This window comes from Desulfoluna spongiiphila (genome assembly GCF_900101345.1).
GTDB classification, from domain to species: Bacteria; Desulfobacterota; Desulfobacteria; order Desulfobacterales; family Desulfolunaceae; genus Desulfoluna; species Desulfoluna spongiiphila.
The window spans coordinates 172,204-287,546 of the sequence record NZ_FMUX01000002.1; the positions used below are offsets into that span (position 1 = coordinate 172,204).

Annotated in this window: 92 protein-coding genes and 1 pseudogene (2 of these 93 only partly in view); 41 read left to right on the forward strand and 52 right to left on the reverse strand. The window is 59.2% G+C overall.

Annotated features, from left to right (window positions below):
• The 3 genes from BLQ12_RS03875 to BLQ12_RS03885 all read right to left on the reverse strand — a co-directional run.
• Positions 1-1,120: the 5' portion of a Na+/H+ antiporter NhaC family protein gene (locus BLQ12_RS03875; RefSeq protein WP_092208461.1), read on the reverse strand. 440 nt of this gene lie to the left of the window's left edge; 1,120 of the gene's 1,560 nt are visible here — the first part of the coding sequence; the start codon lies at positions 1,118-1,120; its stop codon lies off the left edge, out of view.
• Between the two features lie 178 nt (positions 1,121-1,298).
• Complete coding sequence (locus BLQ12_RS03880; RefSeq protein ID WP_092208463.1) at positions 1,299-2,261, reverse strand: tetratricopeptide repeat protein; 963 nt, start codon at positions 2,259-2,261, stop codon at positions 1,299-1,301.
• A gap of 189 nt (positions 2,262-2,450) precedes the next feature.
• On the reverse strand, positions 2,451-3,194 hold the full coding sequence (locus BLQ12_RS03885; RefSeq protein WP_092208465.1) for a TIGR04283 family arsenosugar biosynthesis glycosyltransferase: 744 nt from the start codon (positions 3,192-3,194) through the stop codon (positions 2,451-2,453).
• A gap of 195 nt (positions 3,195-3,389) precedes the next feature.
• On the opposite strand from BLQ12_RS03885, the gene BLQ12_RS03890 reads away from it, so the two are divergent.
• Positions 3,390-3,872, forward strand: coding sequence for a MauE/DoxX family redox-associated membrane protein (locus BLQ12_RS03890; protein ID WP_175469480.1), 483 nt, complete (start codon positions 3,390-3,392; stop codon positions 3,870-3,872).
• Positions 3,873-3,970: 98 nt separating this feature from the next.
• Complete coding sequence (locus BLQ12_RS03895; protein WP_092208469.1) at positions 3,971-4,495, forward strand: rhodanese-like domain-containing protein; 525 nt, start codon at positions 3,971-3,973, stop codon at positions 4,493-4,495.
• A 430-nt stretch (positions 4,496-4,925) separates the two neighbouring features.
• Here the strand turns inward: BLQ12_RS03895 and BLQ12_RS03900 are convergent, their stop codons facing one another.
• From BLQ12_RS03900 to BLQ12_RS03915, 3 genes are all read right to left on the reverse strand, one after another.
• Positions 4,926-5,765, reverse strand: coding sequence for a M55 family metallopeptidase (locus BLQ12_RS03900; protein WP_092208471.1), 840 nt, complete (start codon positions 5,763-5,765; stop codon positions 4,926-4,928).
• Between the two features lie 240 nt (positions 5,766-6,005).
• The gene (locus BLQ12_RS03905) at positions 6,006-6,593 is read right to left on the reverse strand and encodes a cytochrome b/b6 domain-containing protein (protein ID WP_092208473.1); all 588 of its coding nucleotides are present in this window, start codon (positions 6,591-6,593) and stop codon (positions 6,006-6,008) included.
• Positions 6,594-6,822: 229 nt separating this feature from the next.
• Positions 6,823-8,409, reverse strand: coding sequence for a tetrathionate reductase family octaheme c-type cytochrome (locus tag BLQ12_RS03915; protein ID WP_319016600.1), 1,587 nt, complete (start codon positions 8,407-8,409; stop codon positions 6,823-6,825).
• Positions 8,410-8,657: 248 nt separating this feature from the next.
• Between BLQ12_RS03915 and BLQ12_RS03920 the strand changes: the two genes are divergently transcribed.
• Complete coding sequence (locus tag BLQ12_RS03920; RefSeq protein ID WP_092208477.1) at positions 8,658-9,989, forward strand: sigma-54 interaction domain-containing protein; 1,332 nt, start codon at positions 8,658-8,660, stop codon at positions 9,987-9,989.
• Positions 9,990-10,299: 310 nt separating this feature from the next.
• Here the strand turns inward: BLQ12_RS03920 and BLQ12_RS03925 are convergent, their stop codons facing one another.
• Positions 10,300-10,842 carry a hypothetical protein gene (locus BLQ12_RS03925; RefSeq protein WP_092208479.1) on the reverse strand — a complete coding sequence of 181 codons (543 nt, stop codon included), beginning with the start codon at positions 10,840-10,842 and terminating at the stop codon, positions 10,300-10,302.
• Between the two features lie 644 nt (positions 10,843-11,486).
• Between BLQ12_RS03925 and BLQ12_RS03930 the strand changes: the two genes are divergently transcribed.
• The 5 genes from BLQ12_RS03930 (at position 11,487) to BLQ12_RS03950 (ending at position 19,855) form a co-directional block, all read left to right on the forward strand.
• On the forward strand, positions 11,487-14,555 hold the full coding sequence (locus BLQ12_RS03930) for an AfsR/SARP family transcriptional regulator (protein WP_092208481.1): 3,069 nt from the start codon (positions 11,487-11,489) through the stop codon (positions 14,553-14,555).
• Between the two features lie 359 nt (positions 14,556-14,914).
• On the forward strand, positions 14,915-15,433 hold the full coding sequence (locus BLQ12_RS03935; protein WP_092208483.1) for a hypothetical protein: 519 nt from the start codon (positions 14,915-14,917) through the stop codon (positions 15,431-15,433).
• A gap of 114 nt (positions 15,434-15,547) precedes the next feature.
• Complete coding sequence (locus BLQ12_RS03940; protein ID WP_217640235.1) at positions 15,548-16,654, forward strand: dimethylarginine dimethylaminohydrolase family protein; 1,107 nt, start codon at positions 15,548-15,550, stop codon at positions 16,652-16,654.
• 19 nt (positions 16,655-16,673) lie between these two features.
• Positions 16,674-18,110, forward strand: coding sequence for an apolipoprotein N-acyltransferase (gene lnt, locus BLQ12_RS03945; protein ID WP_092208485.1), 1,437 nt, complete (start codon positions 16,674-16,676; stop codon positions 18,108-18,110).
• Complete coding sequence (locus BLQ12_RS03950) at positions 18,107-19,855, forward strand: Ig-like domain-containing domain (protein WP_092208487.1); 1,749 nt, start codon at positions 18,107-18,109, stop codon at positions 19,853-19,855. The genes lnt and BLQ12_RS03950 overlap by 4 nt, the downstream gene beginning before the upstream one ends.
• Before the next feature lie 391 nt (positions 19,856-20,246).
• Here BLQ12_RS03950 and BLQ12_RS03955 read toward each other — a convergent pair whose 3' ends face one another.
• Both BLQ12_RS03955 and BLQ12_RS03960 read right to left on the reverse strand, forming a co-directional pair.
• A complete protein-coding gene (locus BLQ12_RS03955; RefSeq protein WP_092208489.1) occupies positions 20,247-21,896 on the reverse strand; it encodes an AMP-binding protein in 1,650 nt (549 codons plus the stop codon).
• Positions 21,897-22,046: 150 nt separating this feature from the next.
• Positions 22,047-22,619, reverse strand: coding sequence for a helix-turn-helix domain-containing protein (locus tag BLQ12_RS03960; RefSeq protein WP_092208491.1), 573 nt, complete (start codon positions 22,617-22,619; stop codon positions 22,047-22,049).
• A gap of 511 nt (positions 22,620-23,130) precedes the next feature.
• Between BLQ12_RS03960 and BLQ12_RS26845 the strand changes: the two genes are divergently transcribed.
• The gene (locus tag BLQ12_RS26845) at positions 23,131-23,337 is read left to right on the forward strand and encodes a hypothetical protein (RefSeq protein WP_139163822.1); all 207 of its coding nucleotides are present in this window, start codon (positions 23,131-23,133) and stop codon (positions 23,335-23,337) included.
• 20 nt (positions 23,338-23,357) lie between these two features.
• Here BLQ12_RS26845 and BLQ12_RS03965 read toward each other — a convergent pair whose 3' ends face one another.
• The 6 genes from BLQ12_RS03965 to BLQ12_RS03990 all read right to left on the reverse strand — a co-directional run bounded on the left by BLQ12_RS03965 (position 23,358) and on the right by BLQ12_RS03990 (position 29,267).
• Positions 23,358-24,026, reverse strand: coding sequence for a retropepsin-like aspartic protease (locus tag BLQ12_RS03965; protein WP_092208493.1), 669 nt, complete (start codon positions 24,024-24,026; stop codon positions 23,358-23,360).
• 148 nt (positions 24,027-24,174) lie between these two features.
• Complete coding sequence (locus BLQ12_RS03970; protein ID WP_217640243.1) at positions 24,175-25,476, reverse strand: TRAP transporter large permease; 1,302 nt, start codon at positions 25,474-25,476, stop codon at positions 24,175-24,177.
• Positions 25,477-25,935: 459 nt separating this feature from the next.
• Complete coding sequence (locus BLQ12_RS03975) at positions 25,936-26,403, reverse strand: TRAP transporter small permease (protein WP_092208495.1); 468 nt, start codon at positions 26,401-26,403, stop codon at positions 25,936-25,938.
• Positions 26,400-27,434: a TRAP transporter substrate-binding protein gene (locus tag BLQ12_RS03980; RefSeq protein WP_092208497.1), complete on the reverse strand. Its 1,035-nt coding sequence runs from the start codon at positions 27,432-27,434 to the stop codon at positions 26,400-26,402. Before BLQ12_RS03980 ends, BLQ12_RS03975 begins: the two co-directional genes overlap by 4 nt.
• A 437-nt stretch (positions 27,435-27,871) precedes the next feature.
• Positions 27,872-28,309, reverse strand: coding sequence for a hypothetical protein (locus BLQ12_RS03985; RefSeq protein WP_092208499.1), 438 nt, complete (start codon positions 28,307-28,309; stop codon positions 27,872-27,874).
• A complete protein-coding gene (locus BLQ12_RS03990) occupies positions 28,233-29,267 on the reverse strand; it encodes an NAD(P)H-dependent oxidoreductase (RefSeq protein ID WP_092208501.1) in 1,035 nt (344 codons plus the stop codon). The genes BLQ12_RS03985 and BLQ12_RS03990 overlap by 77 nt, the downstream gene beginning before the upstream one ends.
• Positions 29,268-29,751: 484 nt before the next feature.
• Here BLQ12_RS03990 and BLQ12_RS03995 point away from each other — a divergent pair, with 484 nt between their 5' ends.
• Positions 29,752-30,480: a MerR family transcriptional regulator gene (locus BLQ12_RS03995; protein WP_175469482.1), complete on the forward strand. Its 729-nt coding sequence runs from the start codon at positions 29,752-29,754 to the stop codon at positions 30,478-30,480.
• Between the two features lie 103 nt (positions 30,481-30,583).
• Here BLQ12_RS03995 and map read toward each other — a convergent pair whose 3' ends face one another.
• The 3 genes from map to BLQ12_RS04010 all read right to left on the reverse strand — a co-directional run bounded on the left by map (position 30,584) and on the right by BLQ12_RS04010 (position 33,386).
• Positions 30,584-31,477, reverse strand: a complete 894-nt coding sequence (gene map / locus BLQ12_RS04000; protein ID WP_092208505.1) for a type I methionyl aminopeptidase — start codon at positions 31,475-31,477, stop codon at positions 30,584-30,586.
• A 215-nt stretch (positions 31,478-31,692) separates the two neighbouring features.
• On the reverse strand, positions 31,693-32,850 hold the full coding sequence (locus BLQ12_RS04005) for an MJ1255/VC2487 family glycosyltransferase (RefSeq protein ID WP_092208507.1): 1,158 nt from the start codon (positions 32,848-32,850) through the stop codon (positions 31,693-31,695).
• A complete protein-coding gene (locus BLQ12_RS04010; RefSeq protein ID WP_217640236.1) occupies positions 32,847-33,386 on the reverse strand; it encodes a phosphatase PAP2 family protein in 540 nt (179 codons plus the stop codon). Before BLQ12_RS04010 ends, BLQ12_RS04005 begins: the two co-directional genes overlap by 4 nt.
• A 430-nt stretch (positions 33,387-33,816) precedes the next feature.
• Here BLQ12_RS04010 and BLQ12_RS04015 point away from each other — a divergent pair, with 430 nt between their 5' ends.
• Complete coding sequence (locus BLQ12_RS04015) at positions 33,817-34,308, forward strand: GNAT family N-acetyltransferase (protein WP_175469483.1); 492 nt, start codon at positions 33,817-33,819, stop codon at positions 34,306-34,308.
• 92 nt (positions 34,309-34,400) lie between these two features.
• Here the strand turns inward: BLQ12_RS04015 and BLQ12_RS04020 are convergent, their stop codons facing one another.
• The 4 genes from BLQ12_RS04020 to cysC form a co-directional block, all read right to left on the reverse strand.
• The gene (locus BLQ12_RS04020) at positions 34,401-34,970 is read right to left on the reverse strand and encodes a phosphoribosyltransferase (RefSeq protein WP_092208511.1); all 570 of its coding nucleotides are present in this window, start codon (positions 34,968-34,970) and stop codon (positions 34,401-34,403) included.
• Between the two features lie 304 nt (positions 34,971-35,274).
• Positions 35,275-36,534 carry a hypothetical protein gene (locus BLQ12_RS04030; protein WP_092208515.1) on the reverse strand — a complete coding sequence of 420 codons (1,260 nt, stop codon included), beginning with the start codon at positions 36,532-36,534 and terminating at the stop codon, positions 35,275-35,277.
• Positions 36,535-36,683: 149 nt separating this feature from the next.
• Entirely contained in the window at positions 36,684-37,592 is a 909-nt protein-coding gene (locus BLQ12_RS04035; protein ID WP_092208517.1) for an EamA family transporter, read from the reverse strand.
• Position 37,593: 1 nt separating this feature from the next.
• Entirely contained in the window at positions 37,594-38,190 is a 597-nt protein-coding gene (gene cysC, locus BLQ12_RS04040; RefSeq protein ID WP_092208519.1) for an adenylyl-sulfate kinase, read from the reverse strand.
• Between the two features lie 419 nt (positions 38,191-38,609).
• Here cysC and BLQ12_RS04045 point away from each other — a divergent pair, with 419 nt between their 5' ends.
• The gene (locus BLQ12_RS04045; protein ID WP_139163823.1) at positions 38,610-39,260 is read left to right on the forward strand and encodes a sulfotransferase family protein; all 651 of its coding nucleotides are present in this window, start codon (positions 38,610-38,612) and stop codon (positions 39,258-39,260) included.
• 340 nt (positions 39,261-39,600) lie between these two features.
• Here BLQ12_RS04045 and BLQ12_RS04050 read toward each other — a convergent pair whose 3' ends face one another.
• The 5 genes from BLQ12_RS04050 to BLQ12_RS04070 all read right to left on the reverse strand — a co-directional run bounded on the left by BLQ12_RS04050 (position 39,601) and on the right by BLQ12_RS04070 (position 45,780).
• Entirely contained in the window at positions 39,601-41,238 is a 1,638-nt protein-coding gene (locus BLQ12_RS04050) for a glutamate synthase-related protein (RefSeq protein ID WP_092208523.1), read from the reverse strand.
• Between the two features lie 892 nt (positions 41,239-42,130).
• Positions 42,131-43,033, reverse strand: coding sequence for a 1,4-dihydroxy-2-naphthoate polyprenyltransferase (locus BLQ12_RS04055; protein WP_254781968.1), 903 nt, complete (start codon positions 43,031-43,033; stop codon positions 42,131-42,133).
• Between the two features lie 212 nt (positions 43,034-43,245).
• The gene (locus tag BLQ12_RS04060) at positions 43,246-43,995 is read right to left on the reverse strand and encodes an ABC transporter permease (RefSeq protein WP_217640237.1); all 750 of its coding nucleotides are present in this window, start codon (positions 43,993-43,995) and stop codon (positions 43,246-43,248) included.
• Positions 43,992-44,798, reverse strand: coding sequence for an ABC transporter ATP-binding protein (locus tag BLQ12_RS04065; protein ID WP_092208525.1), 807 nt, complete (start codon positions 44,796-44,798; stop codon positions 43,992-43,994). The genes BLQ12_RS04060 and BLQ12_RS04065 overlap by 4 nt, the downstream gene beginning before the upstream one ends.
• A 10-nt stretch (positions 44,799-44,808) precedes the next feature.
• Positions 44,809-45,780: an ABC transporter substrate-binding protein gene (locus tag BLQ12_RS04070; protein WP_175469484.1), complete on the reverse strand. Its 972-nt coding sequence runs from the start codon at positions 45,778-45,780 to the stop codon at positions 44,809-44,811.
• 673 nt (positions 45,781-46,453) lie between these two features.
• Here BLQ12_RS04070 and BLQ12_RS04075 point away from each other — a divergent pair.
• Positions 46,454-47,230, forward strand: coding sequence for a DUF4198 domain-containing protein (locus BLQ12_RS04075; RefSeq protein WP_092208529.1), 777 nt, complete (start codon positions 46,454-46,456; stop codon positions 47,228-47,230).
• A 100-nt stretch (positions 47,231-47,330) separates the two neighbouring features.
• Here BLQ12_RS04075 and BLQ12_RS04080 read toward each other — a convergent pair whose 3' ends face one another.
• The 4 genes from BLQ12_RS04080 to BLQ12_RS04095 form a co-directional block, all read right to left on the reverse strand.
• A complete protein-coding gene (locus BLQ12_RS04080) occupies positions 47,331-47,651 on the reverse strand; it encodes a YggL 50S ribosome-binding family protein (protein WP_092208531.1) in 321 nt (106 codons plus the stop codon).
• A gap of 311 nt (positions 47,652-47,962) precedes the next feature.
• Entirely contained in the window at positions 47,963-49,951 is a 1,989-nt protein-coding gene (locus tag BLQ12_RS04085) for a transglutaminase TgpA family protein (RefSeq protein WP_139163824.1), read from the reverse strand.
• 288 nt (positions 49,952-50,239) lie between these two features.
• Positions 50,240-51,190 carry a DUF58 domain-containing protein gene (locus tag BLQ12_RS04090; protein WP_092208535.1) on the reverse strand — a complete coding sequence of 317 codons (951 nt, stop codon included), beginning with the start codon at positions 51,188-51,190 and terminating at the stop codon, positions 50,240-50,242.
• Positions 51,187-52,101 carry an AAA family ATPase gene (locus BLQ12_RS04095; RefSeq protein ID WP_092208537.1) on the reverse strand — a complete coding sequence of 305 codons (915 nt, stop codon included), beginning with the start codon at positions 52,099-52,101 and terminating at the stop codon, positions 51,187-51,189. Before BLQ12_RS04095 ends, BLQ12_RS04090 begins: the two co-directional genes overlap by 4 nt.
• A gap of 689 nt (positions 52,102-52,790) precedes the next feature.
• On the opposite strand from BLQ12_RS04095, the gene BLQ12_RS04100 reads away from it, so the two are divergent.
• From BLQ12_RS04100 to BLQ12_RS04120, 5 genes are all read left to right on the forward strand, one after another.
• Complete coding sequence (locus BLQ12_RS04100; RefSeq protein WP_092208539.1) at positions 52,791-53,621, forward strand: HAD family hydrolase; 831 nt, start codon at positions 52,791-52,793, stop codon at positions 53,619-53,621.
• Positions 53,622-54,054: 433 nt separating this feature from the next.
• Complete coding sequence (locus BLQ12_RS04105; protein ID WP_092208541.1) at positions 54,055-54,690, forward strand: TetR/AcrR family transcriptional regulator; 636 nt, start codon at positions 54,055-54,057, stop codon at positions 54,688-54,690.
• Positions 54,687-56,099 (forward strand): efflux transporter outer membrane subunit, encoded by a 1,413-nt coding sequence (locus BLQ12_RS04110; RefSeq protein WP_092208543.1) that lies wholly within the window; start codon positions 54,687-54,689, stop codon positions 56,097-56,099. Before BLQ12_RS04105 ends, BLQ12_RS04110 begins: the two co-directional genes overlap by 4 nt.
• Positions 56,100-56,117: 18 nt before the next feature.
• Positions 56,118-57,293, forward strand: a complete 1,176-nt coding sequence (locus BLQ12_RS04115) for an efflux RND transporter periplasmic adaptor subunit (RefSeq protein ID WP_092208545.1) — start codon at positions 56,118-56,120, stop codon at positions 57,291-57,293.
• A 250-nt stretch (positions 57,294-57,543) separates the two neighbouring features.
• The gene (locus BLQ12_RS04120) at positions 57,544-60,714 is read left to right on the forward strand and encodes an efflux RND transporter permease subunit (protein WP_092208547.1); all 3,171 of its coding nucleotides are present in this window, start codon (positions 57,544-57,546) and stop codon (positions 60,712-60,714) included.
• A 268-nt stretch (positions 60,715-60,982) separates the two neighbouring features.
• Here the strand turns inward: BLQ12_RS04120 and BLQ12_RS04125 are convergent, their stop codons facing one another.
• Positions 60,983-62,701 (reverse strand): amidohydrolase, encoded by a 1,719-nt coding sequence (locus BLQ12_RS04125; RefSeq protein WP_092208549.1) that lies wholly within the window; start codon positions 62,699-62,701, stop codon positions 60,983-60,985.
• A gap of 546 nt (positions 62,702-63,247) precedes the next feature.
• On the opposite strand from BLQ12_RS04125, the gene BLQ12_RS04130 reads away from it, so the two are divergent.
• Positions 63,248-64,144 carry a LuxR C-terminal-related transcriptional regulator gene (locus BLQ12_RS04130; RefSeq protein ID WP_092208551.1) on the forward strand — a complete coding sequence of 299 codons (897 nt, stop codon included), beginning with the start codon at positions 63,248-63,250 and terminating at the stop codon, positions 64,142-64,144.
• Positions 64,145-64,373: 229 nt separating this feature from the next.
• Here BLQ12_RS04130 and BLQ12_RS04135 read toward each other — a convergent pair whose 3' ends face one another.
• Positions 64,374-64,829 (reverse strand): YaiI/YqxD family protein, encoded by a 456-nt coding sequence (locus BLQ12_RS04135; RefSeq protein WP_092208553.1) that lies wholly within the window; start codon positions 64,827-64,829, stop codon positions 64,374-64,376.
• A 125-nt stretch (positions 64,830-64,954) separates the two neighbouring features.
• A complete protein-coding gene (locus BLQ12_RS04140; RefSeq protein WP_092208555.1) occupies positions 64,955-66,277 on the reverse strand; it encodes a DEAD/DEAH box helicase in 1,323 nt (440 codons plus the stop codon).
• 578 nt (positions 66,278-66,855) lie between these two features.
• On the opposite strand from BLQ12_RS04140, the gene BLQ12_RS04145 reads away from it, so the two are divergent.
• The gene (locus BLQ12_RS04145) at positions 66,856-67,689 is read left to right on the forward strand and encodes a hypothetical protein (RefSeq protein ID WP_092208557.1); all 834 of its coding nucleotides are present in this window, start codon (positions 66,856-66,858) and stop codon (positions 67,687-67,689) included.
• A 474-nt stretch (positions 67,690-68,163) separates the two neighbouring features.
• Here the strand turns inward: BLQ12_RS04145 and rbr are convergent, their stop codons facing one another.
• From rbr to BLQ12_RS04160, 3 genes are all read right to left on the reverse strand, one after another.
• Positions 68,164-68,739: a rubrerythrin gene (rbr, locus tag BLQ12_RS04150; RefSeq protein ID WP_092208559.1), complete on the reverse strand. Its 576-nt coding sequence runs from the start codon at positions 68,737-68,739 to the stop codon at positions 68,164-68,166.
• Positions 68,740-69,162: 423 nt separating this feature from the next.
• On the reverse strand, positions 69,163-70,101 hold the full coding sequence (locus BLQ12_RS04155) for an alpha/beta fold hydrolase (protein ID WP_092208561.1): 939 nt from the start codon (positions 70,099-70,101) through the stop codon (positions 69,163-69,165).
• 378 nt (positions 70,102-70,479) lie between these two features.
• Positions 70,480-71,316: a DMT family transporter gene (locus BLQ12_RS04160; RefSeq protein WP_175469485.1), complete on the reverse strand. Its 837-nt coding sequence runs from the start codon at positions 71,314-71,316 to the stop codon at positions 70,480-70,482.
• A 283-nt stretch (positions 71,317-71,599) separates the two neighbouring features.
• Here BLQ12_RS04160 and BLQ12_RS04165 point away from each other — a divergent pair, with 283 nt between their 5' ends.
• A complete protein-coding gene (locus BLQ12_RS04165) occupies positions 71,600-72,556 on the forward strand; it encodes a LysR family transcriptional regulator (protein ID WP_092208565.1) in 957 nt (318 codons plus the stop codon).
• A 256-nt stretch (positions 72,557-72,812) separates the two neighbouring features.
• Here BLQ12_RS04165 and BLQ12_RS04170 read toward each other — a convergent pair whose 3' ends face one another.
• The 4 genes from BLQ12_RS04170 to BLQ12_RS04185 all read right to left on the reverse strand — a co-directional run bounded on the left by BLQ12_RS04170 (position 72,813) and on the right by BLQ12_RS04185 (position 80,666).
• Positions 72,813-73,271, reverse strand: a complete 459-nt coding sequence (locus tag BLQ12_RS04170) for an NUDIX domain-containing protein (protein ID WP_092208567.1) — start codon at positions 73,269-73,271, stop codon at positions 72,813-72,815.
• Between the two features lie 52 nt (positions 73,272-73,323).
• On the reverse strand, positions 73,324-75,312 hold the full coding sequence (locus BLQ12_RS04175) for an ABC transporter ATP-binding protein (protein WP_175469486.1): 1,989 nt from the start codon (positions 75,310-75,312) through the stop codon (positions 73,324-73,326).
• Positions 75,305-77,053, reverse strand: coding sequence for an ABC transporter ATP-binding protein (locus BLQ12_RS04180; RefSeq protein ID WP_092208571.1), 1,749 nt, complete (start codon positions 77,051-77,053; stop codon positions 75,305-75,307). The genes BLQ12_RS04175 and BLQ12_RS04180 overlap by 8 nt, the downstream gene beginning before the upstream one ends.
• A gap of 622 nt (positions 77,054-77,675) precedes the next feature.
• Entirely contained in the window at positions 77,676-80,666 is a 2,991-nt protein-coding gene (locus BLQ12_RS04185) for a pyruvate formate lyase family protein (protein ID WP_092208573.1), read from the reverse strand.
• A 718-nt stretch (positions 80,667-81,384) separates the two neighbouring features.
• Between BLQ12_RS04185 and BLQ12_RS04190 the strand changes: the two genes are divergently transcribed.
• The 3 genes from BLQ12_RS04190 to BLQ12_RS04200 all read left to right on the forward strand — a co-directional run bounded on the left by BLQ12_RS04190 (position 81,385) and on the right by BLQ12_RS04200 (position 83,782).
• A complete protein-coding gene (locus BLQ12_RS04190) occupies positions 81,385-81,762 on the forward strand; it encodes a RidA family protein (protein WP_092208575.1) in 378 nt (125 codons plus the stop codon).
• Positions 81,763-81,868: 106 nt separating this feature from the next.
• Positions 81,869-82,867: a D-cysteate sulfo-lyase gene (gene cuyA / locus BLQ12_RS04195; protein ID WP_092208577.1), complete on the forward strand. Its 999-nt coding sequence runs from the start codon at positions 81,869-81,871 to the stop codon at positions 82,865-82,867.
• A 234-nt stretch (positions 82,868-83,101) separates the two neighbouring features.
• Positions 83,102-83,782: a GntR family transcriptional regulator gene (locus tag BLQ12_RS04200; RefSeq protein ID WP_092208579.1), complete on the forward strand. Its 681-nt coding sequence runs from the start codon at positions 83,102-83,104 to the stop codon at positions 83,780-83,782.
• A 512-nt stretch (positions 83,783-84,294) separates the two neighbouring features.
• On the opposite strand, the gene BLQ12_RS04210 is transcribed toward BLQ12_RS04200, so the two are convergent.
• From BLQ12_RS04210 to BLQ12_RS04235, 6 genes are all read right to left on the reverse strand, one after another.
• Positions 84,295-86,226, reverse strand: coding sequence for a penicillin-binding protein 1A (locus BLQ12_RS04210; protein ID WP_092208583.1), 1,932 nt, complete (start codon positions 86,224-86,226; stop codon positions 84,295-84,297).
• 24 nt (positions 86,227-86,250) lie between these two features.
• Entirely contained in the window at positions 86,251-87,780 is a 1,530-nt protein-coding gene (locus BLQ12_RS04215; RefSeq protein ID WP_092208585.1) for a response regulator, read from the reverse strand.
• The gene (locus tag BLQ12_RS04220; protein WP_092208587.1) at positions 87,773-88,663 is read right to left on the reverse strand and encodes a CheR family methyltransferase; all 891 of its coding nucleotides are present in this window, start codon (positions 88,661-88,663) and stop codon (positions 87,773-87,775) included. Before BLQ12_RS04220 ends, BLQ12_RS04215 begins: the two co-directional genes overlap by 8 nt.
• A 126-nt stretch (positions 88,664-88,789) precedes the next feature.
• On the reverse strand, positions 88,790-89,908 hold the full coding sequence (locus BLQ12_RS04225; protein WP_092208589.1) for a protein-glutamate methylesterase/protein-glutamine glutaminase: 1,119 nt from the start codon (positions 89,906-89,908) through the stop codon (positions 88,790-88,792).
• A 338-nt stretch (positions 89,909-90,246) separates the two neighbouring features.
• Positions 90,247-90,702 carry a chemotaxis protein CheW gene (locus tag BLQ12_RS04230; RefSeq protein ID WP_092208591.1) on the reverse strand — a complete coding sequence of 152 codons (456 nt, stop codon included), beginning with the start codon at positions 90,700-90,702 and terminating at the stop codon, positions 90,247-90,249.
• Positions 90,703-90,731: 29 nt separating this feature from the next.
• On the reverse strand, positions 90,732-93,866 hold the full coding sequence (locus BLQ12_RS04235) for a hybrid sensor histidine kinase/response regulator (protein WP_139163825.1): 3,135 nt from the start codon (positions 93,864-93,866) through the stop codon (positions 90,732-90,734).
• 363 nt (positions 93,867-94,229) lie between these two features.
• On the opposite strand from BLQ12_RS04235, the gene BLQ12_RS04245 reads away from it, so the two are divergent.
• From BLQ12_RS04245 to BLQ12_RS04255, 3 genes are all read left to right on the forward strand, one after another.
• Positions 94,230-94,931, forward strand: coding sequence for a cytochrome c biogenesis CcdA family protein (locus BLQ12_RS04245; protein ID WP_092208595.1), 702 nt, complete (start codon positions 94,230-94,232; stop codon positions 94,929-94,931).
• Between the two features lie 186 nt (positions 94,932-95,117).
• The gene (locus BLQ12_RS04250) at positions 95,118-95,555 is read left to right on the forward strand and encodes a thioredoxin family protein (RefSeq protein ID WP_175469487.1); all 438 of its coding nucleotides are present in this window, start codon (positions 95,118-95,120) and stop codon (positions 95,553-95,555) included.
• A gap of 9 nt (positions 95,556-95,564) precedes the next feature.
• Complete coding sequence (locus BLQ12_RS04255; protein ID WP_175469488.1) at positions 95,565-96,131, forward strand: NUDIX hydrolase; 567 nt, start codon at positions 95,565-95,567, stop codon at positions 96,129-96,131.
• A gap of 121 nt (positions 96,132-96,252) precedes the next feature.
• Here the strand turns inward: BLQ12_RS04255 and BLQ12_RS04260 are convergent, their stop codons facing one another.
• Positions 96,253-96,534 carry a hypothetical protein gene (locus BLQ12_RS04260; RefSeq protein ID WP_092208601.1) on the reverse strand — a complete coding sequence of 94 codons (282 nt, stop codon included), beginning with the start codon at positions 96,532-96,534 and terminating at the stop codon, positions 96,253-96,255.
• Between the two features lie 1,077 nt (positions 96,535-97,611).
• On the opposite strand from BLQ12_RS04260, the gene BLQ12_RS04265 reads away from it, so the two are divergent.
• The 8 genes and pseudogenes from BLQ12_RS04265 (at position 97,612) to BLQ12_RS28465 (ending at position 104,939) form a co-directional block, all read left to right on the forward strand.
• Positions 97,612-99,702, forward strand: coding sequence for a ribonucleoside triphosphate reductase (locus BLQ12_RS04265; protein ID WP_092208603.1), 2,091 nt, complete (start codon positions 97,612-97,614; stop codon positions 99,700-99,702).
• A 300-nt stretch (positions 99,703-100,002) separates the two neighbouring features.
• Complete coding sequence (locus tag BLQ12_RS04270; protein WP_092208605.1) at positions 100,003-100,704, forward strand: anaerobic ribonucleoside-triphosphate reductase activating protein; 702 nt, start codon at positions 100,003-100,005, stop codon at positions 100,702-100,704.
• Between the two features lie 66 nt (positions 100,705-100,770).
• Positions 100,771-101,931 carry an alanine racemase gene (gene alr, locus BLQ12_RS04275; protein WP_092208607.1) on the forward strand — a complete coding sequence of 387 codons (1,161 nt, stop codon included), beginning with the start codon at positions 100,771-100,773 and terminating at the stop codon, positions 101,929-101,931.
• Positions 101,932-102,277: 346 nt separating this feature from the next.
• Entirely contained in the window at positions 102,278-102,955 is a 678-nt protein-coding gene (locus tag BLQ12_RS04280; protein ID WP_175469489.1) for a septum site-determining protein MinC, read from the forward strand.
• Positions 102,956-103,085: 130 nt separating this feature from the next.
• On the forward strand, positions 103,086-103,886 hold the full coding sequence (gene minD, locus BLQ12_RS04285) for a septum site-determining protein MinD (RefSeq protein WP_092208611.1): 801 nt from the start codon (positions 103,086-103,088) through the stop codon (positions 103,884-103,886).
• A gap of 7 nt (positions 103,887-103,893) precedes the next feature.
• Entirely contained in the window at positions 103,894-104,166 is a 273-nt protein-coding gene (gene minE, locus BLQ12_RS04290; protein WP_226860132.1) for a cell division topological specificity factor MinE, read from the forward strand.
• 77 nt (positions 104,167-104,243) lie between these two features.
• Positions 104,244-104,588, forward strand: a pseudogene (locus tag BLQ12_RS28460) (cyclic nucleotide-binding domain-containing protein); the annotation flags it as partial.
• A gap of 132 nt (positions 104,589-104,720) precedes the next feature.
• A complete protein-coding gene (locus BLQ12_RS28465) occupies positions 104,721-104,939 on the forward strand; it encodes a Crp/Fnr family transcriptional regulator (RefSeq protein WP_404826003.1) in 219 nt (72 codons plus the stop codon).
• A gap of 315 nt (positions 104,940-105,254) precedes the next feature.
• Here the strand turns inward: BLQ12_RS28465 and BLQ12_RS04300 are convergent, their stop codons facing one another.
• Positions 105,255-106,181 (reverse strand): transposase, encoded by a 927-nt coding sequence (locus BLQ12_RS04300; RefSeq protein WP_139163826.1) that lies wholly within the window; start codon positions 106,179-106,181, stop codon positions 105,255-105,257.
• A 467-nt stretch (positions 106,182-106,648) separates the two neighbouring features.
• Between BLQ12_RS04300 and BLQ12_RS04305 the strand changes: the two genes are divergently transcribed.
• Positions 106,649-108,874: an NADP-dependent isocitrate dehydrogenase gene (locus BLQ12_RS04305; RefSeq protein WP_092208619.1), complete on the forward strand. Its 2,226-nt coding sequence runs from the start codon at positions 106,649-106,651 to the stop codon at positions 108,872-108,874.
• 702 nt (positions 108,875-109,576) lie between these two features.
• On the opposite strand, the gene BLQ12_RS04310 is transcribed toward BLQ12_RS04305, so the two are convergent.
• On the reverse strand, positions 109,577-110,386 hold the full coding sequence (locus BLQ12_RS04310) for an HD domain-containing protein (RefSeq protein WP_139163827.1): 810 nt from the start codon (positions 110,384-110,386) through the stop codon (positions 109,577-109,579).
• Positions 110,387-110,640: 254 nt separating this feature from the next.
• Between BLQ12_RS04310 and BLQ12_RS04315 the strand changes: the two genes are divergently transcribed.
• From BLQ12_RS04315 to BLQ12_RS04335, 5 genes are all read left to right on the forward strand, one after another.
• A complete protein-coding gene (locus tag BLQ12_RS04315) occupies positions 110,641-111,081 on the forward strand; it encodes a DUF134 domain-containing protein (RefSeq protein ID WP_092208623.1) in 441 nt (146 codons plus the stop codon).
• A 146-nt stretch (positions 111,082-111,227) separates the two neighbouring features.
• Positions 111,228-112,076 (forward strand): ATP-binding protein, encoded by an 849-nt coding sequence (locus BLQ12_RS04320; protein ID WP_092208625.1) that lies wholly within the window; start codon positions 111,228-111,230, stop codon positions 112,074-112,076.
• Positions 112,073-112,963 carry an ATP-binding protein gene (locus BLQ12_RS04325; RefSeq protein WP_092208627.1) on the forward strand — a complete coding sequence of 297 codons (891 nt, stop codon included), beginning with the start codon at positions 112,073-112,075 and terminating at the stop codon, positions 112,961-112,963. The genes BLQ12_RS04320 and BLQ12_RS04325 overlap by 4 nt, the downstream gene beginning before the upstream one ends.
• Positions 112,964-112,979: 16 nt before the next feature.
• Complete coding sequence (locus BLQ12_RS04330) at positions 112,980-113,342, forward strand: NifB/NifX family molybdenum-iron cluster-binding protein (RefSeq protein ID WP_092208629.1); 363 nt, start codon at positions 112,980-112,982, stop codon at positions 113,340-113,342.
• Between the two features lie 71 nt (positions 113,343-113,413).
• On the forward strand, positions 113,414-113,770 hold the full coding sequence (locus tag BLQ12_RS04335) for a NifB/NifX family molybdenum-iron cluster-binding protein (RefSeq protein WP_092209003.1): 357 nt from the start codon (positions 113,414-113,416) through the stop codon (positions 113,768-113,770).
• Positions 113,771-113,949: 179 nt separating this feature from the next.
• On the opposite strand, the gene BLQ12_RS04340 is transcribed toward BLQ12_RS04335, so the two are convergent.
• Together BLQ12_RS04340 and BLQ12_RS04345 are read right to left on the reverse strand one after the other, a co-directional pair.
• Positions 113,950-114,558 carry an HAD family hydrolase gene (locus tag BLQ12_RS04340; RefSeq protein ID WP_092208631.1) on the reverse strand — a complete coding sequence of 203 codons (609 nt, stop codon included), beginning with the start codon at positions 114,556-114,558 and terminating at the stop codon, positions 113,950-113,952.
• A gap of 3 nt (positions 114,559-114,561) precedes the next feature.
• Positions 114,562-115,343, reverse strand: the 3' portion of a protein-coding gene (locus BLQ12_RS04345; protein ID WP_092208633.1) for a dihydrodipicolinate reductase C-terminal domain-containing protein. 43 nt of this gene lie beyond the right edge of the window; the window shows 782 of its 825 coding nt (coding positions 44-825); its start codon lies off the right edge, out of view; its stop codon occupies positions 114,562-114,564.

Below are 115,343 nucleotides of genomic sequence, written 5' to 3' on the forward strand. Positions count from 1 at the left end.
AAAAGACCACGGCGGGCACGCCCCAGGCGGGCAGGGTACCGTGGGTCACCTCAATGATGTAGTTGGCTGTTCCCATGTGTTTGCCCACGGCGCCCAGGGACCAGGCCAGCACGAGAATCACCGCCACGTTCATCATTTTATTCATCCCGGAAAAATAGATATCGAAGCTTTCACCGAGGGTTTTCACCTTGTGGAAGACCATCAGCGAGATGATGGTGACGGCGGCAAAGAGGTACCCGGTGCTCAGGGCGGTGCGAAACGTGCTTCCCGGGACTTTTTTCAAGGGAAATCCCAAGGGCCCTAAGATACCGAAGAGGGTGACGAACAGGACGATGAGGGGAAGCCAGATGAGAATGGCCTTGCTGTTGGCGTTTCGTTCATCGTTGGCGTGTCTCAGGGGCTTGGAGTGGGGCCAGTATCGCTCGCCGGTGTCGATGGTGCGCTTTTCGGCCCGGGCCATGGCGCTGAACTCATAGCCTGTGAACGCCACCACCGGCACCATGATGACCGCAAGGATCGGATAGAACTGGAATGGAATGGCCTTGATAAAGGCGGCCCAGTCTGTTTCGGCGATGCCCAGGGCTGAAAACTCCTTCTGGATGAGCCCCATGACGTAGACCCCCCAGCCGATGAACGGGACGAGCACGGCAATGGGGGAGGCTGTGGAGTCGATGATCCAGGCCAGTTTTTCCCGGGAGACTCTCAGCTTGTCGAAGAGGGGCTCGGAGATGGGGCCCACGATGAGGGGCGTGCCGAGATCCGAGAAAAAGACGATGATTCCCCCCAGCCATGCGGAGAGCTGCACCTTGAACCGGTTGTTGACGATCTCGGTCATCTTCAGGGCAAAGGCGGCGGCCCCGCCCGATTTTTCCATGAGCCCCACAAATCCCCCGATAAAAACAAGGAGAATCAGGACCCCCGCGTTGTAGCTGTCGGCGACCTGGGCAAAGAGATAGGATTTGATCATGGTGGTGACAGCCGTGACGGGATGGCCCCCTGAGAGGATGAGAACCCCTGAGAGGACCCCTGCAAAGAGTGCCGGAATGACGTTTTTCAGCTTGATTGCGATGATGATTGCCAGCACAACCGGCAGGATCGAGACGATACCCATGTGTTCCATAGAAAAATCCTTAAAAGACTGTCAGTGAATAATTTTAACTTATTTTCAGTGTGCAGATAGGAGGAATTCTATGGGTTGTCAAGTGCCAAGGCCATGAAAGACGGAGCTGTAGGTACCCAGCGGTAACCTGCTTTCAAGGTTGCACACCTTGCCGCCGGAGGCTTTTTATCATGAAATTTTACTCCCCTAACGTGTTGATGGCTCTTTTTGCCTCTGCTTCCATGGCAGGAAGATCCTCTTCAGGCAGTTTTTGAGTGATTTTCGCAAGCAGCTCCGGTGCGGAGGGATAGCCATTCATGGTGGCTGCCATGGCCCAGAGATAGGCATTTTGGTAATCCCCGATGCCCTTGGCATGCTGATACAGGATCCCCGCGTATTTCATCTGGGCCTCGGGATGATTTTTTTCTGCTGCGTACTCATAGGCTTTTTTGGCCATGGAGATGCTTGCCTCGGCAGAGTCCGGGGCGGCCCATCGGTCCCCCAGGCCCACCAGGGCTTGGAGTGAACCGCTTTTTCGGGTGCTGTATAACAGGCTGTCCATGGCGGACTGCTTCTCTTGAGCTTCGGGGTCCATGGCTTTGAGGCGAGCGATCTCTGTTTCAATTTCCTGTCTGGTGATTTTTCGGGGGCTGATCTCAAAGGCGCGGAATACCGTTGCCTGCCCCGGGGGCAGGTCTTTCAGGAGGCCTCCATACAAACCGATGGCGCGGTTGAGGCACTGCCGGAAACGGGTGTCGCAGTTGTGTGGGAAGCTGTAGTACCTCGCCAGGTCGTATTGTGCTTTTCGGTCCCCTTTATCCACCAGTTTTTTTGCAAGGGGAAGCCATTTTGTCGACCATTCCGGGGGAGCGTCGTCGAGGGGGAAAAGATAGATGCTTGCCAGGGCCTTTTGTGACGGGGTGTGCCCTTTTTCAGCGGCCTTTTCGTACCAGTGAACCGCTTTTTTCAGGAGTTCGATATCCTGATCGAAAAGATCGTGGATGCCTGCCTCTTCGGCATAGGTTTCCGCCAACGTGTACTGGGCCGTTGTGTCTCCTTCAACGGCGGCTTCCAGCAGGGCGAGTTTGTCTTCCGAGCCCGTTGCCCATGTCGCCCCTGCCCATAAAAACAACACCGAAAAACCAGCTATGAACCGTTTCATGCAGACTCCTGTTTTTTTGAGATCATGATGTGCGGGTGACCCTCGCAAAAAATGCGTGCAGCAATGGGCCGTCTGACTGTCTCAGCGGTCTTGCTGCTATGGGAAGTCATAAATGATTCGCAGGGGATAAGATAGAAAAAATGCCGTTGTGAGGGAACAAAGGCGAGCCGTACATTGCTAACACAGGGGTCACTCCGTGGTTTCCGGAGACATTCGCTTGTAATATTTTTTGTGATACCAGCTCCCGTCACCGGGGGAGCAGCCGAGTTTTCTCCTGACGAGATAGACGAAAAAGAGGAAGAGGACCCGGGCGACCCCCTGGGAGAAGGGCGTGGATTCCCATCGTCTGGGGGAGACGGTGACCCGTTGGGGAAGAATTACCGGTTTTGCTGTGCGTTTCATGATGAGGGAGAGCTCCACATCCTCCATGAGCTTCATGGGGGGAAATCCCCCTGAGGAATCGAGGACGGAGCGCCTCACGAACTGGCACTGGTCGCCGAAGCTGATGCCGGTTATGTGGCAGCGCAGGTGGTTTAACCCTGTGATGAGGCGGGTTCGGGCCGTGGCGGGGGAGAACCCCATGGAAAAGGCACCGCCGGGAACGGTGCTGTGGGCAAGGGCTCCTTGGATGGCCGCTGCCCCGTGGGCCGGAAAGCGGGCGTCGGCATGGAGCACCACCAGGACATCCCCCCGGCAGGTGGCCCACGCTTCGGCGATCTGTAACCCCCGCCCCTTGCGTGTGCACTGCACCACCCGGGCCCCGGCGGCCTCTGCAAGGGAGCAGGTGGCGTCCGTGGATCCTGCGTCGGCCACCACGATCTCAAGGAAGGGGGCGCCCATGGCAAGGCTTCCCACGGCTTCGGCGATTCCTGCCTCTTCGTTCAATGTGGGGATGACAGCGCTCAGGGTCGGAAAGGGCGGGTGAGTGTTCATGGGCAAAGTGTGCCATAGATGGCCGGTGAGTGCCAGCTTGGGTTTTGCTCTGGTGCCGCGGCAGGGACCTATTGATATGGTAAATGGCTTGTTCGTACTGCATCAATACAAACGATTGGTTTTTTTACTTGCTCCCCGATATATGCATCACCAATGAAATCGGTGGCGAAAGCGCGGGGGATGGCGGAGGTAACCATGACATTTTTCTTAAAAAACAGATGGGTCTACAGGGGGCTTCGGCTTTTTGTGGCCGGTATTTTTCTCTGGTCGGGTGTGGGTAAGCTCATGGATCCGGCTGCTTTTGCCGTGGTGATCGACGCCTTCGGCATCCTGCCCGAGGGTTTTTCCGGCCTGGTGGCCGTGGTGCTGCCCGTGGTGGAAGTGGCGGCGGGCCTGGCCCTGGTCTTTGACCTGCGGGGGGCCTTGGGGACCCTTTTTGTGCTCATGCTGTGTTTCATGGCGATCCTCGGGTATGGCATTTACCTTGGCCTGGATATCGACTGCGGCTGTTTCGGACCGGAAGATCCGGAGTCGCGGGCCTTTGGCGGGCTTCGTACGGCTTTGTACCGGGATGTTGTTTTTTGCGGGTTCATGGGCCTTGTGGCCCTGAGCCGTCGCTTGAGGCGCGGGGCGGAACAAAGCGTCGATGTGCAGAGGCTTGACCCCCGAATGGTATGACAGGAAATCCCGTCGGTTGACTTGCGGGTTGAATAGCCCTTTTTGTGTGTTTGGTTTTATGCGGTTTTTTGAAACGGATTTATTTAAGGAGAACAACGATGAAACGATTTTCTGCGGTGATTGCGGTGGGCCTGACCCTTCTTCTGGCCGGCAATGTGTTCGCGTTTGGCAAGAGCAAGTTTGAAAAAGAGGTGGAGAAAGAGACCGGCGCGGTCAAGCTCGTGCGTGAGATTCAGCGCGGCGGCTACGACCTGGTGACCACCGCCGAATTGAAGAAGATGATCGATGAGAACAAGGAGATGATCATCGTCGACACCATGCCCTATGACGCCAGCTACAAAAAGGCCCACGTCCCCGGTGCTGTGCAGTTTCTTTTTCCCATTCCCGACATGACGGCCTGGAACGACGCCGAGACCGCCGGAAAAACCCAGGCCGAGTACGAGGCCCTCCTCGGCGCGGACAAAGAGAAACTCATCATTGTCTACTGCGGCTTCGTGAAGTGCACGAGAAGCCACAACGGCGCGGTGTGGGCCAAAAAACTGGGCTACAAGAACGTCTATCGCTACAGCGGTGGCATCTACGCCTGGAAAGGCGCAGGCCATAAGGCCGAGAAAGTCGATTAAACTCGCCTGACCCCCTTTCTTCCATATCCTCCATCTGAAACACCCCTGAACCGCTCCAGCCGGTCCAGGGGTGTTTTGGTTTGGCATGGGCCGAACCCAAAAAAGCAAAGCTTCCGACGGGCAGGTGGGGGCCCCTGCAAACCCTCTGGCGAATGCATGAAGTCTGTCGTGACGTCTTGCTCTGTCAGGGTATTCGCGTGATGGGTGACCCAAGGCGCCCCATTTCGAGAAGAGACCTGTATTACTGCTTCTATACGTGGGCCGACCGAATCATACGCTCGATTCCAGGCTTTGCCTCCATGTGTGATGTTGCCAGAACCTGTGTCGTGTGCCACCCAAGGTCCGGTTGAGTCACGGGCGAAGCCCGTCAGCGAATGTGAGGGGGCGAGGTACGAGCCCCGGAGCATTCGCGAACCTGGGGTCAAGGGGCTTAGCCCCTTGCCGCCGGAGGCTGTCGTTTTCTTGTCCACTCCTCCATGCGGCAGCGGGTGCGGAGGATAAAGAGAAGGAGGGGGATACCTGCGTCCGGGGCGAAGCCCAGGGCCGTGTCGGCCAGGAGGCGGCGGAAGGTCGTGGTTGCCGACGGGGAGGTCCAGGTTCGGGTTTCGTCGGGAAAGGTGGCGGTGACCTCGTGGGGGCCCCACACCAGTGGCGTCGTGTTGCTGCCGGAGGCGACCTGCCGCACCTCGTCCGTGAGGCGGGCGCGGAGGGTGTTGATCTCGGTTTGGCTGATGGGGCGCTTGGGGACGTCGAATCGATGAATCCATGGCATGTTGCCCTGGATGCGGTCACAGGCCACGGCCTCGGCGCTGACAAAGGAGACGGGGATGCCGTGCTCGCCCAGCACGGCGGAGAAGAGCTCCACCTCGGTGACGGGGCTGCCGTTGATGCAGAGCTTGCGCAAGGTTTTCTGAAAAATGTGGGGGCTGAAGCCTTCCTGGTCCGGTGCGGCGTGCCAGCCGACCATCACGGCGCAGTCTGCTTCGGGCATGGTGCCGATAAGGGGCACGGGATGCCAGCGGTGGCCCTGGACGCAGCGGACCTCGGCCATGAGTTTCTCAGGGAGGATGTTAAAGCCCGTGCCGTGCATATCCCCGACGGTGATGGCATGGTAACCGGCATCAAGAAGGCCCCGGGCCGCGGCGTTGACATCGTCGGTGAGAAGGTGTCTGGCCTGGCGCCATGCATCTGCACCGGGCGTGCACTGGGCCTTGTCGTAAACGCCGATGATGCCTTCGATGTCGGCCAGGATGAGGGCGTGTCTGGTCATGGGGATGTCCGAAAGTGCCTATTTATATGATGAGAGCCATTGTGGGAGCTTTGGTGATTAAGTATTTATGATGAACGTGAAAATTGCAAGTAAACCCTGCGAGATGAAGTCGGCCAAGTGTCAGCGGTGTTGATTTGCTGACCTTATTCAGGTGACACCGGGGCAGGGAAAAGGCCCTGAGATAGCTCTCAGGGCCTTTTTTATTGTATCATCCATGGGCCCATGGCCTGTCACCCGCTCTTATTTCTCCCACCCCGTGATCATCGTCTTCAAGTGAGAAAACACCGTCGGCCCGGTCGTGACCATGTAAACGTGCATGATGACAAAGGCAAGGACCAGCAGGGCACCGACGGTGTGAAAAACAGCGATGGCTTTCAGACTCACGTCCGCCATGACGTCGGTGCGGGTGTTGACGGTGTAGTAGAGAAATCCGGTGATCATCTGGCTCGGGAGGAGAAGGGCCGAGAAGAGGAGGTAGACGATCCGCTGCAGGGGGTTGTGTTTGGCCCGTTCCGTGGCAGGGACGGGGTGGGGCTCGCCTTTGAAGATGCCCACGGCGTAGTGACGGATCACCAGGGCCATTTTTCGGGTGGTGGGGATGTAGTGTTTCCATTCACCGGTGGTGGCGATCCAGAATGCAAAGAAGGCGAAAGCAACGGCCCAGGCGATGCCGGATATGTTGTGGACTCGGGCGGCGGTTTCAAATCCCATGAGGGAAAAGGAGCCGTGAACTTCCAGGCCCGTGACGATGAGAAGGGTGATGATCACCACCTGGAACCAGTGCCAGAGGCGCTCGTAGCGGGTGAAAAGGTAGAGTGGTTGGTTCATGGGATATCCTTATAAAAAAAGCGGGCGAAGGGCCAATGGCTAAAAGCGAAAGGCCGTGGAGTCGCTTCGCCCCGGTCATTTAAGTGAATAGCGGTGGTGCCGCTTTGCCTTGCCTTATTGATAAAACCGCCTGCATCCCTACTCCCTTGCGACACTTGTGATGGCAATCTGCTTTCGAGACGGCTCACCTCGTCGCCGGAGGCGGGCTTCTTTCGTAGAGGGCTGGTTTTCATCGTTTTTGCCTTGCCAGTATGCGAATCGTCCCGTGAATAACGACACCGAAAAAACTTGCCAGGACCAGGGCCCAGCCCGAGGCTTCCAGGGGGCCTCCGGTGTCGCGGCCCGGCATGTAGAAACCTCCCAGGTTGGCGGCGCTCATGCGGCCGCCTTCCCGGGTGTGGCATTCGGCACAGGCCACGGTGTCCTCTTTGGGGGCCACCATGTGGGTGATGGGGAAGACGTAGCTGGTCTCGGCAAAGGCCAGGTCACCGCTGAAAGGAAGGCCGGCGTGCTCCATGCCGCTGGCCACGGCACGGTTCCAGTCGTAGGTTTTCCAGTAGGCGTCGCTTCCCTTTTTCCCGAAGAGGTGGGGGATGACGAGGTTTTTCGCCTGGGCATCCATGGGCTGCCTGGCCCGGTGGACTTTGAAGGGGAAGATGCGGGCATTGGGGTCGTCTCGTTCACCAAGGGGCCTGTTCACGGCGATTTCTGCCGACGGGTCCACCGTGTCCCGGGCCGTGAGGGTCTCGATGCTGCCGTTGAACCAGAAGTACTCGGGTGTTACGTTTTTCTCCCAGCGCATGTCCCCCTTCTTGGTCATGTAGACAGGCTTGCCGTAGGGACCGTTTTCCACGTATGGCTTTCCCTCTTTTTTGACGCCGGCCTTTGACCAGTCCCACCACATCTTGGTGGGCTTTTCCCGTGCAAAGGTGGGGATGTGGCAGGTCTGGCAAGCCACCGTGTCGGTGTGGTCGTTGGGCTTGGAACCCTTCTGGTGGGGGGTTGCCGTGTGGCAGGACTCACAGGATATTTTATGGGCCAGGTCGTCTTCCACGAGGCTTGTGCGGGTCTCAAAGGCCGGGGTGCGGTAGGAGCGGCCTGCAATGTCATGGGCCACCGTGGTGTGGCAGCGCACGCAGTCGAAGTTTTTCCCCCTGGCATCCATGTGCACATCCAGGGCGTTGTCGGGCATGAAGAGGGAGGAGTCGAGGTCGCCGTGTTTAACCCCATCGCCACCGCCACCGAAGAAGTGGCAGGTCCCGCAGTTTTTTCGCGTGGGGCGTGCCACGCTCTGGGCCACGGTGTTCCACTCCGGCGGGGTGAAGGTCTTTTTCCCGAATTTTTTTGGCTTGTCCACGGGCAGTCCGGCCATGGTGGGGAACTTTTTGTAGGTGCCTGTCTGCTCATGGCAGACGAGGCAATCGATCTTCGTCTCGTCGGTGAAATCAAAGCTTTTATCTTTCCAGCCGTATCCCGCGTGGCAGGAGGTGCATCGGGGCTCGTTGCCGTGGATGCTGATGCAGAAGTTGTTCAAGGTGAGGCCTGCCTTGCCGATTTTCTCCTCCTCCGGGCTGTCGGGGTCCCGCCAGGTCCAGTGGATGGTCTGCATCACCTGGCTGCCTGCCTCGTTGTGGCAGGTGAGGCAGGCTTTGGTTACCTCGCTTCCCGAGGTGAAATTCTGCTTTAAGATGTCATGGTCGGCATGGTTCGTGGTGATCCAGGGTGTGGTGTCAGCCGTGGCCTGTCTTGCCATGGCGCGTCCCGGTGCTTCTTCCGCCCGTGCACTTTCAAGTCCGAAGCAGGCCAGGCACGCCATGACCAGGCCCAGTGTTCGCATCCTTTTTCCTCCCATAACGTCTCCCTTCGATGTGTAAAAAAACAGCTTTCGTCCCTTGTGCTCATCATCCTTAACGGTTAAGAGCAAAGGGCGTGCCAGAGATCGATATTGATAAGGCTCTGAAATGGTGAAACAATATTGCGGTGGCGTTTATGGTGTGTTAATAAGTTAACGTGTTGTGCTTAACGAATGTTAACTCCCATTAGCATCATCCGACGAGGTGACCCATGGAACAACTGATTTCTTATATTTTTGACACCCTTGCCGACGGTGTTCTCGTGGTGAACAGCAAAGGGCGGATCCTTGATGCCAACCGGGCCGCCGAGGAGCTGACGGGTTTTTCCCGCCAGGAGTTGAAAGGGGGGCCGTGTCACATATTAAACTGTTCGGGCTGCAAGCGGTTCGAAGAGGGAGGGGACCAGCCCCACTGCAGCCTCTTTGCCTCAGGGGGGGAGAAGGTGGTGCGCTGCACCATCAAATGCCGGAGCGGTGAGACCATTCCGGTGTTGAAGCGGGCCCGGGTGATGAACGACGAGGCCGGTGAAACCATGGGGGCCGTTGAGATCCTGACGGACATGCGAAAACTTGTGGCCCTGGAGAACCGGGTGGACGACTTGGCACGGGAGGTCGCAGGAAGCCGGGAGCATCATGGCATCGAAGGAGAATCGGCGGCGATCCGCCGGCTTCTGGCCTTTATCGACAGCGTGGTCACCTCCACGGCCCCGGTGCTGATCCAAGGGGAGAGCGGCACGGGCAAGGAGCTGGTTGCCCAGGCCATTCATGGGGGCAGCATGGGGGCAGGGGCGCCCTTTATCAAGGTGAACTGTGCAGCCTTAAACGAAAACCTTTTGGAGAGCGAGCTCTTCGGGCATGTGAAGGGTGCGTTTACAGGGGCCTCCCGGGATCGGGTGGGACGCTTTGAGGCGGCCCACGGCGGAACCCTTTTTTTAGATGAGATTGGGGATATGCCGGCTTCTATCCAGGTGAAGCTGCTGCGGGTTCTTGAGGAAAAGGTGATCGAAAAGGTGGGGGACCACACCCCGGTGCCGGTGGACGTCCGGATTATTACCGCCACCCACAGGGACCTGGCCACCCTTGTTGAAAGGGGTGATTTTCGCGAGGATCTCTATTTCCGCATCAACGTCATTCCGGTGATCTGCCCGCCGCTGCGTGAGCGTGACGGTGACGTGCTGATTCTGGCCAACCGGTTTCTTACGCGGTTTGCCCTGCGGGATGGAAAGCCCATGACCGGGATTTCTCCTGGGGCCGCAGCCGTGCTTGCGGTCTATCCCTGGCCGGGAAATATCCGGGAGCTGCGAAACGCCATGGAGTACGCCATGGTCCTCAGCCGTAACGGACGGGTGGAGGTGGAGCACCTGCCCGCCCATGTGGGGGCTGCACAGGAAGCCGTTTCTTTTCAGGGGGGGCGGCCAGGGGTGACGAGGGCCGATGTGGAGGCCGCCCTTTGCCGGGCAGGGGGCGTGAAAACCGAAGCCGCCAGGTTGCTGGGGGTGAGCAGGGTTACCTTGTGGAAATGGATGAAAAAAATGGGGCTCTGAATGAAAAGCCTGCAGGGATTCGGAACGCCTCTCTTTGCAGGGCTACCACCAGCCAGGAATGTAACTGTTCAGTTCAAAAAACAGCCTTCTATGGTTAAAGTCTGATGAATCACAGGGCCAAGAGGGCTCATGAAAAAACAAAAGCAATGCCTCCGGCGGCGAGGTGAGCCACCTCGAAAGCAGGTTGCGAATGCGCTTTCCCCTTCGTTCCTCAGGGAAAATCACATTCGCCTATGGTTCAGATTAGACTGAACCTGTTTATCAAACTTTTCAAAAGTTTGGCCCCCGGCAGGGCCGCCGGAGGCCTGTTTTATTCCAGCGTCCCTTTCATTTCATCTTCAATCTCCCTGTCCAGCTCCTCCATGCTCGCCTGCTCTTTGGGCTTGGTGAAGGCCTCTTCTGCAAAGGGGTTTCCATCTTTGCTCACCCAGCCGGTGCTGTCCCAGAGGTTGGCGCGTTCGTCCATGGCCCCCTGCCAGGTGTAGGTGCCCCACGGGGTCTTGAGGGCCTCTCCTTTTTTCCCCTCCATGCGTTCACCATCCTTGTACAGGAGCCCGTGGTAGCCCTGGCTTCGACTGCCTGGCTGGAGGATGTGGACCACCAGCTTCCAGCCGTCCTCTTCTTTGACCATCACCTTGGGTGAGGTGCGGCCGCAGGTGGGGCGCTTTTCCATTTGGGCAACGCAGGTTTTGTGCTTTACAGGGCAGGTCGCTGGGGTTGAGTCACCGGTGACGCGGGGGCATTTCATGGATGCCGTGCCCGTTTTTCCGGGACAGGTGGAGGGCGTGGCCCAGGCAGTGGGGACCATGGCAAGTACGGCAGCAAGGAGCAGGGGCATGCAGATGCGTTTCATGTCGTTTTGTCCTTTTTAGTCAGTGTGTTCAAAGGCGTTGGAGACGGTGCGCCCATGACAGGGGCTGGGATTTCTATCTTTGCGGATGATGGTGGAGAGGTCAAGGGGGAAAGGTTAAAGGGTTAATAGGGTAAAAGGCGAGTAACTATTCAGATCATAATAACGTAAGCGCCTCCGGCGGCCCTGCCGGGGGCTAAACTTTTAAAAAGTTTAACAAAATAGGTTTTTAAAAAAAGATTCAGTCCAGCCTTGGTGAAAGGCGGATGTGATTTTCCCCGAGGAACGAGGGGAAAAACGCATCCGTAACCTGCTTTCAAGGTGGCACACCTTGCCGCCGGAGGCACGCTTTTTTGAGCTGAATAGTTACAAAGGCGAAAGGCCAAAGGGCAAAGGGCGAGATGGGGGAGGGCAGCTTTTCCGGCTTGCGCAGGGCAAAGGGATCCGGCTAAAGTGATTTTTTAGGTTTCATATTCGTTAAGTCTCATGCAGCCTGTAAACCAAGCTGCTTAATAAGACAAAACAGCTCTTAAAGCCTGTTTGTCAGACTTTTAAAAGTCCGGCCCCCGGCAGGGCCGCCGGAGGCCGCTGCAGGCTGAGTCGTTACCTTTTTTGTTTGAAGTATTTTTTCTCATCAGGACGTACCCATGAGCCATTCAGATCCGGTCATCCGTCACGACGCCCTCTCCCATTGCCGAATGCTGTTTTCCGGTGACTTTCGCCTGCTGGTCATGGCGGCCAGGGCCGGGCAGGGCAAGACCACCCTGGCAAGGCAGTTCATGGCCTCGGCCCCCTTCTTTTGGCACGCCTGTTCCCCATCCCAGAGCGATTCTTCGGTCTTTATGGAGAGTCTGACCCACAGCCTGAAGCTGCCCTCCCTGCCCGAGGGTGGCTCACCGGATAATCGCTGGGAACAGTCCCTGGCGCGTCTTTTGAAAGCAGCCCCTGACCTGGGACCCGGGCTGCTGATCGTGGATGATTATCACCTTGTCATGGACACCCCGCCAAACCGCCACTGCCTTCAGCAGCTCCTTGCCCACAGCCCGCTGCGCCTGGTGATCCTTACCCGGGAGTACCCGGAGCACGCGGTCCTGGCCCCATTGGGGGACACCCTTTTTATCGACAACGACCTCTTGGCCCTGAGCCTGGATGAAACCGCCCAGGTGGTGCAGGCTGCCGATGGAGTCCCTGTTGCTGCCTCCACCATTCGGGATATCCATGCCCTCACCGAAGGGTGGCCCGGGGGCGTGCGGTTGCTTTTGGAGCACGGGCGACTAAACGGCAGCACCCTTAACCGTCAGCTGCCTGAGCTCTCCGGCAACCGGATCCTTCAGGCCATGGGTCTTTTGTGGGCCGATGCGTCTCCCAAAATGGCCCTTTTGGCGGATCTGGAGCGTATTCCCGGGTGTCTTCTGGGTGGGGGCACCCCATGGCGGGCCGAAGGAGAGCTGCTGGCATCCCTGGCCGACAGGGCGTGTTTTGTGCGTATCCAGAAAGACAGGGACGGGGAGTGGGTCATTTTGCATCACCTGTTGAGGGACGCCTTTGCGGCACGTAAGTCCAGCCTGACCCCTGAGTTTCGCCGTCACTGGGCCGAGGTACTGGGCACCGATTGCCTTGCACAGGGCCTTGTGGAGGAGGGCTTGCTCTGCCTGAGCCGGGAAGGGTGCCTCGACAGCCTGGGGGACGAGTTGAGCCGCCACGGGCTGGCACTGCTGGGCAGGGGGCGGTTCTCTCTGGTGGGCTCTCTGCTGGATGCCTTGCCATCCCGGACGGTGGAGAGCTTTCCCTGGTTGAGCCTCCATCGGGGCATAATCCTGCTTACCGCCGATCCGGTCTCGGCCAGGCCGTGGCTGGAACAGAGCCTTTCCGGCATGCGGGAAACACGGGACAAAGCCGGGGAGCTTCATGCCATCGGGCGCCTGGTGGAATATGAAGTGCTCCACGGCGGGGCTTACGGCAGGCTTGCACCGGATATTCGTCGGGGAAGTGCGCTTATTGCCGACATCCCCCTGGCTGTTCATCACCGGCGGCATATCCTCGCTGCCCTGACCCTGGGGGCGTGCTACGCCCTGGACGGGACGGCAGCCCATGGGCTTCTTTGTCAGCTGGAGCCGGAACTTACCGCAGAAGGTGCCGACCACCTGGACCTGTTCAGTCTCCTGGTTCCCTGTTTGCATGCTATCCTGCGAACCGATGTGCCCCGTGCCCTTGCCGAACTCGATGCCAGGGTGGTGCCGGAGCACATGGACGGGCTGAGCCCGTCGAGTCGTTTTGCCGTCCACTTTTGCCTTTTAAATATCCTGCGTATCCGTGGCCGGAGCGATGATTTTTCCCTTGCAGGGGCCCATGTGAGAACCCGCTTCGCGTCTTTTCTGACGTCGCCCTATCTGGTGAAGATGACCCGTACCTGGGAGGCCCTGGCGGCGTTGCGGAATGGTTGGGCAGGCGAGGCCCTGGGCATTTTCGAGGAGGTGCTCAAAACCACCGGGGGCCAAGACAACATCCACGCCGTGACCTTGAGCTGGAAGGCCCTGTGCCTGGCTCACCTGGGCCGGCATGACGAGGCCCGGGATCTTTCTGCAGAGGTCGGACCGGTGGGGGACCTCAATTGCGGGCATTACTACGCACGCCATTGCGCCGTGATCCTTGGGTGCAGCCGAAGCCTGGACCCGGCCGACGACGGTGCGGTGCCCCTCCTGACCCGCCACATTTCCTCCTATACCCTCTTTGACGATGCTTCCATTCAGGCCCTGGGCCTTGGGTACCTGGCCAGGCGACACCTGGCAGACGGCGCAGGCAGCACCGCCATGGGGTATGTCACGCACATGCTCGCCATCATGGAGACCGTGGATTGCCTCAATTTTGCGGGATTTGAGCCGCGCATCTTTGCGCCGTTGTTTTCGGCTTCCGTGGCAGATGGAGCCGAAAGCTCGCGGGCATGCATGGCCGCCCGGCGGATGCTCGGCGTGGACCTCCTCAGCCATGGACGTGCCGTGCCCGTGCTGGATATCCGCCCCGCACCGGGGGGACGGCTGGAGGTTTTTTGTCCGGTTACGGGAAAGAGAGCCACCGTTCGCGCGGCACAGCAGATTCAGCTGATGATCCTCCTGCTCCGGCAGCCCGGGGCATGCCTGGCAGCCGACAGGCTCGCTTCCCTTCTCTGGCCGGGCAAGGACCCGTTGGGCTTGCGGGGCCGCCTGGACAACCTGATGAAACGCCTGCGACAGGTGCTGGCCGAAGCCGCGGGGCCTGAGTCCCCTCGGCATTATCTGGGCATTGAGGCGGGCACGGCCGTGCTTCGCCATGTCCGGTGCGAGGCGGCCCGCCTGGATACCCTGCTGGCAGAGGGCCGCTTGCTGCTGGAAAAAAAACGCCCCTGGACCGCATCCATCCCCCTGACCCGCGCCTTTTCTCTCCTGAATGATCCCGCCCCTTTTTCCCCCGACCCGGAACAGGTCAGGCGCGCCGCCCTGGCCTGGTGTCCGGTTCTGGCCCGGACCCACGGCACGGATCGGGCCCTTGACGCCGCCCGCTGTGCCCTCTCCCTTCACCCCTTGTCTCCCTCCCTCAATCGCCTCGTCCATGACCTCTGCCTCGACGCAGATCAGCCCCAGCAGGCCCTGGAACAGGTGGATTGCCTTCGCCGCGGGCTTCGCCAGGCAGGCCACAGCATCGAAGAGCAGGACGCCGTCATGGAGAGCTTCTGGGGATAGATGTTCTGTCCCGACGGATTTTTCTCGTTTTAGGTGGGTTAGGTTAAAACGACAGGTTTCTGACAGGCCTGCGCTCACCTGGCGGTATACTTTTGCCGATCAGTGGTTTACTTCCTTCAGTCAACATCCGGAACGGACCGGATAAGCTGAATTAAGGAATCACCGAAAGGCTCTCCATGCACTCTCCGAGACATCGAATCGTATGTTTGTTTTTTTTACTCTGCATGCTGCTGACCTCCCCGCTGCATGCCCTGGATATTCCATCCCCTGAGCCTACGGGCGTTGCAGATCACACACCGGAACAAAACGGTGGCTTTTCCCAATCAAAAAAAACGTCCCCATGGTCCTGGGGGATCGGTGTGGACGTTTCCGGGTATAGGGCCGAATCCACCTCAACATACGGGGGCGAGGCCTACGATCTGAGCGTTCGCCACGGCATCAGCCCCATGGTGCAGGTGGCGTATCGCATGAACGGGAACTGGGATCTGGAAGGCGGCGTGCGGCACGACTGGATGCGCTGGAAGCTCTCCCCCTCCCTGGGGCCCGATGACGGCTCTGTGCGGGCGTTGACCCTGGCCCTGGGCGCGGCCCGGCACGGGGCAGAGCGCACGGTGCCCGTCCTAGGGGCCATCCGCCCCTTAAGCTCGGCAGCCCTGCTGTGGCGTTTCATCGACGCCGATCTGGACGGCCCTGCCATGGATTACCGATCCGGGCCCGGAGTGGAATTTGCCGCAGGCTTTACCCGGGACTATTGGGGGCTCCGCGCGGGTCTCTCCTACACCCACCACGACGTTTCCGATGTGATTGCCGGAGCAACGGCCGAAGACCTGGACCTGCTGGGGGCGTTCGTGCGTTTTACCCTTTTTCTCGGTCGTTAAGGTGGGAAACCTGCGGGGGCCGGGTTGGGGGCTTTCAGTTGCGTCGATGCACCTGACCGCGCCCAACCCGGTTTTGCCTTTCCCGGGCTCCCTCACCCCATGGATGGTTTTGTGATGAAAGACCCTGACATCAGCCGGCGTACCCTTCTCAAGGGCATGGCCGTGGCCTCCCTTGTGATGGCAGGCTTCGGAATGAGCCGTATTTTTCGGCCCGGCCGCGCCTCGGCCAGGGCCGGGGTGCCCCTTGGGGTTGCCCATGAGTGGGGAACCCTCAAAGAGGCCCTTGTGGGATCGCCGCATGTGAAGATCCCCGAGACCCTGCCCCCGGAGATGCGCCGGTGGTTTCCCCGAAAATGGCAGGCGTTTTTCAACGCCCATGCCGGGAAATCCCTGGTGGAGGCCGATCCCGCGCTTTACCAACGGATGGACTGCCAGATGAGTTCGGTGATTGAGGTGCTGAGGGACCGGGGGGTGACGGTTTACAGGACCCCGGCGATGACCCCGGCAGAGCTGGGGTATCTGGACTCCGCGTTCCCCGCCTGCGGGGCCCAGCTTTATCCCCGGGACCCGCTTCTTGTGGTGGGGGACAAGGCCATTGAGACGGAGCTCTTTTTTCCCTTTCGGCGGCGGGAGCGGTTCGGGATCCGGCGTGCCCTGGACCGGCGCGTTGAGCGTGGCGGAAATTCGGTGATCTCCATGCCGCCACTGGTCCCCTCCCGTGGGGTCGCCCCGGGAGGACACGGAGCGATCCTCGAAGGAGGGGACGTCCTTGTTCTGGGGCGGGACCTCCTGGTGGGGCTTTCCGGCAATGCCAGTAATCCTGAGGGCGTTCGCTGGCTGGCCGGGTGCCTGGGACCGGGCTACCGCGTCCATGGGGTGAGGCTTAATTCCGGGTTTCTCCATCTGGACTGCTGCCTCTCCACCCCGAGGCCGGGTCTTGCCGTGGTCTGCAGAGACGCCTTTCCCGACGGCCTGCCCCAATGCCTGGATGGGTGGAAGACCATCGACGTGTCTGCGGCCGAGGCGTTGGAGGGCTTTGCCTGCAACGGCCTGATCCTGGATGAGAAGGCCATGGTCCTTGCCGACGAGGTGCCGCGCGTTGCCGACAGGCTGCGTGCGGCAGGCCAGGAGGTGATGGAGGTTCCCTTTGATGCCGTGACCTTTTTCGGTGGCTCCCTCAGGTGCTGGCACCAGGCCCTGGTGCGGGAAAGCACCCTGTGAGGAGTGAGGAGACGCTTTTATGGGATGGGTGAAACGGAGCGGGCCTGCGCTTCTTTCCGGGGCGCTTTTGGGAATCGCCACAACCTTCATGTTCTCCTGGCTGGCCTGGGTGAGCCTGGTTCCCTACCTTCTGGTGGCTGAAAACACAAAAAGGCCTGTGGCCCAGGCAGGCTGGGCTGGCCTGGCCTACGGCCTGGTGATGGAGTCCTGGGTGGCAGGGGCCGTGGCCCGGTACACGGACAACCAGTGGGGCGTGGCCCTTTTCTGCCACGGTGTGGCCGTGGCGATCATGGCCGTAAACGTGGCCGTCCTTCTTCTGCCCTTTGCATGGATGCGCAAGCGATCCGTTGCCGTGCAGCTTCTCGTCTGGCCCCTGGCCGCGACCCTTGCCGAGATGGGGATGTATCATCTTCTGGAGGGCTTCCCCTGGTTCCAGTACACCGTAGGGTTTTCTCAGGCTGCCAACCTGTACGTCAGTCAGCTGGCGGCTTTGGGAGACCTGTTTTTGCTCACATTTACGGTGCTGGTGCTTAATCTGCTGTGTGCCGAAGGGGTCAAGAGGCGCTCCGGGGTCTGGTTTGTATTTTTACTGCTGCTCCTTGCCTGCCTGCACGGGGGCGGGGCCCTTGAGGTTTACCGGGTGGAAGGCCTCCGTACGGGCGGTTTCCGGGTGGCCCTTGCCAACGACAACTCCACCGCCGGGCTACGCTGGACCCGGGAGCGGGTCGATGAGTACGCGGATCGCCTTCTGGGCCTTGCCGCCTCCATCCAAGGCAAGAGGCAGGCTCTCACCATCTGGAACGAGGGGGTTGTGCCCTGGGCCTACAGGCCCGGTGATGATTTGACCCGCGCTATCCTGGCTGCCGCGCGGACGTCTTCCGACGCATTGCATCTTATCGGGATGACCAGCGCCGTTGGAGGCCACACCTACAACTCGGCGTATCTGTTCACCGGAGAGGGCAAGTTGGCGGGGCGCTACGACAAACAGAACCTTCTGAAGGGCATTGAAATATCGTCCATCGGGCTGAAACTGCCTTTTTTCGAGGCCTCCCCCTTTGAGGAACCCGCAGGGGCTCACCGGGGTCTTCTCCTGGCCGGCGGAGCCCGCATCGGGGTGCTCATCTGCAACGAAAGCAGCACCAACCGGGTGGCAGCCTCCTTTGCAGACGCCCCCTACGATTGCCTGGTGGTCCTGGCCAACAACAACTGGTTCACGGGAACGCCCCTGATCCGGCATCACTTTTATTTCAATCGGATAAGGGCCATCCAGAATAGAAAAGACCTGGTGGTCAACAACAATCTCGGGATGTCCGGCCATATTTCGGCATCGGGGGTGATTGTATCCGGGCGCAAAGCCGGTACCCCTTATGTTGTTTATTGCGACGTGAAACAGGTTGGGGCCCGGCCAGATGGTTTTTCGTGTCCCCAACGTACTGAAGAGGAAAAGGCCCTATGAAACGTATGAGATACCTGATTCTTTTTGTGCTTTCTTTTTTTCTGATTGCCGCGGAGGTTCAGGCCCGTATCGCGCCAACCACAAGTTGGCGATGGCGCCATGACGACGGCACCGAGGAAACCGCCACCTGGGCCACCGACGAAGAGCGACAGTCAGCAGAGCTTGTGGGGCCGGAGGAGGTCATTCGCCTGAGGGCTCAGCATGCAGAGGCCTTTGACTGCGGAGCATTAAAGATCAAGGCGGCAGGCGGCGAGTCGTTTGTGGCCTACTCGGATTTTTTTGCCTTTGCGGATTCTTCCTTTTTGTTGGCGGGAGGGGCCGTCCGGCAACGGTTGAGTATTCCCTACAAACCCGATGGATCGTCCCCTGGGCTTTCGTATCATGCCGGAGGGAGTATCGTGGAATCTCCCCGCCTGCTCCCAGTGGCTCCTGCGGGAACCTATCAGGAGGTGGAACTCTGCCTGAAGGTCCGGGAAGGGGGCGGCATACCGCAGGGCCTCTACACCTTTGAGCTGCCCGATGGAAAACACACGGAGGTCCCCCTTGTCTACACACACGCCCGGGCAGCAACTGTCTCCACCCTGTCTCCCACCGGGATCGCGGCCACTTCGGCTACGGGGCGGGGCGACATCACGGACCTGGGGGTGCGGCATCCCGTGAGGCACGGGCTCTGCTGGTCCACCACCGAAGACCCGGACATCACCTGCCCGAAAACCGCCGGAGGGGAGGTGACGGAGACAGGGGCCTTTGCCCATCCCATGACGGGCCTTGCTCCGGGGACCACCTATTATGTTCGGGCCTTTGCAACCAACAGCGCGGGGCCTGCCTACGGCGAGCAGGTCCGTTTCACCACCCTGTCGGTGCCCGACCTGGAAGAGCCACGGGTGGTGTCGTGTAACATTTCTGAGAACGCCTGGGATATTGCCCTTAACATCACCCCCGGGGTGATCTTCAGCGAGTCCATGGACCCGAACAGCCTGACGGTTGCCTCCCTTGGCCTCACGGCTGGAGGCGCCAAGGTGCCTTTTCGTCATGTTTATGTGGAGGCCACGCGCAGCCTGGTTGTGCTGCCCGAAGCGCCCCTGCCCGCAGACACGCAGGTTACCCTTACCGTCACCACCGCCGCCTGCGATCGGACGGGAAACAGTCTTTATGAATCATTTTTGTGCCATTTCACCACCGCCAATCCCGGGCCGGATCAGGACAGCGACGGGGTGCCCGACAGCCTGGAAAAATTTCCCGGGGACAGCAGCCGGGCCACGGTGGCGACAGTCACCAACACGGGCCACTTTACCCTGGATGCCTCGGCCCTTGAAGGCGGCGCGGAGCTTGCCGACGTGCGGACCCTGTCGGAATACGATCCGTCACTGGGGACACCTGGGAAACCCCGGGACGCAGAGTTTCCAGACGGAATTCTTGCCTATAAAGTGACGCATGTGGAAAAGGGGGGGAGCGTGGAGGTGCCCGTGGGGATCCCTTCGGGGCTTTCAAAAGGTGTTCGGGTGTACAAGGTGACGGGGACCGGATACGTCGAGGTGACGGACCGATGCCGCATGGAAGGCGACACCCTCTACGTGACCCTCACCGACGGGGGGGCGGGCGATGCGGACGGGCGTGCCGACGGAATCATCGATGATCCCCTGGCTGTTGCCGTTCCCATATCGAGTCCATCTGTCGATACGGATTCCATGGGTGGCACCGATGAGGGCGGACCGTGCTTTGTGCGAAGCGCGGCATGGCGGTAGGGAAGGGATAAAAAAACATAAAAGCGATGCCTCCGGCGGCGAGGTGAGCCACCTCGAAAGCTTGTTACCGCTGTGGTTTAACCCTCGTTCCTCGAGTTAAACCACAGCGGTATTCAAGGGTGAGGCGTGTCTTTCCCACCTGTTTGTCAAACCGTAACTGTTCAGCTTGCCTCCGGCGGGGCGCTTTTTTCATGTCACACGTCACGTGAATGCCCCGGGAGAGCCTGGACAATGACGGCTTCCTTTAATGGCGTTTGAATACCCCACACGGTTGATCACGGGCGTAGCCCGTCAGCAAATGCTCCGTCCCTGAGGAACGAAGGGACGGAGCATTTGCGAACCTGGGGTGCAGGGGATTTATCCCCTGCCCGCCGGAGGCACGCTTTCTTCGTTAGTCGTGATCCGGAAACCAGGTCTTGTACTCTTCCCGCATTTTGTATTTCTGCACCTTGCCGCTGGCCGTCATGGGGTATTCGGTGACGATGGCCACGTGTTTGGGGATTTTAAAGCGGCTGATCTTGCCCCGGCAGAAGTCCCGAACATCCTCGGGGAGGACATCGGCTCCCTGTTTGAGGATCACGAAGGCGGCCACCTCTTCGCCGTATTTGCGGCTGGGGATGCCCACCACCTGGACGTCCTGGATGCCCTCCATGGTGTAGAGGAACTCTTCGATCTCCCGGGGGTAGATGTTCTCCCCGCCCCGGATGATCATGTCCTTGTGGCGTCCGGTGATGGTGATGTAGCCGTCTTCGTCCATGGTCGCCAGGTCCCCGGAGTGGAGCCAGCCGTCGTTGTCGATGGCTTTTTCCGTGGCCTCGGGCATGTTGTAGTAGCCCTTCATCACGTTGTATCCCCTGCAGCAAAGCTCGCCCTGGGTTCCCGGGGGGACCTCGTCTCCGGTCTCCGGGTCGATGAGCTTGACTTCGATCTCCGGCATGGCTTTTCCCACGGTCTCCACCCTTTTTTCAATGCTGTCTTCGATGCGGGTCTGGGTGATGACCGGCGAGGCTTCGGTGAGGCCGTAGCAGATGGTGATTTCGCTCATGTACATCTTTCGGATCACCTGTTTCATCACGTTGATGGGGCAGGAGGAGCCGGCCATGATGCCCGTGCGCAGGGAGGAGAAGTCGAACTTGGCAAAGAGCTTGTGGTCCAAAATGGCAATGAACATGGTGGGCACGCCGTAAAGGGCCGTGCAGCGTTCCTCTTCCACGGAGGCCATGACCTGCACCGGATCGAAGCTCTCTAAGACCACGAGGGTGGACGCGTGGGAGACGGCGGCAAGGACCCCTAAGACGCAGCCGAAGCAGTGAAAGAGGGGCACGGGCAGGCAGAGGCGGTCTTCATGGGAAAAATTTTGGTTTTCGCCGATCCAGAAGCCGTTGTTGCCGATGCTGTGGTGGGTGAGCATCACGCCCTTGGGAAACCCGGTGGTCCCGGAGGTGTACTGCATGTTCACCACGTCGTGGCAGGAGAGGGTGGCCTGGCGCTCCCGGTACGCCTCGTCGGAGACCATGTGGGCCATGGCCTCGATCTCGGGGATGGAGTACATGCCCCGGTGTTTTTCATGGCCCAGGAAAAACACCCGCTTGAGGTGGGGGAATTTGTCGGCTTTCAGGTAGCCCCGCTGGCAGGTTTTCAGCTCGGGGATGAGGTCGCAGGCGATGTTGATGTAGTCGGCGTCCTGATACCCGTTGATGACCAGAAGGTTTTCCGATTCCGACTGCTGCAGGAGGTACTCCAGCTCGGCGGTGCGGTAGTTGGTGTTGACGGTGAGGAGGATGGCCCCGATTTTGGCTGTGGCGAACTGAAGAGCCACCCAGTAGGGGATGTTGGTGGCCCAGACCGCCACCTTTTCTCCTTTTTTGACCCCCAGGGCCATGAGGCCTTTGGCCACCCGGTCCACGGTCTCGCCGAACTCGCGATAGGTGAGCCGAAAATCCCGGTCCACGTAGATGATGGCCTCGTTGTCCGGGTGCTCGGCAACGGCTTTGTCGAGGATCTGACCCAGGGTCAGGTCCCGAAGATTGGTGCTGGTCATGGTCTGCTGCTCCGTATTGCGGTGGCCCTGCCGAGGGCCGGGTTCGTAACCGCGAGGTCTGAAAAGGGGCCGTTTAAGGATGCGGCCCGTGACTTCGATGGCCGTCTGGCCCTTTTTTCACGCCTCGTCGTGCTGCGTCGTTTCCGGCCGTTAGTCCGGGATGTACAGGACCGCGTAGATGCACGCAGGGGTTTGTGAGGCACAGCTGACGTAGTGGGGAACCACAGAGTTGTAGTAGATGCTGTCCCCGGCTTTGAGCAGGTGGGTCTCCGTGCCGTAGAGGACTTCCACCTCTCCTTCGGTGACCACGATGAACTCTTCCCCTTCATGGGTGGAGAGTTTTTTCTCCTGGGCCGATTCGGGAAGGATTTCGATGAAGAAGGGCTCCATGTGGCGGTCGGTTTTTCCCCGTCCCAGGGAGAAAAACTTCAGGGCCACGGGTTTGTCCTTGTCCGGGAGCATGTCGATCTCTTTTTTCTGTTCGCCTTTGCGCACGATGAGGGGGTCTTCGCTCACCTGATCGTCGAGGAGGGTGCCCAGGCGGACCCCCAATGCCCGTGAAATCTTAAGGAGGGGACCAAGGGAGGGGAAATACTCTTTCTCATGCCCGATCTGTCCCAGGAACTCCCGGTGAAGCCCGGTGCGCTCCACAAGGTCATCTAAGCTGATGCCCCTTTGTTTCATCAGGCCGGCGATACGGCTGCCGATCTTCTCGATTTTCATGCAACGACTCCTTCATGTTGTGTTGGTGGATGGCTTGCCATCAAGTAAAACAACGGGGTGCCGGAGCCCGCAGGGAATCGGCACATGTGGTGCCTCTCCTGTCGGGCAATTGACCGCCGGTCACCCTGGCGGGGGTTGAAAAGTATCGTGTGTCTGTCTCGTCGTGATCGGATGGGATGTCCACCGGTCGGGTGGGTGAAGAGGAAACAGCTTGAGAATGATCCCTTTCATGTTACAGGATCTCTTACCGAATTCATGCCTTGCTTGTAAATGGATTTTTCGTAGGAAAAGGTGTTTTTTAAGGTTTCCCGGTGCGGAATGGGGGAGGTATTTTTCGGATCAGCGACCTGGCGTCGTTCCTGAGTGGATCCATTGAGGCCACATTGACAGAAAACAATGCCGCCACGTATACTTGGCGGTAACGTTTGGTTTGATTTTTGGTGAGGTTGCGCCTTTTGGGCTCGGTGACGGTGAACAACCGCCATAAAACCGGAAAAAAAAGGAGGGACGCATGGCACAGGATGACGCCCGGAGAAAAACCGGGGTATCGGGGCAACGGTCCGGACAGGACCGAAGGCAGCGGGACGGGGGCTCGTCCCATGGGGCGGAGAGAAGGGGGCGACAGGACAGAAGAGAGCGCTGGAGCCCCTTTAACGAGTGGAGCAGTCCTTTGAAACGGAGCAGCCATGCCACAGGGGAGGCCCGGGGAAGCTCATAGCCGTACCGGGGATGTGCCGTCTATTTTGCCCAGAGGATGCGATGGTTCGCCGTGTCGATGGTGTGGGGAAAGTTCTTGAGAAAATCCATGCCCAGAAGGCCTTCGTGCTGGGTGTGGCCGCCGTAATAGGGAATCACCGTGATGGTGGGGTTGTCCAGGCGTTTGGGTCCCAAGGAGATAAAATCCGCTGTGGTGATGCCTGTCTGGATGGTGTGGCCTCCGGCAACGGAAGCCTGGCCCGTGGCCATGTTTCTCAGTCCGACGCGCCGCGCCAGGGCTTCGTGGATCACCGTGGTGCTGGCCCCGGTGTCCAGGAGCAGGATGGCAGAGACCGACCTGCTGTTGTTTCCTATGGTCACCCGAACAAGGATCTTGTTATCGGCAAAGGTAAAACGGGTGGAGGCGACCCTGGATGCGGCTTCGGGCAGGGGGTTGGCCTTTCTCTCCAGCTCTTCTTTTGTCATCTCCTCTTCTTTGAGCTCAACCCGGCTTTCTTCGGGGCGCTCGTCAAACTGATCGTAGAAGACCTTTGATTTATCCGCTTCCTCCTGGGGCACCTCGCTCAGGTCGTCGGTGAAACAGATGACCCCGTCCTCGTTGCGGTACTGATAAAATTCAGCGTATCCGGTTTGGCAGGAAAGGAGCCAGGCCATGGCAAGAATCCCGAATATGTGGTTTCTGAGCTGCATAATTGTGTGCTCTCCGCAGGGGATTTATGTTTGTTCTTTTCCGCGATGTGCGCCGCAAGGGGTAAAGCGTTGCGGCAACGAGCTTTCAAGGTGGCTCACCTTGCCGCCGGAGGCATCGTTTTTGTCAGTTTGATTTTGGCGTCGGCCCTTATCGCATGGCCTCGGGCAGCACCAGGGCAATATCTGGAAAGAGTACCACAAGAAGGGCTGCCAGAGCCAGGGCCGCGAGGAGGGGGAGCACCCCTTTGAAGATCACGGCAAGGGGGATATCGGGGACCACGCTGCGCACCACGTAGACGTTGATGCCCACAGGGGGGGTGATGACCCCGATCTGGGTGACCAGGACGATGACCACACCGAACCACATGGGGTGAAAGCCCAGCTGAGTGACCACCGGATAGAAGATGGGCACGGTGAGCATGATCAGGGCCAGGGCGTCAATGAAACAGCCCCCCACCAGGTAGACAAGGATAATGAGGGCGATGACCGCGTAGGGCGGCAGGTCCATCTCCACCACGGCGGTGGCGATCTCAAAGGGAATGCGCGTCACGGCCAGGAAGTGCCCGAAAATGGTGGCCCCGGCCACGATAACCAGGATCATGCAGGAGATGCGGGTGGTCTCGGACAGGGCCGCCACAAGGCCCGCCGTGTCGATGGTGCCCCGGGCAAGGGCAATGGCAAGGGTGCCGAAGGCCCCGATACCGCCAGCTTCCGTCGGGGTGAAGAGACCGAAGAAGAGCCCGCCCATGACCAGGGCAAAAAGGAGCAGGGTCTCCACCAGGCCGCTCAAGGAGGCGATGCGTTCCTTTGCGGAGCTCTTCGGGCCCCGCGGGGCCACCGCGGGGTCGACAAGGGCCCAGATGGCAATGGATGCCGCAAAGAGCACGGTGAGAAGGATGCCCGGCAGGATCCCCGCCATGAACAGCCCCCCGATGGACTGCTCGGTCATGATGCCGTAGAGGATGAAGATGACGCTCGGGGGCACGAGGATCCCCAGGCTCCCCCCTGCCGCAACCACCCCGGAAGCGATGGAATCTTTGTATCCGTAGCGTTTCATCTCGGGGATGGTCACCGAGGCCATGGTGGCGCAGGTGGCGTTGGTGGATCCGCAGATGGCGGAAAAACCGGCACAGGCTCCGATGGTGGCGATGGCCATGCCCCCGGGCAGGTGGCCCATGAACCGGTAGGCTGCGGTGAAGAGCCGGGTGCTGATGCCTGCATGGAAGGCGATCTGGCCCATGAAGATGAACAGGGGAATCACGGTGAGGTTGTACGACCCGAAGATATCGACGATGTCCCGTACCGCCAGGTTCAGGGCCGCATCAAAGGAGACCAGGGCTCCGAACCCCAGGATGCCGGTGAGGGCCATGACAAAGCCCACGGGCATCCCCGTGAAGAGAAGGACAAAGAGAAAGAGAAAGCCGGCGGCACCGGCGGCCGTTGGAGAAATCATAAAGAAACAGAACCTCAATATCTCGGTTGAAAATACCTGAAAGCCTCCGGCGGCCCTGCCGGGGGCCAAACTTTTGAAAAGTTTGATAAACAGGTTTTGAAAAAAAGCAATGCCACCTTGAGAGCTTATGTCCGCAACGAATCGCAATGGCAACCTGCTTTCGAGGTGGCACACCTCGCCGCCGGAGGCAGTGCGGTTAAAGATGCCTCCGGCGGCCCTGCCGGGGGCTAAACGTTTAAAAAGTTTAACAAACAGGTTTTAAAAACAGATTCAGCTCAATCTGACTCAAAGGCGAATGTGATTTTCCCTGAGGAACGAAGGGGAAAGCGCATTCGCAACCTGCTTTCAAGGTGGCACACCTTGCCGCCGGAGGCATCTTTTTGGTTTTTACTCTGAGCCCTCTTGCCCCTGTGGTTCATCCGATTTTAACCATAGAATGCACGTTTTTGCTTTGCGTTACCTCAGCCGTGTGACCAGTACGGCCACGAAGAGCCCCATGCCGGCGGTGATGCCTGTCACCACGGGCCAGACCGGGATTTTGAGGGTCATGGAGACCTCGGCGGCTTCTTTGAGTTCCAGGGCATGGCGGCCCATGCGCAGGGTGAGCAGGCCGAAGAGGATGATCAGCACGAGGGTGACGGTGCGGTTCAGCCATTTTCTGGGGGCCGGGGGGAGTTTGTCTGCCAGGAACTCCACGGCGATGTGGCCCCCTTTGAGGGTGGTGTCGGCCAGGGCAAAGGCCACCATGAGGGCACCCAGGAAACCCACGGTTTCGTAGGCACCGGCAATGGGATACCTGAAAAAACGCAGGGCGACGTCCAGGCAGGTTGCCCCCATCATGCCGAGGAGGCAGGCGGCGGCGAGCCAGGAGGAAAAGGTCGCCCCCTTTGTCAGGGCGGTGGTGAGGTGGCCTGCCCGGATCATGAGCCGCTCGCCAGTGTCTGCCCGGCCATGAGGCGTTTCAGGGTTTCCACCAGGGCGGCTCCGTCCATGCCCTTTTTGGAGGCCCGGGAGATGTAATCCGTTACCACGGGCCGGACCGCTTCTTTCCAGGCTGCGTTCTCATCGGCTGACAGGGGGACGGTGCGGTTGCCCCGCTCGAGGCTGGCATCCATGCCCAGGGTGTCCGAATCGTCCCACGCCTTGCCGTGGACATCCACCCAGCGGGTGCTTGTCTCCTCCATGACGGCCTTCAGGTCGTCGGGCAGGGCGTTCCATTTTCTTTTGTTCATTACCACGTACATGGTGGTGGTGTATCCCACGGCTCCGCAGAGGGTGGTGGAGGAGACCACCTCGGCCTGACGCCATCCCTTGAGGACTTCCACAGGCCCGAAGGTTCCTTCCACAACGCCTTTCTGGAGGGCTTCGTAGGTGCTGCCCTGGGGCATGGCCACGGGCACGGCGCCCAGGGCCTCCACCACCTTGGCGGAGAGCCCGGTGGAGCGGATCTTCATGCCCTTGAGGTCGGCCAGGGAGGCCACCGGTTTTTTGGTGTGGAGCAGGCCCGGCCCATGGGCGTGGAGGTAAAGCACTTTGACTTTTTCCAGCTCTTTGGGGGCGGTGGCCCGGTGGTATGCGTTGACCACGCGGGAGGCGGTGAGGCCGTCGGGGTAGCCCATGGGCAGGTCGCAGGCCTCCATGACGGGGAATCGGCCCCTGTTGTAGGCAAATACCGACATGCCGATGTCGGAGATGCCCCCGGTGACGCCGTCGTAGCAGTTTTTGGCATTGGTGAGGGTGCCGCCGGGAAAGACGGTAATCTTGATGCGGCCGTCGCTTTGCGTTTCCACCTCATTGGCCCAGGCTTGGGCTGCTTTGGCCTGGGCGTGGGACGCGGGGAAGAACACGCTGTAGGTAAACCGCCAGGTTTTGGCGGTGGCCGGGGTGGTAAAAAGGGCCAGGATGACGGCGCCGGCGAAAAGGACACAGGAACGGCGAAGGGCATGTCGCTTCATGGTGCACTCCTCAAAATCATGGTGGGATTTCAGGTTGATGGCCGGTGCACCGGATCGACCTGAAAACGAAGGTGTATCCCCTTAGGGACGGGATAAAATAAAACATACAAAAGCGATGCCTCCGGCGGCAAGGTGAGCCACCTTGAAAGCTGCTTACCGCTGCGCTTTACCCCTCGTTCCTCGGGGTAAAGCGCAGCGGTATTCTTTGTACATTTATTTTGTACCTGACCCCTTACTATGGATTGCTTACGAGTCATTAAAAGACCGTGACTGGCGGTCATTTGTCAAGAAAATAGTGCCTATGGTGGGGAATCCATGGCGTTTTTGAATGCATGTTCTTTGCGGGGGAGCGCGGTGCGGTTTGATGGGATCAGGCGGTGAAAGGGCGCGGGGGGCGCGCAACAAAGCCCCTGCACTTGCGTGCAGGGGCTTTGCATTTATTCGCTGGCGGTGTCGGCTTTGTCCACGATGCCTTTGTGGGGTTTGACCATCTCTTTTTTCAGCATTTTTCTGATGGCCTGGCGCATATCGGGGTCCTGGGTGAGCTTGATCATGTCTTCGCTCATCTTCAGGGCGTCGGCGTCGTCATGGGGAAAATCGTACAATCCGTTGGCTTCGTAGAAGGCGTGGTCGGCCTGGAAGACAAACCGGTGGCGTCCCCACACATCATCGCGAAACACCTTTCGCCCGCCGATGCCCACGAAGGTCGCGGGGCGAACATAGCCGCGCTCGGCAAAGGCGGTGATCCGGCGCACCATGGTGTCGATGCGGGCATCGATGAACGCGCTCTCTTCCACCTCATCGGTGACGGTGTCTGCAAGGTGTGCCCCCTGCCATTCGGTGATGGCATCCAGGGTCCCTTTGAGGGCCACCATCTGGGTGAGGGGGGCCGGACAGGAGGAAGCCCACCTGTTTGTCCTTTAAGGCCGGGACATGGTTTTGGAAAAAGCTGCGGTCGAAAAACTGCTTCCAGGTGGACGAGAGCCACCGGTCCTTGATTTCCCCGGCCAGGATGAGGATGTCGGCCGGGGCCACTTTTTCCCGGGCAAACTCGATGAAGTCGTCTTTGCCTTCGTAGATGCATTCGTGGTCGAAACCGCACTGGATGCAGCCCAGGCAGTCGCCTTTCACGGCGAGATCCGAGAGGGTGACCACCTCGATGTCGGCCTTGAAACCGGCCACGCAGCGCTCCACCATGCGGCCCAGGTTCGTGCCCTCGTAGTTTTCGTCCTGGATGAGGAGCACCTTTTTCGTGCCGGCGTCCACGGGCTTAGGGGCCGGGCCGCTTTCGTAGACATGCCAGCTGTAGGAAAGCGGGTAGGTGCGTTTGCCGAACATGGCCCCGGACTGGACATCATCAAACAGCTGGGCGGCGAAATGGGCGAGGCGCATCTGCCCCTCTTCCTTGAGAAGGTCATAGGAGTCTGCGGAATAGGATCCGGCAAACAGGGTGTCCAGATCATCGTTGATGGCCCGAAGGTAGTCCACGGCATAGTTGTCGAAGAAGTTGATGGAGGTGGAGATGACCGCTGAGTATTTCCCCTTGAAGAGAGGGGCCTTGCCGCTGGCGAACAGTTTTTCCATGAATCGCTTGTACTGGGCAGGTACCAGGCAGGTATAGACGGGCGTTGCCCAGATGATGAGGTCTGCCGTTTTTACCGACGCCATGACGGCGTCGAAGGCGTCCTCCTCTTCCATGAGGGCTTTGATGGTCTGGCCGATGTGGAACACATCATAGCTGTGTTCCGGGAACAGTTTACTGATGTAGTTGACCGATTGAAGGGTAACGCTGTCCTTACCTTTCGGGCTCCCACTGAGGACGGTGATGTTCATCTTTGGACTCCTTGAAGTTGCAAAAGTAAATCTTTAGGGGTCGGAAAGTGCACCTTGAAACTACTGAAATGTCTACTTCCCCCTCTCTCCACTGGATGAGTTTTAGCAGACGGTCAATTCGTGTGTAAAGTGGAAAGTTGCACTTGACACTTTGGTGGTTGAAAGTTGGTAAACAATGTTTTAATATCAGAACCATTCTTGCCGCCGGTCCCTGGGGCGCGTGGGAATTGCTTTCTTCTGCTTTATACTCCATTGGGTATTTTTTTATGTAACTGCTCAAACCCAATAGGGTTCTTTGTTGAACCGTCATTTTTTTTGCAAAAAGTGCACATGGGGGATGGTCCTGCCGGGCATGACGGCAAGGCCATGTTTGCGGGTACCATAGGTATCTGTGTCGGAGTCTGTGAGATAGAAAAATTCTACAATTCCAGTGGTATGGGAGATGGAATTGCCAACCCATGCAAAGAGTCGAGGATCAGGCGAAATGGAGCAGATGATATCCGAAGACATTCCCCGTACGGATCGCGGGGTGCCTTATGTGAAGATGCGGGACCTTAAGTCGCTGACGGGGTTGCCCGGGTCGACCATTCAACATTATGCCAACCTGGGGCTCCTGCCGGGGACGGTGAAGACCGAGACCAATGTGGCCTGGTACCCTCCCGACACCGTGGCACGGATCCGGTTGATCCGCCTGCTTCAGAATCGTCACCGCCTCTCCCTGGCGCAGATCGGGGCCCTGTTCCGACGGAATGCCACGGACGACGAGGTCGCGGTGATGGCAAGCCTGCACGAGGTGGTTTTCGGCCAGGAGGATCCCCAGGCCATTTCCCGGGAGGCGTTTATCCGTGATACCGGGCTCACCTCGGAGACGGTGGACCGGCTCGAAGCCCTGGGGCTGCTCCTTCCCGTCAGCGACGGGAAATTCGACCGGGAGGACGTGATGGTGGCGTCCCTGGCGCGAAAGGCCCTGCTCATGGGGGTGGACCTGGAGGACCTCACCTTTTATTCGGAGCTGGTGGGCAAGATGGTGGCCCGTGAGATGCGATTGCGCCGGGGCATCAGCCGGGGGCTCAGCGTGGAGCAGAACAGCGCTATGACCCTGGAGCTGACCCGCATGGGAAGGGCGTTCCGGATTTACCTGTTTGACCGGACCTTTCAGAAGGTGATCGTGGATTCGGTATCGGGGGATGACCTGGAGATGCAGGAGGGATGATATCCTTTGTCGGCGGCTGGGCGGCAAACCCGCATCACAAGGAAGGGGAAACACCTCGCCCCCGGCAGGCCTGCCGGAGGCACGATGCTGTGGAACAGAGACCTTAGAGCCCTAAGGGGGTGAGGCTCTCAAAGCCCTCTTCGGTGACCACGATGGTCTCCTCGAACTGGGCGGAGAGGGACCCGTCACGGGTGACGGCGGTCCACTGGTCATCAAGGATATAGAGCTCAGGCCCGCCCAGGTTGATCATGGGCTCAATGGTAAAGACCATGCCGGGCACCAGGGGGATGCCGTGGCCCTTTCGTCCGAAGTGGGGGACCTGGGGGCCTTCGTGGAAGTCGTAGCCCACCCCGTGTCCGATGAATTCACGGACCACTGAGCAGCCCTGGCCTTCGGCGTAGCTCTGGATGGCGTGGCCGATGTCCCCGATGGTGTTGCCGGGGCGTACCACGGAGAGGGCCTGTTTCAGGCTCTCTTTGGCCACTTCCACGATTTTTATGGCGTCCTGGGACGGGGTACCCACATAGTGGGTCTGGTTGGCGTCGGCGTAAAATCCGTCCACAATGGAGGTGATGTCCACGTTGAGGATGTCACCGTCTTTAAGGACCCGGTCCCCTGGGATGCCGTGGCAGATGACATCGTTGATGGAGAGGCAGACGCTTTTGGGGTAGCCCTTGTAGTTGAGTGGGGCCGGTATGGCGCCGTTTTTCACGGTGAACTCATGGACGACGGTGTTGATCTCGTCCGTGGTGATACCCGGCTTGATCATCTCTTTGACCAGCTCGTGGGTCTTGACCACCAGGTCGCCTGCGACTCGGATCTTTTCAATGTCTTCCGCTTTCTTCAGGCGGATGTCGAATTTCTTCTTGTAATACGCTTCCAGATTGTCGGGATCGGGCTGCCCTTTTTTCAATGCGCAGCACTTCTTGTATTTTTTCCCGCTGCCGCAGGGACAGAGTTCGTTTCTTCCGATTTTAATTCCTAGTTTCTTTTTCATAAGGCCCAGTCTGAGTGGCATGGTAAATGGCATGGATAAACCCATGATGACCTCGAAAACACATGGGGTGAGGCCGTTTTCGTATACAATAATGTCGCCTTGTGCCGTCAGTGCCAGGCAGGATGTTGGTGCATGGCGCCGGCTGGCGGTGATTTTTCTTACAAACGCATCAACTTCGTGGTGTCGCTGCTCGAATGGATAAATATAGGGCAGGTTTAGGACAATGTAAAGGGGGGACGCCGAAGGGCAGGGGGTATGGGCAGGGATGGACGGAGCCGATGTTCCGTCAGGAGTGAGGGTGGGGTGGTGGGGGTACCGCTGCCTTGCCATGGGGAGCGGAAGGCACCCTGGGGATTGGTGCGCGCCCAGAGGCGCCTTGAGAGGGCCTCGATGCTCTCGGTGCAGCCCTGGGTTATCCAGTGCGCCAGCTCCGATGCCGTGTCGGGAAAGACCATGCGGCGGATCGCGGGGGCCTGCAGCCATGCTGTGACCGTGCCCGGGGCAAGGCGGTTCATGCGGGTCGCAAGGCCCAGGCGTTCCAGGGCCAGGGCATTGGAGAGCTGTTCCATCTGGCCGGCCACCGGCTTGACGAGGAGTTTTTTGCCCAGGTGGATCGCTTCGCTGGTGAGTTCAAAGCCCGCACCGCAGATAACCCCGTGGCAGGTGGCCAGGTCGTCTCGGAACCCATTGAGGCTGAAGGGGCGAAGGTGAAGGGGCCCCTCGTCCCGGGGGCTGTTCACGTCACAGTAGATCATGAACCGGCCACGCTGCATGTCCCGAAGAACCCGTTGAACCGTTCGGTGATCTTCAAAGGGGAGATAGACCAGGATTTTATCTGTCTCCTCTGATTTATCCGTGTGGCTCGTGTCGATGATGGGAGGCAGAATGGGGGGCGCAAAGGGGTGCCAGTGGAGTCCCACGGAAAGGCTGCACGGGGCAAACAGGTTCATGACCAGGCGAGGCAGGGGCCGGTCGCCTTCCACGGGGATGGGGAATTTAAAGGCGTTCTGGTGGGAGATCCCCAGGCACGGAAGGCCCTGAAATTTGCAGCTCCAGGCTGTGACAGGTTCAAAGTCGCTGATGACCCGGTCATACCCCGCCAGGTCCAGGCCGGTGACATCCCGGAAAAAGGCGGGGAAGGAGAGCTTCATGGCCGTTTGAAGCAGGTCGATGCGTCCTTTTCGGGTGGCAAAGGTGAGCCCCTTGCAGGTTCGGTAGTTGCCGAAGGCGTCCATGTCGAAGAGTTTTTCGGGCGCTCTGCCGGTAAAGAGCCAGGTGATTTCAGCCCCTTTTGCCTCCAGGGCTTTCCCAAGGATGCGGGCCCGGGTGATATGGCCGTTTCCCGTGGCCTGGACGCCGTAAAAGATCTTCATGCGGCCCCTGCCGAGACAAAGCAAAGGGCGGTGACGGCGCAGCTGAGCCCCAGGATCATGCCGGCCAGGATGTCCGTGGGGTAGTGCACCCGTAAGATGACCCGCGACAGGGAGATGAGAAAGGCCAGGAGAAGGGCGGGCAGGAGAAAGGCGGTGTAGAAGTGGCCCACCAGGGTGGCCGTGACAAAGGCGGCGGCGCTGTGCCCGGACGGGAAGCTGAAGGCGTCCGATGGGGTGATAAAGGCCGAAACATGGCCAATGGCATCGTTGGGCCGCGCCCTTCGGATGGTGTGTTTCAGGAGCAGGTAGAGGGGGAGCTCCAGGGCAAAGGCCAGGAGACCTGCCGCAAGAAAGTGTGTTCCCCTTACCGGCTCGAAGAGGGCAAGGCCGAGGCCGGCGGCAAGGTAGAGGTAGCCGTCCCCCAGGCGGGAGACCCACCGGAACACTGCGGCGATTCCGCGGGCACGGCGTCTTCGGGCGATCCAGAGGAAGAGTCTCACGTCACAGGTTGTGAACGTCTTCAACAGAGTGCTCATACATGACCTCCTTGGTGTTTGGTTGGGTGTATTTAAGGATATCCCTGTTTCGGTTGTGTGTTCGGGACGTGAGGGTTCTGTTGTCTTGGGTAGAAACGATGAAAAGGCGATGGGAGGTGTCGTGTTCGCAGCTCTCTCGCACCACGGCCCCAAGGGGTGGCTGACCGGGGTGGCCGGTGGGGTAACATGCAAAAAAGACAGCCTAAAAGGTTTGGACAAAGGGGGCGCGCGGGAGCATGATAAAGGGATGTGTGGACTTCAGGCTGGGGGGCTGAAAAAAGGCACACCCAGTGAACGACAAAACAGAAACAGGACTCATGGACAATGGGTGGCCCGGCATCATCGCTGAGACGGCCCACAACGTTCAACGATACACATGATTAGTCGTCCGAGCCCTTGGTACCCGCTTAGGAGAAGAATGATGGAGGACATGACAATTCGAGAAGCCCATGTGCAGGATGCGGAAACCCTTGCCGACATGATACGCCTTTCCCATCGGGACGTTGCAGAACGTTTTCATCTGACACAGGAAAACTGCCCCAAGCATCCCTCCTTTTGCCTGGCAGCGTGGGTTCAGGCTGATTTTCAACGGGGGGTGCGATATTTTTTCCTGACGACGGAGGGCCGTCCTTGCGGGTGCGTCGCCCTGGAACGTGCGTCGGATCAGGAAATGTATGTGGAGAGGCTCTCCGTCCTTCCCCACAAAAGACGCCGCGGAGCCGGTGTCCGCCTTGTTGCCCATGCCCTGGGGGAAGCGGCCAACCTCGGAGTCGATACCCTGGGGATCGGCATCATTTCAGAGTTCACCGAACTGAAGGCCTGGTATCGGTCCCTGGGGTTTGAGGCGGTGTCGGTGAAGCACTTTGATCACCTGCCGTTTGAGGTGTGCTTCATGACACGCTGGGTACCGGTGACGGTGTAAGGTATTAAGGGCGAGCCGCCCTTACCTGTGGGAGACAAAAAAAGCGGGCCCCATAAGAGGTCCGCTTTTCTGCGTTTGGGATGGTGCCTTGGCTACTTGCCTTTGGCCGGATCCGGGAAGATGAATCCCTTGGCGGCGAGCTCCTCTTTGGAGAGGGCGTCAAGTTCGTGGGGGAGGACCAGCCAGTCCGAGGCGGCGTAGGCGCGGTAGTGGAAGTGGGGGGTGATGTCCACCTGTGTGTTTTCCGGCTTGTAGTAGAGGGCTGCCATTTTCACGTCTTCGGGGTTGCACTCCACTTCGTCCAGGACGCGTTCGTACACCGCCTTGAATGTTTTTCCGCGGTCAAAGATATCGTCCACGATGAGAAGGCGTTTGCCTTTGTCCATGCGGCGCTTCAAAGAGTCCAGGTTCTCGACCATCACCTCACCGGCCTGGCCGATGCCCGTGTAGGATTGGGCGTGGATGGTGGTGAACTCTTTGGGGGTTCCGGAAAGGAGGCCAAAGACCTCCTGCATGTAGATGCAGATCTGGGCTCCGCCCCGGGTAATCCCGGAGAGGATCTCAAAATCTTCCCCTGCGCTGTAAATCTTCTTGGCAAATCCCCAGCAGTCCCGTTCCATCTGGAGGGCATCAATAAAAATCTTTTCGTTAACCTGGCTCATGGTGAACTCCCCGGTTCTATAAAAAAGAGTCCCTGTGGGGGCCCTTTCTGGATTTAAGCTTATTTGGGGGGAGTTTATACAGGGTTTTTGTCAGGATTTCCACTTTAGATTTATCCCGTGGCAGGGTGCGGCGTCGGTTTCCATGGCAATGCTTTTGCAGCAACAGCCTTACGCCTCCTTGGTTTGTATGTACTTCGGCATCCCATTTCTGGTACCGAACGCATTAGAGTTTCCCAGGTGACGGGTGAGAGCATTTGCGACCTTCTTTCAATGTGGCACACTTTGTCATCGGAGGCCGTTGGTGTCATGCCCTTTGCCCCAGTTTTTTCCAGCCCGGCACCACTCTTTCAAACTCCTCCTGAAAGGCGGGTCGTTTTCGGTTGTCGGCTTTGGTTTTTGTTGCAAAGGCGGTCCAGCGTTCCTTAGCACCGATGATTTGAACCAGGACTCTGCGCACCTTTGCTATGATTTTGGCTTGCCGTGCGTATTCGTCCCGGGTGGCGCTGGACTTCATGTTACCCAGCCCCGAAAGGTAATAGACCAAGATCTCTTCAGGAAAGCGTGTTTCAAGTTCTTTGGCGGTTTCGATAATATACGCGTCAACCCAGGCATCCCGGGGGTAGCGGTACCGGGTCAAAAGGGCGAGGGCTTCGTCGTACTCCTTACGGTGCATTCTTATTTTTAAGGCGGCACTTCCCGTATCCTTTTTTAACCGGGCCAGGAGTTTTGATTCGTAGTTTTTCCACTCCGCTTCGGTGCAGAGACCTTGAAATTTTAGGTACGATTCAAGGGTGAACCGGTCTGTGGCCTGCTCAAATTGCAGGGTGAGAAAGGTGCTCCGATCTCCGGTCTGGGCGGCCCTTTCCGCCACGAATTCGCGCAGTTCATCCATGCGGCCCTGGCCCTCCTTGAGCCCCCTTTGGGCTATTTCAAGGGCCTTTGCTTTTTCGTCTTCTTCCCAGTAGAAGGTCACCAGGTCATAATAATCCATGCCGGTTGTCAGATGCGCCAGCCGGAGCTCCAGGTATTTGTCTCGGTCGCCGATTTTCCGATAGATATTTCGGGCATTGCGCACTTCCCAGTCGGAACCCAATCCTTCCAGTTTTTTTGCAAACCAACGAAGGTCTGTCTCGTCATAGCAGCAGGCGTACGCCACGTCGTAGAGCGGGTCCTCCATACCGGAGTTGCCTGACTGGATAAATCCCAACACATTATCCAAAAGTTCTCGACGCTGCGGATATCCTGTGTTTCCGATGCTCAGCTGCTCATCAATCTTTACAAGCAGGCCAGCGACAGCATCTTCCAGATCGTAGTCGCCTCCTCCATACTCATTGAGTTCCGTCAGGTCAGGAAGCAGGGCTTCCCAAAGCGCAAGGATTACCTCGCCGCTTTCATCTTTCTCAAGGGCCTCGGCCACGGCAATTTTTTCCGTGAGGTAGTGCATGGCAGCCCTGTAAAAGTCAGAACCAGGCTCAGCAAGAGAGAGGATCATTTCTCGCAACACCTTTACGGGGGCCTTTTTCACCAATTCAGCCAGGGCATCCGTTTTCTTTTTTTTAGCCATCGACAGCTCCTAATAGATAGATTTAGTTAGAGGGCTTGCACTTTTATTGAACGTTTTTGTGAATGCCCTCACCCTGAGGAACGAAGGGTGAGGGCATTCGCTACCTGGGGTCCAGGGGATCATTCCCTGGCCGCCGGAGGCATGTTTTTTTACCCCATGGCAACGAGAACAAGCCCCACGGACATAATGCCGATGCCGACGAATTTCGGAGCGGTGCGGCTCTCCTTGAGGATCCCCATGCCCATGAGGGCGCCCACCGGGATGCTGAGCTGCCGGAAGGCCACCACGTAGGTGACGTCCGAGGCAAAGTTCATGGCAGTGAGCACCAGGCTGTAGGTGCCGGAAACGCCGATGCCGGTGACGGCGGCGTTTTTGAGTCGCCGGGTGACCGTGTGGCGGAGGCGCTGTCTGCCCTCGGTTCTGAACAGAACCATCAGGAGCATAAAACCGATGCTTGTGAGGTTCTGGACCAAAAGGTAGAGCAGGGAGAGCCGGAAGGAGGAGATCCCCTGATCCGTCAAGGGTGAGATCAGGCGGATACAGTGGTCGTCGGCCATGGAGTAGCCCACGGTGCACAGGGCCACCACAAGGGCCGTTGCCGAGGTACGGTTGAGGTAGCCGCCGGGCCGGATGTCCCCAAAGGAGGCCTGGGGCAGCACAAAGCAGCCCGCCATGATGAAGGCACCGCCGGCAAGGCAGGTGGCCGAGATGGCGTCTCCCCTCCCCAGCAGGAAGGACCCCAGCGCCACGAAGACCAGGGGAAAGGCCCGGGCAATGGGGTAGACCACGGAGAGTTCCCCGCACCGATAGGCCGCAGAAAGGCTGGTGTAGTAGAGGCATTGAAACAGGCCCCCCAGGGCCAGTGGGAGCCATACGGACGGTGGAAACAGCATCATGGTCGGGGCCACAGGCAGCACCACCGGAGAGAGCACCAGGGTGCCGATGACGGTTGCCACGAGGAAAAAGGCGGTGGAGGGGTGTTCGTGTTTTCCAAGGAGGTTCCAGCCCGCATGGGTGAAGGCGGAGACAATGATCAGGGCAACGGCGGTGAATTCCATGTCAGGGTTGCCTTTTCAGCAAGGGAAAGAGTCGGTCAAAAAGGAGGCGTGCACAGGCCTCCGGGGGGTGGGGGGCGGTGTCGATGGCGAGGTCCGGGTTTTCAGGGGGCTCGTAGGGGGCATCCAGCCCTGTCATGCCTGAAAGAAGACCTTTTTCGGCTTTGGCGTAGAGGCCTTTGGGGTCCCGTGCCATGCACACCTCAAGGGGCGTGCTCACGTGGATTTCCACGAACCGGTCTCCAAACGTTTTGCGAAGGGCGTCCCGTTCCTGTCGGGAGGGGCTGATAAAGGCGCAGAGGGTGACGAGCCCGGCTTCTAAAAAGAGACCGGCCACCTCGCCGATGCGTCGGATGTTTTCCCTGCGGTGGGCAGGGGAGAGGCCCAGATCCCGGTTGAGTCCCGCGCGGACATTGTCTCCGTCAAGGAGGGCGGTGTGGATCCCTTCGTCATGGAGTTTTTGTTCCAAAAGACCCGCCACCGTGGACTTTCCCGAACCGCTGAGTCCGGTGAACCAGAGCAGCAGAGGGGGGTGCCCCTTTTGGGCCGTACGCATCTCAGGAGTCACGGGATGGTTGTGGGTGAACACTCGGGTGGTCATGGTGGCTCCTTAACGTGTCTGCGTCGGGGCAATGGGCGGATGGGCTTCAGTGCTCCGTTCATACCATCGGACGGGGCGGGAGGGAATAGGAAATGGTTTGTCGTGAGCGGTGAACAGTGACTGGTGAGTGGTTAACGGGCGTGCAGGAGGGGGGGGATTCAGGGGCAGAATGACGTTGGAACAACATGGGGCCCGTCGGGTGCACTCCGTTCACCAGACCAAAGGCGCCCGCAGCGCATGTGACGAACCCGAGGAACGAGGGGGCGGAGCATGTGCGAACCTGGGGCCAAGGGGCTCAGCCCCTTGCCGCCGAAGGCGTTTTTATCATAAGAAGAGCGGCGGCTTTGTGACGGAAAAGGTGGCGCGGGGCACAGAGGGTGTACTATAGCAGAATGGTTGGGCAGGATTGCAGGCCAGATATGAAGGAGAGTGAGGGAATGGACGAGCCGGTGTATATTGTCTCGGGATACATGCGATCCGGGACCTCCATGATGATGAAGGTACTGGAAGGGGCGGGCATGAAGGCCCGGTACAACACCAGAAAGGACGAGGTGTTGGGGGAGAAGTACGGCCGGACGGATTACCATCCCAACCCCGGGGGGTTTTTCGAGCTGGGCCGCAAGGAGTTCGATGACCCCGGGTTTCCAGGGATCTTTGCAGGGGAGCTGATCAAGGTGCTGCACTGGCGGCTCAAGGGGCTGCCTTCCCATCCCTATCGCATCTGTTTCATGACCCGGGACCCGAAAGAGATCGAGGTGAGCTACCTCAAGATGTTCAGGCGCCGCCCCCCCTTTGTCCTCCAGAAGTACCATGAGCTGGTGGACGGTGTGGTCCGGGACGTGAACGCCCGGGGCGACTCCGAGATCCTGCTGGTACCCCACGCCGACATGCTGAAAGACCCGGCAGCTGTCCTTGCCCGTCTTTTCCGGGCCGGATGGCCCCTCACCGATCTGGAAAAGGGCGCCGCCCAGGTGGACCCATCCCTTTACCGTTCCCGCCCCGAGACCCTTGCTGAAGTTCGCGACACCGTGCCCGGCCTTCGCACCGACATGCCAGACTGCCTGTCATAAAAGCCAAAATCGCTGTAACTATTCAGCGAGCCTTCTATGTTTAAAGGGTATGGGAAAGCCTGCCTCCGGCGGCCAGGGGATGATCCCCTGGACCCCAGGTTGCTACTTTCCCCCCTCGTTCCTCGGGGTGGAAGCAGCAGCGAAGATTTTCATAAAATCACCCCAAACCTGTTTGACAAACCGCTTAGTTATAAATCCGGCAAACGGTTGGCCCCGGCAGGCCCGCCGGAGGTCTTTTGAGCTGAATAGTGACACATCGCGTCATAAAAAAAGCCCCCGGAAAACCGGGGGCTTTTTTTATATCATGCAGCGGTCGGCAACGCGCCGCCTGCCAAGGGGATTATCCCAGAAGGATTTTCTTGGCGGACTGGTCGTTGATGTCCGAGATGTGCAGAATGCCGGTCTCTTCGGCGGTCTCGCGGTTGGCGGCGAAGATGTCGTTTCGGGTCAGGGTGTTCATGGAGAAACGACGGGCACCGGCCATGAGCTGCTGGATACCGCAGCCGAGCTTGTCGGCGAGGGTCCAGATGGCCATGGCGCCGTAGGGGATGTTGGCCATCTCCTCTTTGCCCACTTTCTTTTCGATGTCGTAGTAGCAGGAGAAGATCTCCTGGGGGGTGGTGCCGAACCGGGTGACGGTCTTGGGAAGTGCGTCCCAGTTGCCGTTGACCTTGTCCTTGCGCTCGTGGTGGATGGCACCTTCGATGTTGGCACCCAGAAAACCGGGAACCATGAGGGCACGGCCCATGCAGATGAGCTTGGTGAAGGGGGCACCCAGGGCGAGGCCTTTGTAGATGCTGTCTTCCAGGGCGAAACCGCCGGCAAAGGAGATGTCCACAACGTCCTGGCCGCTGGCCGCAAGGGCTGCTGCGTACTCGTAGGCCTTGGAGTGGAGGTTGATGGAGGGGACACCCCAGCTCTGCATCATGTTCCAGGGGCTCATGCCCGTGCCGCCGCCGGAGCCGTCGATGGTGAGCAGGTCGAGCTTGGCCTCGGAGGCGAACTTGATGGCCATGGCCAGCTCTTCCATACCGTAGGAACCGGTTTTCAGGGAGATGCGGGCAAAACCCAGGCTGCGCAGATAGTCCACGCTCTTCATGAAGTCTTCGCGAACGAGCTCAACGCTGTTGAGGTTGGTTCCGCCGAGACGGCTGTGGCGTGCAAAAGACTTGATGGCACCGCTCTTGAAGGCTTCCTGAACTTCGGGAAGCAGCGGGTTGGGATCGACCACATAGCCGCGTTCTTTAAGGAAGGTGGCGTAATCGAGGCTGGTGACCTGAATCTCGCCGCCGATGTCCTTGGCGCCCTGACCCCATTTGAGTTCGATGATGCACTTGTCGCCGTATTTCTCGGCCACGTACTCAGCCACACCGTTTCGGGTGTCTTCCACGTTGAGCTGTACGATGATGGCGCCGTAGCCGTCGTAGTAACGCAGGTAGGTGTCGATGCGGCGGTCCAGCTCGGGGGAGTTGATGACCTTGCCGTTTTCGATGATGGACTTCTGATCCACGCCCACGACGTTTTCGCCGACGACGATGGGAATACCGGTGAGGGCACAGCCGATGGCAAAGGAGTCCCAGTATTTGGCTGCGATGAAAGTGGAGCCCAGGGCGCCGGTCATCAGGGGCATGCGGCATTTGGTTTTGACTTCGTTGCCGAATTCAGTGGTCAAGTCCACGTTGGGGAAGATGCAGTCGTCCGGGTCGTTGGTGAGGGTACCGTTGAGACCCATGGCACCGTAAGCATACCCCTGGATTCGCAGAGAGTTGTAGGAGACGCCCAGGTGGGTGGTGTTGTTGGCACCGGCGGTGACCACACCGAAATCACGGGGATAGAGAAGCTTGCGGCCAATCATACTGGAGAGCCAGGTCTCGCATTTGCCCTGACAATCGGCACGGCAAAGGGTGCAAAGGCCTGATTCGGCGGGGTTTCCACGGTTGACGGTTCCGAGTACATCGTTGTTTTTGGCAAAACGCATGACAATTCTCCTTCTCAAAGTGATCTTTAATATATGTCAAATCAAAATTATCGTGATGCGGATGGCATGTATGTTGTGCTGCGTGTTGTGAGTCGTACTGTTCACGCGTGCGGTCAGTGCATACTGACAATAAACTCCTGCAGGTTGGAACTATCCATGGTTAAGAGAGAGTACAATGGCAAGCATATGGCATCGCATGCTCGGTTCGTGAGCCTGCGCAAATTCCACCCGGGGACTTCTCTGGATATTCAGGAGAACTCAGCAAAGGCGCATAACATTCAGTATTGCGCTTTGTATTATTAGTTTGACCGTTAAGATCGAACCAAAACACAGTTTATATGACAGTTCAAGAAAAAATTGAGTGAGATATTATGGGCGATCCGGTTCCAGAGTCCCCGTGAATCCTGGATAAAATTGGGTAGAAGTAATTTATCGACGATAAGTTTTAGAATGACTTATAAAAAGGGGGGAGGGCGGTCCGAATTTTATTCGGGCTTTATGGTGATGGGCCGAATAATACATGGATGGCGGGCGTCATTTTTTTCGCATTCAGAGCTTACGTTGACGTAAAATTTAGTCGTGGGGTCGGGGTTGGTACCCTGGGGTTTCTGGTGGAAATGCGCTGAAATTACTTGGTATCTGATATATCACATATGACATAAACGATGTTGAGCCGGTAAGAGGGGACTTCGCCGATTCGCTGAGCCCCGGCCTGTGTTACGTCATTCGCGAAATATGCCTGAATAATATTCGCGATAAAGAAAAGCTGGGGTGTGTTTTTAAGATTCGAGTTGAAGGGGCGGGGGAATATGGATGAATGGGTAGAAAAAGCCGGAATGAAGGCCCAGGGCTCAGGAAGATGCAGGCGGAACGGCCGGGCCTTTGCCTGATGTCAGTCAGGGCGTTTTCCAGTGACGGCCGGCCCTTTGCCGTCAAACAGCCCGGGTGGTCCGTCTGGTTGTGCTTCAGCACAGCCCCAGGGCAAAGAGAAGGGAGAAGCCCACCGAGAGCCTGGCTTAGGAAGCACCATGGGAGAGGCCGCCAGGGCCAGAAAGCCTGCAGCGCCCATGAGGCCGGTGAGGAAGAGCAGGGGCAGCATGAAAAACGGAGTGAGGACAAGGAGCCCGCAGAAGACGGAACTTCTGCCGCGGCCCATGCGAACGGCAAGGGTGCGCTTCCCGGCTTCGGTGTCCGTGGGGATGTCCCGCAAGTTGTTGACGTTCATGATGGCCGCCACAAGGAGGCCCGGAGGAATGGCGGCAATGAAAGGGCGGGGCCCCATGGAGAGGGCCTGTACATAGTAGGTGCCGCAGACGGCCACGGGGCCGAAGAAGAGAAATGCAAACATTTCGCCCAGGCCGTTGGAGGCGATGGGGTACGGGCCGCCGCTGTAGGCCAGGGTGGAGACAATGCAGAGAAGGCCGATGACCAGGATGGGCAGGCCGCCGCGCATGACAAGGTAGAGCCCCGCCAGGGTGGCCAGCGCAAGGCAGAGGACCATGGCTGCAAGGACCCGGCGCGGGGAGATGAGGCCGCTCTGGGTCACGCGGATGGGACCCAGGCGCTTGTCCGAGTCGATGCCGTGCTTGTCGTCAAAGTAGTCGTTGGCCAGGTTCACCGCCACCTGCAGGAGCAGGGCACCCACAAGGGCAACCAGGGCGGGAAGGAGGGCAAATCCGTTGTCCCCGAAGGCACAGGCCGTGCCCACGATGACCGGGGCGGCTGAAGCGGGAAGGGTTTTGGGCCGAATGGCAAGGAACCAGGGCGATGCGGTAAGGGGTTGAACGACAGACATGGGGAACTCCTTAATATATAAAAAATGCCTCCGGCGGCCCGGCCGGAGACTAAACGTTTAAAACGTTGAATAAACAGATTTCAAAAACAGATTCAGCTTAATCCGAATCAATAGCGAATGTGATCTTCCCCGAGGAACGAAAGGGAAAACGCATTCGCAACCTGCTTTCGAGGTGGCACACCTCGCCGCCGGAGGCTGTTCCTCCTTGGCCCTTACCCCTTCGCGTACCGCCGTTCGATGGTATGGATCAGGACATAGAGGATCGCCCCCAAAAGCCCCATGGCCATGATGCCCGTGTACATCTCCGGGTACATCAGGACCTGGTAGGTCTCCACCACGATATAGTAACCCAGGCCCCAGCTGGTGAGGGACTGCTCGGCGATGAAGAGGACGGCCACGGCCGTGCCCACCGAGACCCTCAAGGCCGTTAAGACCGCCGGAATGGAGGCGGGCAGGTAGACGTATCGAAAAAGGGCCCGCCGCCCCGCGCCCAGGGAGCGCACCGAGACGATGAGTTCGCGCCTCAGCCCTGCGGCTTCGTCCCGCACCACCACCAGGATCTGGAAAAAGATGATGATGGCGATGAGGGTGATCTTTGAAAGGTCCGTGATCCCCAGCAGCACGTAGATCACCGGCAGGAAGATGATCTTGGGGATGGGGTAGATGATGGCCACCAAAGGGCCGATGATCCGGTCAAGCCTGGGCAGCTGGCCCAGGGCCAGGCCTAGGGGGGCCGCCGTGATGACGGCAAGGAAGATGGCGGCAAGGACCCGGGCCGTGCTGGCCAGCAGGTGAAGCCCGAGATCTCCGGGCAGGGCCTTTAGGAACAGGGGAACCACCACGGTGGGCGGGGGCAGGATGGGCCGGTCAAGGAGCATGGATGCCCCCTGCCAGAGCAGGAGCAGGGTGAGGCTGCCCAAAAGGGTTCCCATGGGGGTGGTGCGCTGCCTGACGTCGCTCATGCCTTCTCCTTTCTGGACGGGGATTCGATGAGGGCGCGCAGGGTGCCGCACTGCTCCATAAATTTTTTGCTCATGCGCAGGTCGGGGTCCCCGGCGTGGGGGTTGTCGACGATGGTTGGCGCACGGTTGACGGTGTCGGACAGGACCAGGATTTTCTCCCCCAGGACCACCGCCTCTTCGATGTCGTGGGTGACGGTGAGGCTGGTGAGCCCTGTCTCCCGGTGAAACCGGTTCATGACCCGCTGGAGCTCTTCGCGGATGGGGGCGTCCAGGGCGGAGAAGGGTTCGTCCATGAGCAGGAGGTCGGGGGACAGGACCAGGGTCCGGGCAATGGCGGCTCGCTGGCGTTGCCCACGGGAGAGCTCGGCGGGATATTTTTCCCGCAAATGGTCGATGCCGAGCCATGAGAGCCAGTGGCGGGTCAGCGCCCCTTCGGCTTCGGGATCTTTTTGGGTGTCCTCGGGGCTGTGTTTGCCGTCGGGGCCGTAGAAGCCCCGGATCTTAAACCCCAGCTTCGTGTTCTCTTCCACCGTGGCCCAGGGCAGGAGCCCGTGGTCCTGGAGTACCAGGCCCGTGCGTGGCCGGGGCCGCTCGATGGGGGCGCCGGCCACGCGGATCACGCCGGCCTCCGGTCGGTTCAGCCCGGCCATGAGGTAGAGCAGGGTGGTCTTGCCGCAGCCCGAGGGCCCGATGATGCTCCAGGCCTCCCCTTTATGAATGGCAAGGGAAAAAGAGTCAAAGATGGGGGAGCGGTCCCGGTAGCGGAAGCTTAAGGTCTCTATGTCGATCATGGTGGCGGTCACGTGGCTCAGGTTACTCCTTGGGGCGACCGGTCACAACGGACGTGTCGTAGGCGATGGGGGATTTGAGTAGGCCCTTTGCCGTCATCCAGGCCATGACATCGTCCCACTGCTCCGCAGAGGGCACGGTGTCCACGGGAAAGGGGGGGATGGCAAAGGTCTGGCGCACGTTTTTGGGCACCCTGATTTTTTTGAGCATCAGGGGGCGAAAGCTCTCCGGGTCGGCGTTGAGATCCTGTGCCGCCTTCATCCAGGCGTTGACAAAGGCATCCACGGCCTGTTCGTGCCGCGTGAGGGTGTCGGCGCTGACGGAGAGGACGCTGGCGCTGTACAGAGGCGCGCGGGTGTCGTCCATCACCACATGGGCGCCCGCTTTCATGGCGGCAAAGGCCAGGGGGTCGGGCAGGGTGGCCGCTTCGATCTGGCCGGAGAGGAGCAGCTGCATGCGTTCGGGCAGGACAGGCACTGATTTTTTGATGATCTCGTCCTGGCTCAGCCCTTTTTCGCCTAAGAGGCGGTCCGTTAAGTACTCGATGACCGTGTTTTTGGAGACGGCGATGGGCACGCCCGCAAGCTGTGCCGGGGTGGTGATCCCCGATCCGGGGCTCGACAGGATGCGGAAAAGAGGGGAATCCCCTTTGGGGGCCCGGGCCACGGCCACGATCTTCATGCGGACCTTGTCCCGGTTGAAGCTGGCCGTGCCGGAAATTTCGTTGACCATGGCGTCGATGCGGCCCGCCTGCATGAGCTGGTCCCGCTCCAGGGCACTGCCCACGGGGATGGTCTCCACACGGATGCCCGCCTCCTTGAAGTAGCCCTTTTCCTCGGCAACAAACACGGGCAGCACATCGGGGATGGGCAAAAGAGCAATGCGCAGGGTGGGTTGGGTGCCCCCATGGGCGGTGGGGCCTGTGATACAGATCAGCATCAGGGTCAGCAGAGCGAACAGGTTGGGGGCTGCCTTAAAAGCGGGCTTTTTCATCATGGACCTCATGGCATGGGGGTAAAAGGCGGTGTTCCCAAGGGGAAAACGCCTTATCACAGTACGCGTAACCTTACGCTCTATACAGGATTTTTACGGAAAAATGTACCCCGGTTGTTGCGGCCGACGCGAGGCAGGGCATCCCAGGCCGTGACGCACCGCAGGTTGAACGCGTCTTTTGCTCCAGTTTCTTTGCCTGTGTGAGAAAGCTGTTTATGTGTTAAAAACAGGTAGCTATTCAGCTTTGAAAAAACAGCCTCCGGCGGCAAGGTGTGCCACCTTGAAAGCGGGTAGCGAATGCGATTTTCCCTTCGTTCCCCAGGGAAAATCACATCCGCCTTAAAAGCAAAATGTATTCAAGAAGTCTTTTTAAGACCTGTTTGTTAAACTTTTTAAAAGTTTAGCCCCCGGCAGGGCCGCCCGAGGCATAAGCTGAATAGTAACAAAAATAGTTGACATATGCGCGGGGCTGTGAGAGGAAAAAGAGCAATAGGAACCTGCAGGTTTCAAAAGAAAAATACCTCTTTGTACTTTTTTGGCACGGCATAGACATGGCCGAAAAAGGAAAAACGTCAAGCCACGAAGGCTGATGCACCGTAAGCGCGGTTCGTCATCACTTTGTGGCTTTTTTGTTTTGATGGTCGTTTTTTCATGAACCCTATTTTAGGAGGCGTGTATGAAGCGCTTGAACGGCAAGCTTTTTCTTTTGTTTCTGGTGAGCTGTTTTGTCTTTGTTTCCCAGGTGTGTGCCCATGAGTTCATTATCAATCCGGTCAAGCTTGCCGCTGTCAAGGGAGAGACACTTCCCTTCAGTATCCTGTCTGCCCATGTTTTCATGGTGAGCGAGGAGGTGGAGCCCGTGGCCAATGTCTCGGTCAAACTTGTCTCCGGTACGTCTGAGATTCCTGTTTCCCTGACGGAGAACCCGACCCTGATGACCCTGGACGGGGCGGTTACCCTGGCTGGTGATGGGACGGCGATTCTCAGCGGCCATCGGAAGGGGATGGTGTGGACCCAGACGGACTCCGGGTGGAAACAGGCGCCCAAAAACGAATGCACAGGGGTGATCAAAAGCGGTAAATACGAAAAATTCTGCAAGGCCCTGGTGACTTCCGGGTACCCGGACAAGGGGTATGCAAAGGTCCTCGGGCAGACCCTTGAGATCGTCCCTGTAACGAACCCGGCGCGGGTATCGCCCGGGGATGAGCTCACCGTGATGGTTCTTTACAAGGGCAAGCCCCTGGCTGCAGAAATCTTTGCCACCTATGACGGATTTTCAGATGATCCCAACACCTATGCCTATTACAGCAGATCAGGTGATGACGGACTGGTCCGGGTAAAGGTGACCCATGACGGCACCTGGATGATTCGGGTGGAGAAGAAGGAAGAGACCCCGACTCCCCGGTACGACAGCCATGTGATGCGTGCTGTTCTGGTCTTCGGGGTGGGGTGATGGCAAGGGGCCTGTAACGGGCCCTGGGCGAAGGTGCGGTTCCTGAATCGGTCAGGGCGGACGAAGGCGTCCATGATCGCGCCTTCGCCCTTTTTTCTGCTTAAGGATACCAGGCGTCAACGAGCTCGCCCACCTCAAAGGAGGTGACGTCTTCGCGCTTTTCGAGCCAGGCGCTCGTGAGGGCGCGGTGCTCTTCGGTGACGCTGCCGCGGGTTGCAAGAACCACGAAGCCGGCAAAGTCGAAGCAGTCGCCGCCGCCGCCGAAATCGAGGCCGTTGGGATCGACCACCTCATCCAGGAAGGTCTCCACAAAGGCGTCTAAGGCCTCATTGGTGTTTCCTTCGGTGAACTTGATGGTGAGGTTGAATCCGAACTCCTGAAATTCACCCACGTGCAGCTTTTTTCTCAGTCGTTTTTTCATGTTGTTTTCATATCCTGTTATTTAAAATGTGGTCTTAATTAATTGGCGACTCAGCTTACACGAATTAAAGGCGGACGCAATACAAAAGTGGTTCCATCCCGGGGCGAACGCATTTAGAAACAAGCAAAAAAGATATACGGCCCGGAATCGATGACTCCGACGGGTCGTTTTTTGAAAAAAAGCTCCGCAAAAAACGTTTCTAATGTGAAAAAGTGGAAATTATTTCGGCGGAGCCTGGAAAGGCTTGCTTAAGACCTGTTTGTCAAACTTTTTAAAAGTTTGGCCCCGGCAGGGCCGCCGGAGGCAACAATCTAAATGCGGCGGACACGGGGGCCGGTCTCCTGTGCCCGGGGGTGGATTTTTCTGGGATTGAACCGCGTCACCGCACGTTTCAGATCCCCCAATTTTGTGTTGTTTCCGGCATCCCGTCCGTAGGTGAGCGCCACATAAAGGCGGATGATGCTCCGTGCCTCGGGGTAGAGGTGGGGGTGCTCCCGTTTGATGTGATCGAGGAAATCCAGTGGTCCGGTGGCCCCATGGCGCGTGATGTTTTCTTTTCTCAGCTTTTTTTGAAACAGCTCCCAGCTTGCCCGGGCCGGAGACGTTCGGTTTCGGCTCCGGAGCTCCAGGATGAGCCAGGCCAGGGCAAAGATGGCCCCGCAAAAAGAGATGCCCCAGGCCGCGGCGGTGAGCCAGCCTTTCCAGTTGCCGGACGAGGCGCCCAGCTTTTTAAGGAAGGCATCCTGCAAGGTCCCGGAGTAGCCGATGACCCGGGTGTCCCAGTGGTAGTTGACGGCATCCCATCCCAGCTGGATCCGTTTGAGCCCCCGGGCAAGAAACGAGGCCCCGTCGCCTATGAAAAAAGAGGGCCGATCGGCCTCGGGCAGCCCGAAGCCCGCCCCCCGCTCCACCCGATCCGGGGCCACCACCGAGGTGGGATCCACCCGCACCCAGCCTTCGCCTTTGAGCCAGACCTCGGTCCATGCGTGGGCATCGGCCTGCCGGACGATGAGGTAATGGCCCATGGGGTTGACGGTTCCGCCGAGGTATCCCCCCACAATACGCGCCGGAATTCCAGCCGCCCTCATGAGGTAGACAAAGGCCGAGGCGTAGTGCTCGCAAAAGCCCTTCCGGGATTCAAAGAGGAACCGGTCCACCCTTTCCCCTGACAGGGGCGGGGGATTCAGGGTGTAGACGAATCCGTTGGACCCGAGATAGGCCAGGGCGTTGTCCACCACCTGGCGGGCTTCGGTGGCCTGGGCCCGCCAGCGACGGGCCAGGCGACGGCTCTGGGGGTTTCCTCCGGCCGGCAGGCGGGTAAAGACGGCTTCCCAGGGGTTGAAGGGGCCTGTGGCATAGGCCGTGGCGGATTGAAATCGGTAAGGGGCCTCCTTTAAGCCGCCCTTGGGCTTTTCAAGGGTGTAGTCAGCCCTAAGCCTCGTGCCTTTTGGGATGCGCGTGGGAAGGTCCAGGGGAAACAGCCGGTCCGAGTTTTTGGTCTCCACCATGATGTCGTAGGAGACGTGGGATGCGGCCGACGTCACCAAAGCGCCGGATGGGGGGCGGGTGGTGGAGCGCCAGGTGATGCCGTCGAAGGTCTGGAAGACGATGCCCCGGAAGTAGCGCTGATCCGGAGAGGGAATGGCGTCTCCAAAGGTCACCCGGAAGACCGGGGCCTCGCTTTTGACCATCCGGGAGACGCTGCCCGGGGACAACGTGTTTGAAAAACCCGAGGTGGCGCTCCGCTTGGAACTGATTCCGAAGAGGCTGCCGTCGATGCGGGGGAAGAAGAAGAAGAGGACCAGGGTGAGGGGAATGGCCTTGCCGGTGATGGCCCCCGATACCTTGAAGGCCTCCTTGAGGGGCACGCCGGGGCAGTTGATGCGCAGCAGGATGGCGGTGATGTGGATCATGGCCGCCACCATATAGACCGTCATGACAAGGGAGGCGGAGAAAAAGAGGCTGGAGACCACCATGAAGTAAGCGATGAAAATGGCGATGAACAGGTCCCGTTCCCGCCGGACCTCCAGGGTTTTCAGCCCCGCCATCACGCAGAGGAGACCGGCCCCGAAGCTGTTGTCGATGACCCCGTTGCTGGAGACAAACACACAGGCGAACCCTAGGAAGGTAAGGCACATGCGGGACAGGGGCCGTGGCAGGGGCCACCCCCTGGGTTCCGAAAGGGCGGCATACCCCCAGAATACGAAACACCAGGCCGGGATCCAGGGGCTGAGATGGGGCATGTGGGGAATCAGCCCGGCCGCAAGGGCCGCCACCAGCAGGGGAAGGGTTCCTTTCACCGCCTCCTCCCGGGGATGGCGGCCTTTTTTTGTCGAATGGGTCAACACGGTGTGTGCATCAAGCCTTTTTTGAGGTTCAATATGAATGAAAAAACAGCATCCGGCGGCCCTGTCGGGGGCTAAACTATTAAAAAGTTTAACAAAGAGGTCATAAAAAAAGCATTTTTATGGATGTCACTTTAAAGGCGGATGTGATTTTCCCTGAGGAACGAAGGAAAAAGCGCATTCGCAAGCTGCTTTCGAGGTGGCACACCTCGCCGCCGGAGGCATCGCTTTTGTTTTTTTGCGCTATGGAATCACGGCCAGGGATGAGAGGCAGTGGTCGCGGTGGGCGATGCTGCCCGGGGCTCCCGGTTTGATGGTGATGCCGGGGGCCATGAGCCCGTAGGCAACCCCTTGCCTGTGGGCTTCCAGGACCAGGTGGCAGAGGTGGCTGATACGTGTCTCCCGCTGGGTGGTCCGGATAAGGTCCCACGAGATGTAGACGGCGTTGCTGCGCTCCGACTCAAAGGTTTTGGTCCAGACTCCCTGGCCCCGGGCCAGGGTCTTCCAGGCGATGCGGTTCAATGGGTCCCCAGCCCGGTAGCTCCGTAACTCCTTGAAGTCCTCGGCCCCTGATTGGGGGGAGGCGCCGATGCCCTCTCCTTCGGCGGGGCCCGGGCTGCTCACAAAGGGGTGGGAAAGGGGCTTGGGAAAGACAAGGTACTCGGTGTCCAGCCGGAGGGTGACCCAGGTGCGAAAGAGCCCGAAGGGGTAGGTGGAGCTGACAACAAGGGGGCCGGGCTTGAACCGTCCCCGCCACGGGGCATCAAGGGGCAGGCGGAAAGTGACGGTCTCGCCTGTCGCGATGTCGAGGGTTTGTCTTCCCTGGCCTTTAAAACCTGCCGAGATGTTGTACCGGGGGGCGGTGTCCGATTTGACGGCCAGCTCGAACCAGAGTCGCTCTCCTGCAAAAACGGCGGTGTGTTTTTCCGATACCAGGGTGAGTTCCTTGATGTTTTTCTGGGTGTAGAGGGTGGACATCATGGCCATGGCGACCAGGAGAAAGGCAAAGAGAAATCCGGGGTTGTTGGAGTAATTCATGGAACCGGCGATCATGGAAACCACCGCGCAGGCAAAAAGAACCCCCCGGCCCGTGGGAAGGATATAGATGCGCATCCCTTTGATCCCAAGGGGCAGCGGGCGCCGGTGGCCACGGGAGGTGACGCGGCGCACGGCATTTCCAAGGGCGCCTTTCACGGGACAGGTACCTCCATGAGAAGGTCCCGAAGCTGCTGGAACGAGTACTCGGCACGGGTGTCCCGGGATTGAAGCCGGTGGCCGGCGATGTAGGGAAAGACGGCCTGGAGGTCTTCGGGGATGACGTGGTCCCGCCCGTGGATGCAGGCCCAGGAGCGCGTGGCATGGAGGAAGGCCAGCCCGGCCCGGGGGGAGAGCCCGTGGGTGAAGTGGGGGGCGTTGCGCGTGAAATCGAGGAGGTCCTGAACGTAGTCCAGGAAGGCGCCGGAGACGTGGATGGCTGCGATGTTGCGTCGGATGTCCATGACGCGGTGGGTGTCCAGTACCGGTTGGATGGACTCGATGGTGTGTTTTCGATTGCCCTTTTCAAGAAGCTCCCGCTCGGCTTTCCGGTCCGGGTACCCCACGCTGATCCTCATAAGGAACCGGTCCAGCTGGGACTCCGGCAGGGGAAAGGTGCCGGACTGCTCCAGGGGGTTCTGGGTGGCGATGACAAAAAAAGGTTTGGCCAGGGGGTAGCTTTTCCCTTCAACGGTCACCTGCCACTCTTCCATGGCTTCCAGCAGGGCGCTCTGGCTCTTGGGGGTGGCGCGGTTGATCTCATCGGCCAGGAGCACCTGGGTAAAGACCGGGCCTTTGTGAAAGACAAAGCTGCCGCTTGTCTGGTCGAAGATGGAGACCCCCAGGAGATCTCCCGGGAGCATGTCGCTGGTGTACTGCATCCGGGTGAACCCCAGGCCCAGACAGCGGGAGAGGGCCTTGGCAAGGGTGGTCTTGCCGATGCCCGGGCGGTCTTCGATGAGGAGGTGCCCGCCGGCAAAGAGGCAGGTGATGGCCAGTTTGACCTCGTGGGTCTTACCGAAGACAACCTGGCTCATGGCGGTGATGATATCATCAAAGGCTTTTTTCATGACGGCCTCGTGAAAAAGTGGGCCGAGGTTCCCGGGACATGCGGCCCCCTTGCTGTGAAAGGAACCGGGCCCATAGGGATTCGGACGTATGGACTGAGGTACAGGCGCACGTTTCGGCCGCCCTGGTGACGGGTCGCAAGGTGGGAACCTGTGGCGGGCGAGCCATGCGGCTGGTGGCCCTTGTCGGCAAAACGTTAATTTTATGATGATACGTGGTTGACGGCAATGAAGTCAAATGTTTCCCTCCACCCCAAGGGGCGGCGTGGCGCAAGGGCCGGGCCCCGGATTTTGCCTCCAGGGTGAACGCATTTGTTTGTGTGACTGTTCGGTTTATGCCTCCGACGGCCCTTCCGGTGGCCAAACTTTTGCCTGATCATTATGAATGACGGGTTTAAAAACAGGCTATAAAAACAGATTCAGTATAATCTGAATCAATGGCGAATGTGATTTTCCCTGAGGAACGAAGGGGAAAGCGCATTCGCACCCTGCTTTCGAGGTGGCACACCTCGCCGCCGGAGGCATCGTTTTTGGGTGGTTTGCTTTGTAGAGGCCCCTAAGGCCTTTCACTCCGGTTTTGCCCTGCCGTCCGATTGAGCCGTGAATGGTTTCATGGTAGGCTATGGGGTTTGGTCGGGGCAGACGGTTGGCCCCGGCGCCATGAAACCGGGAACGAAAGGGGTGGAGAGCCCATGCAGCGCATGATGATTACGGATTTTGACGGGACCCTGTTCCGGAGTGACCGCACGGTGGCGGAAAAGGATCTCGAGAGCCTTCGGCGGCTGGGTGAGCAGGGCGTCATCCGCGTCATCGCCACGGGGCGCAATCTGTACTCCTTTATGAAAGCAGCCCCTGCCGACCTGCCCGTGGATTACCTCGTCTTTTCCACCGGGGTGGGGATTGCCCGGTATCCGGACCCGGCGGACAACATGATCCGGGAGGCGAGCCTCTCCCATGGGGCCTGCCTTTATATCAAGGGCGTGTTTGACTCCTTCGGTTTCGACTACATGGTCCATGGTGTCGTGCCCGAGGGCCACCGCTTCGTCTACCACCGGCACACCCCGGAAAATCCCGATTTCGATACCCGCCTCTCTTTTTACGACGGCCTCTCCGAGCCCATGAACGGGTCCTTTTCCGGCCCTGCCTCCCAGTTTCTTGCCATCACCCGGGAGGCGCGGGCCAGCGAACTCTTTGCGTCTGTCTCCGAGGCCCTGGCCGACTTTACCGTGATTCGCACCACCTCTCCCTTTGACGGCACCAGCACCTGGCTGGAGGTATTTCCCAAGGGGATCTGCAAGAGCGAAGCGGTCTCCTACCTTGCCGAGCAGTGCGGTGTCTCCTCCTCCCATACCATGGCCGTGGGTAACGACTACAACGATGAAGACCTTCTCCACTGGTCCGGTCAGGGGTTTGTCGTCGGCAACGCCCCGGACGACCTGAAAGCCTCCTTTGCCGCTGTGTCGGACAATGACACCTGCGGGGTCTCGGAAGCCATCGGGCGCTGGGCTGTCACCTCCGCCTGATGCGGCCTGGCCCCGGCAGAGTTCCCGTAGGATTTTGTATTTCATCACTACCCAGCTTTAAAAAGCAGCCTCCGGCGGCAAAGTGTGCCACCTTGGAAGCAGGTTGCGGATGCGCCTTTAAAACGAAATTCATTCAAGTAGACTTTTTGAAACGTTTGGCCTCCCGGCAGAATCGCCGGAGGTGATTTTGAGCTGAACAGTTTCTTGTATCCCCTGATTAATCCCCTGGCCGATACTTCCCCTGGTTTCCGAGGCATAGCAAACACGCGTGGGCATAATTTTTAAACAATTGTTTGAAATGAACAGTTGATTTAAACAATTGTTTGAATTACCGTGGGGTAGAATCCATAAAAGATGGGATATGGCATGTTGCCGAGGGGCACGATGCGGATCCATGGCCGGGAGTGGTGAATACCGGGAGAGGAGATAAGAGATGGCGGTGGAAGAGACCAAGACAAACATCCTGGATGCAGCGGAGTCGTTTTTTGCGGAGATGGGCTTTCATGCCACCTCCCTGAGACAGATTACCGAGCGGGCCGGGGTCAATGTCGCGTCGGTGAATTACCATTTCGGCAGCAAGGAGAACCTCATGGACGCGGTGCTCCGCAGGCGCCTGGAGCCCTTGAACGTCATTCGACTGGCCAGGCTGGAGGCTGTGAAGGCCGAGGCCGCAGAGGCCGGAAAGACGCCGTCTGTCCGGGCGGTGATGGTCGCCCTTATCAACCCCACCTTGCGGGCCGTTGTCCAGCCGGAGTTCGGAGGGTTCTCCATGATCATGAGCCGGATCTTTACCGAGCACAAGGGGGCGATCATGGAGCGGGTCAGGCCGTTGATTGAACCCCTGCTGGACCGCTACCTGGATGTCCTGTACGAAGCCCTTCCGAATCTGCCACGGGAAGAGGTGGCCTTGAGGCTGCGGATGTCTCTGGGGGCCATGCAGCATGCCATCCACGCGGTGCGCGGGTACCAGACGGACTCCGGTCCCATGGCACTGACCACGGCATTGCCTGAAGAGGTGGTGGTGGACTCCCTCATCGATTTTGTTACACGAGGCATGGAGGACTTATGAAACGATGCTGGTTGATTGTTCTGGCTTTAGGGCTGGCGGCCTTTTCCGCCTGCTCCGTCCATGAGCGGACGGCAACCGGTGCCCTTGTGGAGAAGGCCTCTGATTTGCGGGACACCCGGGATGAGACCCTGCGCCCGGAGGTGGACTGGTGGCTCTCCTTTGAGGACGAGACCCTCAACGGGCTTGTGGCCCGGGCCCTGGGGGAAAACCCAACCCTGGAGGAGGCGGCGGCCAACGTGAGAAAGGCCGAGGCCTTTCTGGCGGGCCAGAAGGCGGCGGATCTTCCCGGCATCAACCTCTCCGGCTCCGCGGGCCGTGCCCGCACCGAAGGGTTCATGGGCGGGATCTCCAATTCCTGGAGCCTGTCGGCGGTGGCCTCCTACGAGCTGGACCTCTGGGGCGGCAGGCAGGCCCTGGAAGCACAGCGGGCTCTGGACCGGGAGGCATCCCTTGCCTCCCTTTCCGCCACCCTTGTGTCGGTGTCGGCCCAGGTGGCGGACACCTGGTACCTTCGCCTTGAGCGTCAGGTCCAGCTGGATCTTTCTGAAGAGCGGGTGGACATGCGCCGGGAACTTCTGGAGATGATTGAGTGGCGCTACGGCCAGGGCACGGCCACGGCCCGGGATGTCTATGACACCCGGACCGAGCTTGCCGTGGATGAGGTGACCCTTGCCAGGTACCGCACCGACGTGGCTGTTGCCGACCATGCCCTTTCCGCTTTGCTCAACCGCAAGCCCGGAGATTTCGAGGACACGGTGCCCGGAATATCGGGAAAACCCCTTCCCACGATGCCCCCCCTGGCCGATGAGCCTCTTTCTTCGCGGCTGATCCTCGGGCGGCCCGACATGGTTCGAGCCATGCTGGATGTGAAGAAAGCCGATGAGGCCGTGGCCGTTTCCCTGGCGGATCGTTTTCCCTCCTTCAGCCTCACCGCGGGCTACGGCAGGGCCGGTGACGGATGGGAGGCCGGGTCCACGAGCGGGGCCGTGTGGAACATCGGCGGGGACCTCCTGGCTCCCCTTATCGATTGGGGACGGCGTAAAGCCCTGGTGGAAGCAGACAGGGCCGCCTTTGACGAATCCCTGGCACGATACCGCAGCACGGCCCTTGTGGCCTTTACCGAGGCGGCGGACGCCCTCACCCGGTGCCGCAACGGCGAACGGGAGGACGCCCGCCTGCAGGAGTCCCTTGATGCCTCCTCGGCCACCACGGCCTACGTAACCAGCCGATACCTGGAAGGCGCTTCGGATTACCTGACCCTGATGATCGCGCGTATTGCTGAAAATGAAGCCCGGAGCCGCCTTGCAACCAGCAGGCGCCTTCTCCTGTCCAATCGCATCGGCCTGGCCCGTGCCCTTGGAGGGTCTTTCAGCGACACATGGGTCAGGACCTATGTGACGACAGATTGATAAACGGAGTGATGAGTCATGGACGATGAACGGCGGTTGAGCAAGGAGAAGACGATGGAAAAAAAAGGGCGCGCGTGGTTGAAATGGGTACTGCCCCTGGTGATCATCCTGGCGGGGTTTCTGGTGATGCGGGTGATGATCCATCTGAAACGGGCACCGGAAAGGACCTCGGCTGCGGAGCGGGGCCAGCTGGTGGAGACGGTGTCCGTGGCCCGGGCCGAAGGGCGGGTGCGTATCGAGACCCAGGGCACGGTGGTGCCGTTTCAGCAGATGGACGTCGTGCCTCGGGTCTCGGGGTATGTGACGGCGGATCATCTGGAGGTGGGCAAGTCCTTTGCCGCCGGTGAGATCCTTTTTACCATAGATGACGAGGACTATCGCCTGGCCGCAGTCAAGGCCGAATCCCAGGTGGCCCAGGCGGTCCTGGCCCTTGCCGAGGTGCGGTCCAAGGCCAGGTCCGCGAAATTGGAGTGGGAGCGGATGCCGGGGCGTGAGGGCATGAGCCCGTCCCCCCTCCTGCTCTACGAACCGCAGCTGGCATCGGCAAAGGCCCAGCTTGAAGGGGCCAAGGCCGATCTTGCGGCACGGCGCCTGGACATCAAGCGCTGCACGGTGAAGGCCCCCTTTGCCTGCCGGGTTTTGGGAGAAACCGTGGCCCCGGGTCAGTTTGTCTCCCAGGGCATGAAGGTGGCCACCCTTTTGGCCTCCGACCGCATGGACGTGGTGGTTCCGGTGACAGCCGAAGAGCTGGCCTGGGTGGATCCGGAGCAGGACGAGGTGAGGGTGAGCCTGAAATCGGGAGAGAAGACGGTCACCCGAACAGGTCGCCTGGTGAGGCGCCTGGCCGATGTGGACCCCGACGGCCGCATGGCACGGCTTCTGGTGAGGGTTAAGGAGCCCTTTAACGATGAGGTGGCCGCCGTGGTTCCCGAGATGTATGTGGGGGTGGAACTGGTGGGCAGGCCCATCGACTCTGGTTTTTCCGTTCCCCTGGAGGCCCTTGTGGACGGCAAATGGGTGTATGTCCTCACCCCGGACAACACCCTGTCCGTGCGGGAGGTAAGCGTGGTGTGGCGCCGAAAGGCCCGGGCCATTGTCACAGGGCCCCTTGCCGAAGGCGAGCTGGCCATTACCTCCGGGGTGGCCGGAGCCGCCCCGGGCATGAAACTGAGACAGTGGAACGCAGCCCCCTGACCGGGACTTTTAAAGAGCCAGAAGCATGCCTCCGGCGGCGAGGTGAGCCACCTCGAAAGCTGGTTGCAAATGCGATTTTCCCTTCGTTCCTCAGGGAAAATCACATTTGCCTTTGATCTATATTGGCCTGAGTCGTTTTTTAGACCTGTTTGTTAAACTTTTTAAAAGTTTAGCCCCCGGCAGGGCTGCCGGAGGCGATACCGGGGCAAGAATTCAAATTTTTAACGCAGTGTGACCCTTAGGTGCCGAGATGAAAAAATGGATTGAATGGATGGCGAACAACCACGTGGCGGCCAACCTGTTGATGATGGTCTTTGTGGTGGGCGGGCTGGTCAAGGGCCTGGGCGTGAAACAGGAGGTTTTCCCTGAGATCGCCCTGGACAAGGTCCAGGTGGAGGTGGACTACCCCGGAGCCGGTCCCGAAGAGGTGGAGGAGGGGATTATCCTGAAGATCGAGGAGGCGATCTCCGGCATCGACGGCATCGACGAGCTCTCCTCCCAGGCCTTTGAGGGGCGGGGCAGCGTCATCGCAGAGTTGCGCACCGGGGTGGACCCCAACGTGGTGCTCCAGGATATCAAGAGCGAGGTGGACCGCATCACCACCTTCCCGGAAGACGCCGAGCAGCCCATTGTCAGCAAAATATTAAACCTTCAGGAGACGGTCTCGGTGGTGGTCTATGGCGACCTGCCCGAACGGACCCTGAGGGAGCGCGCCGAGATGGTGAGAAACGAGCTTTTAGACCATCCGAAGATCACCCAGGTCGAGCTCGGCGGGGTGCGCCCTTACGAGGTGACCGTGGAGGTGCCGGAAGCGAACCTGAGGCGTTATGGCCTCACCATGGAGGCCGTGGCCGCAGCCGTGCGCCAGGCCTCCCTGGACCTGCCCGGGGGCACCATCAAGACGCGCAGCGGCGAGATCCTGCTGCGTACCAAGGAGAAACGCTACAAGGCTGCGGAGTACGCCGATATTGTCATCGTCCGCGGGGAAAACGGAGCCACGGTGCGCCTGGGGGACATCGCCGTTTTAACCGACGGGTTCGAAGACACCGGCACCTACGCCCGCTTTGACGGCAAGCCCGCGGCCATGATCAACGTCTTTCGTGTGGGGGACCAGAAGCCCACGGAGATCTCCGATATTGTCCTGGGCTACGTGGATGAGCTCAACAGCCTCTGGCCGGACTCCGTGCGCGCGGCGGTGTGGAACGACACCAGCGAGCTTCTGGAGAGCCGCCTGAACCTGCTTAAAAAAAATGCCCTTTTGGGCCTTTGTCTGGTGATTATCGTGCTGGGGCTTTTCCTGGAGCTGCGTCTGGCCCTCTGGGTGATGCTGGGGATTCCCATCTCCTTTATGGGGGCCCTCATGCTGTTGCCCTCCTTTGACGTGTCGGTGAACATGATTTCCCTGTTTGCCTTTATCCTGGCCCTGGGCATCGTGGTGGACGACGCCATCGTGGTGGGAGAGAACATTTTCGAGCATCGCGAAAAGGGGAAGCCTTTTCTGCAGGCCGCCATCGACGGGGCCACCGAGATGTCGGTTCCCGTCACCTTTTCCATTCTCACCACCGTGGCCGCCTTTCTGCCCATCGCCTTTGTGGCCGGAACCATGGGGAAATTCATGGTGGCCGTGCCCATTGTGGTGATCTCCCTTCTTCTGGTCTCCCTTGTGGAGAGCCTCTTCGTGCTTCCCGCCCACCTGAGCGGGGGATCTTCAAAACCCCTCTCCGGCCCTGTGCTGGGGCGCATCGACGCGGTGCGGATTCACTTCGGAGAGCGGCTGGAGCGCTTTGTGGCAGGCCCTTACAGGCGAACCCTGGACCTGGCCCTTGCGCATCGGTACACCACCTTTGCTGTGGGCATCGCCCTGCTTTTCCTGAGCGTGGGCATCGTCCGGTCCGGCCTGATCAAGTTTACCTTCATGCCGGAGGTGGAGGGAGAGCGCATCACCGCGGCCCTTCAAATGCCCGTGGGCACCACCCTGGAAGCCACGGGCCGAAAGACCGACATGCTCATTGAAACCGCCATGGACGCCGTGGCCGAGATGGACGCCGGGCAATCCGGCGAGCCCACGATTTTTCGCCATGTCTACGCCATCGTCGGGGGCGCCATGGCGGCCACGGGACCTGCGAACAACGGGGAGTCCGGTGCCACGTCCACCAACATCGCCCAGGTGGCCCTGTTCCTGACCCGGGCCGAAGAGCGCACCGTGGCCATCGGCGATGTCAAGGAGCTGTGGCGGCAGAAGGTGGGGGAGATCCCCGGCGCCGATTCCCTGACCTTTACCACCAACCTCGTGCAGATGGGGGCCAACATCGATGTTGAGTTGCGGCACGTGGACTACCGGGTGTTAGAGGCCGCGGCTGAAGAGGTGAAAGCCTACGTGGCCGGTTATCCCGGCGTCACCGATATCGAGGACAATTTTTCCGCGGGCAAGGGGGAGATCAAGTTCACCCTCACCGATGAGGCGAAAACCTTGGGGGTCACCGAGGCGGACTTTGCCCGCCAGGTGCGCGGCGCCTTTTTCGGCAGCGAAGCCCTGCGCCTGCAGATCGGGCGCAACGAGGTGAAGGTGAAGATCCGCTACCCCGAAGGGGACCGGCGGCTTATGCAGACCCTCACCGCCATGCGCATCCGAACCCCTATGGGGGGTGAGATCCCCATCGCCCGGGCCGCCCGGTTTGACCGGGGCCGGGGCTACTCCACCATCACCCGAAACAACCGCAAGCGGGTGGTAAACGTCACCGCCACGGTGAACACCAAGGAGGGCAACGCAGGGGAGATCAACGCCGATATCCGCGAGAAGCTGCTCCCGGGCCTTATGGCGACCTACGACGGCCTCTCCTATGGGTTTGCAGGGGAGGAGAAGGAGAAACGCGAGTCCCTGGGCAGCCTGAAAGAGGGGTACCTCCTTGCCCTGTTTGCCATCTACGCCCTTTTGGCCATCCCCTTTAAGAGTTACGGCCAGCCGGTGATTATCATGTTCGCCATCCCCTTCGGCATCGTGGGGGCCATCTTCGGCCACCTCCTCATGGGGTACAACTTAAGTATGCTCAGCCTCTTCGGCGTCATTGCCCTTTCCGGCGTGGTGGTCAACGACTCCCTGCTCATGATCGACCGCATCAACACCAACCGGGCCAGGGGCATGACCATCCTGGAAGGAACCCGGGAAGCCGGTCAGAGGCGGTTCCGGCCCATTCTTCTGACCTCGCTCACCACCTTTTTCGGTCTGGTGCCCATGATCCTGGAGACCAGCGTCCAGGCCCAGTTTCTCATCCCCATGGCCATCAGCCTGGGCTTCGGGATCCTTTTTGCCACCCTCATCACCCTGCTTCTGATTCCGTCCCTTTACATGATTCTGGAAGATGCCCGAGGCGCGTTGTGGCAGAGGAAAGAAAACCAGTCGTTTCTGTCCCATGACGGGTGATTCCCATGGGAGAGGGCCGGGCTGCATAATGCGGTTGATCACAGGTTGAAAAAAAGATAGCATCGGTGTCGGGTCCGGTGAGGCTGCCTGTGGTGCGGCGGGGGTATTTTTTACCTCCATATTTCATATTGAACACCATGCCTGGGTACAATCTGAAATATACCCATGCCCCTGCCTTTGCGCCGTGGCGTCTTGCCGGACCCACCCATCCCATGTCACCGCCCGCTTTCCGGGCTGATTCCGTTTGTCTCCGAATCGCCTTCGAGACTTACGCCTCAAACAGCCCGTTGCTTTCGTCAAAGACAATCTCTCCGTTAAACACCGTTGCCAGCACCGGGATCTCTCCGATGCGACGGGCCTCCACGGTGAGGATGTCCTCGCCCAGGATGCAGAAATCGGCCAGTTTTCCCACCTCAATGGAGCCTTTCTCCCTTTCCATGTTGTCCTGCCAGGCGCCGTTGATGGTGTAGGCCCGGATTGCCTCCTCCCGGGTGATACGCTCTTCCGGACCGCTAACCCGTCCCGATACCGCGTTTTCCCGAAGCACCGCCGCCTGGACGCCCTGGCGCCAGTTGGGCAGGGTGACCGGGGCATCGCAGCTGAAGGTGAGGACCAGGCCGCTCTCCTGGACCATGCGGGCGGGAAACTCTTTGGCAGCCCTTTCGGCGCCCACCACGGCGGGCTCAAAGTCCGAGATCATGGCACCGATGGCGGGCTGCATGGAGACCCCGCAGGGGTACTTGCTTAAAGCCCGGGTGGTCTCCGGGTCCATGAAGTCCCCGTGGATGAGCTGGTGGCGGACGGGTACGCCGGGGTTGTTGTCACAGGCGTACATAAAGGCCTCGGCAGCGGCATCCACGGCCCGGTCCCCCGTGGCGTGGATCCCTGCCATGAACCCCTTGGCGTGGACGTAGTTCACCATTTCTTTAAGATTTTTTCGCTTTTCCGTCTCTGTGCTGCCCGGAACCACGGAATCCCCGTGCCCTCCGGCTACGTATGGTTCGTTCATCCAGCTGGTTCCGGTGAGGGGGACCCCGTCGGCAAACATCTTGACCCCGGAGAATTTCAGCCGATGCGGGTCGGTGTCGTTGGGAATGGGAAAGGTGTCGAAGTTCTCTTTGATGTCGTCAAGGGTCAGGGCCCCGTAATCGCCCATGAGCAGGAGCACGTTGGTGCGGACGGTGAGTCTTCCTTCCTCCAGCAAGTCTCGATAAATCTTTACAAACTCACCGCTCATGACCCCGAAGAGCATGGTTTCACCCCCCGGTCCGATGGCTGCGTCGGTGAAGCTGGTGATGCCGTTTTTGTTGAGCTCCGCCACGGCGGTGAGAACGGCCTGGCGCTTTTCCTCCCGGGTCAGCAAGGGGATGTGGGCCGAGACCATGGCGATGGCCGCCGGTTCCTTGAAGAGACCTGTGGGCTCTCCGGTAGCAGGGTCCCGCTCCATCTCCCCGGAGGGCGGGGCCGGGGTCTGGGCGTTGATGCCCGCAACCTCAAGGGCCTTGCTGTTGACCAGCAGGGTGTGCCCGGAAAAGTCGTTGAACACAACGGGGTTGTCCGGTGAGACCGCGTCGATGTCTGATTTTCGCGGCATGCGGGACGGGTCGTGTTTGCACTCCTTCAAGGTCCCCACGTCCCAGCCGAACCCGCGGATCCACTCCCCGGGCTGGGTTTTCGCCACTTTGTCTTGAAGTGCGGTGACCATCTCCTCAATGGAGGTCACCGAAGGGGCCGACAGATCCAGGGCCAGGGGCGGTCGTGTGGCCCCGAAATAGGGTCCGTGCATGTGGGTGTCGTTGATCCCCGGCAGCATGGGCTTTCCCTTAAGATCCAGAACGCGTGTGGCCGGCCCGATGTACGGCGCCATGTCGGCATGGGAGCCCACGGCGACGATGCGCCCTTTTTCAACAGCCACGGCTTCCCGGATGCTGTTTTCCTCGTCTACGGTGATGACTTTTCCATGCGTGATAACCAGCTCTGCGGCCATGTGTGTCCTCCCTGTTAGGGGCCGGGACAGGCCGCCGCCGATGTGATCCGCACACTCCGGCGGCAGCCCTCCGGCCGTTGTGATATGGCATCACTGTATCGCCTGGCCCCGGGAAGTAAATATGGAAACAATGGGGAGAAAAGTAGAGAGACGGCTCTATACCGAAGGCGTAGACGGGACCTTTTTTTAAGCGATCTGGTTAAAGGTGCCTCCGGCGGCCCTGCCGGGGGCCAAACTTTTGAAAAGTTTGACAAACAGGTCTGATAAAAATTTTGAATGAGTTTTCATTTAAAGGCGAATGTGATTTTTCCTGAGGAACGAAGGGGAAAGCGCATTCGCAACCTGCTTTCGAGGTGGCACACCTCGCCGCCGGAGGCATTGCTTTTGTTTTTTCCTGAGCCCTTTTGACCCTGTGGTTCATCCGAATTTTAACCATAGAAGGCACCCCTTCCGACGGAAAGGCTTGCCCTTTGGTACCTGTGGGATAAAATACATCGATTGCAGGAAGGGGCAGGGGGCAATGGCGTGAATGAAAGGAGGATTCGTATGGATGCAGAGCACCTGCCGTCGGTGGGGAGAGCACCTGTGTACGCAGAGGCGGCTGCAAGGGATCTATTGGGAGCCGACATGCCGGTGGCCGCCTTGTTTCTTGATGAACGGTTTGTCCTGCACGGCTACAACCGGGGGTATGCGGAGATCCTGACTCGCTACAACCTTCCGGCTCTTGAGATGAAAACGGGCGTCTCCTATTTTGACTGTGTCCCTGAGAGCACCGCATGCCTGAAGCCCATGCTGGCCCGCACCCTGGATTGTTGTCAGCCCACGGCGTTAAGCAATGTGACGTTGGAGACGGACTTCGGGGATAAAAAGGTGACGACCTTTTGGAACTCCTACCACGCCCCGGTTGTGGACGGCTCCGGCAGGGTCAGCGGACTGCTTGCCTTTATCCACGACCTGACTCCCAGGGCGGACGCCGAGGCCCGGGTTCGAGAGCTGGAGGTGGAGGTGGCCGAGTTAAAATCGGCCCTGAGGACGGTGATGGCCCTGAAAACAGAAGACAAGGGGCTTTTGGAAACCCGTCTGGCCGCCAATGTCACGCAGCTGGTTCTGCCGCCCCTGGAAGACCTGAAAGCAACGAGCCTCACCCCGCGTCAGCGGGCGCTCCTTCGTGTGGCCGAGTCCGGCCTCGAAGAGTTCACGTCCTCTTTTTCCGATGCCCTGGCCACGTCGGGCTGGAACCTGACCCCCCGGGAGACCCGCATCGCCCATCTCATCAAATCAGGCAAGGGCACCAAAGAGATCGCCGAGCTGCTCTGCATCTCCACCGGAAGCGTCAACACCCACCGGCATCACCTTCGAAAAAAACTGGGACTGACCCACAGCCAAACTCCTTTGAGAGCATTTCTTCAAACATGTGGCGATAAAACCGGCGCGGGGGAATGACAGGGGCATAACGATCTAAAAAAGACAGCCTTCTGTGGTTAAAGAGCTTTAAAAAACGCCTCCGGCGGCAAGGTGGGGGCACTTTGAAACCCTATGGCGAATGCATGGGGGCCTTTGTTCTGGAGGTACTTTCAGGGCATTCGCGTGGAGGGTGACATCAGGCAACCGTTTCTCCAGGTGTTCTACGCCATACGCGCAGCATGTTCCTGCCCGATCAAGGCATGCTTTTTTAGCGAAAAGAGGCCGGGTTGTTGCAGAACTGATTCAAAATATTGGCGAACCGGCTCACGTCTTTCTGGCTGATGGGAGCCGGGCCCTTGGTGACCTCTCCGCAATCCCGGAAACCCTGCATGAGGTTGCGCATGGCAAGGATGTCTTTGATGTTTTCGGCTGTGAAGCGCTCACCCCGGTGGTTGACGGCATGGGCCCTTTTGGTGATGACCCGGTCGGCAAGGGGGATGTCCGCTGTGATGACCAGATCTCCTTCCTGAACCATCTCAACGATGCGGTGGTCGGCTTCATCGGCTCCGGATCCCACGACGATACTGGTGATATGTTTTGACGGGCCCATGGTGATCCGTTTGTTTGCGATGACGATGGTGGGGATGGCGAGGCGGTCCACGGCGCGGAGCAGGACAGGCTTCAGGAGGTTGGGGAAGGCATCGCCGTCAATGTAAAGGGTCATGGGGGTGTCTCCTGGAAAAGGGCTGGGGGGCTGTTCATGGACGGGGAAGGGCGGGGCGGTCGCCGTGCTGAAAGTCCCATAAGGGATTCAGCACGGCGACATGTGTCTTTAAAGCTGTCTTATGATCAGCTCGCGCGACGCTGGCGGCCACCACCGGAGCGGTTGTTTCCGCCATGGCGGTTACCGCTGTTGCTGCTTCGGTTGCCGTTTCCACCTGTTCTGCGGGCGCCCTGTGAGGGCCTGGCCCCGGAGCGCCCGTTGCGGGGCGAGCGTTTGTTGCTGCGCTTCAGGATCGGCTCGGGCATGATGGACGGATCCGGTTCATAGCCCTCGATGACCTCGGTTGTGATCTTGTGTTTCAGCAGCCTCTGGATGTCCGCGAGCAATTTGTTTTCGTCCACGCAGACCAGGGAGACGGCGTGTCCGTCCTGTCCGGCGCGGCCGGTGCGGCCGATGCGGTGCACGTAGTCTTCCGGGACGTTGGGGAGCTCGTAGTTGACCACGTGGGGCAACTGCTCGATGTCCAGGCCACGGGCGGCGATGTCTGTGGCCACAAGCACCCTGACTTTTCCGCTTTTAAAATCGTTGAGTGCCCGGGTCCTTGCATTCTGGGATTTGTTCCCGTGGATGGCGTCGGAAACCAGTCCGTTGCGCTGGAGCTGCCTGCTGACCCAGTTCGCTCCGTGCTTGGTGCGGGTAAAGACCAGCACCTGGCTCCAGTTGTTGGCGCCGATCATGTGGGAGAGCAGCTCGAGTTTCCGGGTTCTGTCCACCGGGTGGACCACCTGGGTTACGAGCTCAGCCGTGGTGTTCTGGCGGGCTACCTGGATGGTGCTCGGTGAGTTCAGAAGGGCCGAAGAGAGTTTTTTGATCTCCCGGGAAAAGGTGGCCGAGAACAAGAGGGTCTGGCGCTCCGGGGGCAGCTCTTTCATCACCTTGCGGATGTCATGGATAAAGCCCATATCCAGCATGCGGTCCGCCTCGTCCAGGACCAGGGTTTCCACCTTGCTGAGATCGAGGGTGCCTCGCTGCAGGTGATCGAGGAGGCGGCCCGGGGTCGCAACGACGATGTCCACGCCCCTGCGGAGCTTGGAAATCTGGGGGTTGATGCCCACGCCGCCGAAAATGATGGCGGTTTGGTATTTCAGGTATTTGCTGTAGTCGCGAATGCTGTCGCCTACCTGGGCGGCGAGCTCGCGTGTGGGGACCAGGATGAGGGCCCGCACCGCAGGGCGTTTGCCCTTTGTCGGGGTGGCCTGCATGCGCTGGAGCATGGGCAGGGCAAAGCCGGCGGTTTTGCCGGTGCCTGTCTGTGCGCCGGCCAAAACATCGTGGCCTTTGAGAACGAGTGGGATTGCCTGTTCCTGGATCGGGGTTGCCTGCTCGTAGCCCTGATCCGCTATCGCGCGCAACAATTCGGCGGAAAGGCCGAGCTGTGAAAATAACATGGGGAAGAAAACTCCGGGATCACCCTGCCCCTAAGCCATGGATAAATTGGCAGTCATGGGTCGGCCTGGGCCGGGCTTGTGTGTTGGACTCCGTCATCCGCGGAACTGCGTGACGGTAGTGTATGGCGCCGACCGAAGTGCGCCAAGAACAGCGGACTATAACACCTGAAATCGTGTCTGTCCACAGGGCTGTCGGTGTCGGGGGAAACAGGGGGCGATTTGCTGTGACTCCAGGTGGAATAAATCGCCCCGGCTTGCGGCGGGTGGTTCTTACTTACTTAAAATTGCGTGCACAGGAAAAAAAGAAAAGGGTACCCGGGAAGGTGTCAGCATTTACCCCCTTGATTCTTTGCTTTTGTTGGGGGTATGTCATATGTGTTGACTCTGCAAAATGACTCGTTGGGAAGGGATGCCGGAGGTGTCGCACGGGAGTCGGGCCGCAGCGCGAGGGCCCGGGAGACGGATGTTTTTCACGAACACATCACAAATCAAAAGGTAAAATGATGAAGCGGATAGTATTGTTGGTCTGTTGTTTTGTTTTCACTGGTTTGACAGCCGTTGAAGCTGCGGTGATTTACATGAAGAGCGGCCGGGAGATCCACACCGATACGTTTTACAAAGAGAACGGGATGATCTACTACAACGTCGCCGGGCAGTCCGTGGGCGTACCGGAATCCACGGTGGAGAGGGTCGATGAGTCTGTGAATGACTCCGTGCTGGACGAGAGACTCATTACCATTCGCATGCCCCGGTATTATGATGTGGCATCCACCTTGCCGGGGGTTGAGAACGGTCTGTATGAAGAGGTTTTTTTGCATAAGAAGTGCCCGGTTTTTCAGAAAGTGTTCGGGACAGGGGTGCTTTATGCCCAGGGGTGCGGGACGGGCTCCGGATACTGGGTTCTGGGGAAGGCGAATTCATCGAGCCTGGAGCTGGAGACCCTTGCCTCCCTGAAGCATGTGCCCAAGGGCCATGGTCCCAATTACCACGGAACCCACTGGACGGCCACCGACGGAAGGGTGTGCGACGTACTGATCAAGTCGAGCCAGCCTCCGGCTACCACCGGTGAAGAGAAGCTGGTGCTGAAGTTCAACGGCTTTCCCAACGGTTTTTTTAACGGAATGTATAAACCCTGGGCCATCGTCAACGGCCGAATCGCCTATAAAATGAAGAAGGCTAAGGACGAGGCCACCATCGAGCTGAGGTCCGGAGGGGAAGGGAAGATTTTTTATTACTGGGCCATCAGCTTTAGAAATGACACCTATTACCACAGCGCCCCCTTTGACGCCCCGGACACATTTTATCCCCATGAGGTGGCGGCCTGGTCCCACAAAGGCATGGCCAAAGCCCTGCCTGGCGTGGTGGGTCAGGTGAGCACCGAACGGGAGCACACCTTTGAGTTTCAGCTGTGATAGCCCGGCGGTGCCCTGCTTTCAAGGTGGCATACCTTTAGAGATGCCTCCGGCGGCCCTGCCGGGGGCCAAGCTTTTAGCCTGATTTATAAAACCGGGTTTGACAAACAGGTCTTAAGCAAGCCTTTCCAGGCTCCGCCGAAATGATTTCCACTTTTTCACATTAGAAACGTTTTTTGCGGAGCTTTTTTTTAAAAAAGCGACCCGCCGGAGGCAAGCTGAATCGTTATCAGGTTTTAAAAACAGATTCGGTTTCATTTGAATCAATGGCGAATGTGATTTTCCCTGAGGAACGAAGGGGAAAGCGCATTCGCAACTGCTTTCGAGGTGGCACACCTCGCCGCCGGAGGCATCGCTTTTGTTTTTTCCTGATCCCTTTTGACCCTGTGGTTCATCGGGCTTTAACCATAGAAGGCTGTTTTCTTTGACCCCTGTGTGGCCTTGGCTACACAGGGATCATCAGGATCTCAGCGATTAATAGTTTTCAGGCTTGAGTTCAAAGTGCGCCTGGGGGTGGGCGCAGGCGGGACAGGTGACGGGGGCCTCGTCGCCGGTGTGGATGTACCCGCAGTTGCGGCAGGCCCAGACGGTTCCCGCCTCACGCTTGAAGACCTTTCCCGCCTCGATGTTGGCGGCCAGGGCGCGGTAGCGGTTTTCGTGGTGCTCTTCGGCGACGCAGATGTTCTCAAAGAGGACCGCAATGGCCTCAAATCCTTCTTCCCGTGCCACCTTGGCGTAGCCGGGGTACATGCTGGTGAACTCTTCTTTCTCCCCTTCGGCGGCGGCCTTGAGGTTTTCAAGGGTGGTGCCGATGACCCCTGCAGGAAAATTCCATTTCACTTCCACTTCCCCGCCTTCAAGGCATTTGAAGAAACGCTTGGCGTGTTCTTTTTCCTGGTTGGCGGTCTCTTCAAAGATGGCTGAAATCTGAACGTAGCCTTCCTTTTTGGCCTGGCCGGCAAAGTAGGTGTAGCGGTTGCGGGCCTGAGACTCGCCTGCGAAGGAGGTGAGGAGGTTCTTTTCGGTCTGGGTTCCTTTGAGTGAAGCCATGGTATGATTTCTCCTTAAGACATAAAGATGGGTCGGTTTGACGCGGGCGAAGAGACCCGAGACGTCGGATCATGGGGCTGTGCCCCGGAGGATCCCTTGTGCCGGGTCAGGTGTCGCCCGCTTTTTATCGAAGACAACAACGTGCTCGAACCGCCGGTGGGTTCGATTGTTTCGGGTCGTATGCCGGGGGGGCCTGCGGCGTGGTGCGGTGGTGGCTCAAGGGGCCACCACACTGCCTGACTGCTTTGTCCTTCCGTGGTTACGGCACGGGGCACGAATTTTTTTGATCCTACCAGAAAGCGTGGGGCGTGTCATACCCAAAAGAGGGGCCGGTATTTCGGGGAGATACCGGCCGGGGCCTTGTGTTTCTTTGCCGGGAAGGATTGTCCCGCCGGGCGAGGGGGTGCGCTTTCGCCCCGGTTTTCAGGATGGCTCGTGGGCCTGTGGGCCTTCCCCTGCAAATTCGATGATTTCCGATGCCATGCGCTCGGGTTCTTCCCAGGGGATCATGTGACCGGTGGCAGGGATCCGGGCAAGGTGTGCTCCGGGGATGAGGCGGGCATATGCCTTGCCTGCGGACAGGGGCACGAGCTTGTCCATCTCTCCCCAGAGGCAGAGGACCGGCGTATCGATGCGGGGTGCCTGCTGATCAATAAAGTCCCGGAAAAGGCCGTCGCGGGTGGTTTGGGACAGGGTGGTCAGGTCCCGTGGGGTGTTGGTGTTGGTCAGGATGATATCCCGTGTGCACTCCGGGTAGGGGGGACGCCCCGGGCCGGTCATGAAGAGGCGGTGGCTTTGGGCCAGGGCTTTTTCGGTGAGAAATCGATTGGCGACCTTCTGGGCTACGGGGGTCAGGGCCAGACGGGCGTACCAGGGAAGGCTGTCCCGCACCTGCCTCAGGCCGATGGCACCGGCAAGGACCAGGGAAAGGACGCGGTCCGGGGCGTCAAGGGCCATGCGGGCGGCGATTTCGCCCCCCATGGAGTGGCCCACCAGGACGAATCGGTCCACCCCGATGGCCGAGAGCCATTCCAGAAGGCGTGCGGCCTGCTTTTCGGGGAGATAGGAATCATGCTCTTTTGATGAGAGGCCGTGGCCGGGAAGGTCCGGGGCCACGACCCGATATTTTTTCTTCAGAAGGGGGATCATGGGCTTCCAGAAAAACCCCGAGCAGGACCAGCCGTGAACCAGGACCAGGGCGGGGCCGTCGCCTGCTTCAAGCCAGTGGACGGTATGCCCCTTTACCTCACACGTCTTTGATTCGGCCTGTAACTCGCCCATGAGGTTTTTTTCCAGGGTTTCTGGGGGCAGCCCTTTGTGGTGCGTGACGAACTCGCCTGCCGCATGCAAAACCTGTTTCATCTTTCCTCTCTCCTTTCTTATCTTCTCGCCGGAGTCGGTTGTGTGCAAATGCTACCATATACCTGTGAGAGCAATACGCCAAATGGAATTGCGTGGAATGACAGACCGGTGCCTTGACGTCTGAAGGACCCCAGCATCCTCTCAACGTCGCTTTCCTTGCCGCCGGAGGCAGTGCGGTTAAAGAGGCCTCCGGCGGCCCTGCCGGGGGCCAACCTTTTAAAAAGGTTGCCAAACAGGCCTTAAAAACAATTCAGTTTGATCTGAATCAGAGGCGAATGTGATTTTCCCTGAGGAACGAAGGGGAAAGCGCATTCGCAATGTGCTTTCAAGGTGGCACACCTTGCCGCCGGAGGCATTTTTGTTGCCCTTGTTCTGCGGCTACAGGGAGATGAGGACCACGCCTGTGAGTGCCAGGGCGACCCCGGTGTATTGAATCGGCTGGAGCCTTTCCCGAAGGATCAAAGACGACAGGAGGATGGTAACGGCGGGGTAGAGGGAGCCCACAACGGCAACAAGGCTCAGCATGCCCACGGTGGTGGCAAGGGCAAAGGCGAAACCGGCCAGGGCGTCCACAATGCCCAACAGGATGATGGCAGGAAGGTGGAGGCGCCCCACCCTCAGGGGAGGGCGCAGGAAAAAGACCAGGGGAGTGAGGAAGACCCCGTAGGACGAACGCATGATCAGGGCTGACCAGTACGGGTCCACCGCACTTGCGCGGTCCATGATGATGAGGAAACACCCCACGGCCAGGGCGGAGGCCAGGGCCATCCAGGCCCCCCGTGTGACTTTTCTTTCGTTATTCCCGTTGTTTTTCTCCCGTATGGCAAGCAGGGTGCCGACAATGGCGGTGGGGATACCGACGGCCTGGAGCATGGAGAGCGTATCACCGGTGGACAGGCCGTAGGCCAGGGGCAGCATGGCGCCCAGGGAGCTGACCGGGGCGATGATGGACATGGGGCCCATGGCCAGTGCTTTGTACAGGAGAAACATGGCGATGATCCCCGCTGCACCGCCGCCTACGGCCCACCACAGAACCGGGTCCGCGGGCAGGGGCCTGCCGCGGAGGCAGACGAGGGCGAAAATCATGGCCACCCCGAAGATGTTCGAGATCGTCAGCACGGTGAGCGTGGGCAGGTGGCGGCTCTTCACGCCTCCGATGAAATCGGCGACACCCCATCCGAAACAGGCTGCAATGGAGAGACTGAGTGCAAACAACGGCATACCTCTACGATTTGATTTGGGATCAGGTAAAAAAATAAATGCACAAATCAACCATGACTGCCGCTGTGATTTGACCCGAGGAACGAGGGGCAAAGCGCGGCGACAACCAGCTTTCAAGGTGGCTCACCTTGCCGCCGGAGGCATCGTTTTCGTCTGTTTTATTTTTGTACCGAATCCTTGTGTGTGATTGATGGTTCGATATTTGTTCTTGCTACCCTACAAGGGGGTGAGATATTGGTAAAATTAATCTTATTTTACCAAAGGATAATTTGAGCTTATGCTTCCTGATTTTAACCGCCTCAAGGTCTTCTATTATATTTATTCGCACCGCAGTGTCGTTTCGGCCGCCAAAGCCCTTCATCTTTCCCAGCCGGCGGTGAGCCAGCAGCTTCAGAAGCTTGAGGGAGAGCTCGGTGTCAGGCTTTTTACCCGGCTCCACAAAAAACTGGTCCCCACGGCGGCTGGAAAGGAGCTCGCTTCCATGGTGGCGCCTTTTGTGGAGGGGTTGGCGTCGGGCATCGAACGGATTTGCAGGCCGTCCCATGAGCCGTCGGGGCTGTTGCGGGTGGGGGCTCCCAATGAGTTTGGAAAGCAGTATCTGCCGCAGGTGTGCCATGCCTTTCGCCGGGAGTACCCGGGGGTGACGTTTGCCATGACCTTTGCAGAGTCCGCAGTCATTTTAGGCATGTTGGGGGAGGGGCGGCTCGACCTGGCCCTGTCGGATGTCTTCGTGACCCATGACCGGGTCCTGGGGTTACCCGACATCTTCAGTACGGAGCCTTTGGTGGACGAGGAGGTGATCCTCGCATGTTCGAGGGGGTATTACGAAGGGAAGACAGGGGATGATTTAAGCTATGGGAACCTTATTCGAATGGATTTTCTCTGCGATGAGGTGGATGCCATGGTGCTGTCCCACTGGTTCAGGCACCATTTTAAGAGAGTGCCCCAGGATCTTTCCGTTGTCCTGACCGTGGACAGCCATGAAGCCATGGTGTCGGCTTTAAAGCTTGGTATGGGCTTAGGAATCACGGCTTCCCATCTCATGTGGGAAGAGATCCGCAACGGCTCCATTGTCCCCATTTTAACGCCCACCCCCAACGCCATCAACCGGATCTCTCTTGTCCAACTTCAGGACAAAGTGCCGACCCTGACGGAAAAGACCTTCTTCTCCTTTGTGAAAGCGGCGATGGGAAAGGCAACGATTCAGAAGAAGTTTACCAGGCTCTCGGATTAAGGGCGCTGAAATAATAAAACATACAAAAACGGTAACCATTCAGCTCAAAAAAACAGCCTCCGGCGGCAGGGTGTGCCACCTTGAAAGCAGGTTGCGAATGCGTTTTGCCCCTCGTTCCTCGGGTCAAATCATATCCGCCTTTAAAGAAAAATCCATTCAAGAAGATTTTTTAAAACCTGTCTTTATAAAATCGGGTAAAAGTTTAGCTCCCGGCAGGGCCGCCGGAGGCATACGTTGAGGGAACTGTCTTCTGTCCTCAGGAAACCTGCCCGAGATAGACCGGGGGATCGGGGAGCCTGAAGGCCTTCAGGACCCCTTCCAGCTCTTCGGGGTGAAGGGTCAGCCTGTGGAGGGATTGTTTCTGAACCCACTCCACGGACACCTGGTGCGGGTCCGGGGTGTGTCCCATGACAGGGTCGTAGGGTTCGTTGAGTTCGCAGAGAAAGGCGAACTCCACATGGTGCTGGATAATGTCCGGGTCTTTTCTGGCCGGGTGGCTGTGTTCGTAGACGCCCAGGAGTCCGAGGACGTTGACGGTGGTGGCCACCTCTTCGTTGACCTCCCTGACCACAGTCTCTTCAAGGGTCTCCCCCGGCTTCTGGCGTCCGCCGGGCAGGGTGTAAAGGGTCTGGCCGTTATCATACTCCTTCATGAGCATCAGGATGTTCTGGCCGTCGGTAATGATCGCCTTGGCGATGTTTAACGAGATGATCATGGGGCCTCCTTATGGCGGTGCCTCTGGAATGAAACCCTGTTTGTCTTGCATCTTATCCTTTCTGAATTGATTTATGCAACCCCTGAGAGGGAACTGCAGCCAGGCCATTTTCGAGTTGCTGCATGCGAAAGTAGATCCCTTTTTGTTCCATGAGGGTGTCATGGCTGCCCGATTCCGCGATACGTCCCCCCTTGACGACCAGGATGCGGTCGGCATGCCGGGCGGTGGAGAGGCGGTGGGCGATGAGAAAGGTGGTGCGGTTTTCCATGAGCCGGGAAAGGGCTGCCTGGATCTCCGATTCACTCACCGAGTCCACATAGCTGGTGGCCTCGTCTAAGATGAGAAGCTCGGGGTTTTTCACGAAGGCCCGGGCGATGGAGAGCAGCTGGCGTTCCCCGCTGGACAGGGGGCGGCCCCCTTCGGTGAGGAGGGTGTCCATGCCCTGGTCCAGGCGGTCGAGGACAAAGCCGCACCCGGCGTGTCGCAAGGCGGTATCAAGGGTCTCGGGGGAAGGGCTGCTGTCCGGGTCGGGGAGGATGTTCTCCCGGATGGTGCCGGCAAAGAGGAAGGGATCCTGCATGACCATGGCGATGCGACTGCGCCACCTTTGGGGGTCAAGGTCTGAAAGGGGGGTGCCGTTGACCCGGATGGTGCCGCTCTGGGGGTCCCAGAATCGGACAAGGAGGCTGACGATGGAGGTCTTGCCCGCGCCCGTGGGGCCCACGATGGCGATGGTCTCCCCTTTTTTTGCGGTAAAACTGACGCCGGAAAGCACCGGCTCCCCGTCGGTGTACCCGAAGGAGAGGTCGTCGAAGGCGATGGTGTCGATGGCACCTCCCGGGTCTCCGCCGGGCTGTTCGTCGTCGGCCATGGGGGTGTCGAGGATGAGAAAAAGGCGCTCGGCCGATGAGAAGGCGTTTTGAAGGATGTTGTACTTTTCGGCGATGTCCCGGATGGGGCGGAAGAACATGCGCAGGTAGCTGATGTAGGCCACCAGGACCCCCAGGCTGGCAAAGCCCCCCATGACCCGGTAGCCGCCGTAGAAGATGATGAGGCCCAGGGCCGTTGAGTTGAGTACCTCGATGACGGGCATGAAGAGGGCAAAGATACGCACCTGGGCCATGCCCGCGTCAAAATGGCGGTCCGAGAGGCGCTTGAAGGCGGCGTCGGTCTCTTTTTCCCGGGCAAAGAGGCGGATGACGCTCATGCCCCCGATGGTCTCGGCCAGGTGGGCGTTGATCTCGGCGATGCGGATACGAAGGTCCCGGAAGGCGGAGCGTGACCGGCGGGCAAAGCCGATGGCGGCCACCACGGCCACGGGGATGACGATGAGGGTGACGGCGGCCAGGCGAAGGTCCAGGATGATCAGCATGGCCAGGATACCCGCCAAAAGAAAAATGTCTCTAAAGACAAAGGTGATGACCGAGGTGAACATCTCCCGCAGGTTTTCAACGTCCCCGGTGAGGCGGGTCACCACCCGTCCCGTGGGGTTCCTGTGATACCAGGAAACCGGGAGTTTGCGGATGTGGGTGAAAAGGGTCAGGCGAAGGTCGTGAATGATCCTCTGGCCCATGGTTTCCAGGACAAAGGTCTGGCAGAACCCGAAGAGGAAATTAAAGAAAAGGGCGACCAGAAGGACCAGGCCTGCCTTGACGGCGCCTGTCATGTCGGCAGCACGCAGACGCAGGCGGGTCTCGGGGTCGGCTTCATTAAGGGCGGTTCTCGGGATCTGCAGGGGTGCTTCCCCCGGTGTCCGGAGCTCCGGGCGGGTGGCGAGGAACCGGCGCACCGCGGGATCGGATTCATCCACGGTGACAAGCCGGGTCTCCGGCCTGCCCGGGTCGGGCACGATGTACCGGTCTAGGGCCTCTTTGGTGATCCAGGGGATGGAGAGGTCAAGGCCCGTTAAAACGATCACCAGGAGCAGGGCCGTCACCAGCAGGCCCCGGTGGGGGGTGATGAAGGGGAGCAGGCGACCTGCCAGCCGGTAGTCCTTTGACTGGGTGACATCCGTCTCTTCGATGTATCCGCCCCTACGCATGGTCTGCCTCCTCAATTTCCATGGCCAGGCTCTGGAGCCGCCAGGTTTCCCGGTAGTAGTCATCTGTTTCCAGCAGCTGGTCGTGGGAGCCCCTGGCGCGGATGCGCCCCTCCTCCATCACAAGGATCTCGTCGCAGGGCCCGATGGCGGTAAAGCGGTGGGAGGCGATGACCAGGGTGCGGGCGGGATCGGCAAAAATGGCCTCGATGATATGGTGGGCGGTGCGGGTGTCCACCTGGCTGATGGGGTCGTCAAGGACCAGGATCGGAGCCGGATCGTAAAGGGTCCGGGCCAGGGCCACCCGCTGCTTCTGACCGCCGGAGAGCATCACCCCTTTTTCCCCCACGATGGTGTCCAGCCCCTGGGCAAAGCCTTTGATGGTGTCGGCAAGGCATGCCGCGGTGACGGCCCGGTCCAGCTTGCCGGGGTCTGCGTCTTGGGCCAGCCCGCAGATGTTCTCGGCGATGGTGCCGGAGAAGAGCCAGGGCTCCTGGGGCATGAAACGGATCAGGCGCCTGACCTCTGCTGTGCGGATGTCGGTCAAGGGGACGCCGTCCATGCGTATGGTTCCGTTGGTGGGGTCGTAGAGCCGGACCAGAAGGGAGAGAAGTGCCGTCTTGCCGCTTCCCGGAGGGCCGACGATCCCTACGCTTTTGCCCCCTTCAACGGCCAGGGAGATCTCCTGCAGGACCTGCCTTGAGCCGTTAAAGGAGAAGGAGACCTTCTCCATATCCAGCTCGCCGGCGGGGTCTGGAAGGGTGATGGGGCGACGGGGTTCCGCCACCTTGGGCCTTTCATCGAAAATCACGGCCAGGCGGTCCAGGGAGGCCTTGCCCCGCTGGACGAGGTTGGTCATCCAGCCCAGGGCCATCATGGGCCAGGTCAAGAGGCCCAGGTAGCTGATAAAGGCTACAAAATCTCCGGGAGAGATGGCCCCGGTGATGACAAGCCGTCCGCCTGCCCCCACCACGATGGCCGTGCCGATGCCCGAGAGAAAGATCATCAGGGGCATGAGACTCCCCGTGACCCTTACGAGGCGCAGGTTCCGCCGGACGTAATCCCCGGAGAGATCCCCCAGCCTGTCGTCCACCTGCTTTCCCCTGCCGAAGACCTTGACCACGCGAATGCCGTCCACCGCCTCCCTCACATGCTCGGTGATGGCGGCCAGCCCCTCCTGCACCGCCTTGTGGCGTGCGTGCATCCGCCTGCCGAACACCCGGGCGCTCAAGACGATAAAGGGCATGGGGGTCAGGGCCATGAGGGCCAGCCCCGGGTGGATCCAGGCCATGAACCCGATGGCCGCACCCCCCAAAACCACGGCGTCGGTTACAGCGACGATGCCCATGCCTGTTGCCATGCGGATGTTGTTGATGTCGCTGGTGGCGTGGCTCATGAGGTCCCCGGTGCGCGTGGTGTCGAAGTAGCGGGCGTCCAGGGTGAGCAGGTGGGAAAAAAGATCGTTCCGGATGGCCCGTTCCACGCGCCGGGAGGTGCCGATGAGGCTGTGGCGCCAGCCGAACCGGAACACGCCGATGAGCACGGCAAATCCCACAATGATGCCGCCGTCCCGGGCAAGGAGAAGGGGCGTGGCCGTTCCCGCGGACAGGGCGTCCACCGCGTGTTTGACGATGCGGGGAATAAAGAGCTGAAAGGCGTCTACGCCAAGCAGGAACAGAAGCCCTGTGGCGATGCGGCGCTGGTTTTCGCGAAAGTAAGGACGGATCAGGTCAAAGGCAGTCATGGCATATCCACGGAAACGAGGGTGTCGGGTGAGGTGATTCACTGTTCAAAATGGGGATTAAATGGCGGGAAGTCAAGGGGCATTGAGGGGTTGAGTAGCGATCAGTCAGTGGTGAAAAAACATGCCTCCGGCGGCCCTGCCGGGGGCCAAACTTTTGAAAAGTTTGATAAACAGGTTTTAAATAACCAATGACGTCGTGACACCTGGCGACGACAGGTAATGCCTACAGCGAATGTGAACACCCTGAGGCTCGAGGGGGGGAGATCATTCGCAATCCATTTTCAAGGAGACACACCTTGCCGCCGGTGCCATTGTTTCTTTATTCTTTTCGTATCCAGGCTCTGCCTTGTTGGTGTGGTTTATGGCAGCGTAATGGGCTAAATTTATAGGTGAAGCGATTTCAATCGCGGAGGTTGAGCCTCCGTGCATCATTCCCAGGCCGAGCCTGGGAACGAAAGGTACCCTGACATAGGGGATTGCCCCTTGCGCTCGGCATTCAACACGGGCGAAGCCCGTCAGGGAATGTGATGAGCCTGAGGAACGAAGGCGAAGGAGCATTCCCGAACATGGGGTCCAGGGGATTTATTCCCTGGCCGCCGGAGGCTTTTTTTATCTCCTCTTTTTATCCCGCCATCCCGTACTCTGCCCGTTCGATGAGTTCGATCTGCTGGGCGTGGTTGAGGCGTACGAAGTAGGCGTTGTAGCCGGAGATGCGGACGATGAGGTTGGGGTAGTGTTCCGGGCGGGCCATGGCGTCTTTCAGGGTGCTGGAGTCCACCACGTTAAACTGCATCTGCATGCCCCCCAGGCCGAGGTAGGCGGTGACGTATGCGGCCATGGTATCCACGATTTTCTGGCGGCTTTCTCCGGGTTTTGGGACGAGTTTGACGTTGAAGGCGATGTTGTTGTCCATGTGGGTGGGGTCGAGTCTGGCCACATCAAAGATGAAGTCCAGGTAGTTGGCCGAGGCGTGGGGCTCCGGGGTGAGGCCGGGGGTGAAGGCTTTGCCGGCAAGGCGACCCGAGGGGAGGGTGCCGGAGAGGGCGCCGTAGGCCACGTGCTGGCTCATGGACCAGAAGCCGCAGGTGTAGGGGCCGCCGCGGTGGTTGGTGAATCCGTGGTAGGTGGTGCTTAAAAACCGGGTGATCTCGTTGCAGAGGAAGATGGCTTCATCGCTTCCGGATCCGAAGAGGGGGACGTGGTTGCGGACCAGTTCGCGGATGTGGGGCGCCTGGGTGAACCGGGTGTCCACGGCCTCTTTGAAGGCTGAAAGGGTGAGCCGTTTGTCGTCAAAGACGAGCTTCTTAACGGCCAGAAGAGAGTCGGTGACATCGGCCAGGCCGATGTTGGAGGTGCCTGAGCTGTTGTATCGGGCGCCCCCTTGGGTAATGTCCGTTGCCGCGGCCAGGCAGCCGTCCATGAGAATGCTTAAGAGGGGCGTGGGGCGCATCTCGGCGTGGAGGGCGGCGTAGGTGTTGTTCAAGGTGACGGCGTTTTCGATGAGAAAGCGCTGCTGGGTTTTCCAGGCGGTAAAGAAGGCCTCAAAATCGGTGAAGTGCTTCAGGGAGCCGGTGCGGGGGCCGAGCCGGGTGCCGATGAGGGGATGGACCCCGTTGTTCAGGGCCATTTCCAGGCCTGCCACCAGGTTCATGAGGATGGAGCCTGTGTGGCCTGCGTGACGGCCGGTGAGGGTGGGTTCCACGCAGCCGATGGCGCACCAGTCGTTGGCGTGTTCTTCGGGGTAGCCGTGCTTGGCCAGGGACGCGGCGACGGCCAGGTCGTTGTGCAGGGAGGGGGTGGCCCCGGTGGTGTAGTTTACCTCGCAGAGGCGCTTGATGTAGGTGACGCTGTTTTTCTCCGGGTGGATCCGGGCGTTGACGTTGGGGTCGTGGATGGAGAGCATCTCGGTGACCTTCAGGAGGATGTAGGTCATGTCGCAGACCCCGTCTTCCCCTTGGGGCGTGACGCCCCCCAGGGTGACGGCCTGGTCCGGTGGGGAGCCCCCGAAAAGATGGTTGCCGATGTCCGGGCTCATGGGCATGTGGTCGGTGAGGCGAAGAAAAAAGGCGCAGCACAGCTCCAGGGCCTTTTCAATGGTGGCGTTCCGCTCTTCCCGGGAGGTGCATTGGGCCATGTCCGAGAGGAAAAAGGGCTGGAGGAGGCGGTCCAGACGGCCCATGGAGAGGCCGGTGTCGGTGTTCTCCATGTTCAGGGCGATCCAGGTGGTCCAGAGGCACTGGAGGGCCTCGTGAAGGGTGACGGCCGCATGGCGCGGGACCTTTGCACAGACCCGGGCAAGGTCGGTGAGCTCTTTTTCTCGGGCGGGGTTGGGGTCTTCGGCGGCGCACCGCACGGCTTCTCGGGAGAGGGCATCGGCATAGGCGTCCAGCCCGTCGAGCATGCGGGACATGCCCCGCAGGGTGTGGGACTGCCCCTGAGTGAGCCCCGGATCTCTTTGCCGCTCCTTTATTTTTTCTCGCAGGCCTGTGGTTCCGTGGGAGAGGATGGCGGGAAAATCCGGGGCCGTGTGGGAGACCCCCACGGATTTCCAGCAGAAGTAGGCCACCCATTTTTCGTCGATCTCAAGGGGGGTGAGGTCCTTCAACCGGGATCTTGCCTGTTCCCGGACGTTTCGATGGATCCAGAACGGAAAGAGGTCGTGGAGCGCTTTTTTTGCGTACGGAGAGATATCGTAGGGGTTGAGCTCGCGGCGGTGGACGGTGTCCAGCTCGCTCCAGAGGGAGGTGCCGTGGGTGTCGGGGTAGATGGCGACCCCGCACACCGGATCCGATGTGGTGGTGCCTGCCAGGAGCTGGTGTGTGGCGACGACAGGCTTTTTGGACTTGAGGACGTGGGCCAGGGCGAGGCCCTGGCGTTCCACGGGGTGCCAGGCGGTGCCGTCGGGTTTGGTCTCGTAGCCGTTTTTTCGGTGCCAGGCTGTGAGGGCTTCGGCCCGCTCCGGGCAGATGCGGGGGCGTGCTTTCAGGTGGCGGGCCAGAAGGGCCTCGATGCGGGGAAAGGCACCCAAATCCCAGCGTGAAAGGTAGGGGTCTTTTAAATGACGCACACCGGGGTCGTCTTCGGCATCGGCCGTCAGGTGGTGGCGGGCTCGCCGGGCAAGCCCCGCATACCCTTCGGGGCGATCCCCAGCCGGGGTGTCGGTAAGGCTCAGCTTTGATACCACCGAGGCGTTTCCCAGGATGCGCTCCTGCAAGGGGGCCGCCAGGAGCGCCACCAGACGGTTTACAAGCTGGATGTACGCAAGGTTGCCCGAGGTGCGGATGCGGTTTTTCAGCATCATTACCATCACCTCGCTGGGGGGCAGGAGCACCAGCTCGGCCAGGCTCTTCTCGTCCCGTGCGGTGAGGCAGGCGTCCACCCTTGCAGGGATCGGCGTCACCACCCGGCACTGTCCCCCCTGAAACACAAGGGCCTGGGCCACACTTCCGTTTTCTGTCGCCACCCCCACGCTGAAATCCATCCACCCCTCAGGAGACTTCAGCTTATTCCGCACATGGGGGAGCACGCGGAAGCCCAGGGCAAGGACGGTCAACACCCACCGCGTCAGGCGGTTCGGTGTGAACACACGGCGTGCAAAGGAAAGTACAGGCATGGCAGCTCCTTAATCGTAATGTTCAACTCAAAACAGCCTCCGGCGGACCTGCCGGGGGCCAAACTTTTGAAACGTTTGACCTACAGGTCGTCTCATAGGGGTGAGGTGATTCGTGTTCTGGGGTGCAGGGGATTATTCTCTGGCTGCCTCCGGGCGCAAAGGTCACGAGAAACACCTTGAACGCTGTTTGCCGCGGCACATTTATTTTGTGCCTGGGCCTTAGGGGGGGGCGGTGGCGTTATGTTGACTGAACAGTGTTTAACTACCATCCGGCTGACGGTATATCAATTGAAAAGTGAAGGTTATGGACGGGATGTATGGCGCTTGGATGAGATGGGGTGGTACCGAAGGGGGACCAAAGGCTTCCCGGGGGCGCCCCGGGGATCGACATGTCGGTATGGTTTGCCGGGAGTTCGATGGATGTGTTATTGTAATATTCTGAATTTATATTGTTATGGAGGCGGGAAGGGGGCGCGTTTGATGGGCGACGTGTCCAGGTGGGGTAAAATTTTATAACACCTGCAAATGCCCGCAGGCAAAGGCTCTGCACTGTTTTTTTGTAAAAAGGCGAAAAAATAGTTTGACAGGAGGCTTGCGAGGTCTTTAAAACTTCATACATGTCAAATGTCGACATTTGAAACGGATGCAAGGGGGAGCCTCCCTTTTCCCTTTCTTATGATGGACATGATAACCCACATAATGAAGGATATCACGCATTATGACCCAGCCGATTCAGACACCCGACGCACCCGCAGCCGTAGGACCCTATTCACAGGGGATTGTCTCCAACGGATTTGTTTTTGCCTCAGGTTGCCTCCCCATCGATCCCGCCACCTCAACCATGGTGGAAGGAACCATCGCCGAGAAAGCCACCCGCGCCCTTGAGAACCTCAAAGCCGTGGCCGAAGCCGGCGGCAGCTCCCTTGACAAGGCCGTGAAGGTGACGGTGTTCCTTGCGGACATTGCCGATTTTGCCGAAGCCAACAAGGTGTACGCAGAGTATTTCAAGGAGCCGTACCCGGCCCGAAGCGCCTTCCAGGTGGGCGCGCTTCCCCTGGGTGCCGCCATCGAGATCGAGGCTATTTTTGCTGTGTAAATGACTATCCGGGCGGTGATGGTACCCATGATCGCCCGAATTAAACGGACCTTGCAGATAGATCCGATTAAACGCTTATTCCTCCCAACATAAGGAAATAAAGACCATGAATTTCACTAAATTTCCCCGTCGCGGTTACCTCCAGGGCCAGACTCCCGTCGAGCCCATGAAAAACCTCAGCAAAGCCCTCGGCGGCGAGGTGAACCTCTTCGTCAAGCGTGACGACCTGCTCCCCGGTGCGTCCGGCGGCAACAAAACCCGTAAACTCGACTTCTGCATCGCCGATGCCATGGAAAAAGGCGCCGATACCATCATCACCTGCGGTGCCATCCAGTCCAACCACTGCCGTCTCACCGCTTCCTGGGCCGCCAAAGAAGGCCTTGAGTGCCACCTCGTTCTCGAAGAGCGCGTAAAGGGCTCTTACAAAGAAGACGGCAGCGGCAACAACTTCCTCTTCGAGCTCCTCGGCGTGAAATCCAAGCGTGTCGTTGAAGGTGGCTCCGACATGATGGCTGAGATGGAAAAGACCGCAGCAGAGCTCAAGGCTGCCGGCAAGAAGCCCTACATCGTTCCCGGTGGCGCGTCCAACCCCATCGGTGCCCTGGGTTACGCCGCTTGCGCCCAGGAACTGATGGAGCAGCTCAACACCACCGGTCTTTCCATTGACTACGTGGTTGTTCCCTCCGGTTCCGCCGGTACCCACGCTGGCATGGTTGTCGGCATGGCCGGCACCAACGCCAACATCCCCGTCATCGGCATCAACGTGTCCCGCACCAAGGAAGCCCAGGAAGAGATCGTTTTCGGCCTGGCTCAGAAGACCGCTGAGCTCCTCGACGTCAAAGGTGGCGTAGCCCGTGAAGACGTGGTGTGCTACGGCGACTATGTTGGCCCCGGTTACTCCCTGCCCACCGACGCCATGGTTGAAGCCGTGAAGCTGTTCGCCGGTGAAGAGGCGATCCTTCTCGACCCCGTTTACACCGGCAAGGTTGCAGCCGGCCTGGTGGATCACGTGCGCAAGGGAACCTTCCCCAAGGGCTCCAACGTTCTGTTCCTCCACACCGGTGGATCCCCCGCCCTCTACGCTTACCTGGATACCTTCAGGTAGCCTGAGGCATATGGGCCAGTGATTCCCGCAGCATCGGACATGGGTCCGGTGCTGCGTTTTTTTTGGGGCCCTGCGGGATGTGTGTCTCGAATAGTGAAGAAAAACGGGTTTCGGTTGATCTCATGGGCAATATGTTGCATAGAATGGGGTTCACATGACCCGATACCCTTTTATGCCGGGTTTCTGCCTGACGTTGTCAAGCGGAGAACCCTGCGATACGGAAGCAAACGCACCATGGCGGAAATCAAAACCTACAGCGAGCAGGTGACAGAGTACATCAAACGATCCATTCTCGAAGGGTCCCTGAACCCGGGAGACAAGGTCAATGAAGTGCACGTGGCCGCCACCCTTTCCATCAGCCGGGCTCCGGTCCGGGAAGCTCTTCAGATGCTGACCCGGGATGGCCTGATCGTTTCTGTTCCCCAGAAGGGCAAGTTTATCAATTGCCTGACCAAAAAGCAGATCCGGGAAAGTTACTTTACGGGCGGGGTCTTGGAAGGTGCTGCCGTTGCGGCCTCCATCGATGACTTCACCGACAAGGATTTTGATACCCTTCAGGCCATTGTGGACCGCATGGAGGTGGTGGCGTCCATGGAGACGGCCGCCGATTACATGCCGGCCCTGGACGACAGGTTCCATGAGATGCTGTTTTCCAAGACGGACAACACGCTCCTGGTGGAACTCTCCCGCCGTTACTGCTACGGCCTCTCCAAGTTTCTTCTCTTCAGGTACTGGCGTAACCTTTTTTCTCCCCGCACGGTCTGGCTTCGTCACAAATCAATTCTGGATGCCCTGAAAACACGCGATGTGGTCACCATTGAGAAGGCTCTCCGCGAGCACTACATCGAATCAGGCCAGCGCATGTCCACCTTCGGGTGCGAGCAGGACAACCCGCTTTGCAAGATTTGCAGGTAGAAAAAGCAGGTCATAGGTCATAGGCAAAACAGGTCATAGGTTATAGGTCGTGGATTATCGATCATGACAGGTGCCTGTGACCAGGCGGTGGCCGCCGTATCTCCCCCTCCCCCCTTTTTTTCTTTATCTCATCATCTCATCGCAGCTTTGCAACGCGCAAAACGTGCCCACCATGGTTCGAATCTTTTTCCCCTCATTGTCCGAAATACGGACATTTCCACATCTCTTCCGCAAAATCGGTTCGAACCCCTCTTTCACTGTGTATTCACCATTCATGCCGCCGGAGGCACCCAGATTAAAGTGGGTCTTGAGAAACCTGAACACCGTATCCACACTCTTACATGGATTCTGGGAATGCCCGCCTGCGGGGAGAGCCATTGCGATTTGCCCTGAGGAACGAAGGGCGAAGCGTAATGGTAACCTGCTTTCGAGGTGGCACACCTCGCCGCCGGAGGCGTTCTTCGTTTTTTCTCTGTCCACCCAAGGTGAACCGAAGAAGAGATGTATTGTGTTTAATGGGTTTTGAACAGGGCGGGGACGCTGCCCTTGGCAGGCTCCGAGGCGATGCGACCCGTGTCGGGGTCCATGTGGCGGAGGGTGACGCCGTCGGGGTGGTCGAAGCGGGCGGTGGGCCTGTTTTTCCAGGCGGTGTCCATGAGGTCGGTCCAGATGGGCAGGGCGGCACGGGCACCGGTTTCCACGCGTCCCAAGGGGGTGTAATTGTCGTTGCCTACCCAGACGCCTGCGGCGACGTACGGGGAGAATCCCAGGAAGAGGGCGTCCCGGTAGTTGTCGGTGGTCCCGGTTTTACCGGCCAGGGGTTTGCCCACACGCAGGGCGCCTTTTCCGGTGCCCTCGGTGACCACGGCGGCGAGCATGTCGGTGATGACGGCGGCGTCTTCCCGGGAGAGGGCCACGGCATGGCTGGGCCGACCCTCCCAGATCACCCGGCCGTCCCGGTTTTCAATGCGGGTAATGGCCATGGGGTCCGACTTTACGCCCTGGTTGGGAAAGACGGCGTAGGCCCGTGTGAGCTCCATGAGGGTGGTTTCGGAGGTGCCCAGGGCAAGGGAGAGGTTATTCGATAGCTGTGAGGTGATGCCCAGTCGGCGTGCAAAGGCGGCGACATTGGCCACACCCAGGGAGTCTGCAAGGCGAACGGCGGGGATGTTTTTCGACAGGGCCAGGGCCTTTCGAAGGGTGACCTCACCGCTGTATTTTCTGGAAAAGTTCTTGGGTTGCCACGGCTTTTTTCCCCGCCCCATGGAAAAGGAAACCGGAGAGTCCAGGATGAGCCGGTTCTGGTCGATGCCCTGTTCCACGGCCAGCCCGTAAATAAAGGGCTTGAAGGAGGAGCCGGGCTGGCGTTTGGCCTGGGTGGCCCGGTTGAAGGGGCTTTTCTTGAAGTTTCGCCCGCCTGCCATGGCCAGGATGCCCCCGGTGTTGACGTCCACGGCAAAAAAAGCGCATTGGGGGGCGGGGTTTTTGATGCGGTGTCTCTTCATGCGGGCTTCTAGGCGGGCCATGTTCTTGGCCATGGAGGCCTCTCCTGCCTTCTGGAGGGACAGGTTCAGGGTGGTGCGGATGGTAAGGCCGTCCTGATAGAGGCGGTCCAGGCCCACGATGCCTGCCAGCTCGTCTTTGAGGTAATCGACGAAATAGGGGGCCTGGTGCACGCGGCCTCTTTTGCCGGTGAGGGCCAGGGGTTCGGCCAGGGCGGCTTTGTAGGCCGGGGTGGTGATGCGGTGGCGGTCGTGGAGGAGCTTCAGGACAAGGTTGCGCCGCCGGATGGCCTTTTCAGGGCTCACCAGGGGGGAGTACCGGGAGGGGGACTTGGGAAGCCCGGCCAGCAGGGCGCATTCGGCCAGTGTCAGCTCGGAGACCCCTTTGCCGAAGTAGATGTTGGCTGCGGACTCCACGCCGTAGGCTCCGCTGCCGAAGTAGATCTGGTTGAGGTAGAGCTCCAGGATCTCTTTTTTGGTGTAGCGCCGCTCCAGCTGGAAGGCGAGGATCGCCTCCTTGAGCTTTCTGTCGATGCTCTTTTCCCGGGTGAGAAAAAGGGTCTTGGCCAGCTGCTGGGTGATGGTGCTGGCCCCTTCCACAAAGTTGCGGGCGAGGATGTCCTTGACGATGGCCCGGGCGATGCCCTTTAAGTCCACCCCGTTGTGATCGTAGAAGTTCCGGTCTTCGGTGTTGATGATGGCGTTCTGGAGATGGGTGGGGACAATGGCAAGGGGCACCGGGTCTCTTTTTTCCGCATAGAACTCGGCCAGGAGGGCCCCGTCCTCGGAATAGACACGGCTCACCGACGAGGGCTTGAAGGACTTTAAAGCCTCAATCTGGGGCAGGTCCCGGGTGGTCCCGAAAAAAAGGCCGGCCATGAGGCCGGCCGCGGTGCCGATGACAAGAACGGCGATGACGGTCAACACAAAACGTCGGTTCATTGTGGCATAGTACGTGGGGGCGAATTAAAAATCAACGGCTTCCTTGACGGTCAGCAGGCGGCTGACCATCTCCGCCAGGCCCTCGTCTGAGAAGGGCTTCATGAGGATGGCATCCACGGGGCTTGCGCCGTCTCCGGCCGGGGGCGCCGCGTCGCTCTGGGTGGTGACCATGAGGATGGGCAGGCGCGAGCGGTCGGCATGGCGACGCAGCTGGGCGGCCAGGGTGAACCCGTCCATCTCGGGCATGTTGAGGTCTGTTACCACCAGGCGGGGGGCAAGGGCCGGGATCTCCCGGGCTGCCGTCTCCGGGTTCTCAAAGGTGGTGACCTCATAGCCCAGGGCGTTGAGCTTTTTCATGTAGAGCATGAGCATCATCTTGGAGTCGTCCACGCAGACGATGAGGGGACGGCTCGCCCCGGTATCGGCGGTGGCTTTTTTGACCCGGTCGGCAAGGGCCTTGAACCGCTTTTTCGACAGGAACTCCACACAGTGGGCCCGTACGTCCGGGTGGGCATGGCGGATCAGGTGGGTCTCGGTGAGCCCTTCAAAGCCCTCGATGGTGAGGAGAAACCGCAGGGTGTTGTCTGACTGGGAGTCGATGAGGGCCCCCACCACCTTGGCGGCGATGTCGTCCCCGAAGGAGACGATATTGGTAATGCCTTTTATAAGGGGCGTGGAGATGTTGCGGTCCACGGCCCGGGCCGCGGACATGCGCACGGCCTCGGAGTCGTCGGCCAGCCCCCTTGCCAGGTGCAGGGCCCATCTCGGGGACGGGAGCCTGCCGGCCGCCTCGTAGACGGCGTAGCGGATATTGGGGTCCCGGGGCAACGAGGCGAGCAGGCCCAAAAGCGGGGGCAGGGCCTCGGGGGCACCGCAGCGGCCCAGGGCGTTGACAGCGTGGATGGTGCAGTCGGTGTCGGCGGTGCGGAGCTGGGCGGACAGGGCGCAGACTCCTTCGCTGCCCGCGGCGGCAAAGATATCGATGGCCAGGTTGCGCAGGTCGTGGTGGGGGGACCCCAAGAGGGCCGCCACCGCGAAAAATCCGGGTTTGCCGGTGAGGGGCAGGGTCTCGGCGATGCGCTGGCCCTGGAGGCGGTTCTCTTCGCAGAGGCGCCTGATGAGCGGGGGGCCGTCTTCCCCGGCCAGGCCGAGGACGGCACGGGTTGCCGCGGTGAGGACGATGGGAGCTCTGCTGGTTGCGACCAGGTCCAGAAGGCGCGGCAGGGCCTGGGGCAGGTCCAGCTCCACCATGGCGTCCGACCAGAAGGAGAGGCGGTTCTCGTCCATGGGGCCGAAGGTGTTGCCGGCGAGGAACTGGCCGATAATCCAGTCCACCTCCATGTGGTTGCCCTTTTTCTTCAGGTCGTTGGTGAGGAATTTGACGATGGGCAGCCCCGGGGATTCGCAGCTCAGGAAGAGCTTTTTCAGGGTGGTGTGCTTCATCGTTTCGGATATGGCGGTGAAAAAGGGCATCAGGGCGCAGCCCTTGACCGCATCGTTGAAGTCGATGCAGTGGTTCAGCTCTTCGATGTACTGGCGTTCTTGTTTATCCATTGATGGCCCTCAAGGGGTTCATGCGGGCCGGGGCCGATGGCGCCGTGTCCTGCAATTGATAAAAAGTGGAGTTCAGGTAGCGCATGGGTACAAAGGGCGACTCCTCCTGGGCAAGGGACTCCGTGGATCCGATGAGGAGGCAGCCGTCGGGCTCGAGCTGGCGAGAGAGGTTGTCGAAGAGACGCAGCCGGTCTTCACGGGTGAAGTAGATGGCCACGTTGCGGCAGAGGATGATGTCGAATTTGCCGAGTCCGGTCAAAGAGGTGAGCAGGTTCTGCTTGCGAAAGGAGACCATGCTCCGGATTTCGTCGTTGATGCGGTATCCGTCCCCTTTGGGGGTAAAGTATTTGGCCAAGCGGGCCGGGGAGAGGCCGCGGGTGACCTCAAACTGGCTGTAGAGCCCGTAGCTGGCCCGTGCAATGGCTGCATCGGAGATGTCCGTTGCGATGAGCTGAAGGTCGCAGCCCGGCTTGGGCAGGCCCAGTTCACGGAGCACCATGGCGGTGCTGTAGATCTCCTGGCCCGTGGAGCTGGCACTGCTCCAGATGCGGATGGTGACCCGGCCGCCTTTTTTGCTTTTCCGGTCGATGATGTCCGGGATGAGGCGGTGCTGAAGCAGGTTGAACGGTGCATTGTCCCTGAAAAAATAGGTCTCGTTGGTGGAGATGGCGTCGATGATCTTTTTCTCAAGGGCACGCGAGGCCTCGGTGCGCGATCGGGTCAGGAGCTCCTGATAGGAGCGGCAGCCGTATTCTGTGGCGAGCTGACCCAGCCGGGTTTCGATGAGGTACTCCTTGCCTGCGGACAGGGTGATACCCGAGATCCCATAGATGTATTTTGAGAGCGCCTGGAATTCGCTATCGGTGACCTTCAGTCTGTTCATCGGACCTGCTTGTTGTTGCGATGTGGTTGCCGTTTCAGAGCCCTCTGGCCTGGGCGGGGCGGCCTGTCGGCACACCCTGCCCGTGGGTTGCGTGTCGCAGGGGCTCGGTCATATCGGTGAAAGGCGTTATTTAAGCGTGCCCATCAAGGCGCGGGCCATGTCGGAGAGGGGGACCACCTTGTCCGTGATTCCGGCTTCGGTGGGGGCCTTGGGCATCCCGTATACCGTACAGCTGGCTTCGTCCTGGGCCAGGATGACGGCACCGTTTTCGTGCATTTTCTGCAACCCCTTGAAGCCGTCCTGCCCCATGCCGGTCATGATGATGCCGGTGGCACGTCCCACGTAGTGGTCGGCCACGGAGCGGAAGAGGTAGTCGGCAGAGGGCCGGCAGCTGTTCTCCGGGGGATCGTTGGTGATGCGGACCATGCGGTGGATCCCGTCTCGATGGGCCTCCACGCGCATCTGCTTACCGCCCGGGGCGATGAGCGCCAGTCCCGGTTTCAACAGGTCCCCGTCTTCAGCCTCCTTGACCTCGATGGCGCACTTGGTGTTGAGGCTTGCCGCAAGGGATTTGGTAAAGACCGGCGGCATGTGCTGCACAATGAGGACGGGCACCCCGATGTCGGCCGGAAGCTTGGGAAGCATTGCCGCCAGGGCGTTGGGACCGCCGGTGGAGATACCGATGGTGACCACCTCGGAGGCTCGGCTCACAGGGCGGGTGATGCGCCGGTGTGACGGGCTGGCCGGTGTTGCGGCAGGTTTGGGTTTTGCCTCCCGCGGGGTGGCGGTGCGTGCCAGGGTGGCCCGGGCGTTGCTGAGCCGCGAGCGAAATTTTTTCTCCTGGATCAGGGCGGTGACCGCCGGCGTCAGGCGGGTTCGTATTTTTTCGACGTTTTCCGCGGCGGTACCGGACTGGGGCTTGGTGATAAAGTCAAAGGCCCCCAGTTCCAGGGCCCGGATGGTCATGTCCCCGCCTGTGGTGGTGAGGGTGGAGAGCATGATGATGCGGGGCAGTTTCATGCCCGTTTTTCTCAGCTCTTCCAGAAGCTCTAAGCCGTTCATCTCCGGCATTTCGATGTCCAGGGTGATGAGGTCGGGCTTGAATGTCTTGATCTTGGTCAGTGCAAATCGGCCGTTGGCCGCGGTGCCGCATACCTCGGCACCCGGGATGGACGCGATGACGTCCCCGACAACTTTGCGATAGAGAATGGTATCGTCAACCACCAGTACCTTGATGGGATCCATGGCGATTCCTCCAGGAAACTAAAGAAGGGGTTTAAGGGCTCGGGCAACAACGGATGCACGGGGCCGTCAGGTTGAATGGCGCCACCGGATCGGCATGACGTATGCCGAGGTGTGCTGCCACCGGCCCGGTGGGTGTGTGCAACGCATTTGCGTATGAGCCCAGGGCTGCAACGAACAGGGTGCGGATACTCCGGGAGTACAGAGACCTCCCGCAGGAGGTCCCTTGTCCGCTTTCTTTCCGAAGGGGCGCAACGACTCCGGCGAAGGTGACCTATCACCGAATCCTGGTCGGAGCGACCCTTTTTTTTGTTACGGCCCGATAAGGGGGGCTGTTGTCATCACCCTTCGGTGAGGACCCGCTCGATGTCCAGGACACCGATGAGCCCCGCCTCGGTCTTGACCACCCCTTCGAAGTAGCTCCCCTCGATGCCGCCGAGGTTTGCAGGGGGGGGTTCCACGTGGCTGGGGTCGGCGCTCATCACGTCGCTGATGCGGTCCACCAGAAGCCCGATGTGTTCTCCCATGGAGTCCACGATGATGTTCCTGTTGTCCTTGTCCCGGGTGATGGGGGAGAGCCCTGTCTTGAGGCCGAGGTCGATGACGGTGACGATGCGCCCGCGAAGGTTGAGGACCCCCACCACGTAGTCGGGGGACTGGGGCACGCCGGTGACCTCGGTCTGCTTGTTGATTTCCTGTATTTTGAGGATGTCAATGCCGCACTGGGCCTCACCTACGGAAAAGGTGGCAAGCTCCAGCATGGACGAGTTTCCGTTTTTCTTTGCCTGTTCATTCATGGTGTCTCTCCTAACGCTGACGGGTTGGTCTACAGCGAGTACTCTCGAACCACATCAATTAGCTTTTCCCGGTCCAGTTTGATCTGGTAGCTGTCGATGCCGGCTTCCTTGCCCTTGTGGATGTCCCGCTCGCTGGCAAGGGAGGTGAGGGCCACCACGGGAAGGTGCCCGTATGTCTCGGAGGCTTTGATCTTTTTCGTGAGCTCAAAGCCGTCCATGTTGGGCATCTCCAGGTCGGTCAGGATGACGGTGAAGTCGTCCACCCCTTTGTTGAGGAAGTCCCAGGCTTCGGCGCCGTCTTCGGCGGTGGTGACGATGAATCCTTCGTCCCCTAAAAAGTCGGAGACCTGGTTGCGGAAGAAGGCGGAGTCTTCGGCAAAGAGCACGCGGATTTCACCGCTTGTGGCGGCGAGGTCCGGGCCCGTGGGCCGGTTCTCTTCAAACCAGGTGGGGTTGACCGTGCGCACCAGCTCGAAGATGTCCACCATGAGGGTGGTGTGGTCCCCCACGATGAGGGACCCCATGATCCCTTCCTGCTTCAAGGTGGAGGAGTCCACGTTGAGGTCCACTTCCACGGCGTCCACGGGGGGTGTCACAAGCAGGCCCGTTTCCCGGCCTCCCACACGGAAGACCACCACTTCGTACTGGTCGCTCTCGGGGACCGGGGCCACGTTGGCCACTTCGGAGACCTCGTTCAAGGGCAGGGTGCCGCCGCGGTACTGGATCACCCGGCGTCCGCCCACCTCTTCAATATCACTGGATTTGATGCGCTCAATGCGTTCCACCAGGTTGAGGGGGGCCGCAAAGTGTTCGGCCTCGCCCCCTTTGAAGGTGAGAAGGGCCGTGCGGTCGCTGCCCGCGCTGTTGCGTTCGTTGGCAGAGGCCTCTTCGGCGGCGCTGATGGTTTTGGAGGAGGACTCGTTGAGGGAGCCCATCTTGGCCAGGGAGGCCACATCCAGGATGAGGGCCACACGGCCGTCGCCCATGATGGTGGCTCCGGCGTAGCCGTCGCATTTGCTCAGGTGGCGGCCCAGGGGCTTGACCACGATCTCTTCGGAGTCACGGAGTTCATCCACCACGAGGCCGTACTTGAAGTTGCCCGCAGAGACCACGGCGATGTTGATGGCGCTGTCGCTTCGGTAACGCCGGTCTTCACCGCTTCGCATGTCGCGGATCTCTTCGGGGAGGTCCTCCTCGTCACCCTGGCGCCGGTCGGCCAGGTTGCGGCGTTTGTCCGGGTAGACTTTGCCGTCTTCGGGGTGGACAAAGGTGGGGGCGATGTCCAGGAGGTCGGTGAGGCGAAGCAGGGGCAGAAGGGCCCCTCGAAGCCTGACCACGTCGGCGTTGCCCACCTTTTCGATACGATCCTTTACCTGGGCTGCGGGGATGCGCAGCAGCTCGTCCAGGTTCACCTGGGGGATGGCGTAGCGCTCGTTCTCCACCGAGACGATCTGGCTGGGGATGATGGCCAGGGTCAGGGGCAGCTTGATGAGGATGGTGGTCCCCTTGCCGGGCTTGGAGTGGATGTCGATGATGCCGCCGAGCTTGTCGAGGTTGGTCTTGACCACGTCCATGCCCACGCCGCGCCCGGAGACATCCGTCACCTGGCGTGCGGTGGAGAATCCCGGCAGGAAGATGAGGCCCACCTTCTCCTTGGTGCTCATGACGGCCACGTCGGACTCGCTTAAGAGCCCTTTTCGGATGGCTGCCGTGGCAATGGCGTCCCCGTCGATGCCGCCGCCGTCGTCACTGATCTCGATGTTGACCTGGCCCGCTTCGTGGAAGGCCTTGAGGAAGATGCGGCCCGTGGGGTTCTTGCCCAGGCGGGTTCGGTCTTCCGGGGACTCGATGCCGTGGTCCACGGAGTTTCTCACCAGGTGGGTGAGGGGGTCGTTGATGGACTCGATGATGGTTTTGTCGAGTTCCACGTCCTTGCCTTCAATGAAGAGGTCCACCTTTTTATTCAAGGTGCCTGCAAGGTCCCTGACCACGCGGGTGAATTTGTTGAAGACGTTGGAGATGGGCTGCATGCGGGTGCGCATGATGGCCTCCTGGAGTTCGGAGGTGATCATGTCGATGCGCTGGCCCGAGGTCTCCACGGCCCGTGTGTTGCTTCCGGTGATGCCCTGCATGAGCTGGTTGCGGCTGAGGACCAGTTCCCCGGCCAGGGTCATGAGGGTGTCGAGCAGTTCCAGGTTGACGCGGATGGAGGTCTGGCCCTTGCTTCGGGTCTCTGCCTCCATGGGCCGGGTGTCGTGCTCTTCCACCCTGGGTGGGGTGGGGGCGGCAGGGGCCGCTGCCTGGGGCGCAGGGGGAGGCTGCACCGGTTCGGGTGCGCTGGGGGCCGCGGGGGCAGGGGTTGCCTCGGCCTCTTCGATGATCTGCTCCACTGCGGGTTCACCGCCGCCCAGAAGCGGGGTGATGTCCTGAACCGCGGATTCGTCCAGCTCGGCCAGGAGGGGTGCGATGTCCGGTTCGATGATGGAGGCAAAAAGGACCAGGAAGGGGCGGTTCCCGTCGGCATCTGCAGCCACCGTGGGATCGGTGGAGTCTAAAATCATGCCGCTGTTGCCCAGGGTGTTCAGGACCTCGTTGACCACCTTGCCCTGGTCGGCGATGTCCCGATCCAGGTCGTAGGCGAGGCGGTAGACGTATTTTCCCTGCCTGAGGAATTTGTCCAGCTCCTCCCGGTCCACTTCAAAGGGGGCCAGGGGATCTTCGTCGTCGGTTGCCGACGGGGCGGGCGGGGCCTGTGCCTCGGGCGCCTCAGGGGCCTCGGGCAGGCTGTCGATGGCAATGAGTGCCTCGACAAAGCTGCTGATATCCGCCTCGTTGCTGGTTTCGATGTTGTTGACCAGGTCCGTCAGCTTGTCGAAGGCGGTGAGCAGGGTGCTGATGACCGCCGGAGCCGGAGCCAGCTCACCGTTACGCATCATGTTCAGGGCGTTTTCCAGGTTGTGGGAGAGCTCCTTGACCTGCGTGAGCCCCATGAACCCTGCACCACCCTTGATGGAGTGGGCCGCTCGGAATACATTGTTGATCAGCTCTTCGCCGTTTTCAAGCCCCGCCTCCTCGATGGCCAGGAGGTCGCTTTCGATGTCCGAAAGGTGCTCCAGGGACTCTTCCACGTACATTCTTAAGGTGTCGTCGTCTTCAAAAATCATTGCATATACCTCCAGCTCAGCCGGTCAGGTGCATTGGATGCCTTGTCCGTTGGACGTGTTATTTATTCGTTTAACCGTACTTATCGGCAGGATGGGGAGATTACTTATCCTTTTTTTTAAGGCCGGGATGATTTCAAGTGTCTTCAAGGGGATGGGGGGCAGCGGACGTGTGATTGTCGGGGATACGGGGCGCTCCGGAGCTAAATTGCTGTTTGGTAAGGAAATACCGACGCTATCTTTTGTTTGCCTTTCCCCGGTAACTTCCATATAATTTGCCCGTTTGCTGGCAGGGTACACCGATTTTTCTGAAAAAACGGGCCTGACATCCACCCTTATTTTGTTTGGACTGGAGTTTTAGATTATATGACTGGTTTTTTGACGGTTTCCTGGGGCGCGGCATTTGCTGCGGGCCTGCTCTCGTTTTTTTCCCCGTGTGTGCTGCCGCTGGTTCCCGCCTACTTTACCTTTATAACCGGCTTCTCCCTGGAGGAACTCCATGCCGGAGGGGTGGGGGTAAGAAAGCAGGTGATCCTGGCGACCCTGGCCTATGTGTCGGGCTTTTCCCTCGTGTTCGTGCTGCTGGGCGCAGCGGTCTCCACCCTCGGCGGGCTGCTCTACGACAGCAAGGAGTGGCTCCGCATCGGCGGGGGAATCCTCGTGATCCTCTTCGGGCTTCACTTTTTGGGGCTGCTCCGTGTTCCCAGCCTTCAGGTGGACAAGCGCCTGAGGGTGCGTCAAAAGCCCCTGCACCTTTTTGGGGTGTTCGTGGTGGGTATGGCCTTCGGAGCGGGGTGGAGCCCCTGCATCGGCCCCATGCTTGGATCCATCCTTGTCCTTGCCGGAAATCAGGAGACGGTGACCCGGGGCATGGCCCTCCTGACGGTCTATTCGGCGGGTCTTGCCCTGCCCTTTGTGCTGATCTCCGTTTTTATCCACGCCATGTTGAACTTCATGAAAAAGGCGCGCCGGGTGCTGCCCTACGTGAACAAAGTGGCCGGCGCCCTGCTTGTGGCCGTAGGGGTTCTGCTGCTCGGGGGCTATATCAATGCCCTTGCAATCCCTTAACCATTATGGTGTTGTAAAAGGAGCGCTTTTGCTGCTGATGCTGTTCAGCGCTCGGTGATGTTTTTTCGTGTGCCGACGGCGGACGACCTGCCGGTGAAGGCGACAACCTGAGCCCATTGATGCCCGGAGCCCATGCCTTTATGGGAGGGGACGGACACGGTGGGAGAACCTATCCGGAGGATACCCATGCGCAACGCATTGATATCGTTTGCGGCGGCCCTTGTCTGCCTGTTGATAACCAGCACGAGCGCTTTTGCCCTGGACAATGCCCCCGGCGGCATCCAGTGGAAATCGTATCAGGAAGGGGTGGAACTGGCCGCATCCAGCGGCAGGAAGATCTACGTCAATTTCCATGCGGCCTGGTGCAAGTACTGTACCCTCATGGCCGACACCACCTTTCAGTCCAAAAAAGTGATCGCCTACTTAAACGAGAACTTCGTACCGGTGCGGGTGGACGCGGACCGGGAAAAGGAGCTGGCCCGGAAGTACCGGGTTCGGGGGCTGCCCTACAGCCTGTTCCTTGATGAAAACGGTACCCAGATCAGTTTCATGAACGGGTACCTGGACGCCGACACCTTTTTGCAGCGGCTCCAGTTTATGGCCAAAGAGGGGTACAAACAGTAAATGAACGCCATGGCCCCATTTGATGTGGATTTTGCCCGGGAGATGATTCGAACCACAGCGCACCCCGACTCGGGAGGGGATCATCTGAAAAAGGCCTCCGTGTTCATGCTCATGCGAACCCCTGAGACCGATCCGACGATTCTGGCCATCTTAAAGGCCGATAACAAGGGATACCCCTGGGCCAACCAGGTGGCGTTTCCCGGGGGGCACCAGGACCCCGTGGATCCCTCCTCCCTCTCCACGGCGTACCGTGAGCTGGAGGAAGAGACGGGGATTCTGCCCGACCAGGTGGACCTCATTGGCTCTTTGGGCCATTTCCAGACCATCAAGAGCACCGAGATCGAAGCGTTTTTCGGGATCTGGCACGGGGAGGAAGAGGAGGTGGTCTACGACACCTCGGAGATTGCCCGCATCGTCATGATCCCCCTTGGGGAGGTGGTGAAAACCCACCATGAAAAGGCCTACTCCGGCCGTGTTCCCGGGTGGGATGAGCTGCTTTACCCGGTGGAGGACATGGCCGTCTGGGGGGCCACCGCCCGCATTTTTCACTACTTTACCGAGTTGCTTCTGGTATAGTTCCGCTTCGGGTCGGGCGTTTTGCCCGGGCTTTTTATAGGAAATGACGTCATATCGAACTGCCCTGTCGGGGTCACACCCACCGACAGGGCAGTTTTTTTGTGGCCGGCGGTGCAGCCCCTTACTTTGTGAAGAGCTTGATGCGGATGGCGTGCAGGAGGATGGAAACAAAGATCCATACCGCCAGGACGATGAGCAGGGCGGGGATCCACACGTGGGCCTCCCACATGGGCTCCGACAGGCACACATCGAGCCCCACGCCGCCGAACACGGCAGAGACAAGGGCGACCAGGATGAGAAGGCGCGTGGCGGTTCGGGAACGGTACAACCCCCCGATGGCCCGCCTGATGTCCGGGGGCGTCCGTTCCATTAATCGCGTATGGGGCCTTTTGTCTTCGAACATGGTGATCTCCTGCAAGGGTCCCGTGTTGGGGCCCGTAAGGCCGGTGCGGCCGTTATTGGGGCGGCCGGTGCCGCTTGTGCTTCAAGAAAGCCCAAGGACTTCCGTGTCTTGGGCGTCCTGTGGGTCTGCTGTTTTCGGGCCGCATAGCGCACTGGGCCCGGTGAAAAACATAGCATGCCTTTGCCGTTGGGTGGGATGGCTTTTTTTACCAGGGACAATCCGGTGGAAAGAGGGCGTGTTTCGGGTGGATCCCAGGTTTGAATGAATAGAAAAAAAAACGGGCGTGGTCATTGTTCACGGTTGTGACAATGTGTCTACGCGCTTGATTTTTTTCGAGATTTGGCTGGTGGTGTCCCGGAGGAGGAATATACAATATGTGGGAGAATGGGCTTGACACTGACTATATATTGTGTAAACTTGAGCTGTCTTTGAGCCCAACTGAACCGGCCCAACGACACCCCCGGGTCATTACCTGACACCCGATTTCACGATGCCACCACCCTGCGTGGGATGCGGCAGGCTGAAAACCGAGTTCTCGGAAACCCGATTAATCAGAAAATTCCATTGTCATATGGGGCCCAAGGGGTCACGCAATCCCGGCAGGGGACACATCCGTACCCGATGCCGTGCATGGCACCCGATCCCCAACCCACTGAATGAGGGACATCCGTAAGATAATCCATGACGGCGTTGGTGTATCACAGCAGGGGCTTCCTGCGCAGTTATTCCGGCGTCATGTCACGTCGTTACCGATCCAATAATAGGGCATTGTTGCTCCCTGCCTTGATGGCTGTCGATCGGTATCTTTCCACATAAAAATTCGATGTAAGCAGTCTTTACAACATACAAGAGGAGATGGTGGTTACATAGTCATCGGCTGAGCATGGGGATGTGTGCGCGTATTGCAGCTCCCTTACCTGATTCAGCCCGCACCGTGGTGTGCGGCTATGCAACCGGGACCCTAACCTGACTGGTACGACCGAGAGATGCGCCCTTTATGCAGAGGGGGCAGGATCGTCTCTTTTCGTACGGTCTGCGTAAACCTGTGAACGTTAAAGATGAAGAAGGGGTAGGCATTTGTTCGAACGAATAAAAAAACGAAACGGTAGCGTGGTGGAATTTGACTCTTCCAAAATTACGGCGGCCATCGCAAAGGCGGGGAAAGCCACAGGGGAGTTCGGGGAGCGGGAAGGCAAGATGCTGACCATGAAGTTTCTCAGCATGGCCCGCACCCTTCGTCTGGGGGCGGTTCCCGACGTGGAAGAGGTCCAGGATATTGTAGAGCGCGTGCTCCTGGACTCTCCGTTTTACAAGACCGCCAAGGCGTACATCCTCTACCGTGAGCAGCGTGCCCAGATCCGGAACATCACCATCAAGGCCAACACCGAGCTGATGGACAACTACATCAAAAAGCTCGACTGGAAGATCAAAGAGAACAGCAACATGAGCTACTCTCTCCAGGGCCTGAACAACTACATCTCTTCGGACATCACCGCCGAGTACTGGCTCAACCGGATTTACCCGGAAGCCATCAGGGATGCCCACAACGAAGGGCACCTTCACATCCATGACCTGAGCCTGCTCTCCGTGTACTGTGTGGGCTGGGACCTCCAGGACCTTCTGCGTGTGGGTTTCAAAGGCGTGGCCGGCAAGGTGGAGAGCACCCCGCCCAAGCACCTGCGCACCGCCCTGGGCCAGATCGTGAACTTCTTTTACACCCTCCAGGGCGAAGCGGCAGGGGCCCAGGCCATCAGCAACTTCGACACCCTGCTGGCTCCGTTTATCCGCAAGGATAACCTCTCCTACGACAAGGTGAAGCAGGCGCTCCAGGAGTTTGTTTTCAACATCAACATCCCCACCCGTGTGGGATTCCAGACGCCCTTTACCAACATCACCATGGACCTTGTGGTGCCCAAGAACCTCAAAGATACCCCCATCCTCATCGGCGGGGAGGACCTTACCGAGACCTACGGCGAGTTCCAGGAGGAGATGGACACCTTAAACCGTGCCTTTGCCGAGGTGATGATGGAAGGGGACGCCAAAGGGCGCGTGTTTACCTTCCCCATCCCCACTTACAACATCACCGAGGATTTCGACTGGGACAACCCCAACCTCGACATGATCTGGAAGATGACGGGCCGCTACGGGATTCCCTATTTCTCCAACTTCGTCAACTCCGACATGAGCCCCGACGACGCCCGGTCCATGTGCTGCCGCCTGCGGCTTGACAACCGCGAGCTCCTCAAACGCGGCGGCGGGCTTTTCGGTGCCAACCCCCTCACCGGCTCCATCGGCGTGGTCACCCTCAACCTGCCCCGCATCGGCAAAGAGGTGGACACGGAAGATGCCTTTATGGCGCGCCTTGACGAGCTCATCGACCTGGCCAAAGAGAGCCTGGTGATCAAGCGCAAGATCCTGGAAGAGTTCACCGAAAAGAACCTGTACCCCTACTCCAAGTTCTATCTGCGCCACATCAAGGAGCGCTTCGGGATTTACTGGAAGAACCACTTTTCCACCATCGGCATCATCGGCATGCAGGAGGCCCTGGTCAACTTCATGGGCGAGGGCATCGCCGACACCGAGGGCAAGGCCCTGGCCCTGAGGATCCTGGATCACATCCGCGGCCGCCTGGAAGAGCTCCAGGATGAGACCGGTGACATCTTCAACCTGGAGGCCACCCCCGGGGAAGGCACCGGCTACCGTCTGGCCATGAAGGACAAGAAGCGTCATCCCGATGCGGCCTGTGCCAACGAAGCGGCGTACAAGGGCGGCGACGACCCCTTCTACACCAACTCCACCCACCTGCCCGTGAACTACAGCGACGACCTCTTCGAGGTGCTGGATCTCCAGGACGAGCTCCAGACCAAGTACACCGGGGGAACCGTGCTTCACATGTTCCTCGGGGAAGAGGTCACCGATGTGGAAGCGGTGAAGTCTTTGGTGCGGAAGGTGTCCGGCAACTATCGCCTGCCTTACTTTACCCTGACCCCCACCTTCAGCGTCTGCCCCTCCCACGGGTACATCGCAGGGGAGGTGAAGACCTGTGAGAAGTGCGGCAGCGCAACGGAGATCTATTCCCGCGTGGTGGGGTACCTTCGGCCCGTGTCCCAGTGGAACAACGGCAAGCAGAGCGAATTCTGCATGCGTGAAACCTTTAAGGTGGCGTAAGGCGGCCTGACGCAGGCAACCTGCCCACGTGCAGGTCTCGGCCGTTGCGGCGACACGTTTGCCCAGCGGCCGTTTTTCCCGCCATTGCAGGGCAATGCCCCGTGCACTGGCTCCTGCTTTAGATGGCTGTGTCCCGTGTCCAACGGGGAACAGCAAAAGGAACGGCCTAGCTGCCGAGCCTTTGATGTGTGTGTCGGGGCCGATTTCTCCTTGCAGGAAAGATCGGCCCCGACTATTTTGGAGCGGCAGATGCGCGGGCCTTCGCGTCCGGCATCTGGTGATGGAAGGAGAGTTCCCAAGATGATTATCGGTGGTTTGAACAAATGCTCGCTCATCGACTACCCCGGAAAGATCGGGGCGGTGGTTTTTACCTACGGTTGCAACCTGACCTGCCCCTACTGCCACAACGCCGGCCTGGTGAACGAGGGAGGGCCTGAGACACCCTACGGGGTGGATGAGGTCCTGGGGTTTTTAAAAAACCGGATGGGCCGCCTGGACGCCGTGGTGGTGAGCGGGGGAGAACCCTGTCTTCACAGCGATCTCCCGGAGTTCATCCGCAAGGTCAAGGAGATGGGCTTTCTGGTCAAGCTGGACACCAACGGCAGCCGCCCGGCCATGCTGAGGTCCCTGATGGAACAGGGGCTGCTGGACTATGTGGCCATGGACATCAAGGCCGATCCTGCCGCTTACATGCCCCTGCTTTCCCGTCGCCCCATAGAGGCCGAGCTCAAAGAGAGCGTCTCGGCCATCCTGCACTCCGGGCTGCCCCATGAGTTTCGCACCACCTGCACCTCGCCCTTCATCGACGAGGCGGTCCTCGACACCATCACCGGCATGATTGAAGGCGCAGAGCTTTACGCTCTGCAGGAGTTTAACCCCAAGCACACCCTGAATCCGGATTTTTTTGATGTTTACGAAGGGATCTCACCCGAACTCCTGGAGCGGTTCAAGTGCGTTGCCGAAGAGAAGGTCAGGCGCTGTGTGCTCAGGATGGCGTCGTGATGACGGCGGGGCCGCAGCTGGCAAAGGCTGCGGTCCGTTTCCGCATCTGCGCCTGTGGAGGTGCCCATGACAGCAACCGGTAACGTTCCCGAACCCATCTGCGCGGAGATTGACCTTTCGCGCATCGCCGCCAATGCCCACATATTAAAGGCCCACGCCGGAGCCGCGCGGCTCATGGCCGTGGTAAAGGCCAATGCCTATGGCCACGGGGCCGAGCAGGTGGCCCGGACAGCCCTTGAAAACGGGGCGTCCTGGCTGGGGGTGGCCCGTGTCTCCGAGGCAGTGGCCCTGCGTGAGGCGGGCATTGAAGCCCCCATCCTGATCCTGGGGGTCACCACCGAGGCGGGGGTACCCCTGCTGATTCGCTACGCCCTTCGTCAGGCCGTGGTGGATGCCGGGCATGCCCGCATGTTGAGCCAGGCCGCAGAACGCCTGGGCGGCAAGGTCCTCGGGCACATCAAGGTGGACACCGGCATGGGCCGTGTGGGCTTTGATGCGGTGCAGGATCCCGGCGAGGCGTCGGCCCGGGCATGTGCTTCTGCCATCTTGGAGGCCGCAGCCCTTCCGGGGCTCCAGGCCGAAGGCATCTTTACCCACTTTGCCACCGCCGATGAAGCCAACCTTGTGGAGGCCCGTAACCAGCTGGCCCGTTTCACGTCCGTACTGGATGACCTTAAGGCTCGCGGGCTTGTCTTTGAATTACGCCACGCCGCCAACACGGCCGGGATCTTTACCCTTCCCGAGGCCCGGTTCGACATGGTACGGGGGGGCATCTCCCTGTACGGGATGAACCCTTCTGCCAAGGTTCGCGTGGACGCCCTGGGCGTGCGGCCTGCCATGACGGTAAAGGGTAATATTGTCCAGGTAAAGCACGTGAAAAAAGGCGCCTTCATCAGCTACGGCGGAACCTGGCGGGCAGAACAGGAGACCGTGGTGGCCACGGTGCCCTGCGGCTATGGGGACGGATACCCCCGGCTGTTGTCGGGCCGCGGGCACATGCTGGTCCGGGGCAGGCGCGTCCCTGTGCTGGGCCGGGTCTGCATGGACATGACCATGGTGGACGTCACCGGCATTGACGGCGTTGCCGTGGGCGATGAGGTGGTGATCATGGGCAGCCAGGGGGACGCAACGGTATCCGCCGACGAGATCGCCGAGGCCATCGGCACCATCAATTATGAAGTGACCTGCATGGTTGCCTCCCGGGTTCCCCGGATCTATCTTCCGTAAATTCGCGTACGGGGAGCCGGCGCTCCCCTTCCGGCGGAAAATAAAAACAATCCAAATTCCGGAATGTTACTCATCTTTTTGCTGTTTTCTTAAATCAGTTCCTTTTGGTGCATCCCTCTATTCTACTCACCTTGCGTGATCTGCCTTGACCGATATCCCTTGGTTTTTTATGATTGCATGTTACTTTGGATAGCTATTATTGCTGATAGCCTCGCAACACGGCTTGCGGATTCCCCGGGGCAACCCGCAGGGTGTGGTTTTCCACGATGGGGCCTGTGTTCGTGTGGAGCGATTTGTTTTACGGGGCTTTTTGCTATGTTGCCAACATGTTAAGGAAGGATATGCGGTGGCGGTTTTGTTTGGATCGGCGAAAACTGCGGTAAAAATTAAGGGGTATGGGGACGGTTTTCTGCTCTCTGTGGACCCCAAGGCTTCGGAAGACCATCTTCTGAAGGCCACGATTCGGATTTTTCGCCAGCTTAGAAACCTTGCTGCCGGGGCACTTGTTCAGGTGGATGCCGGCAGCTGGGCCGGTTCGTCCCTCTGGGCGGATCGCCTTGCCCCGGTGCTGCAGGATCGTTTTGCCGTCTCCGGTGTCCTGCCCTACGGGGAGCCGCCGGAAAGCGAAGGGGCCGAGATCATCGCCACCCCATCGGCCTCGGAAACCCAGGTTTTGACCGGGCGCGTGAGATCCGGTCAGCGGGTGACCACGGAGCGGCACCTGGTGGTCCTAGGGGACGTGAACCCCGGGGGCGAGGTGGTGGCCGGAGGCGACATCTATGTGATGGGCAGCCTTCGGGGGACGGCCATGGCCGGTTCCCCGGGGGATTCGACCTCCATTGTCATGGCCCTGGACTACCGGCCCATGCAGCTTCAGATCGGATCCCATGTGGCGGATCATCACACACCCGGCAAGCCCGGGCAGGTGGTGTATGCCTCGGTGGTGGACGGCGGGGTGGTGGTGGCCGATTACCTGCAGGAAAACCCCTTTGCCAAAGCCCCGGTTCTCACCTGGAGAACGTAAGCGGAGCCTTTGTGCCGCGGCAGGCGACCCGCACAAGGGGCGCATCGGGCGGCGGGTCCTTTTGTATCAGGCGATGCCTTTTGGCTGGCGCATCGTAAACAAGAAACGCACGGACAGGAGAGTTGGATACGTGAAAGGCAGAGTAATCGTCATCACATCGGGTAAAGGCGGTGTGGGCAAGACCACGGCAACGGCTTCAATCGGAGCGGCCCTGGCCCTTTCGGGCAAGAAAACGGCTGTGGTGGATATGGATATCGGACTGCGGAACCTGGACGTGGTGATGGGGCTTGAAAACCGCATCGTCTTCAACGTCGTGGATGCCGTCAAACAGCGATGCAAACCCTCCCAGGTGGCCATCAAGGACCGGCGCATCGACAACCTCTTTCTCATCCCCGCGTCCCAGAGCGACAACAAGAACACCATGGGCCCCGACGAGGTGACCGCCTTTATCGAAGAGATTCGAGGCGACTACGATTTTATCCTCATCGATTGCCCCGCCGGAATCGAGCAGGGATTCGAGAACGCCGTGGCCGCCGCTGATGACGCCGTGGTGGTCTGCATGCCCGAGGTCTCCTCCATCCGGGATGCAGACCGCATCATCGGCCTGCTCCTGGCCAAGGAGATCTCCCCCAAGCTGGTGGTGAACCGCATCGTGCCCCAGATGGTGGAACGCGGCGACATGCTCAGTCACGAGGACGTGGTGGATGTGCTCTCCGTTGAGCTCCTTGGCCTTGTGGAGATGGACGAACAGGTCATTGTCTCCACCAACACCGGGGTCCCCCTGGTGATGCAGAAGGACTCCAAGGCCGGGCGCGCCTTTGAGCGTATCGCAGGCCGCCTTGCCGGACAGACCGATCTGCCCATCGAAGTTCCCCGGACAGACAGTGGATTCTTTAAACGCCTCGGCCGGAAAATGGGTCTGGCAAGGTAAGGAGGAGATGATGCTGAACAACCTGTTGCAGAAGATGATGGGAGGTAAAGGCGAGACCCGGAGCAGCGATGTGGCCAGAAAGCGCCTCAAGCTCGCCCTGGTGTGCGACAGCCTGGAGGTCTCCGACGAGGTCCTGACCAATTTGCGCGAGGACCTTCTGGATGTGATTTCCCGCTATTTTGAAATTGACAGGGCGGGGTTTACCCTGGATATTGACAAAACCGAGGACTACTCGGCCCTGGTGATGAACACCCCGATCCTGTCGTCCCTTCGCCGATAGGGCCGATGGACTTTTTCAGGACCCCTGAGACGAATTGACATTGGGGTCTCCTACGACCATTGACATGAGAGGATGCCATGGATCTCACACATGACCTGCTGCGGACCATTCCCCTGTTTCGTTCCCTGGACACCGCCAGCCTTGACCGCATCGCAGATGCGGTAAAACCGGTGGCCCTCAAGCAGGGAGAGGCCCTTTTCCGCAAGGGGGACGAGGGCAATGAGATGTACATCATTGAAGAGGGGGCCGTTAAAATTGTCCTTCCCTCCAGCGTGGGGGAAGAGATCATCCTGACGGTTTTGAGGGAGCCTTCCTTTTTCGGGACCATGTCCATGTTTGACGGCCAGAGCCGAAGCGCCGACGCCGTGGCCATGACCGCCAGCCGTCTACTGGTCCTCGAGCGCGACGCCTTTATCCACATCCTCCAGGAAGACGAGCACGCCCTGCGCACCCTCTTGTGCGACCTTTCCTCCATGATCCGGAAAACAGACGACCTTTTAGAAGGCCTCTGCTTTTTCAGTATCTCCACCCGCCTTGCCAAGTGCCTTCTGGAGCTGGCCGAAAAGGTCTCCGACGGACGGGACAAACCCGTTGAGATTGACCTTACCTTCACCCAGAAAGAGCTGGGGGAGATGGTGGGCGCCACCCGCGAGAGCGTGAACCGGGAGCTCAAAAAACTCCGGGAAGAGGGCATCATCCAGCTGAACCGCGGGGTGATCACCATCTCGGACTGGGAGTCCCTGGAAGAGCTCGCCGTGCCCATGGATTTTTAGGCCTTAGGCCCCGGCCCAATGAGAAAGTGCGGTTTTTCTAAAGTCTAAAGGGGACAGGCTCTTTATGCAAAGTTCGCAGCTTGACCGGTTTGGTGCGCAGCCCCAGACCTGATATGCAAATAATCACGGTTTTTTCATGGTTGCTCTATCGTGCATGGGGCTTGAGGAAAGCTCGGGCTTGATAAGGGCGTTCAGGGGGGGGCAATAAGGCGCAGTCCGGCATGGGGCACTATAACAGTCCTTTAGCGTTTATTGGTTTTTACCACACAGCAGGTACATCCATTTCTACTCTTCTACTGGCGATGAGGGCGTTGTTCAGGCCTCCCCCAGTCGTTTCAAGGAGTACATCCCCTCGATTCCTTTGACACGCTTCGGGACTTTCTCCCGTGTTGCCCGGAAAAGGTCTTTGAATGTGTTGTAATGCGTCTCAACAAAGGTCCGGGACCCTATAATTCCGGAATCCGTAAAGTAGCGCGTCCTGTACCGGAAGCGCCTTGCGCGATTCACCTCAAAGCTCTCGGCTGTCTCTTCATCCAGAATCTCTTGGGGGATGCTTGCTTTTCCTCTCTTCTCGATGGCTCCCAAATGATAGAGGTATTTCCGGTACGTTTTTAGTTTCGCCGATGGGTCATCCTCACTGACATCCGGTATTCCCAAATCCGGTGAGAGAAACCCGTCCCTGTTTCCGGTTTGGAATCGGTGTCCGATGGAGCACCAGCGATACTCCTCGGGTCGCTTTACGATACCTGCACGCACGGCATTTAAATCTATATATGCGAGACAATGGATCAACGTGTTCCCCTGCTCAACGATGACGCTTTTAAAGCGTTCTCCCCACAGGGTCCCTTTGCGTTTTTTTCGTTTGTTGTAAAAGCACGAAAACCTTTGCTTGATGTCCTTGACGTAGGCTGAGAGGCTGCAAAATCTTTCTCGGTACTCTTCCAGGCGGCCTTCAGAAAATTCCGTATTCCTCCCATAGAGTCTCTGAAAGCGTTTTCGCACTTCGTCGTCAGAGATCATGTCGCCGGGGCTCACTTCGATGAGCAGGTGAAAATGGTTTCCCATGATGGCGAACCCCAAAACCTCAACACAGTAAATCGTGGAAAAAATCTGAATGATTCGAACCAGCTCGTCTTTTTCAACCTTGCCGAAGGGAAGGCCGTCCAGTGCGGTGCGGCTGATCACATGGTAGGCGGCTTTTTGCCCTGAATCTGTAACGACCATACGGGGAACTCGTGGCATGGAATCCTCCTTTTCGGTGTTGCAGCATCTGATGCGCGGGATCGGTTTATGGGGGGGATTTTTTTATGATTTGAATATGATACCGATACAGTGAAGCCTGCCACAAGATGGATGGAATGTCCAACATAAAGAGCCTGTCCCTATTTGGGTTCGACAGGCAGCCCTTGCTTTGATGGTGAGCTTAAGGTAGTAGAAAAAGACTGTTTTCGTTGATGGATGACAAGACGGCAGCTTTCTGCCCATCGGCTCCCGGAGCGTTGAAGGGCCACTGCAAAGAACAAACGACGAAATCCCGTGAAGAAGCCGCTGTGATTTGACCCGGGGAATGAGGGGCAATCGGCTTTATTTAGGTGGCTTACCTCGCCGCCGGAGGCATTTTTTTTAAGGATTCATTGTTGCGAAGGCCCGACCTCTGTGAGAGTCCACTGCCACAGCTGGTGGTTTACCTGAATTAAAATGAGGACAAGATGACAAACAAACGTATCATTTACACCGCTATAGATGAGGCTCCCGCACTGGCAACCTTTTCTCTGTTGCCCATACTTCAGTCATTTACAAAGGGTTCAGGTATCCAGTTTGAGACAAAGGACATCTCCCTTGCGGGACGGATCCTTGCAAATTTTCCGGAGAACCTGAAAGAGGACCAGAAGGTTGCCGACCACCTGGAAGAGCTCGGGGCCCTTGTGAAGGAGCCAGGAACCAATATCATCAAGCTGCCCAATATCAGCGCCTCCATTCCGCAGCTCAAAGCGGCCATCCAGGAGTTGCAGGGCAAGGGGTTCGATGTACCGGATTACCCGGAAGAGCCCCAGACCGATGCGGAAAAAGAGCTGCATACCCGCTATGCCAAAGTCCTTGGCAGTGCCGTGAACCCTGTCCTCAGGGAGGGGAACTCCGACAGGAGGGCGGCGGCCTCTGTGAAAGCCTTTGGAAAAAAGAAGCCCCACAGGCTCATGAAGGAGTGGCCGACCAACTCCAAAGCCCGGGTTGCCCATATGACAAACGGTGATTTCTACTCCAGCGAAAAGTCCGTTGTGGTGGACAAGGCGTGCTGCGTGCGCATCGAGCACGTCGACTTGGAAGGGCATGTTTCTGTTCTGAAAGAGAAAACGCCTCTGCTGGCCGGTGAGGTCATGGACTCCTCGGTGATGAACATCCGCGCCCTGCGCGCCTTTTATACCGAGCAGATTGCCGCGGCCAGGCAGGAAAAGGTGCTGCTCTCCCTGCACCTGAAAGCCACCATGATGAAGGTCTCTGACCCTGTCATGTTCGGTCACTGCGTTTCGGTGTTCTACAAGGATGTTTTCGACAAGCATCAGGAGGCCCTGGCCCCGCTGGGCATCAACGTGAACAATGGCCTGGGCGATCTCTACGCGAAAATCCAGATGCTCCCCGACGACAAACGCTCTGAAATTCAGGCGGATATCATGGCGGTGTATGGGGCACGGTGCCAGCTTGCCATGGTGGATTCAAGCAAGGGCATCACCAACCTGCATGTCCCGAACAATGTGATTGTCGATGCGTCCATTCCCGTGGTTGTCCGTGACGGCGGGAGGATGTGGGGTGCCGATGACAAGCTCCATGACACCATCGCCATGGTCCCGGATCGCTGTTACGCCACGATGTACCGTGAAGTTGTCGAGGATTGCCAGAGGAACGGCGCCTTTGATCCTGCCACCATGGGCAGTGTGTCCAATGTGGGCCTCATGGCCCAGAAAGCCGAGGAGTACGGTTCCCACGACAAAACCTTTGAGGCTCCCGGAGACGGTGTGATTCGCGTTGTCGATGACTCCGGGGACATGCTGATGGAGCAGCCGGTTGAAAAGGGCGATATCTTTCGGGCGTGTCAGACCAAGGATGCGCCCATCAGGGACTGGGTGAAGCTCGCTGTGACCCGTGCACGCATCACAAAAACGCCTGCCGTCTTCTGGCTTGATGAAAACAGGGCCCATGATACACGGCTTATCCGGAAGGTCGAAGCCTACCTGAAAGATCATGACACCGACGGGCTGGACATCAAGATCATGGATCCGGTTTCGGCCATGACATATTCCCTTGAAAGAATCAGGAAGGGGGAAGATACGATTTCTGTCACCGGAAACGTCCTGCGTGATTATCTCACGGATCTTTTTCCCATTCTCGAGCTCGGCACCAGCGCCAAAATGCTCTCCATCGTCCCCTTGATGGAAGGCGGCGGCCTGTTTGAGACAGGCGCCGGGGGGTCTGCCCCCAAGCACGTGGAGCAGGTGTTGAAGGAAGGCCACCTTCGCTGGGATTCCTTAGGGGAATTCTGCGCCCTTGTGCCCTCTTTCGAGCACATCGCCTCAACCCACGGGGACGAAAAAGCGAGCTTGTTTGCAAGAACCCTGGACCAGGCCATCGGCCGGTTTCTGGAAAATGAAAAGTCTCCTTCCCGGAAAGTAAACGAGATGGACACCCGGGGAAGCCATTTCTACCTTGCCCTGTACTGGGCACAGGCCCTTGCAGAGCAAACCGCCGACCCTGACCTCAGCACTCGGTTTTCTGTGATCGCCGAAAAGCTGGCGGCCAGCGAAGCCGTCATCACGGAAGAGCTGATTCGTGCCCAGGGAAGCCCCGTTGACCTTGATGGGTACTACAGGGCCGACGTAACAAAGACAGAGCAGTTCATGCGCCCGAGCGCCACGTTCAACAAGATCATTGATCAATTGTAATGAGTCCGCTTTGCCTTTGGCTAAGCCGTGACAAGCCGTAAAAAAGTGTAACTATTCAGCTCAAACAAGCCTCCGGCAGCCCTGCCGGGGGCCAAACTTTTAGCCTGATTTATAAAACCGGGTTTGACAAACAGGTCTTAAGCAAGCCTTTCCAGGCTCCGCCGAAATAATTTCCACTTTTTCGCGTGCATTAGAAACGTTTTTTGCGGAGCTTTTTTTCAAAAAAGCGACCCGCCGGAGGCAAGCTGAATAGTTACAAAAAAGTTTCGGTTACCACGCCCCTTTCCTTCGGGTCAGAAGCGAAGGGGCGTGGTAATGAATTTCCCAACCATTGCCTGTCTCACCCTTTGATTTTTCTATAATTCCCGGTTGCATCATTTGGAATGCTTAAAGTCTGCGCGGATAAAGTGCCAGAAGCCCCGCCCATTGGACGCATGGGCCGCGTTGTATTGACCTGAACGGAAATACAAACAAGGCGTCTTTCAGGATACATGACACATGTGTCTGGCTGTCTGGAATCAAGCTTTTGAAAAGTTTGATAAACAGCTGTTTGGCAAGGTCCTTTCCCGTATACCCTGGATGAATGGCGAATGTGATTTTCCCCGAGGAACGAGGGGTAAAGCGCATTCGCTATTTGCTTTCGAGGTGACACACCTCGCCGCCGGAGGCATGTGTTTGTTTTTTTTTGGGGAGGGAGGGCAATCAGGGCGTTGTGGAGCTGGAGGCGGTGCAACCGCCCAGGTTCGGGGCGAACTCGCTCTGGATAATGGTGTAGAGCTTTTTCCCCACATCCAGGCCGATGTCGATGAAGCCGGGGCCGTAGAGCTTTCCGGTCTGGGACCGGAAGGTTTTTTTGATGCGGGCGATCCCTTCCAGGGCCCTGGGGTAGTGGCTCATGAAGAGGGGCAGGGGAATCCGCGCGTAGGAGACCATGTCCCAGACGGTGTGGGCAAAGTTGTCGGGTCCCCAGCGGAATTTGTCGGCATCGTAGAGGGCGTCTGCCAGGAGCTGGGCGTCAGGCCCGGTCGGACAGGCTGCGTCATTGGTTTTAAAGGCTTCGTGGCAGGCAATGGCAAAGGCGATTTCGTGGATCTCGTTTTGGGGAAAGTGCAGAACCGCCAGGACTTTTTCCGCGTAGGCAGCCCCTTTTTCGGCGTGGTCCTTGTGCTTTCGCATGGTGTCGTGCAGGAGCCCGGCGCAGTGGGCCTTGAACATGAGACGGTCTACGCACGGGGCGTCGGCCGTGTTGTGTTCCTTGCTGCGCCTGCGTTCCACAAGCACGATGGCACCGGCTTCGATGGCCACCTTCTGGGAATGGAAGAGGCCGTGGCCAAAGTCTTCATCCAACTCAGCCTCCAGGTGGGAGATGAGCTCCTTTAACTCTGCGCTTCGATCAAAAAGCCGATGTGACCGCTTAAGGGCATCGGCTTCCTCTTTATAAAAGGCGGGTTCAGGAAGGGTTTGCACCAGCTCCCGTGCCCGCTGTCGAATTTGTCTGTACGTCTCATCCATGGGTAGAAGTGTACCACACACCCCGGCGGCTTGGAAATAGTGAAGCGTGGCTTGAAGGGGCTGCTGTCGGTGGGGATTGCCCTTTTGACCGGGGGCCGATGCGGTTTGTAACAACTCTCTTTTGTCCTCTTTTTTACACGGTTTTCAGGCCTGGTCGCATCGACCTGGTTTGGCTTAAAAAAAAACATTGACAGGGTCTCTGGCCTGGTCTAAATAACAACTTATGAGCATATGCTCATAACTAAGGAGGAGCCATGGTACGTCCAAAAAAAGAACGGGTGGTGGGAGTTCCCTCCAGCCTCAGCTACTTCAAACCGGGGGGAATTCCCCTTCGGCAGCTTGAGGAGACCCTTCTCACCGTGGACGAACTGGAGTCCCTTCGGCTCTGTGATCTGGAACAACTTTCCCATGAAGAGGCGGGACGCCGCATGAACGTGTCCCGGGCCACCCTTGGGCGCATCGTGCGGGAAGCTCGGCGCAAGGTGGCCGATGCCCTGGTTCACGCCAAGGCCCTGCGTGTGGAAGGCGGCAACTACCGGATCACAGAGGAGATGCGCCTGTTTGTCTGCAGCGGTTGCGGCAAACGGTGGGAAGAACCCTATGGAACCGGACGCCCCGATGGTTGTCCTTCGTGTGACAGCGTCAAATTCCACAGGGTCTGGAAAGAAGAAGCCGAGTTCCCCGAGTCTGAATGATGCCGTGCGCAAGCGTTTTTGATATTGTACGATCCGGCCCCACATCCGAGATTGGTGCTCATCAAAATGATTTTCACAGACATCTTTGCACCCCCTCCTGGGGCTCCGGCGGTAAGATAAACCCGTAAGACGGGGTAGTGAACGCCATGATGATCACGGTAGCAAGCGGCAAAGGGGGCACGGGGAAGACCACCGTGGCCACCAACCTCGCCGTGGCCGTCGGAGAAGGGGCGACCCTTCTTGACTGCGACGTGGAAGAGCCCAATGTCCATCTGTTTTTGAATCCCGAATCGGTCATAAGGACCCCTGTCACCACCATGGTTCCGGTGGTGGACCAGGACGTATGCGTCCAGTGCGGCGCGTGCAGTGATTTGTGCCAGTTTTCCGCCATCACCCTGGTGGCCGGCGAGCTTTATACTTTTCCCCGCATGTGCCACAGCTGTGGCGGGTGCGTGATGGTGTGCCCCAACGGGGCTCTGACCGAAGGCACCCGTGAACTCGGTGAGTTGGAGAGGGGCCGGTACAAAGGCATCGAACTGATTACAGGCCGCCTGAAGGTCGGCGAAGCCATGAGCCCTCCCCTCATCGACAGGGTGAAGGAGGCCGCAGACGGCAAGGAGCTGGTGATTGTGGATGCCCCTCCGGGGACCTCCTGCCCGGTGATCGCCGCCATGGGCGGCACCCACTATGTGGTGCTGGTCACCGAGCCGACGCCCTTCGGCCTCAACGACTTGAAGCTCGCCGTGGAGGCGGTGCGGGTCCTGGGCATTCCCTTCGGCATCGTCATTAACCGTGCCGATGCAGGGGATGACCGTGTGGTCCGGTATGCGGAGGAGGAGGGCATTGAGATTCTGATGTCGATTCCTTACAGCCGGAAAGTGGCAGAGTATTACGCCAGGGGGCGGCTCCTGGTGGAGGCGATGCCGGAGATGGCCGAGGCCTTCGCCGGTATGGTGAAAAAGATCCGGAAAGCCGCAGAAGGGGGGACAAGATGAAAGAGATTACCATCTTAAGCGGCAAGGGAGGCACCGGCAAAACCACCGTTACCGCTTCCTTTGCGGCCCTTGCAACCAACAGGGTGCTGGTGGACGCCGATGTCGACGCCGCCAACCTGTACATGATCACCCCCCACACCGTGGAGGAAGAGCATCCCTTTCAAGGGGGGAACCTGCCCAAGATCGATATCCAGGCCTGCACCCACTGCGGGGAGTGCATCACCCGGTGCCGGTACGAGGCCATTGAAAAGGGGCCGCGCCTCAACCGCATTGCCTGTGAAGGCTGCGGGGTGTGCGCCCATTTTTGTCCCGAGGGGGCCATCACCATGGAGCCCCGGGTCTGCGGTACCTGGTTCAACTCCAGCACGGAAAACGGGCCCCTTGTCCACGCCCGCCTGGGCATTGCCGAGGAGAACTCCGGCCTCCTTGTCTCCCTGCTGCGTCGGGAAGCCCGCAAAAAGGTGGACGAGACAGCCGCCAACCTGATCCTTGTGGACGGACCTCCGGGGATCGGCTGCCCGGTGATTGCCGCCACCACCGGATGCGACGCCGTGGTGGTGGTCACCGAGCCCACGGTCTCGGGGCTCCACGATCTGGAGCGCGTGGCCGAACTCACCACTTTTCTCAAGGTCCCTGCCATGATCACCATCAACCGGTGGGACCTTCATCCCATGATGGCCGAGCGTATCCGTGAGGTGGCAAAGGAGAAGGGGATGCATCATCTGGGCGATATCCCTGTGGACGATGCGGTGACGGCGTCCATGGTGCAGGGTAAGCCCCTGGTTACCTGTTCCGACGGGCCTGCGGCCACGGCGATTCGTGGCGTGTGGCAGCAGGTTGTCAATTTTTTGGATGAAAAACGCGGGCCACTGAAGATGGCTCTGTAACCCAAGGAGAACCCCAATGAAAATCGCAGTGACATCTACAGCACCGGATTTCGATGCTCCCATGGACCCCCGGTTCGGCCGCGCCGCCTGCTTTCTCGTGGTAGACACCGAGACCATGGCCTGGAGCGTGGTGGAAAATTCCCAGAACCTGAACGCTGCCCAGGGTGCGGGTATCCAGGCAGGTAAAACCATCGTGGAAACGGGGTGCACCGCCATCATCACCGGCAATTGCGGCCCCAAGGCCTTCCGCGTGCTCACCGGAGCCGGCATCAAGATTGTGACCGGGGCCAAGGGCAGTGCCCGCCAGGCCGTCGAACAGTTCAAGGCCGGTGAACTCCAGGAGTCCTCCGAGGCCAACGTCGAGGGCCACTGGATTTAAGTCGCCTTAGCTAACGCATTCAAGGTGGCTTGCCTTGCCGCCGCTTTTGTATACACATGAAGGAGAAAAACATGAAAATCGCCATTCCACTGGCCATGGGCCAGCTTACCGCACACTTCGGACATTGCCAGGAATTTGCCTTTGTTAACGTTGCCGACGGGGCGATCAAGGACACCGAAAAGATCGTTCCTCCGCCCCACGAGCCCGGCGTGCTTCCCAAATGGCTGGCAGACCACGGCGTGACCCACGTCATCGCCGGCGGCATGGGCGGCAGGGCCCAGCAGCTCCTTAACGCCAGCAACATTGAGGTGGTCACCGGTGCCCCCGTGGAAGACCCTGAAGTCCTGGTCAAAGCCTGGCTTGCCAAGACCCTGGAAACCGGTGAGAACGCCTGCGGACATGATGAAAATCATATCTGCGATCACTGATTTGCGCTTGATCGCGCCCTGGGTTTTTCAGGATTTTTTCTGGAAAGCGTTCGGCGACGGGCTTGATTCACTTGTCCGTCCACTCGAAGAAGAGAGCCCGTCGCTGAACACGTATACCCCGTTTTCGAAACCGCTGTTTCGAAAACGGGGTATTTTTATTGTGGCCTATGGGTTTTTCTTCAGGGCTGAAGCAAGGGGGTCGCCTTACGGGCAATCTCTTTCCAGGACGCACAGCGGGTGCAGGCAGGGTGACCCTCGGTGTGCCGGTTCCAGGGGCGGTCGAACAAAAAGGTCGGGACCTTCATGGTACCGCTGAGAAAGGCGGCCATGGACAGGGAGTCTTCCACGGCGCAGGTGTAGGTGCGGGTTTTTATCTCATCCAGGGTGATGAAGGGGCCCTGGGCGGGGTCATGGCGCCCGTATTTGTCGCAAATTTCAAAGCTGTCAAAGGGAATGCCTGCCATTTTCAGCCAGGTCAGGGAGAGCTCCCGGGTTTCAGGGGGACGGCCGGTGACCACGGCAATGGGGTAGCCCGCCACCTGCCAGGCGGACAGGGCCTCCCTGACCCCGGTCACCGGTGAAAACCCCATCAGCACCTCCTTTGTATGCACCACCTCGAAAAGATGGGCCAGCTGTGCCCGGGTCAGGCCAAAGGAGCTGGAAAGGTCAAAGTCGGCAATGGCCTCATAGCTGGCCTCGATGCCGAATTCCCGTTTCACAAGTGCCGGATAGGTGCGCGTGGTCTCGGCAATGACGTCATCCATGTCAACGAAAATCGGATGCTTCATCGGTTAGAGATTTTTCAGGACGTCGATCATGGAGAAGCAGTGACCCTTGATGCCCGCCAGGCGTTTTTTCTCCACAAAGGCCACGGCGTCCAGGGTGCCTTCGGCGTAGATGTCCCGTCCGTTGATGTTGTGGGTGATGCCGAATTCGGAGCTGCCGTCCGGGGCGCAAAGGGTGTAGGTGTGCCAGCCGTGGCCGTCCAGGTGCTCTTCGGGGATGCCCATGGCTTTTTGGGCTTCGGGTTCACGGACCTTGTCGATGTCGGCCTCGGTGAACTCCACCCCCAGGAGGTTGAACTGGCGGATGATGGCCTTGGCCGTGCCGCTGGTATCGGCTTTCCAGCTCTGGTGGCTCTCCTTGACGGTCATCTGAAAATCCTTGAAAAGGCCGGGGAAGTTTTTGGCCCCGTACTCGATCATGGCCTGGAGGCCCACGATCTGCTTGGCCATGTTGGGGGCGATGACAGCCGGAATGGCCGAGTCGGTCACATCGGCGCGGATCTGCTCCCGGTTGCCGCCCGTGGTGCCCATGACAAAGGGCAGGCCTTCGGCACAGTAAAAGGCCACGTTGGCATCCACAGCGCTGGGGTGGGTGTAGTCCACGGTGACAAAGGGCCCGTACGTCTCCTTGATGGTTTTCAGCACCGCGCTGCGCTCCTCGGGGGAGACCAGGGTGATGTCCGTGCCGTTGACCCGGACGCTTTTTTCCGTGTCGGGGCCGGTGAGGGAGTAGGGAACGACGGTGAACCGCTCGTCATTTATCGCATGGGCCAAAATGGTGGTGGCTA

Coding starts and splice junctions, on each gene's coding strand:
- BLQ12_RS04215 (WP_092208585.1), bottom strand. CDS start 87,780: ATGGATAAACAAGAACGCCAGTACATCGAAGAGCTGAACCACTGCATC.
- BLQ12_RS04050 (WP_092208523.1), bottom strand. CDS start 41,238: ATGCGTTTTGCCAAAAACAACGATGTACTCGGAACCGTCAACCGTGGA.
- BLQ12_RS03955 (WP_092208489.1), bottom strand. CDS start 21,896: ATGACCAGCACCAATCTTCGGGACCTGACCCTGGGTCAGATCCTCGAC.
- BLQ12_RS04245 (WP_092208595.1), top strand. CDS start 94,230: ATGACTGGTTTTTTGACGGTTTCCTGGGGCGCGGCATTTGCTGCGGGC.
- BLQ12_RS04015 (WP_175469483.1), top strand. CDS start 33,817: ATGACAATTCGAGAAGCCCATGTGCAGGATGCGGAAACCCTTGCCGAC.
- BLQ12_RS03900 (WP_092208471.1), bottom strand. CDS start 5,765: ATGACCAGACACGCCCTCATCCTGGCCGACATCGAAGGCATCATCGGC.
- BLQ12_RS04145 (WP_092208557.1), top strand. CDS start 66,856: ATGAAGAGCGGCCGGGAGATCCACACCGATACGTTTTACAAAGAGAAC.
- BLQ12_RS03995 (WP_175469482.1), top strand. CDS start 29,752: ATGGAGCAGATGATATCCGAAGACATTCCCCGTACGGATCGCGGGGTG.
- BLQ12_RS03985 (WP_092208499.1), bottom strand. CDS start 28,309: ATGGTGGCCCTCAAAGGGACCCTGGATGCCATCACCGAATGGCAGGGG.
- BLQ12_RS03960 (WP_092208491.1), bottom strand. CDS start 22,619: ATGAAAATCGAGAAGATCGGCAGCCGTATCGCCGGCCTGATGAAACAA.
- BLQ12_RS04020 (WP_092208511.1), bottom strand. CDS start 34,970: ATGAGCCAGGTTAACGAAAAGATTTTTATTGATGCCCTCCAGATGGAA.
- BLQ12_RS03940 (WP_217640235.1), top strand. CDS start 15,548: ATGAAAGACCCTGACATCAGCCGGCGTACCCTTCTCAAGGGCATGGCC.
- BLQ12_RS04105 (WP_092208541.1), top strand. CDS start 54,055: ATGGCGGTGGAAGAGACCAAGACAAACATCCTGGATGCAGCGGAGTCG.
- BLQ12_RS03930 (WP_092208481.1), top strand. CDS start 11,487: ATGAGCCATTCAGATCCGGTCATCCGTCACGACGCCCTCTCCCATTGC.
- BLQ12_RS03915 (WP_319016600.1), bottom strand. CDS start 8,409: ATGGCGTGCCTGGCCTGCTTCGGACTTGAAAGTGCACGGGCGGAAGAA.
- BLQ12_RS04100 (WP_092208539.1), top strand. CDS start 52,791: ATGCAGCGCATGATGATTACGGATTTTGACGGGACCCTGTTCCGGAGT.
- minE (WP_226860132.1), top strand. CDS start 103,894: ATGATGCTGAACAACCTGTTGCAGAAGATGATGGGAGGTAAAGGCGAG.
- map (WP_092208505.1), bottom strand. CDS start 31,477: ATGAAAAAGAAACTAGGAATTAAAATCGGAAGAAACGAACTCTGTCCC.
- BLQ12_RS03980 (WP_092208497.1), bottom strand. CDS start 27,434: ATGAAGCGACATGCCCTTCGCCGTTCCTGTGTCCTTTTCGCCGGCGCC.
- BLQ12_RS03905 (WP_092208473.1), bottom strand. CDS start 6,593: ATGAACCAACCACTCTACCTTTTCACCCGCTACGAGCGCCTCTGGCAC.
- BLQ12_RS04225 (WP_092208589.1), bottom strand. CDS start 89,908: ATGGATCCCATCAAGGTACTGGTGGTTGACGATACCATTCTCTATCGC.
- BLQ12_RS04200 (WP_092208579.1), top strand. CDS start 83,102: ATGGCGGAAATCAAAACCTACAGCGAGCAGGTGACAGAGTACATCAAA.
- BLQ12_RS04305 (WP_092208619.1), top strand. CDS start 106,649: ATGACAAACAAACGTATCATTTACACCGCTATAGATGAGGCTCCCGCA.
- BLQ12_RS04335 (WP_092209003.1), top strand. CDS start 113,414: ATGAAAATCGCCATTCCACTGGCCATGGGCCAGCTTACCGCACACTTC.
- BLQ12_RS04075 (WP_092208529.1), top strand. CDS start 46,454: ATGAAGCGCTTGAACGGCAAGCTTTTTCTTTTGTTTCTGGTGAGCTGT.
- cuyA (WP_092208577.1), top strand. CDS start 81,869: ATGAATTTCACTAAATTTCCCCGTCGCGGTTACCTCCAGGGCCAGACT.
- BLQ12_RS03880 (WP_092208463.1), bottom strand. CDS start 2,261: ATGAAACGGTTCATAGCTGGTTTTTCGGTGTTGTTTTTATGGGCAGGG.
- BLQ12_RS04120 (WP_092208547.1), top strand. CDS start 57,544: ATGAAAAAATGGATTGAATGGATGGCGAACAACCACGTGGCGGCCAAC.
- BLQ12_RS04070 (WP_175469484.1), bottom strand. CDS start 45,780: ATGATGAAAAAGCCCGCTTTTAAGGCAGCCCCCAACCTGTTCGCTCTG.
- BLQ12_RS04125 (WP_092208549.1), bottom strand. CDS start 62,701: ATGGCCGCAGAGCTGGTTATCACGCATGGAAAAGTCATCACCGTAGAC.
- BLQ12_RS04230 (WP_092208591.1), bottom strand. CDS start 90,702: ATGAATGAACAGGCAAAGAAAAACGGAAACTCGTCCATGCTGGAGCTT.
- BLQ12_RS04315 (WP_092208623.1), top strand. CDS start 110,641: ATGGTACGTCCAAAAAAAGAACGGGTGGTGGGAGTTCCCTCCAGCCTC.
- BLQ12_RS04045 (WP_139163823.1), top strand. CDS start 38,610: ATGAAGGAGAGTGAGGGAATGGACGAGCCGGTGTATATTGTCTCGGGA.
- BLQ12_RS04220 (WP_092208587.1), bottom strand. CDS start 88,663: ATGAACAGACTGAAGGTCACCGATAGCGAATTCCAGGCGCTCTCAAAA.
- BLQ12_RS03990 (WP_092208501.1), bottom strand. CDS start 29,267: ATGAACATCACCGTCCTCAGTGGGAGCCCGAAAGGTAAGGACAGCGTT.
- BLQ12_RS04260 (WP_092208601.1), bottom strand. CDS start 96,534: ATGTTCGAAGACAAAAGGCCCCATACGCGATTAATGGAACGGACGCCC.
- BLQ12_RS26845 (WP_139163822.1), top strand. CDS start 23,131: ATGGCACAGGATGACGCCCGGAGAAAAACCGGGGTATCGGGGCAACGG.
- BLQ12_RS04130 (WP_092208551.1), top strand. CDS start 63,248: ATGGATGCAGAGCACCTGCCGTCGGTGGGGAGAGCACCTGTGTACGCA.
- BLQ12_RS04115 (WP_092208545.1), top strand. CDS start 56,118: ATGGACGATGAACGGCGGTTGAGCAAGGAGAAGACGATGGAAAAAAAA.
- BLQ12_RS04170 (WP_092208567.1), bottom strand. CDS start 73,271: ATGATCATCTCGTTAAACATCGCCAAGGCGATCATTACCGACGGCCAG.
- BLQ12_RS04320 (WP_092208625.1), top strand. CDS start 111,228: ATGATGATCACGGTAGCAAGCGGCAAAGGGGGCACGGGGAAGACCACC.
- BLQ12_RS04250 (WP_175469487.1), top strand. CDS start 95,118: ATGCGCAACGCATTGATATCGTTTGCGGCGGCCCTTGTCTGCCTGTTG.
- BLQ12_RS03890 (WP_175469480.1), top strand. CDS start 3,390: ATGACATTTTTCTTAAAAAACAGATGGGTCTACAGGGGGCTTCGGCTT.
- alr (WP_092208607.1), top strand. CDS start 100,771: ATGACAGCAACCGGTAACGTTCCCGAACCCATCTGCGCGGAGATTGAC.
- BLQ12_RS04330 (WP_092208629.1), top strand. CDS start 112,980: ATGAAAATCGCAGTGACATCTACAGCACCGGATTTCGATGCTCCCATG.
- BLQ12_RS04010 (WP_217640236.1), bottom strand. CDS start 33,386: ATGAGCACTCTGTTGAAGACGTTCACAACCTGTGACGTGAGACTCTTC.
- BLQ12_RS04055 (WP_254781968.1), bottom strand. CDS start 43,033: ATGTCTGTCGTTCAACCCCTTACCGCATCGCCCTGGTTCCTTGCCATT.
- BLQ12_RS04300 (WP_139163826.1), bottom strand. CDS start 106,181: ATGCCACGAGTTCCCCGTATGGTCGTTACAGATTCAGGGCAAAAAGCC.
- BLQ12_RS03895 (WP_092208469.1), top strand. CDS start 3,971: ATGAAACGATTTTCTGCGGTGATTGCGGTGGGCCTGACCCTTCTTCTG.
- BLQ12_RS03965 (WP_092208493.1), bottom strand. CDS start 24,026: ATGCAGCTCAGAAACCACATATTCGGGATTCTTGCCATGGCCTGGCTC.
- BLQ12_RS04140 (WP_092208555.1), bottom strand. CDS start 66,277: ATGTTATTTTCACAGCTCGGCCTTTCCGCCGAATTGTTGCGCGCGATA.
- BLQ12_RS04135 (WP_092208553.1), bottom strand. CDS start 64,829: ATGACCCTTTACATTGACGGCGATGCCTTCCCCAACCTCCTGAAGCCT.
- BLQ12_RS03885 (WP_092208465.1), bottom strand. CDS start 3,194: ATGAACACTCACCCGCCCTTTCCGACCCTGAGCGCTGTCATCCCCACA.
- BLQ12_RS04095 (WP_092208537.1), bottom strand. CDS start 52,101: ATGAAAAAAGCCTTTGATGATATCATCACCGCCATGAGCCAGGTTGTC.
- BLQ12_RS04060 (WP_217640237.1), bottom strand. CDS start 43,995: ATGAGCGACGTCAGGCAGCGCACCACCCCCATGGGAACCCTTTTGGGC.
- BLQ12_RS04035 (WP_092208517.1), bottom strand. CDS start 37,592: ATGGAATTCACCGCCGTTGCCCTGATCATTGTCTCCGCCTTCACCCAT.
- BLQ12_RS04180 (WP_092208571.1), bottom strand. CDS start 77,053: ATGACTGCCTTTGACCTGATCCGTCCTTACTTTCGCGAAAACCAGCGC.
- BLQ12_RS03950 (WP_092208487.1), top strand. CDS start 18,107: ATGAAACGTATGAGATACCTGATTCTTTTTGTGCTTTCTTTTTTTCTG.
- BLQ12_RS04185 (WP_092208573.1), bottom strand. CDS start 80,666: ATGCCTGTACTTTCCTTTGCACGCCGTGTGTTCACACCGAACCGCCTG.
- BLQ12_RS03920 (WP_092208477.1), top strand. CDS start 8,658: ATGGAACAACTGATTTCTTATATTTTTGACACCCTTGCCGACGGTGTT.
- lnt (WP_092208485.1), top strand. CDS start 16,674: ATGGGATGGGTGAAACGGAGCGGGCCTGCGCTTCTTTCCGGGGCGCTT.
- BLQ12_RS04080 (WP_092208531.1), bottom strand. CDS start 47,651: ATGAAAAAACGACTGAGAAAAAAGCTGCACGTGGGTGAATTTCAGGAG.
- BLQ12_RS04030 (WP_092208515.1), bottom strand. CDS start 36,534: ATGGCTAAAAAAAAGAAAACGGATGCCCTGGCTGAATTGGTGAAAAAG.
- BLQ12_RS04325 (WP_092208627.1), top strand. CDS start 112,073: ATGAAAGAGATTACCATCTTAAGCGGCAAGGGAGGCACCGGCAAAACC.
- BLQ12_RS04175 (WP_175469486.1), bottom strand. CDS start 75,312: ATGCGTAGGGGCGGATACATCGAAGAGACGGATGTCACCCAGTCAAAG.
- BLQ12_RS04340 (WP_092208631.1), bottom strand. CDS start 114,558: ATGAAGCATCCGATTTTCGTTGACATGGATGACGTCATTGCCGAGACC.
- BLQ12_RS04005 (WP_092208507.1), bottom strand. CDS start 32,850: ATGAAGATCTTTTACGGCGTCCAGGCCACGGGAAACGGCCATATCACC.
- BLQ12_RS04310 (WP_139163827.1), bottom strand. CDS start 110,386: ATGGATGAGACGTACAGACAAATTCGACAGCGGGCACGGGAGCTGGTG.
- BLQ12_RS04110 (WP_092208543.1), top strand. CDS start 54,687: ATGAAACGATGCTGGTTGATTGTTCTGGCTTTAGGGCTGGCGGCCTTT.
- BLQ12_RS04270 (WP_092208605.1), top strand. CDS start 100,003: ATGATTATCGGTGGTTTGAACAAATGCTCGCTCATCGACTACCCCGGA.
- BLQ12_RS04235 (WP_139163825.1), bottom strand. CDS start 93,866: ATGATTTTTGAAGACGACGACACCTTAAGAATGTACGTGGAAGAGTCC.
- BLQ12_RS03975 (WP_092208495.1), bottom strand. CDS start 26,403: ATGATCCGGGCAGGCCACCTCACCACCGCCCTGACAAAGGGGGCGACC.
- rbr (WP_092208559.1), bottom strand. CDS start 68,739: ATGGCTTCACTCAAAGGAACCCAGACCGAAAAGAACCTCCTCACCTCC.
- BLQ12_RS04190 (WP_092208575.1), top strand. CDS start 81,385: ATGACCCAGCCGATTCAGACACCCGACGCACCCGCAGCCGTAGGACCC.
- BLQ12_RS04165 (WP_092208565.1), top strand. CDS start 71,600: ATGCTTCCTGATTTTAACCGCCTCAAGGTCTTCTATTATATTTATTCG.
- BLQ12_RS04210 (WP_092208583.1), bottom strand. CDS start 86,226: ATGAACCGACGTTTTGTGTTGACCGTCATCGCCGTTCTTGTCATCGGC.
- BLQ12_RS04155 (WP_092208561.1), bottom strand. CDS start 70,101: ATGAAACAGGTTTTGCATGCGGCAGGCGAGTTCGTCACGCACCACAAA.
- BLQ12_RS04255 (WP_175469488.1), top strand. CDS start 95,565: ATGGCCCCATTTGATGTGGATTTTGCCCGGGAGATGATTCGAACCACA.
- BLQ12_RS03925 (WP_092208479.1), bottom strand. CDS start 10,842: ATGAAACGCATCTGCATGCCCCTGCTCCTTGCTGCCGTACTTGCCATG.
- cysC (WP_092208519.1), bottom strand. CDS start 38,190: ATGACCACCCGAGTGTTCACCCACAACCATCCCGTGACTCCTGAGATG.